This window comes from Kocuria sp., from assembly GCF_030538595.1.
Classification (GTDB): Bacteria; Actinomycetota; Actinomycetes; order Actinomycetales; family Micrococcaceae; genus Kocuria.
In genome coordinates, this window is the sequence record NZ_JAUNTS010000002.1 from 1 (window position 1) to 115,343 (window position 115,343).

The 115,343-nt window shown below is 63.1% G+C and carries 93 protein-coding genes and 3 pseudogenes; 76 read left to right on the top strand and 20 right to left on the bottom strand.

What is annotated here, in order from left to right; all coding sequences use genetic code 11:
- Window positions 1-54 precede the first annotated feature (54 nt).
- Together Q4G32_RS02315 and Q4G32_RS02320 are read right to left on the bottom strand one after the other, a co-directional pair.
- Window positions 55-1,263 (bottom strand): MalY/PatB family protein, encoded by a 1,209-nt coding sequence (locus Q4G32_RS02315; protein WP_303349017.1) that lies wholly within the window; start codon window positions 1,261-1,263, stop codon window positions 55-57.
- Window positions 1,264-1,272: 9 nt separating this feature from the next.
- Entirely contained in the window at window positions 1,273-2,295 is a 1,023-nt protein-coding gene (locus tag Q4G32_RS02320; RefSeq protein ID WP_303349019.1) for an EamA family transporter, read from the bottom strand.
- Between the two features lie 58 nt (window positions 2,296-2,353).
- Between Q4G32_RS02320 and Q4G32_RS02325 the strand changes: the two genes are divergently transcribed.
- The 4 genes from Q4G32_RS02325 to Q4G32_RS02340 all read left to right on the top strand — a co-directional run bounded on the left by Q4G32_RS02325 (window position 2,354) and on the right by Q4G32_RS02340 (window position 6,676).
- Entirely contained in the window at window positions 2,354-3,346 is a 993-nt protein-coding gene (locus Q4G32_RS02325) for a LysR family transcriptional regulator (RefSeq protein ID WP_303349021.1), read from the top strand.
- 119 nt (window positions 3,347-3,465) lie between these two features.
- A complete protein-coding gene (locus Q4G32_RS02330) occupies window positions 3,466-4,512 on the top strand; it encodes an NAD(P)-dependent alcohol dehydrogenase (protein ID WP_303349022.1) in 1,047 nt (348 codons plus the stop codon).
- Window positions 4,513-4,561: 49 nt separating this feature from the next.
- Window positions 4,562-5,047 carry a hypothetical protein gene (locus Q4G32_RS02335; RefSeq protein ID WP_303349023.1) on the top strand — a complete coding sequence of 162 codons (486 nt, stop codon included), beginning with the start codon at window positions 4,562-4,564 and terminating at the stop codon, window positions 5,045-5,047.
- Window positions 5,048-5,323: 276 nt separating this feature from the next.
- A complete protein-coding gene (locus Q4G32_RS02340; protein ID WP_303349024.1) occupies window positions 5,324-6,676 on the top strand; it encodes a sugar porter family MFS transporter in 1,353 nt (450 codons plus the stop codon).
- A 111-nt stretch (window positions 6,677-6,787) separates the two neighbouring features.
- Here Q4G32_RS02340 and ppk2 read toward each other — a convergent pair whose 3' ends face one another.
- Together ppk2 and Q4G32_RS02350 are read right to left on the bottom strand one after the other, a co-directional pair.
- Window positions 6,788-7,672: a polyphosphate kinase 2 gene (gene ppk2 / locus Q4G32_RS02345; protein ID WP_303349258.1), complete on the bottom strand. Its 885-nt coding sequence runs from the start codon at window positions 7,670-7,672 to the stop codon at window positions 6,788-6,790.
- A gap of 120 nt (window positions 7,673-7,792) precedes the next feature.
- Entirely contained in the window at window positions 7,793-9,223 is a 1,431-nt protein-coding gene (locus Q4G32_RS02350; protein ID WP_303349026.1) for a peptide synthetase, read from the bottom strand.
- Between the two features lie 176 nt (window positions 9,224-9,399).
- On the opposite strand from Q4G32_RS02350, the gene Q4G32_RS02355 reads away from it, so the two are divergent.
- The 11 genes from Q4G32_RS02355 (at window position 9,400) to nrdF (ending at window position 21,406) form a co-directional block, all read left to right on the top strand.
- Window positions 9,400-10,197, top strand: a complete 798-nt coding sequence (locus tag Q4G32_RS02355; protein ID WP_303349028.1) for an alpha/beta fold hydrolase — start codon at window positions 9,400-9,402, stop codon at window positions 10,195-10,197.
- Window positions 10,198-10,268: 71 nt separating this feature from the next.
- Entirely contained in the window at window positions 10,269-10,982 is a 714-nt protein-coding gene (locus tag Q4G32_RS02360) for a VTT domain-containing protein (protein WP_303349030.1), read from the top strand.
- Window positions 10,982-11,710, top strand: coding sequence for a phosphatase PAP2 family protein (locus Q4G32_RS02365; RefSeq protein ID WP_303349032.1), 729 nt, complete (start codon window positions 10,982-10,984; stop codon window positions 11,708-11,710). Before Q4G32_RS02360 ends, Q4G32_RS02365 begins: the two co-directional genes overlap by 1 nt.
- 44 nt (window positions 11,711-11,754) lie before the next feature.
- Window positions 11,755-12,432, top strand: a complete 678-nt coding sequence (locus tag Q4G32_RS02370) for a response regulator transcription factor (RefSeq protein ID WP_303349034.1) — start codon at window positions 11,755-11,757, stop codon at window positions 12,430-12,432.
- Window positions 12,433-12,536: 104 nt separating this feature from the next.
- Window positions 12,537-14,015, top strand: coding sequence for a sensor histidine kinase (locus Q4G32_RS02375; protein WP_303349036.1), 1,479 nt, complete (start codon window positions 12,537-12,539; stop codon window positions 14,013-14,015).
- 101 nt (window positions 14,016-14,116) lie between these two features.
- Window positions 14,117-15,226 (top strand): App1 family protein, encoded by a 1,110-nt coding sequence (locus Q4G32_RS02380; protein ID WP_303349038.1) that lies wholly within the window; start codon window positions 14,117-14,119, stop codon window positions 15,224-15,226.
- Window positions 15,227-15,290: 64 nt separating this feature from the next.
- Window positions 15,291-16,844, top strand: coding sequence for an aldehyde dehydrogenase family protein (locus Q4G32_RS02385; RefSeq protein ID WP_303349039.1), 1,554 nt, complete (start codon window positions 15,291-15,293; stop codon window positions 16,842-16,844).
- 360 nt (window positions 16,845-17,204) lie between these two features.
- Window positions 17,205-17,441: a glutaredoxin-like protein NrdH gene (nrdH, locus tag Q4G32_RS02390; protein ID WP_303349040.1), complete on the top strand. Its 237-nt coding sequence runs from the start codon at window positions 17,205-17,207 to the stop codon at window positions 17,439-17,441.
- 131 nt (window positions 17,442-17,572) lie between these two features.
- The gene (gene nrdI, locus Q4G32_RS02395) at window positions 17,573-18,106 is read left to right on the top strand and encodes a class Ib ribonucleoside-diphosphate reductase assembly flavoprotein NrdI (protein ID WP_368660353.1); all 534 of its coding nucleotides are present in this window, start codon (window positions 17,573-17,575) and stop codon (window positions 18,104-18,106) included.
- 74 nt (window positions 18,107-18,180) lie between these two features.
- Window positions 18,181-20,286: a class 1b ribonucleoside-diphosphate reductase subunit alpha gene (gene nrdE, locus Q4G32_RS02400; RefSeq protein WP_303349260.1), complete on the top strand. Its 2,106-nt coding sequence runs from the start codon at window positions 18,181-18,183 to the stop codon at window positions 20,284-20,286.
- A 142-nt stretch (window positions 20,287-20,428) separates the two neighbouring features.
- Entirely contained in the window at window positions 20,429-21,406 is a 978-nt protein-coding gene (gene nrdF / locus Q4G32_RS02405; RefSeq protein WP_303349261.1) for a class 1b ribonucleoside-diphosphate reductase subunit beta, read from the top strand.
- Between the two features lie 304 nt (window positions 21,407-21,710).
- Here the strand turns inward: nrdF and Q4G32_RS02410 are convergent.
- Window positions 21,711-21,800 (bottom strand): annotated as a pseudogene (locus Q4G32_RS02410) (AraC family transcriptional regulator); the annotation flags it as partial.
- Window positions 21,801-22,154: 354 nt separating this feature from the next.
- Here Q4G32_RS02410 and Q4G32_RS02415 point away from each other — a divergent pair.
- From Q4G32_RS02415 to Q4G32_RS02430, 4 genes are read left to right on the top strand one after another with little or no spacing between them, the layout of a single operon-like run.
- Window positions 22,155-22,451, top strand: coding sequence for a DUF6504 family protein (locus Q4G32_RS02415; RefSeq protein ID WP_303349041.1), 297 nt, complete (start codon window positions 22,155-22,157; stop codon window positions 22,449-22,451).
- 8 nt (window positions 22,452-22,459) lie between these two features.
- A complete protein-coding gene (locus Q4G32_RS02420) occupies window positions 22,460-25,813 on the top strand; it encodes a DNA polymerase III subunit alpha (RefSeq protein WP_303349042.1) in 3,354 nt (1,117 codons plus the stop codon).
- Window positions 25,814-25,870: 57 nt separating this feature from the next.
- Window positions 25,871-26,422, top strand: coding sequence for a type IV toxin-antitoxin system AbiEi family antitoxin domain-containing protein (locus Q4G32_RS02425; protein WP_303349043.1), 552 nt, complete (start codon window positions 25,871-25,873; stop codon window positions 26,420-26,422).
- Window positions 26,415-27,368, top strand: coding sequence for a nucleotidyl transferase AbiEii/AbiGii toxin family protein (locus Q4G32_RS02430; RefSeq protein WP_303349045.1), 954 nt, complete (start codon window positions 26,415-26,417; stop codon window positions 27,366-27,368). The genes Q4G32_RS02425 and Q4G32_RS02430 overlap by 8 nt, the downstream gene beginning before the upstream one ends.
- A 73-nt stretch (window positions 27,369-27,441) precedes the next feature.
- Here the strand turns inward: Q4G32_RS02430 and Q4G32_RS02435 are convergent, their stop codons facing one another.
- Complete coding sequence (locus Q4G32_RS02435; RefSeq protein ID WP_303349047.1) at window positions 27,442-28,554, bottom strand: NAD(P)/FAD-dependent oxidoreductase; 1,113 nt, start codon at window positions 28,552-28,554, stop codon at window positions 27,442-27,444.
- A 271-nt stretch (window positions 28,555-28,825) separates the two neighbouring features.
- Here Q4G32_RS02435 and Q4G32_RS02440 point away from each other — a divergent pair, with 271 nt between their 5' ends.
- From Q4G32_RS02440 to Q4G32_RS02480, 9 genes are all read left to right on the top strand, one after another.
- Entirely contained in the window at window positions 28,826-30,127 is a 1,302-nt protein-coding gene (locus Q4G32_RS02440; protein ID WP_303349049.1) for a hypothetical protein, read from the top strand.
- Window positions 30,128-30,201: 74 nt separating this feature from the next.
- The gene (locus Q4G32_RS02445; protein ID WP_303349051.1) at window positions 30,202-30,843 is read left to right on the top strand and encodes a nucleosidase; all 642 of its coding nucleotides are present in this window, start codon (window positions 30,202-30,204) and stop codon (window positions 30,841-30,843) included.
- Window positions 30,840-31,568: a lipoate--protein ligase family protein gene (locus tag Q4G32_RS02450; protein WP_303349052.1), complete on the top strand. Its 729-nt coding sequence runs from the start codon at window positions 30,840-30,842 to the stop codon at window positions 31,566-31,568. The genes Q4G32_RS02445 and Q4G32_RS02450 overlap by 4 nt, the downstream gene beginning before the upstream one ends.
- Window positions 31,568-32,404, top strand: a complete 837-nt coding sequence (locus tag Q4G32_RS02455; protein ID WP_303349053.1) for an SOS response-associated peptidase — start codon at window positions 31,568-31,570, stop codon at window positions 32,402-32,404. Before Q4G32_RS02450 ends, Q4G32_RS02455 begins: the two co-directional genes overlap by 1 nt.
- Before the next feature lie 51 nt (window positions 32,405-32,455).
- Window positions 32,456-33,172, top strand: coding sequence for a GntR family transcriptional regulator (locus tag Q4G32_RS02460; RefSeq protein ID WP_303349054.1), 717 nt, complete (start codon window positions 32,456-32,458; stop codon window positions 33,170-33,172).
- Between the two features lie 205 nt (window positions 33,173-33,377).
- On the top strand, window positions 33,378-34,859 hold the full coding sequence (locus Q4G32_RS02465) for an MFS transporter (RefSeq protein ID WP_303349055.1): 1,482 nt from the start codon (window positions 33,378-33,380) through the stop codon (window positions 34,857-34,859).
- Window positions 34,856-35,794, top strand: coding sequence for an ornithine cyclodeaminase family protein (locus Q4G32_RS02470; RefSeq protein ID WP_303349056.1), 939 nt, complete (start codon window positions 34,856-34,858; stop codon window positions 35,792-35,794). Before Q4G32_RS02465 ends, Q4G32_RS02470 begins: the two co-directional genes overlap by 4 nt.
- A gap of 86 nt (window positions 35,795-35,880) precedes the next feature.
- On the top strand, window positions 35,881-38,058 hold the full coding sequence (thrS, locus tag Q4G32_RS02475) for a threonine--tRNA ligase (protein ID WP_303349058.1): 2,178 nt from the start codon (window positions 35,881-35,883) through the stop codon (window positions 38,056-38,058).
- Between the two features lie 7 nt (window positions 38,059-38,065).
- Complete coding sequence (locus Q4G32_RS02480) at window positions 38,066-38,632, top strand: HIT family protein (protein ID WP_303349059.1); 567 nt, start codon at window positions 38,066-38,068, stop codon at window positions 38,630-38,632.
- A 73-nt stretch (window positions 38,633-38,705) separates the two neighbouring features.
- On the opposite strand, the gene Q4G32_RS02485 is transcribed toward Q4G32_RS02480, so the two are convergent.
- Window positions 38,706-40,748: a M3 family metallopeptidase gene (locus tag Q4G32_RS02485; RefSeq protein WP_303349061.1), complete on the bottom strand. Its 2,043-nt coding sequence runs from the start codon at window positions 40,746-40,748 to the stop codon at window positions 38,706-38,708.
- Between the two features lie 69 nt (window positions 40,749-40,817).
- Here Q4G32_RS02485 and Q4G32_RS02490 point away from each other — a divergent pair, with 69 nt between their 5' ends.
- The 10 genes from Q4G32_RS02490 to Q4G32_RS02535 all read left to right on the top strand — a co-directional run bounded on the left by Q4G32_RS02490 (window position 40,818) and on the right by Q4G32_RS02535 (window position 52,659).
- Window positions 40,818-42,137: a Mur ligase family protein gene (locus Q4G32_RS02490; protein ID WP_303349063.1), complete on the top strand. Its 1,320-nt coding sequence runs from the start codon at window positions 40,818-40,820 to the stop codon at window positions 42,135-42,137.
- A gap of 3 nt (window positions 42,138-42,140) precedes the next feature.
- A complete protein-coding gene (locus tag Q4G32_RS02495; RefSeq protein WP_303349065.1) occupies window positions 42,141-42,935 on the top strand; it encodes a type 1 glutamine amidotransferase in 795 nt (264 codons plus the stop codon).
- 73 nt (window positions 42,936-43,008) lie between these two features.
- Entirely contained in the window at window positions 43,009-43,770 is a 762-nt protein-coding gene (locus Q4G32_RS02500; RefSeq protein WP_303349067.1) for a YebC/PmpR family DNA-binding transcriptional regulator, read from the top strand.
- Window positions 43,771-44,430: a crossover junction endodeoxyribonuclease RuvC gene (ruvC, locus tag Q4G32_RS02505; protein WP_303349069.1), complete on the top strand. Its 660-nt coding sequence runs from the start codon at window positions 43,771-43,773 to the stop codon at window positions 44,428-44,430.
- 176 nt (window positions 44,431-44,606) lie between these two features.
- The gene (gene ruvA / locus Q4G32_RS02510) at window positions 44,607-45,269 is read left to right on the top strand and encodes a Holliday junction branch migration protein RuvA (protein WP_303349070.1); all 663 of its coding nucleotides are present in this window, start codon (window positions 44,607-44,609) and stop codon (window positions 45,267-45,269) included.
- Window positions 45,270-45,271: 2 nt separating this feature from the next.
- Window positions 45,272-46,318 (top strand): Holliday junction branch migration DNA helicase RuvB, encoded by a 1,047-nt coding sequence (ruvB, locus tag Q4G32_RS02515; RefSeq protein WP_303349262.1) that lies wholly within the window; start codon window positions 45,272-45,274, stop codon window positions 46,316-46,318.
- A 146-nt stretch (window positions 46,319-46,464) separates the two neighbouring features.
- Window positions 46,465-46,866: a preprotein translocase subunit YajC gene (locus tag Q4G32_RS02520; protein WP_303349072.1), complete on the top strand. Its 402-nt coding sequence runs from the start codon at window positions 46,465-46,467 to the stop codon at window positions 46,864-46,866.
- Between the two features lie 129 nt (window positions 46,867-46,995).
- A complete protein-coding gene (secD, locus tag Q4G32_RS02525; protein ID WP_303349073.1) occupies window positions 46,996-48,951 on the top strand; it encodes a protein translocase subunit SecD in 1,956 nt (651 codons plus the stop codon).
- A complete protein-coding gene (gene secF, locus Q4G32_RS02530; protein WP_303349074.1) occupies window positions 48,951-50,078 on the top strand; it encodes a protein translocase subunit SecF in 1,128 nt (375 codons plus the stop codon). The genes secD and secF overlap by 1 nt, the downstream gene beginning before the upstream one ends.
- Before the next feature lie 133 nt (window positions 50,079-50,211).
- Window positions 50,212-52,659 (top strand): RelA/SpoT family protein, encoded by a 2,448-nt coding sequence (locus tag Q4G32_RS02535; protein ID WP_441327452.1) that lies wholly within the window; start codon window positions 50,212-50,214, stop codon window positions 52,657-52,659.
- 25 nt (window positions 52,660-52,684) lie between these two features.
- Here Q4G32_RS02535 and Q4G32_RS02540 read toward each other — a convergent pair whose 3' ends face one another.
- Window positions 52,685-53,356 carry a hypothetical protein gene (locus tag Q4G32_RS02540; protein WP_303349075.1) on the bottom strand — a complete coding sequence of 224 codons (672 nt, stop codon included), beginning with the start codon at window positions 53,354-53,356 and terminating at the stop codon, window positions 52,685-52,687.
- Between the two features lie 73 nt (window positions 53,357-53,429).
- Window positions 53,430-54,968: a DUF349 domain-containing protein gene (locus Q4G32_RS02545; protein ID WP_303349077.1), complete on the bottom strand. Its 1,539-nt coding sequence runs from the start codon at window positions 54,966-54,968 to the stop codon at window positions 53,430-53,432.
- Window positions 54,969-55,208: 240 nt separating this feature from the next.
- Here Q4G32_RS02545 and hisS point away from each other — a divergent pair, with 240 nt between their 5' ends.
- Window positions 55,209-56,558, top strand: coding sequence for a histidine--tRNA ligase (gene hisS / locus Q4G32_RS02550; RefSeq protein WP_303349078.1), 1,350 nt, complete (start codon window positions 55,209-55,211; stop codon window positions 56,556-56,558).
- Window positions 56,559-56,637: 79 nt separating this feature from the next.
- Here hisS and Q4G32_RS02555 read toward each other — a convergent pair whose 3' ends face one another.
- Window positions 56,638-57,960, bottom strand: coding sequence for an APC family permease (locus Q4G32_RS02555; RefSeq protein ID WP_303349079.1), 1,323 nt, complete (start codon window positions 57,958-57,960; stop codon window positions 56,638-56,640).
- A gap of 195 nt (window positions 57,961-58,155) precedes the next feature.
- Here Q4G32_RS02555 and aspS point away from each other — a divergent pair, with 195 nt between their 5' ends.
- Window positions 58,156-59,919, top strand: a complete 1,764-nt coding sequence (gene aspS / locus Q4G32_RS02560; RefSeq protein WP_303349080.1) for an aspartate--tRNA ligase — start codon at window positions 58,156-58,158, stop codon at window positions 59,917-59,919.
- Window positions 59,920-60,026: 107 nt separating this feature from the next.
- On the opposite strand, the gene Q4G32_RS02565 is transcribed toward aspS, so the two are convergent.
- The 3 genes from Q4G32_RS02565 to Q4G32_RS02575 form a co-directional block, all read right to left on the bottom strand.
- On the bottom strand, window positions 60,027-62,822 hold the full coding sequence (locus Q4G32_RS02565; protein ID WP_303349081.1) for a cation-translocating P-type ATPase: 2,796 nt from the start codon (window positions 62,820-62,822) through the stop codon (window positions 60,027-60,029).
- Between the two features lie 97 nt (window positions 62,823-62,919).
- Window positions 62,920-63,708, bottom strand: a complete 789-nt coding sequence (locus tag Q4G32_RS02570; protein ID WP_303349082.1) for a ferritin-like domain-containing protein — start codon at window positions 63,706-63,708, stop codon at window positions 62,920-62,922.
- An 84-nt stretch (window positions 63,709-63,792) separates the two neighbouring features.
- The gene (locus Q4G32_RS02575; protein WP_303349083.1) at window positions 63,793-64,734 is read right to left on the bottom strand and encodes a hypothetical protein; all 942 of its coding nucleotides are present in this window, start codon (window positions 64,732-64,734) and stop codon (window positions 63,793-63,795) included.
- 126 nt (window positions 64,735-64,860) lie between these two features.
- Between Q4G32_RS02575 and Q4G32_RS02580 the strand changes: the two genes are divergently transcribed.
- A complete protein-coding gene (locus Q4G32_RS02580; RefSeq protein ID WP_303349084.1) occupies window positions 64,861-65,439 on the top strand; it encodes a TetR/AcrR family transcriptional regulator in 579 nt (192 codons plus the stop codon).
- Here Q4G32_RS02580 and Q4G32_RS02585 read toward each other — a convergent pair.
- Complete coding sequence (locus Q4G32_RS02585) at window positions 65,417-66,082, bottom strand: hypothetical protein (RefSeq protein ID WP_303349085.1); 666 nt, start codon at window positions 66,080-66,082, stop codon at window positions 65,417-65,419. The genes Q4G32_RS02580 and Q4G32_RS02585 overlap by 23 nt on opposite strands.
- 71 nt (window positions 66,083-66,153) lie before the next feature.
- Between Q4G32_RS02585 and dtd the strand changes: the two genes are divergently transcribed.
- A complete protein-coding gene (gene dtd / locus Q4G32_RS02590; protein ID WP_303349086.1) occupies window positions 66,154-66,651 on the top strand; it encodes a D-aminoacyl-tRNA deacylase in 498 nt (165 codons plus the stop codon).
- A gap of 102 nt (window positions 66,652-66,753) precedes the next feature.
- Entirely contained in the window at window positions 66,754-68,190 is a 1,437-nt protein-coding gene (locus Q4G32_RS02595) for a replication-associated recombination protein A (RefSeq protein ID WP_441327447.1), read from the top strand.
- A gap of 22 nt (window positions 68,191-68,212) precedes the next feature.
- On the opposite strand, the gene Q4G32_RS02600 is transcribed toward Q4G32_RS02595, so the two are convergent.
- Window positions 68,213-69,178 carry a sugar-binding transcriptional regulator gene (locus tag Q4G32_RS02600; protein ID WP_303349087.1) on the bottom strand — a complete coding sequence of 322 codons (966 nt, stop codon included), beginning with the start codon at window positions 69,176-69,178 and terminating at the stop codon, window positions 68,213-68,215.
- Window positions 69,179-69,296: 118 nt separating this feature from the next.
- On the opposite strand from Q4G32_RS02600, the gene Q4G32_RS02605 reads away from it, so the two are divergent.
- The 3 genes from Q4G32_RS02605 (at window position 69,297) to glpK (ending at window position 73,528) form a co-directional block, all read left to right on the top strand.
- Entirely contained in the window at window positions 69,297-71,027 is a 1,731-nt protein-coding gene (locus tag Q4G32_RS02605; protein WP_303349088.1) for a glycerol-3-phosphate dehydrogenase/oxidase, read from the top strand.
- Window positions 71,028-71,128: 101 nt separating this feature from the next.
- Entirely contained in the window at window positions 71,129-71,899 is a 771-nt protein-coding gene (locus tag Q4G32_RS02610) for an MIP/aquaporin family protein (protein WP_441327453.1), read from the top strand.
- A 63-nt stretch (window positions 71,900-71,962) separates the two neighbouring features.
- Entirely contained in the window at window positions 71,963-73,528 is a 1,566-nt protein-coding gene (glpK, locus tag Q4G32_RS02615; RefSeq protein ID WP_303349090.1) for a glycerol kinase GlpK, read from the top strand.
- 84 nt (window positions 73,529-73,612) lie between these two features.
- On the opposite strand, the gene Q4G32_RS02620 is transcribed toward glpK, so the two are convergent.
- Window positions 73,613-74,569: a hypothetical protein gene (locus Q4G32_RS02620; RefSeq protein WP_303349092.1), complete on the bottom strand. Its 957-nt coding sequence runs from the start codon at window positions 74,567-74,569 to the stop codon at window positions 73,613-73,615.
- A gap of 446 nt (window positions 74,570-75,015) precedes the next feature.
- On the opposite strand from Q4G32_RS02620, the gene rpsD reads away from it, so the two are divergent.
- The 25 genes and pseudogenes from rpsD (at window position 75,016) to Q4G32_RS02745 (ending at window position 103,118) form a co-directional block, all read left to right on the top strand.
- Window positions 75,016-75,669: a 30S ribosomal protein S4 gene (gene rpsD, locus Q4G32_RS02625; protein ID WP_303349094.1), complete on the top strand. Its 654-nt coding sequence runs from the start codon at window positions 75,016-75,018 to the stop codon at window positions 75,667-75,669.
- 397 nt (window positions 75,670-76,066) lie between these two features.
- Window positions 76,067-76,399: pseudogene (locus Q4G32_RS02630) on the top strand (DUF948 domain-containing protein); the annotation flags it as partial.
- Between the two features lie 416 nt (window positions 76,400-76,815).
- Window positions 76,816-77,190, top strand: coding sequence for a hypothetical protein (locus tag Q4G32_RS02635; RefSeq protein ID WP_303349095.1), 375 nt, complete (start codon window positions 76,816-76,818; stop codon window positions 77,188-77,190).
- Between the two features lie 147 nt (window positions 77,191-77,337).
- Window positions 77,338-80,052 carry an alanine--tRNA ligase gene (alaS, locus tag Q4G32_RS02640; RefSeq protein WP_303349096.1) on the top strand — a complete coding sequence of 905 codons (2,715 nt, stop codon included), beginning with the start codon at window positions 77,338-77,340 and terminating at the stop codon, window positions 80,050-80,052.
- On the top strand, window positions 80,045-80,629 hold the full coding sequence (ruvX, locus tag Q4G32_RS02645) for a Holliday junction resolvase RuvX (protein ID WP_303349097.1): 585 nt from the start codon (window positions 80,045-80,047) through the stop codon (window positions 80,627-80,629). The genes alaS and ruvX overlap by 8 nt, the downstream gene beginning before the upstream one ends.
- Window positions 80,626-81,795: an endolytic transglycosylase MltG gene (gene mltG / locus Q4G32_RS02650; protein WP_303349098.1), complete on the top strand. Its 1,170-nt coding sequence runs from the start codon at window positions 80,626-80,628 to the stop codon at window positions 81,793-81,795. The genes ruvX and mltG overlap by 4 nt, the downstream gene beginning before the upstream one ends.
- Window positions 81,788-82,711, top strand: a complete 924-nt coding sequence (locus tag Q4G32_RS02655) for a shikimate dehydrogenase (protein WP_303349099.1) — start codon at window positions 81,788-81,790, stop codon at window positions 82,709-82,711. The genes mltG and Q4G32_RS02655 overlap by 8 nt, the downstream gene beginning before the upstream one ends.
- 89 nt (window positions 82,712-82,800) lie before the next feature.
- Window positions 82,801-84,048 carry a chorismate synthase gene (gene aroC / locus Q4G32_RS02660; protein ID WP_303349100.1) on the top strand — a complete coding sequence of 416 codons (1,248 nt, stop codon included), beginning with the start codon at window positions 82,801-82,803 and terminating at the stop codon, window positions 84,046-84,048.
- Window positions 84,045-84,734, top strand: coding sequence for a shikimate kinase (locus tag Q4G32_RS02665; RefSeq protein ID WP_303349101.1), 690 nt, complete (start codon window positions 84,045-84,047; stop codon window positions 84,732-84,734). Before aroC ends, Q4G32_RS02665 begins: the two co-directional genes overlap by 4 nt.
- Before the next feature lie 15 nt (window positions 84,735-84,749).
- Window positions 84,750-85,838 carry a 3-dehydroquinate synthase gene (gene aroB, locus Q4G32_RS02670; protein WP_303349102.1) on the top strand — a complete coding sequence of 363 codons (1,089 nt, stop codon included), beginning with the start codon at window positions 84,750-84,752 and terminating at the stop codon, window positions 85,836-85,838.
- Window positions 85,839-85,969: 131 nt separating this feature from the next.
- Window positions 85,970-86,533, top strand: coding sequence for an elongation factor P (gene efp, locus Q4G32_RS02675; protein ID WP_303349103.1), 564 nt, complete (start codon window positions 85,970-85,972; stop codon window positions 86,531-86,533).
- Window positions 86,530-86,940 (top strand): annotated as a pseudogene (nusB, locus tag Q4G32_RS02680) (transcription antitermination factor NusB); the annotation flags it as partial. The gene efp and the pseudogene nusB, both read left to right, overlap by 4 nt.
- A gap of 167 nt (window positions 86,941-87,107) precedes the next feature.
- Window positions 87,108-87,731, top strand: a complete 624-nt coding sequence (pyrR, locus tag Q4G32_RS02685; protein ID WP_303349104.1) for a bifunctional pyr operon transcriptional regulator/uracil phosphoribosyltransferase PyrR — start codon at window positions 87,108-87,110, stop codon at window positions 87,729-87,731.
- Entirely contained in the window at window positions 87,728-88,705 is a 978-nt protein-coding gene (locus tag Q4G32_RS02690) for an aspartate carbamoyltransferase catalytic subunit (RefSeq protein ID WP_303349105.1), read from the top strand. The genes pyrR and Q4G32_RS02690 overlap by 4 nt, the downstream gene beginning before the upstream one ends.
- A gap of 58 nt (window positions 88,706-88,763) precedes the next feature.
- Window positions 88,764-90,149: a dihydroorotase gene (locus Q4G32_RS02695; protein ID WP_303349106.1), complete on the top strand. Its 1,386-nt coding sequence runs from the start codon at window positions 88,764-88,766 to the stop codon at window positions 90,147-90,149.
- An 83-nt stretch (window positions 90,150-90,232) separates the two neighbouring features.
- Window positions 90,233-90,820: a PH-like domain-containing protein gene (locus tag Q4G32_RS02700; RefSeq protein ID WP_303349107.1), complete on the top strand. Its 588-nt coding sequence runs from the start codon at window positions 90,233-90,235 to the stop codon at window positions 90,818-90,820.
- The gene (carA, locus tag Q4G32_RS02705; protein WP_303349108.1) at window positions 90,817-92,016 is read left to right on the top strand and encodes a glutamine-hydrolyzing carbamoyl-phosphate synthase small subunit; all 1,200 of its coding nucleotides are present in this window, start codon (window positions 90,817-90,819) and stop codon (window positions 92,014-92,016) included. Before Q4G32_RS02700 ends, carA begins: the two co-directional genes overlap by 4 nt.
- Window positions 92,016-95,327 (top strand): carbamoyl-phosphate synthase large subunit, encoded by a 3,312-nt coding sequence (gene carB / locus Q4G32_RS02710; protein WP_303349109.1) that lies wholly within the window; start codon window positions 92,016-92,018, stop codon window positions 95,325-95,327. Before carA ends, carB begins: the two co-directional genes overlap by 1 nt.
- Complete coding sequence (gene pyrF / locus Q4G32_RS02715) at window positions 95,320-96,273, top strand: orotidine-5'-phosphate decarboxylase (protein ID WP_441327448.1); 954 nt, start codon at window positions 95,320-95,322, stop codon at window positions 96,271-96,273. The genes carB and pyrF overlap by 8 nt, the downstream gene beginning before the upstream one ends.
- A gap of 190 nt (window positions 96,274-96,463) precedes the next feature.
- Complete coding sequence (mihF, locus tag Q4G32_RS02720; protein WP_303349110.1) at window positions 96,464-96,778, top strand: integration host factor, actinobacterial type; 315 nt, start codon at window positions 96,464-96,466, stop codon at window positions 96,776-96,778.
- Window positions 96,779-96,910: 132 nt separating this feature from the next.
- Window positions 96,911-97,525 (top strand): guanylate kinase, encoded by a 615-nt coding sequence (gene gmk / locus Q4G32_RS02725; RefSeq protein WP_303349111.1) that lies wholly within the window; start codon window positions 96,911-96,913, stop codon window positions 97,523-97,525.
- Window positions 97,526-97,563: 38 nt separating this feature from the next.
- Entirely contained in the window at window positions 97,564-98,064 is a 501-nt protein-coding gene (gene rpoZ / locus Q4G32_RS02730) for a DNA-directed RNA polymerase subunit omega (protein ID WP_303349113.1), read from the top strand.
- A 19-nt stretch (window positions 98,065-98,083) separates the two neighbouring features.
- Window positions 98,084-99,364: a bifunctional phosphopantothenoylcysteine decarboxylase/phosphopantothenate--cysteine ligase CoaBC gene (coaBC, locus tag Q4G32_RS02735; protein ID WP_303349116.1), complete on the top strand. Its 1,281-nt coding sequence runs from the start codon at window positions 98,084-98,086 to the stop codon at window positions 99,362-99,364.
- A 165-nt stretch (window positions 99,365-99,529) separates the two neighbouring features.
- Window positions 99,530-100,708 (top strand): methionine adenosyltransferase, encoded by a 1,179-nt coding sequence (gene metK, locus Q4G32_RS02740; protein WP_303349266.1) that lies wholly within the window; start codon window positions 99,530-99,532, stop codon window positions 100,706-100,708.
- Window positions 100,701-103,118, top strand: a complete 2,418-nt coding sequence (locus Q4G32_RS02745) for a primosomal protein N' (protein ID WP_303349117.1) — start codon at window positions 100,701-100,703, stop codon at window positions 103,116-103,118. Before metK ends, Q4G32_RS02745 begins: the two co-directional genes overlap by 8 nt.
- A gap of 7 nt (window positions 103,119-103,125) precedes the next feature.
- Here the strand turns inward: Q4G32_RS02745 and Q4G32_RS02750 are convergent, their stop codons facing one another.
- Together Q4G32_RS02750 and Q4G32_RS02755 are read right to left on the bottom strand one after the other, a co-directional pair.
- Complete coding sequence (locus tag Q4G32_RS02750) at window positions 103,126-104,271, bottom strand: glycosyltransferase family 4 protein (protein WP_303349119.1); 1,146 nt, start codon at window positions 104,269-104,271, stop codon at window positions 103,126-103,128.
- A gap of 5 nt (window positions 104,272-104,276) precedes the next feature.
- Complete coding sequence (locus Q4G32_RS02755) at window positions 104,277-105,296, bottom strand: alpha/beta fold hydrolase (protein WP_303349120.1); 1,020 nt, start codon at window positions 105,294-105,296, stop codon at window positions 104,277-104,279.
- 227 nt (window positions 105,297-105,523) lie between these two features.
- Here Q4G32_RS02755 and leuS point away from each other — a divergent pair, with 227 nt between their 5' ends.
- The 5 genes from leuS to holA all read left to right on the top strand — a co-directional run bounded on the left by leuS (window position 105,524) and on the right by holA (window position 113,852).
- Window positions 105,524-107,983, top strand: coding sequence for a leucine--tRNA ligase (leuS, locus tag Q4G32_RS02760; protein ID WP_441327454.1), 2,460 nt, complete (start codon window positions 105,524-105,526; stop codon window positions 107,981-107,983).
- A gap of 9 nt (window positions 107,984-107,992) precedes the next feature.
- Entirely contained in the window at window positions 107,993-108,979 is a 987-nt protein-coding gene (locus tag Q4G32_RS02765) for a DegV family protein (protein WP_303349122.1), read from the top strand.
- A gap of 81 nt (window positions 108,980-109,060) precedes the next feature.
- Complete coding sequence (locus tag Q4G32_RS02770; protein ID WP_303349123.1) at window positions 109,061-110,002, top strand: helix-hairpin-helix domain-containing protein; 942 nt, start codon at window positions 109,061-109,063, stop codon at window positions 110,000-110,002.
- On the top strand, window positions 109,999-112,755 hold the full coding sequence (locus Q4G32_RS02775; protein ID WP_303349125.1) for a ComEC/Rec2 family competence protein: 2,757 nt from the start codon (window positions 109,999-110,001) through the stop codon (window positions 112,753-112,755). The genes Q4G32_RS02770 and Q4G32_RS02775 overlap by 4 nt, the downstream gene beginning before the upstream one ends.
- A gap of 89 nt (window positions 112,756-112,844) precedes the next feature.
- The gene (gene holA, locus Q4G32_RS02780) at window positions 112,845-113,852 is read left to right on the top strand and encodes a DNA polymerase III subunit delta (protein ID WP_303349127.1); all 1,008 of its coding nucleotides are present in this window, start codon (window positions 112,845-112,847) and stop codon (window positions 113,850-113,852) included.
- A gap of 255 nt (window positions 113,853-114,107) precedes the next feature.
- On the opposite strand, the gene rpsT is transcribed toward holA, so the two are convergent.
- Both rpsT and Q4G32_RS02790 read right to left on the bottom strand, forming a co-directional pair.
- Window positions 114,108-114,371: a 30S ribosomal protein S20 gene (gene rpsT, locus Q4G32_RS02785; RefSeq protein ID WP_303349128.1), complete on the bottom strand. Its 264-nt coding sequence runs from the start codon at window positions 114,369-114,371 to the stop codon at window positions 114,108-114,110.
- 168 nt (window positions 114,372-114,539) lie between these two features.
- On the bottom strand, window positions 114,540-115,154 hold the full coding sequence (locus tag Q4G32_RS02790; RefSeq protein WP_303349129.1) for a type II toxin-antitoxin system PemK/MazF family toxin: 615 nt from the start codon (window positions 115,152-115,154) through the stop codon (window positions 114,540-114,542).
- Between the last annotated feature and the right edge of the window lie 189 nt (window positions 115,155-115,343).

The following is a 115,343-nucleotide window of genomic DNA, read 5'->3' on the forward strand; positions in this document are numbered from 1 at the left end:
CATCAGCGCTGATGAGGTATCAAACTGCGCACGGCTTGGTGATGACTCCGGCTGTCAGCCCACTGCTGCCAGTGCGGCACCCATACGCTCGACGGCGATGCTCAAGATGGTGGGAGAGGTTCCAAAGTTCAGGCGTACAAAGCCGCGTCCGCCGGTCCCAAAGGTGGAGCCGTCGTTGAGGGCAACTCCGGCGTGGTCCAGGAAAAACCCAGCGGGGCCCGTCAGCCGGAACTGCCTGGAGAGGCTTCCCGGCTCAGCTGCAGGCAGGTCCACCTGCGAACAATCCAGCCAAGCCAAGTAGGTGGCCTCTGGGGGCTGAAACCTGAGCCCGGGCGCATGCTGTTCCACCAGTTCTTGGAGCAGACGGCGGTTGGAGGCCAGGCCCGCCAGCAGCGTATCCAGCCAGGGTTGCCCGTGCTGTAGGGCCGCCACATGGGCCAGGATTCCCAGGTGGCTGGCACCGGCATCCACCGTCCAGGGAACCCGCGCAAGATCCTGGGTGGCCTCCGAACCTGCCTGCAGCACGGCCGCCTTGAATCCGGCCAGATTCCACGCTTTGGACGCTGAAAACACTGCAAAGTCCGGCTCTGTGCCGGTCACGCTGAGGTAGGGCACAAAGTGAGCACCGGGCAGCACCAAAGGGGCGTGAATTTCATCCGAAATGACCCGGGCGTTGAACTTCCGGGCCAGGGCCGCAACTGCTTCCAGCTCTGCGCGAGTATGTACCACCCCGGTGGGATTATGCGGGTTGGCCAGCAGCAACACCGGCTGGCGGGTGGTGCCTGAAATCCGTTGGAAGGTGGCCTGGACGGCTTCCGGGTCCAGTCTTCCACCGGGAGTCAGCGGCGCCTCCACAACTTTTCGACCCAGATGCTTGGTGTAAACGTAAAACGGCGGATAGACGGGGGAGCAGACAATGACCGTGTCTCCCGGGTCCGTGAGCGCGGAGATGGCGGCACTGATGCCGGTCATCACATCCGGTACCGTGCGCATCCGTTGCGGTTCGGCACCGGTCCACCCCCACCGGCGTGCCGCAAAGTCACTGAGGGCTTGCGGGTACACATCCCCTGACGGATACCCGGTGTCCCCGGACTCCACGGCCTCCTGCACCGCTTGACGGATGGGCCGGGCCGGGATCACATCCATTTCCGCCACCCAAAGGGGCAGCACCTCCGGGGGATAGTGGTGCCATTTTTCGCTGGTGCGTTTCCGTAGCTGCTCCAGTGGCACGGATTCCAGAGGGTTGGTCACGGCAGGAGTCATGGTTTCAGCCTAGGACAGCGGTGGGGTCTTGGGTGCGGTGGGTGAGCTACCACGTCGTTGTGGTGGGGTTGTTCTGGGAACCTCACCGGGAACGGCACGACCAGCAGTGACGGTGCTGCCAATACTGGCCGCCACCACCAAGGTGACAGCCATGATCCGCCAGGTACCCGCAACCTGGTCCAACAGCACCCAACCGGCTATGGAGGCAACCACGGGCTCCATGCTGAGCAAGATGCCGAAAACCGGACGGGGCAGGCTGCGCAGGGCACTGAGCTCAAAGGTGTACGGCACCAAAGAAGCCAGGATGGCGGTGCCCAGGGCCAAGGCCAGCAGACGCGGATCAGTGACCAGGGCACTCACGTGGCCCACGCTGAAGGGCACCAGCAGCGCGGCTGCCACCACCAGCGCCATGGCCAATCCGCCGGACCCTGGGATCACCTGTCCCACGCGGGCACTGGTGAGAACGTAGAGGGCCCAGAAGCCGCCCGCCACCAGCGCAAAGAGCACGCCCAGGGGATCCAGGGACTCCACACCCAGGGCACTTTCCACGCCCAGCACCGCCATGCCGGCCAGAGCCAGCGCCACCCAGATCAGGTCCCGGCCTCTGCGGGAGAGAATCGCGGCCAGCAACAGCGGCCCCAGAAACTCGATGGAGACAGCTGTTCCCAAGGGGATACGGGCCAAGGACGCGTAGAAAAACCCGTTCATCAAGGCCAGGGCAAAGCCGAAGGCCACAACGGCTTTCCACTGGTCCCGGGTCCAGGACAGGAATCGGGGCCGCGCCACGGCGCAGAGCACAAGAGCTGCACAGCCCAATCGGAAGGAGGTGGTGGCCCAGGTGCCGAACACGGGGAACAGCTGCATGGCCAGAGCTGCCCCGAATTGCAGAGAGATGCAGGAACCCAGGACCAGGGCCACAGCAGGCCCGGTACCCGTGCCCCGCCCGGCCCGGGACAGTGCGGAGTTGGTGCCGCTGACGACGACGGGCGTTGGTGCGGAGGAGGTCATGCCCCATAGCTTGCCGCTGCTCATTAGATTAATCTAGCGAATGATTCTTACTGGTTTACTGAAGTAGAACTTAAGAGGGAAGATGCTGAATCTGAACCGGCTGCGGATGCTCAGTGAACTCAAGCGCCGCGGAACCTTGGCGGAGGTGGCAAGAGTCTTGTCCTACACTCCGTCAGCGGTCTCCCAGCAGTTGGCCCTGCTGGAACGTGAGGCCGGAGTGGCCCTGTTGGAACGCGTGGGGCGTGGTGTGCACCTGACGGATGCCGGTGAGTCCTTGGTGGGGCATGCGGATGCGGTGCTGGCCCGCCTGGAGCGCGCGCAAGCGGATCTTGATGCCACCAAATCTGAGGTGCAGGGGGTGCTGCGCGTGGCCTCGTTCCAAACGGTGGTGATGACCCTGATGCCCACGGCGCTGTCTTTGTTGGCTGAGCGCCATCCGCTGCTGCAGGTGGAGATCACGCAACGGGTGTTGGACCGTGCCTATGACGGATTGCTGTCCCTGGAGTTCGATCTGATTGTTGGAGAGGAACTGCCAGGGTTTCCCGTAGCTCCGCGCCCCGGCAGCGACCGCGTTGAACTGATCCAAGATCCGCAGGTGTTGGCCCTGCCGGATGTTGGCAGATTCTCAACGCGGGTGGCCGATCTGGGTGAACTGGCCCAAACCCCGTGGGCATTGGATGCTGCCGACACCCAGATGGGGGTGTGGTCGCGCTCGTTGTGCCGCGCGGCTGGTTATGAGCCGCGGATCATTCTTGACTCCCCGGACCCGCTGCTGCAGCTGCACATGGTCCGCACCGGTCATGCGGCAGCTTTTGTGCACGGTCTGGTGGGTTCCCAATACACCGGCGGGATTCAACTCATTGCGCTGCCCGATGGGCCGCACCGCAAGATCTTCACCTCGGTGCGCGCTTCCAGGACGCATCATCCGGCGATCACGGCTTTTCGGGAAGCCATGGCGCAAGCAGCCCGCCAGGCTGGTTCCGCCACGGGTGACCGCGCCACGGTGCTGATGCCAGAGGTGTCCTACTCCTTGGGCGCACTGACCTCACAGAGTTCTGACACTCGTTCTCACTAGGCGGTTCACCGTCAGCGATAACCTTGAGTCGCTTCAATCTGGGGGTGCAGGATGGAATGACCCATGCCGCCCACAGCCCGGTTGGGTCAGTGGTGGGTCCGATCTATGAGGAGCGCATCATGCCTGAAGTCCTGGCTTACGCCTGTGATGACAAGACCACTCAGTTCCACAGGACCACTGTGGCAATTCCAGAACCCGGGCCTCATGACATCTACTTTGAGGTCAAATACGCCGGTATCTGCCACTCAGACATTCACACTGCACGTGAGGAATGGGGGCCGGCCAAGTTCCCGCTGACTCCCGGGCACGAAATCGCAGGAATTGTGACCCGGGTGGGTGATGAGGTCACCAAATACGCCGTGGGGGACAAGGTGGGTGTGGGCTGCATGGTTAATTCCTGCGGTGCCTGCGAATACTGCACGGCCGGTGAAGAACAGTACTGCGTGGGCAACGGCGGGACGCTGTGGACCTACGGCGACGACGCAGATGGCAACCCGACCGCCGGGGGCTATGCCCAAGGCTTCACGGTCAACGAAAACTTTGCGGCCCGCATCCCGGATGAGATCCCTTTTGAAACCGCAGCCCCGTTGCTGTGCGCCGGAATCACCATGTACTCGCCACTCAAGCGCTGGGGTGCAGGACCCGGCAAGAAGGTGGCCATTGTGGGCATGGGCGGTCTGGGCCACATGGGGGTGCAGCTTGCTGCAGCCATGGGTGCGGAGGTCTCCGTGATCTCCCAGACGCGCTCCAAAGAAGATGATGGTCGCCGCTTTGGTGCCACTGACTACTACGCGTTGGCGGAGGAAGGCACACTGGCCAATTTGGCCGGGACCTTCGACCTGATTGTGTGCACCGTCAGCGCGGACGACTTGGACTACACCGGACTGCTGGGTGCGCTGAAGCCTATGGGCGTATTTGTGGACGTGGGGCTGCCGGAAAACCCCACCACGCTGCATTTGGCGGGCATTGTGATTGGCTCCAAGGTGATGGCCGGTTCACAGATCGGTGGTATGGCTGAAACCCAGGAAATGCTGGATTTCTGTGCTGAACACGGAGTTCATCCTCAGATTGAAATGATCTCCGGCGAAGACATCACCGAGGCTTACAACCACGTGGTCAACTCCAAGGTGCGTTACCGCTATGTGATTGACACCGCCACATTCTGAGCAGAATTGCCGCCGGTTGTGAGCGGAATGACCGCCGTAGGGTAGGGCCATGACCTACGGCTGGTACCCGCAGCAGCAGACCACCCCCAGCGCCGATCCCGGGCTGGGGGTGGTGGTGCGTCACGGGAAGCCACTACCGCAGGCCTCTGCTCACCGCTGCTGGGCCGCCAGACTGATCGACGCCGCACTCATCACGGTGGCCACATGTGTCTGCATGACGGGTGGAGCAGCTATTGCTCCGAGTGCAGCAGCCACGGCGGTGGTTGCCGTGCTGAGTTATCCTGCGGCGCTGCTGTTTTTCGGTGTCTTGTACGGGCTGACAGTTTCTCCGGGGCAGCTGCTGACCGGGGTGATTTCTTTGCGTGCTTGGACAGGGCGGCGTGTGGGAGCCTGGCGTGGTGCCTGGAGGTATCTGGGGGTGGGCTTGGCGCCGTTCTGGGCAATTTTTGCCGTGTGGAGTGCATTGACCAGCGGCAATTTCATGGATGTGGGCTACGCCGAACCCGTGCGGGTGGTGTACCGCCGAATCGCGTGAGGTACGTGCAACAGCAGCCCCCGGGCGCTCACCGTTGCCATTGTTTCGGAGGATGCGCGGTTGCTCCGTATGACCCGGGACAGTGCTTGCACTCCCGCAGGAAATGCCGGAGCTGTGACACAGAAGGCAACATTTGATGTCATCTGCCAGTTACTCATTGGTCATATAGAAGTTGAGGAGCATACTCCCGGTCAGAGAATTATCGGCAATTCTCTGCCCCGGGGGATTCGGGCTTCGTGTTCCCCGTTCCACGTACATGATGGAACAGGATTTCTCATGAAACCAATTGTTCTCCGCAGCGCCATTGTGGCTGCCCTGGGTGGTCTGCTGTTCGGCTTTGACACAGCTGTGATCTCCGGGACCACACAGGCTTTGACCGAGCAGTTCAATCTGGGGACTTTTGCCCTGGGGTTCACTGTGGCATCGGCCCTGATTGGCACGATCATTGGGGCGCTGACGGCTGGGCGGCCCTCCGACCGCTACGGCCGTAAGAACATCCTTGTGGTGATTGGTGTGCTGTACCTGGTCTCCGCCATTGGGTCCGCCGTGGTGGACAACTGGTATCTGTTCATTTTCTTTCGATTCCTGGGCGGTATAGGCGTGGGCGGTGCCTCCGTGACCGCCCCCATCTACACCGCAGAAATCTCCCCGCCCCGATTGCGTGGCCGCCTGGTGGGTTTGGTTCAGTTCAATGTGGTGCTGGGCATTCTCTTGGCGTACCTGTCCAATTACTTCATTGCCCGGGCCATTGATCCGGGGGTGGCCTGGCGCTGGATGTTTGGCGTGGAGGCTCTGCCCGCAGCCATCTTCATCCTCTTGCTCTTCACAGTCCCCGAATCGCCACGTTGGCTTTTCCTCAAAGGCCGCACAGACTTGGCTCGGACCAACATGCAACGGCTGGCCACGTCACCGCAGGAAGCGGCTGAGCTGGAAACCGAAATTCAGGACGCTGTTGCGGATCTGGCCAAAGACACCAGCAAGGTGCGGTTTTTTGTGCCCCAGTACCGCAGGGTCATACTCCTGGCCATCGCCATTGCGGCGTTCAACCAACTCTCCGGCATCAACGCCATCATGTACTACGCGCCGGACATTTTCCGCATGGCCGGCGCCGGCGATGACTCGGCATTCCTGCAATCCATTGCCGTTGGCGGGATGAATCTGATTGCCACCATGGTGGCCCTGACCGTGATTGACAAGTTCGGCCGCCGCAAACTCATGTTGATCGGGTCGATTGGTTACCTGATCAGCCTGGGCGTGATTGCCATGTTGTTCTTCACCCAGGGCGACAATTTCGGCAACCTCAGCAGCGCCCTGGTGCTGGCCTCACTACTGTTGTTCATTGCGGCTCACGCCTTCGGCCAAGGTTCAGTGATCTGGGTTTTCATCTCAGAAATCTTCCCCAACCGTGTCCGTGCCCGCGGCCAGGCTTTGGGCTCCTTCACGCACTGGTTTGCCGCTGCGGTGATCAGTTGGACCTTCCCCTGGATTGCCGGTGGCCTGGGGCCGGGAACGGCATTCGCAGTGTTTTTCGTCTGCATGGTGGCCCAGTTGATCTGGGTCATCAAAGCCATGCCGGAAACCAAGGGAGTTGCCTTGGAAGAGATGGAGCGCGAACTCAGCACACGCTGAACCGGACCCCGATAGCGGCTGTCCTCACAAGGCACGGCCCTCACAAGGTACGACGACGGCGGTGGTCACCCACCGCCGTCGTCGTACCTCATGGAGAGTGCAGCGCAAGTCTCAAGCCTTTTTGGACTTCTTGGCTTTGCTGGACTTACCAGCCTTTTGTGCGGAGGAGGCCTTTCCTGACTTTTTCTTGCCGGAGCCCTCAGCCAGTGCAGCTTGTTCGATCGTGGTGGCATGATCGGCCACTTCATGCTGTAGGGACCGGTCCGGGCGGCGGTACCCGTTGGTGGTTGGCCGCTTGGGCAGGGACAGTTCGGGAAGCGGCACGCGTTCCCACGGCACACGCTCCAGCAAATCCGCGATCATGTTGATCCGTGCGCGACGTTTGTCCTCGGCTTCCACAAAATTCCACGGGGATTCCGGAATGTCCGTGTGCACCAGCATGGCGTCCCGGGCGCGTGAGTAGTCCTCCCAGCGGGTGATTGATTCCAGGTCCATGGGGGAGAGCTTCCAGTGCCGCATGGGGTCTTCCATGCGAGACTCAAAGCGCTTGTACTGTTCATCCCCGGACACGGAAAACCAGTACTTGATCAAAATGATGCCGTCCTCCACCAACATGCGCTCAAAAATGGGGCACTGACGCAGGAACCGGCGGTATTCCTGGGGAGTGCAGAACCCCATCACTCGTTCCACCCCGGCGCGGTTGTACCAGGAGCGGTCCAGCAGCACGATCTCACCTGCGGCCGGCAAGTGTTGAATGTAGCGCTGGAAATACCACTGCGTCTTTTGCCGCTCGGTGGGCGCAGGAAGCGCCACAATGCGGGCGATTCGGGGATTCAGATATTCGGTGACGCGTTTGATCGCCCCGCCCTTGCCAGCGGCATCGCGGCCCTCAAAAATAACGACGACGCGCTGTCCCGTGGCTTTGACCCACTCCTGCATCTCCACCAACTCGGCCTGCAGCCGAAGCAACTCGGCCTCATAGATGGCCTTGTTCATCCGTTTTTTGGGTTTGTGGGAGACGGAGTCTTCCAGATCCAGAGCGTCGTTGTCCGTGGGATCTTGTGGTGTGGTGTCTTTTGCCATGTCCGCAGATTAGTCCGAGCGCGCTGGTGTGAGCTAGTTCATGTGAAGTGTTGCCGGGGTGGGGCAGGGTTCGGTACCGGGAATCGTTCTGAGGTGATGCGCCACGGCTGCCAGCCAACGGTTCACCGATTCTTGTGCCTGCGGGGTGTCCGGATAGCGGGCCCGCAGGTGCAGCCCGGCATCGGTGACCACAAACCACACCTGAACACCGTTGGTGGGGGCGGAGGCGGAGACATGCTGCGGGTTCAAGGAAGCAGGCAGGGCTGCTGGGAGCCTGCGGTAGTCCAGGTAGGAAATCATGAACATTCCCGGGGGAACCGGCATGCCACCGTAGGGGCGCATCATGGGCTCCAGCGCGTACGAACCCAGGCTCAGAGCTTCCCGGATGGCGGTGCGGCAAGCAGGAAGATCTGGGTTGTCAGATTCCACCACCGAATTGGTGATGAACCACCCCACGGCGTCGCGCCACTGTGGATCGGTGCGGGAATGCACGGGTAGTACGGCCCGCAGGGGCGCCTCCGCCAATGATGTGGTGGCTTGCGTCATGGCAGACACCACCAGAGTCAGGGGACGTTGACCGTGGTGTTCGGCCGCGTGTTCAAACTCGGCCAATTGACGGGCGTCCAAAACTTGGCTTGTGGTGACGCACTCGGGCGGTGTGGGTTCCAGTTCGCCCAGGGGCAGGGGGAACACCGGCATGGCGCCCGAGCCTGCGGCCAGTATTTCTTGCCATCGCTGTTTAATTTTTTCCGGCGACGGCGCCCGGGCGGCCAGTTCACGCGTGTGCTGCCAGAAAGCCGCCGCAGGTTCCACCGGAGTATCACGGGCTGGAGACTTGGTGTGAACCAGGGCCTCCAAGAAGTCGTGCGCCAGCACCGGAAGTGACCAGGCGTCCAGGTGGGCGTGGTCTGCGGCTATCACTACAGTGGGAACCGCATCAGCGGTACGCGGGTCCGTAGCTGTGGGTTCTATGACGCACAGGCGATGGGCGGGGCGAGCCATGGGAGAACATCCCCGATCCAAAACGGACCGCAGGATGGCTCGGGTGCCGGACACCGCGGTGTTGTGCTCCTCCCACCTGACCCCCAGAGGTTCAGGGACCTCCAAGAGTCGGAGGGAATCGACGTCGTGGGCTGTGGTTGCGGCGGTTGCCGCGGGTGTGGGGCCACCACCATCAAAACCGCCACCATCAAAAAAGGTGCGTAACGTGTGATGCCGCTGGATGACGCGCAGCCACGCGGCCCCAATGTCTTGGCGAGTGGCCGGCCCCGGGAGCTCAAAAGACACCGCCATCCAGGTGCCCGGCCGATCACCGGCACTGACGTGCATACGCTGATCGAAGGAAATCGGAAGCTCACGGCACTGATCGGTGGAGATCGGGTCGGTGGAGACCGGGGCAAGCAGCGCACAGCTGGCCACGATGCCCTCCGGCAGCGCAGCGTGCGTGATGTTGGTCAGATACATCAAGACCTCCGTGATCCAATCCGGCCCGGGTGGCACATCTTGGTGTGCTGGCAGCTTCCCAGTATCCGGGCCTACGGCAGCCCATACCCAACCGGGCGCCAAAAATTGACGCATTGGAAACATGCCCGTGTCATCTGACCGCGGGTTGATGACGGTGGGAGTCGTACGGTGGGACCATGCCCACCTTGGATCTGACCCGCTGCCGTTTGGACTACACCGTCACGGGGGAGGAGTCAGACACAGGGGCGCCCGCTGTGGTTCAGCTGCACGGCCTGATGTCCAGTGCCGTGTCCAACACCAGCGGGGGCTTGGACTTGGCGGCATTCATCCCCAAAGCTCAGGTGTTGCGTTACGACGCCCGCGGTCACGGCAACTCCACCGGAGAACCCGTGGTGGATGACTGGTTGTGGTCCAATCTGGCTCAGGACCTTTTGGCCCTGCTGGATCACGTGTTTCCAGGCCGCGCAGTGCACGGCATCGGGCCGTCCATGGGATCAGCCACGCTGCTCTATGCCGCGCTGGCGGACCCGGAGCGCTTTGCCTCCCTGACCCTGTGTGTTCCCTCCACGTCCTGGGCCACCCGGCGCGGTCAGGCGAGCATCTACCGGGAGAGCGCCGAGATGATCGAAACCTTGGGCCTGGAGGCTTACATCCGCGCCACGCGTACGGTCCCGCAGCCACCGGCGGTGGCCGACCGGGAGCGGCACCGCCCGCGAGTTTCCGCAGAGTTGCTGCCCGCGGTGTTACGCGGGGCGGCCGCCACAGACCTTCCAGAGCCCCACGAATTGGCTGCGATCACAGCCCCCAACGTGATCTTGGCCTGGTCCGACGACGCCGCCCACCCCATCTCCAGCTCCGAAATCCTGCGAGCCACCCTGCCCGGGGACCAACTCCACATTGCGCGCACACCCCAAGACCTGGCCACCTGGCCCGCCGTGGCAGCGTCCTTTGTGAAGGGCCTGAGTGGTGAGTGACGGCTGTGACGGTGGGCACGTGAACGTGCCACTTCAGGAGTCTTTCAGCTAGGGGGGCGCAAGATCCTCCCATGGACTTTCTACATCAGGTCACCTCCGCGTTCAGCGATCCCGGTTCTGTGCTGCAAGCTGCCGGCCCATGGGCCATAGCGATCATGATGCTTTTCATCTTCATTGAATCCGGATTGTTGTTTCCTTTCCTCCCCGGTGACTCCCTGCTGTTTGCCGCTGGAATGCTGCTGCCCGTCATGGGCATTCCATTCTGGTTGGTCTGGGTGTTGGCTGCTGCTGCCGCCATCGCCGGGGATCAAGTGGGCTACATGTTGGGCAAGACCTTTGGGCGCGGCTTGTTCTCCGAGAACGCACGCATTCTGAAACTGAGCCACCTCCGCCGGGCCGAGGAGTTCTTTGCCCAGCACGGTGGAAAAGCACTTGTCATGGCGCGCTTTGTGCCGATTGTGCGCACCTACGTCCCCTTGGTGGCAGGCGCCAGCCACTACAAGTACCGCCGCTTTGTGGGGTGGAACGTCACGGGTGCCTTGCTGTGGGTCACCGTGATGCTGACGGCGGGTCGCCTCCTGGGCGGGGTTCCCTTTGTGGCCAACCACGTGGATCTGATTGCCATCAGCATTGTGATCCTCTCCATCGTGCCGATTGTGGTGCACTTTGTGGCCTCACGGCGCCGCGGAGCCCGCGACCAGAACAACCACCTGGCAGACTCGCTGCACGAGCCGGAAACGGGTTCCGTTCAAGATGACGGCCAAGACCTGGCGGCACGGTCCTGATGCGCTGGGGTCATCGCAAGTTGTGGGCCCTCACCTTGGTGGTGGTCGCCGTCGTCCTGATTGTTGGAACACTTCTGTTCGGGATTGATGTGACAGGCAGTGTTCAGGACACTGCGGAGGATTTGGCCCTGGACCAGTGGATCAGTGCCCATCACGTGGTCTGGCTGGATCCGGTGGCCCTGGGAATCAACAATCTCCTGGCACCCGCAGGCGCATTGCTCATCCTGGGTGGTATGGCGGTCTTTGCTGCGATCTGGCGCAGTGTGCCTCACGCCCTGTGGTTGTTGGCCACCGCGGCTGGGGGCTGGGGCACCGTGTTGGTGCTGAAGTATCTGGTGGCACGCCCACGACCCCTGGCAGATGCTCTGGCCAACCCCATGGTGACCGAAACGGGGCGTGACTCCTTTCCCTCCGGCCACACCAGTTTTGCCGTGGTCCTGGCGATCTGCGTGATTGTGCTGGTGGCCACCTCTCCAACGCGGTCCGTCCGGGGATTGACGGGGTGGGTGGGTGTACTGGCTCTGCTGTTCGCCCTGGTGGTGGCCGCGAGTCGTCTGTATGTGGGGGCGCACTACATCTCCGATGTGGCGGCTTCCTTCAGCGCCACCTTGGCCGGCTGCATGCTGGTGGCGGCCGTATGGGTGTGGCGCCACGGTGCGGGTGGCCATCCACGGGAAGCACCCATCCCGGCATCCCGTACCCAGCACAAGGAACGGGTAGATTCCTGATCGAGACAAAAGGCGCAACGGTCTTGGATCATGGAGGCTCGGGCATGCGAGTGCTGGTGGTGGATGACGAGCGCGAACTGGCAGATTCGCTGCGCACGGGACTCCAAGCCGAAGGGTTTGCGGTGGATGTGGCTTATGACGGTCGCACGGGCCTGTGGATGAGCCTGGAACAGGATTTTGACGTTGTGGTCTTGGACCTGATGTTGCCGGGTAAAAATGGGTACGACGTTCTGCGGGAGATCAGACAGGCCGAAATTTGGACTCCGGTCCTCATGCTCACGGCCAAAGACGGCGAATACGATCAAACAGACGCTTTTGAGCTGGGTGCCGATGATTACCTCACCAAGCCGTTCAGCTTCCTGGTGCTGGTGGCCCGCCTGCGTGCGCTGGTCCGCCGTGGCGCGCCGGCCCGGCCCACCGTCCTGCGGGTGGGCAGCCTGGAACTGGATCCTGCCAAGCGCAGCGTGACCCGCGCAGGCTCAGCCGTAGACCTGACAGCCAAGGAATACGCCATCTTGGAGTACCTGATGCACAGGGCGGATCAGGTGGTCTCCAAAATTGAAATCATGGACCATGTCTGGGACTCGGCTTATGAAGGATCTGAAAACATTGTTGAGGTTTACGTGGGGTACCTGCGTAAAAAGATTGACAAGAGCTTTGGGGTGAACACCCTCTTGACCCAGCGTGGCCACGGTTACTGCTTGGTCGCGGACCAGCCATGAACAGTTCTCCCAGGGGGTGGTCGCGGACACGGGGGCGGCTCAAGTCCCGCAGGTGGTTCAAGTCTCCTAGACGGCTCCAGTCCAGTAGGTGGCCCAAATCCCTCATGAGCAACCCCCGCCACTGGGGAGTGCGGCTGCGTGCCACCGTCACCGCAGCACTGCTGCTCACAGCGGTGGTCCTGGTGGCGGGGGTGGCCTTCAAAACGGCGGTGGAAACGGCCTTGACCGCCCAAGCACGTGAGCAAGTCAGCGCTCAACTCCAACGGCTGATGGAGGCCACCGCTTCCGATGCCACAGCTGCACCGGAGGCCCAGCCCACATCGGAAGCTCAGGCCACATCGGAGGCCCAGTCCTCATCGGAAGCTCAGGCCACCCAGCCAGCCCAGGCCACACCGGATGACGGTGTCTCTCAGGCGCACCTGCTGCAACTCATTCAAGATGTTCGGATGGCCGGCGAAACCGTGCAGATTTTGCGCCAAGGCCAGGTGTTGGACTCAGTTCCGGACTCTGCTCTCTCCCACCAGGTCTCGGTGCACGTGCCGGAGCTGGCGCCGGGGGAGACTGCACAGTCAGCGGCTACCGATCTGCGCTCGCATGAGGTGTGGGCAGCCGGTGGGGTGGTTGTTGACGGTGAGGACAGCGCCGTCGTCGTTCTCACGGAGGGGCATCCCGAACTGGCCGTGCTGGAGGTGGTGGAAACGGTCTTGCTGGTGGGCTCGCCGGTGGCCGTGATCTTTGGTACCGCACTGATGTGGTGGCAAATTGGGCGCGCGCTGACCCCCGTGCGCGTTCTCACCCGGGAGGTGGCGCGGATCAGCCGGGCTCGTGAGGACGCCAGGGTGGAACAGCCCGCCACTGCCGATGAAGTGGAAGAGTTGGCGGTGACCATGAATCACATGCTGGCCCGTCTTGCCCAGGCGGAGGCCCAGCAGAGACGGTTTGTGGCGGATGCCTCCCACGAGCTGCGCAGTCCGTTGGCCACGCTGCGAACCACGCTGGAGGTGACAGCGCGTCAGGGTTACCCGGACCGGTGGGAGAGCGTTGGACCGGTGCTTGTGGGTCAGGTGGAGCGCATGAACGTACTGGTGGATGACCTGCTGACCCTTGCCAAAGCCGACGACGACGGCCTTGCGTTACGTTGCGTGGACACTGATCTGGACGATGTGGTGGCCACTGAAATTCAGCGGATCGCGGCCGGCCCCGGGCCCCACGTGGTGGCTCACATTGAACCGATACGGATCACAGCTGACCCCAACCGCATCCAGCAGGTCATTCACAACCTCCTGGTCAATGCCCGAAGACACGCCTCCACCACCGTGTGGGTTGATGTTGGAAGGACAGGTTCACACGCACACGTGTCGGTGGTGGATGACGGCCGCGGAATAGCGCCTGATCAGCGTGAGCGCATCTTTGAACGGTTTGTTCGGCTGGATGAATCCCGTACCCGGGACACGGGCGGGTCCGGACTGGGTTTGGCCATCAGCCGCAGCATTGCGGAGGCACATGGTGGGGGTGTGAGCTGCGACGTCGATCCGCAGGGCCGGACTCGATTCACCGTCTGGTTGCCCGGGGAGTTCGACTGAGCGCAGTGGTTGGTGGCGCTGGGCAGCACGGTCAAACGGGTGTGGCGGCCTGAGTTCTGGGCGGCACAGGCGTGCAAGCCAGCTGTGACAGACTGAGAGCCATGTCTCCCAGCCACGTGCCACCCAGTCACGCTCCGCAAGATCAGATGCCGGTGGACCTGGCCACGGACCTGCGCCAGACGGTAGATCAGGTCACCAAGGAAGCGCTGAACCTGGGGTACCGGCTGGAACAACGCCTGGCTATGGTGCGCCAGCGCAGAGCCAAACGCCGGGGGGACATCCCGGTCATGGTGGCCTTTGACGGCTTCGGCACCACCTCCCACGTCCGGATCTTGGGACGGGCACTGCTCAAAACGGCCGGCCCGGAAGATCCCACCGATGAGGATGCCTCCTCCATCCGCGGTTGGCGCTCTTTCACCTCCCTGCCCATCGCCTTTGCACATGTTGACGTTCGACTGGGCGGGCAGGAGTTCCGCTTGGTGGCGGACAAAGGCGGGGTGATTGACGCCGATCTGGAGATCGCCCTGGAAGCAGGTACCCACCAGGCGCAATTGCGGACGGAGGGTTCGGCCTGGGCCACCTCAACGGTCACGGTGGTGCGCGACGGCCAAAAAATTGGTGTGGTCTCCGATGTTGATGACACCGTGATGGTCACAGCCCTGCCGCGCCCCATGCTGGCGGCCTGGAACTCTTTTGTGCTCAATGAGCACGCGCGCACGCCCACACCGGGTATGGCGGTGTTGATGGAACGACTGACCAAAAAGCACCCGCATGCTCCGTTCATCTATCTGTCCACGGGAGCCTGGAACGTGGCGCCAACGCTGCGGCGTTTCCTTTCCCGCAACGCCTACCCCGCCGGGGCGTTGTTGCTCACGGACTGGGGGCCCACCACGGACCGCTGGTTTCGCTCCGGGCCGCGGCACAAGGTGGAGAACTTGGAGCATCTGGCCAAGGACTTCCCGGGCGTCAAATGGATTCTGATTGGCGACGACGGCCAACATGACCCCGAAATCTACGGCGGTTTTGCGCGGCGCTACCCGGAGCACGTGGCGGCCGTGGTGATCCGCAATCTCTCACCGGCGGAGGCAGTTCTGGCCTCCGGACAGTTGCTGGCGGACTACGGACCGAGCATCCCGGAAGGCATCCCGCTGATTGAAGCCAACGACGGCGCCACCATCGCCGAGAAACTGAAGCAAGTGGGGTTGCTGTAACGCCGTGCTGTCCTTGTGGTGTCTGAGCCCGTGTGCTGTCTGAGTCTGGGCATAACGTGGGGTCATGGAGACGACCAACGCACGCACCGCCCAACACTTTCAGTCATCTGAGCCCGTTCCACTGCCTCAGCACACCGATTACGATTCCCAGCTGGCTCCAGTGCCAGGACTTGTGGAGACGGACGCCCAGGCGATTGGTGAAGCCGTTGAATCAGCCCGCCGGGCGTTTGAACCGGCCTTGGACCTGGCCTCCCGGCTGGAACGCCTGGACCGGCTGGAAGCACTGGTCCGGGAGTGGGAGGCGCCCCTGCTGGCGGCATTGGAACAGGATCTGGGCAAATCCGCCACGGAGGCCTGGACCACGGAACTTGGAACGGTGCTGGGGGAAATCCAGCACATACGGCGTCTTCTGCCGGGCTGGATCAAGCCCACCAAAGCACCGGGAAGTGCCGTGTTGGCCCCTTCGCATGCCTGGGTGGATCACCAAGCCTTGGGGACCGTGTTGATTGTGGCTCCGTGGAATTACCCCGTGCAGCTGATCCTTTCACCGCTGGTGGGGGCTCTTGCCGCCGGAAACACCGCCGTGGTCAAGCCCTCGGAGGTCACTCCCACCGTGGCCAGTGTGTTGGCTGATGCCATTCGGGAACACCTGGGAGATTGCGTTGGAGTGGTCACCGGCGGGGTGGCTGAGACCACGCGGGTGCTTCAGTACCGTTTTGACCACATCTTTTACACCGGCAATGCCACGGTGGGGCGGGTGGTCATGCGGGCGGCTGCCGAGTACCTGACCCCGGTCACCTTGGAACTGGGTGGCAAGTCACCCGTGTGGGTGGATGACACCGTTGACCTGGAGGCCGCGGCTCACAGGATTGCCTGGGGCAAGTTCCTCAATGCGGGCCAAACCTGCGTGGCACCGGATTACGTCATGGGACCAGCGCAGGTCCTGGCTCAGCTGGAGCCCCTGTTGGAATCTGCAGTGCGTTCGCTCTACGGGAGGGATCCAGCCACCAGTGACTCCTACGGTCGGATAGTGACCGAACGCCATCTGAGCAGGCTGGTGGATCAGCTGGCCCAGGTGGCAGCACCGGACGTGGTGTTCGGCGGTGCCCATGATCTGGAGCAGCGTTACTTGGCACCTACGGTGATCCGGGAAAGCACCGATGGCCCCCTCATGCAGGAGGAGATCTTTGGGCCCGTGCTGCCCCTGGTTCCCATGCCGGATCATCTCCAGGCGGCTGCATGGGTCAACGGTGGGGAGAAACCACTGGCGTTGTACGTGTTCAGCCAGGACAACCACGTCCTCAGCACGTTCCGTGAGGCCACCTCCTCCGGGGGGATGTGTGTGGGATCACCGGTGATTCACCTGGCTCACCCACATTTGCCCTTTGGCGGGGTGGGGGAGTCCGGGATGGGCAGCTACCACGGAGTCCATTCTTTGCGGACATTCAGCCACGAACGGGCCGTGCTGGAGAAACCGTTGAAGCCTGACACCTTGAAAGTGGTCTACCCGCCCTACACGGCGTGGAAAGCCAAAGGGGCCAAAGTCATGATGGGACTGCCATCCCCATCCGCGGCTGTCAGGAAGCTCTTTGGTGGTAGCTCGACACGCCCGTCCTGAAGTTTCGTGATGTGAATTTTGCATGCACAGGAGGTCACGGTCGGCTGTCCACAGCTGTGGATCAGCGGTGGTTGATGCGCCCGGTTGGCCGTGATGGCGCGGATGGGCTCAAGTGGGTGGCTGTGGATGATGGGAGGTGAACTGGGGATGACGTGAGGACAACCACGCAGCGTGCCTGACACGACATCTTGGGGTTGTTCAGTGTTCCGAACACTAGATGTAGTATCGGTGCTCAGCACAGGAGAGAGGTCCACCTAGCGGACCGGTCCGCGTCACCACCCGGTGACGCACGTACTTCCCCGGCCGGCTTCTCCCCACCGCGCACCAGAGACCACCCCCGTATGGAAGGGACAATTTGAGATGTCCGTGACCGTTTACTCCAAGCCCTCCTGCGTCCAGTGCAACGCCACCTACCGCGCGCTCAAGAAGAGCGACATTGACTACAGCGTGATTGATGTCACCGAGGATCAGGACGCTTACAACCGTGTTGTGGCCATGGGCTACCAGCAGGTGCCCGTGGTTGTTGCCGGCGAGGATCACTGGTCCGGTTACCGCCCGGACAAGATCTCCTCTCTGCGGATGCGCCTTTCTGCTTGATCCCCTCGGGCCTCATCCCGGGTCACCGGGAACTGAAGCCCACAGTCGTCACAGACGGCCCCGGAGACATCACCACGTTGCCTCTCAGCAGGAACCGAAAGCCCCTACAGCGTTTACGGAAGTGATCTCCCATGTCTGCCCTGTCCGCACTCCTGGAAGCCGCCCGCCACGGGCAGCATCAACCAGACGGTGGACAGGGCAGCCCTGACGGTGTGCAGGATGCCCTGAATGGTGAACAGTGCCGGGGTGAGCTTCCGGAGGGGGCCACGGCGCCCGTCGTCGTATATTTCTCCTCCGTCTCCGGAAACACGCACCGGTTCATGGAGAAATTGTGGGCGCGCACCGTGCGGCTGCCGCTGCACACCTCCGCTGAACCCCCCATCATGGAGGAGCCCTACGTGCTGGCCGTACCCACCTACGGGCGGCCCGAAGGCTCTGGGGCCGTGCCACCGCAGGTGGTCAAGTTCCTGAACGTTGAAGCCAACCGAAAGCTGCTGCGCGGTGTGCTGGGGGCTGGAAACACCAACTTTGGCGACAAATTCTGTATCGCCGCAGACAAAATCTCCGCCAAGTGCGGGGTGCCCGTGTTCTACAAGTTTGAACTGATGGGTACCGAAGATGACGTACACAAAGTGAACGAAGGACTGATGAACCTGTGGCAGTAACCACCCACACCTCGCACATCGGCATTGCCGAATCCGGCCACGATGACCCCTCCGTGCCGGAGAAATACCGTGGCATGGGTTACCACGAGCTCAACGCGGTCCTGAACCTCTACGACGCCGATGGCAACATCCAGTTTGAGGCCGACCGCCAGGCCGCCCGGCAATACTTCCTGCAGCACGTCAATGAGAACACGGTGTTCTTCCACGATCTGGAGGAGAAGCTGAAGTACCTGGTGGATCACCAGTACTACGAACCCGAGGTGCTGGATCAGTACACCTTTGAGTTCATCAAGAAGCTCTCCAAGCAGGCGTACGCGCACAAGTTCCGGTTCCAGACCTTCCTGGGTGCCTTCAAGTTCTACACGTCCTACACGCTCAAGACCTTTGACGGGCGCCGTTACCTGGAGCGCTTTGAGGACCGCGTGGTCATGGTCTCCCTGTACCTGGCTGACGGTGACGAGCAGCTGGCTGAAAAGCTGGTGGAAGAAATCATCACCGGCCGTTTCCAGCCGGCCACCCCCACCTTCCTCAACGCCGGCAAGAAGCAGCGCGGTGAGATGGTCTCCTGCTTCCTGCTGCGCATGGAAGACAACATGGAGTCCATTGGGCGTTCCATCAACTCCGCGCTGCAGCTGTCCAAGCGTGGCGGCGGTGTGGCCTTTGCCCTGACCAACCTGCGTGAGTCAGGTGCTCCGATCAAGAAGATCGAGAACCAGTCATCGGGTGTCATTCCCGTCATGAAGCTGTTGGAGGACTCCTTCTCCTACGCCAACCAGCTGGGTGCCCGCCAGGGTGCCGGTGCCGTGTATCTGCACGCCCACCACCCGGACATCTACAAGTTCCTGGACACCAAGCGGGAGAACGCGGATGAAAAAATCCGCATCAAGACCCTCTCCCTGGGTGTGGTCATCCCGGACATCACGTTCGAGCTGGCCAAGAAGAACCAGGACATGTACCTGTTCTCCCCGTACGACGTCGAACGCATCTACGGTGTGCCCTTCTCCGACATCAATGTCACGGAGAAGTACCACGAGATGGTCAATGACGCCCGGATCTCCAAGACCAAGATCAACGCGCGTGAGTTCTTCCAGACCATCGCGGAGGTCCAGTTCGAGTCCGGCTACCCGTACGTGATGTTCGAGGACACCGTGAACAAGGCCAACCCCATTGCGGGCAAGGTCATCATGTCCAACCTGTGCTCAGAGATCCTCCAGGTCTCCGAGCCCTCCGTGTACGACGCCGACCTCGGCTACTCCACCGTGGGCAAGGACATCTCCTGCAACCTGGGTTCCTTGAACATCGCCATGACCATGGACTCCCCGGACTTCGGGTTGACCGTGGAGACCGCTATCCGGGGGTTGACCGCTGTCTCGGACAAGTCCGAAATTGAGTCCGTGCCCTCCATCCAGCGCGGTAACTCCATGTCCCACGCGGTGGGTCTGGGGCAGATGAACCTGCACGGTTACCTGGGCCGGGAGCACATTCACTACGGATCGGAAGAAGGCGTTGATTTCACCAACATCTACTTCTACACCGTGGTGTACCACGCGGTTCGTGCCTCCATGCTGATCGCCAAGGAGCGCGGCGAGACGTTCGTGAACTTTGAGAACTCGGACTACGCCAATGGGTCCTACTTTGACAAGTACACCGAGCAGGAATGGGCGCCTGCCACCGATCATGTGCGGGAGATCTTCACCCGCGCCGGAGTGCACATCCCTACTCGGGATGACTGGCGGGAACTGAAGGCCCTGGTGGCCGAGCACGGCATGTACAACCAGAACCTTCAGGCCGTGCCGCCTACTGGCTCGATTTCCTACATCAACAACTCCACCTCCTCCATCCACCCGATCGCCTCTGCGATCGAGATTCGGAAGGAAGGCAAGCTGGGCCGTGTCTACTACCCGGCACCCCACATGGACATGGAGAACCTGGAGTACTTCCAGGACGCGTACGAGGTCGGTTACGAAAAGATCATTGACACCTACGCGGCTGCCACCCAGCACGTGGATCAGGGGTTGTCCCTGACGTTATTCTTCAAGGACACCGCCACCACCCGGGACATCAACAAGGCGCAGATCTACGCGTGGCGCAAGGGCATCAAGACCATGTACTACTCACGGATCCGTCAGCTGGCGCTGGAGGGCACCGAGGTTGAAGGCTGCGTCTCCTGCATGCTGTGAACCATCACGCACACGTTGAGCGGTGACTTGTTCCGTCCGAAAGTCTTTTTGAGCGGAACAGGTCACCGTGCGGCGTCGTCGTTAGAGTCAGGTTTGACTCCCCACCCCAAAATCTGCTGATCAAGGAGAGACCCCCGCGATGATGAGCGAGAAGGTGGAACTGCTCCACCACAATGTTGAAGCCATCAACTGGAACCGCATCCAGGACCCCAAGGATGACGAGGTCTGGGACCGGCTGACCGCCAACTTCTGGCTGCCGGAAAAGGTGCCGCTGTCCAACGACGTCCAGTCCTGGAACACGCTCACGGATGAGGAAAAGGACCTCACCATGAAGGTGTTCACGGGCCTGACTCTGCTGGACACCATTCAGGGCACAGTGGGTGCGGTTTCCTTGATTCCGGATGCCGTGACGCTGCATGAGGAAGCGGTCTACACGAACATCGCTTTCATGGAGTCGGTGCACGCCAAGTCCTACTCCTCGATCTTCTCCACCTTGGCTTCCACCAAAATGATTGATGAAGCCTTCCGCTGGTCACGCGAAAACAAGTACCTCCAGCGCAAAGCCGACATTGTGATCGAGCGCTACGTGGGGGATGACCCCCTGAAGAAGAAGGTGGCCTCCACGCTGTTGGAGTCCTTCCTGTTCTACTCGGGTTTCTACCTGCCCATGCACTTCTCCTCCAAGGCCAAGCTCACCAACACGGCAGACATCATCCGGCTGATCATCCGCGATGAGGCCGTGCACGGGTACTACATCGGGTACAAGTACCAGAAGGGCTTGGAGAAGGAGACCCAGGAGCGCCGCGATGAGCTCAAGGACTTCACTTACGACCTTCTGGACGAGCTCTACGAAAACGAGATCGCCTACACCGAATCCTTGTACGACGGCGTGGGGTGGACCGAAGAGGTCAAGAAGTTCCTGCACTACAACGCCAACAAGGCCCTGAACAACCTGGGCTACGAGGCGCTGTTCCCCAAGGAAATGACCGATGTGTCCCCGGCCATCCTCTCCGCGCTGTCCCCGAACGCGGACGAGAACCACGACTTCTTCTCCGGGTCCGGTTCCTCCTACGTGATCGGCAAGGCCGTGAACACCGACGACGAGGATTGGGACTTCTGAGTCTCTGAACTTGGCCGAGGCCCGTAAGGGCTGATGGGAGGTCCGGACCTGCAGGTTTCTGCAGGTCCGGACCTCTTTTCGTGCCTCCATCCGAAGGACAGGGGAGAGCGCAGGTGAACATCAGTACCCGTTCGGTATGGCACGGGGTGGCACGAGCACGCCTTCCAGTCAAGCGCGGGGTGGCTCGCAGCCCGAAGTTTGGAGGTAGTACGCCACCGGATGCGTGCCACTCGGCTCGCATCGAGGCCCGTAAAGGGCAAGGTGAGAGGCCAGCTCGAAGGGATTGCACAGCTTAGTGGCACTTCTGCCAGAAGAACTGATCGAGGAGATAGTCGATGTCGAGGTAGATGGTCGTGACGGTGTTGTGTCCCTCGGGCTCACTGCCACACAGAACGCCTGGGCGAGTCGCGGTCTCACGCAGTGACGATCGCCTTGTATGGACAGCGCTATGACATCCAAAGCTCAGCGCTCCTCGGGTCAGACAAAGATGTGAAGTCCCCGCAGCAGGCAGACGAACAGCGAACCGCGCAGGTCGCCTACTCGCGGCTGCGGACGCAGCACTCCTCGAACTCGCTCCCACGGCCAGAGCGCACCTCTGTGCGACGGGCTCCCGAGCGTGGACTGTAGAACGGTCGCAACAGATCAGAGGCATGGGCCAGTCGATCATAACGGTGGTGATCTTGGCTGTGTCGGTGCATGAACCTACACTGAAGAATCGAACATATGTTCGATTCGGAGGGAGTGGGCCATGGACACGATGTACCGCGAGGAAGTCGCTACCGTCTGGACGACCGCCTCCGGCGCCCCGGAGCGGTTCATCTGGCACCGTCGTCGCTTCGTTGTCTGCGCCCGCCCGATCCCGTGGATGGCTCGCGTGCGCTGGTGGAAGAACAACACGGACCTCGTGGGCACGAGTAACGCCCGGATGGTTGAGCGACCGATGTGGCAGGTGCAGGCCAAGGCACTCGACGACGGCGAGATGCTCATCTTCGATCTCGCGGTCGCCGACGGACCGCGCTGGTCGATCCGGGTCGTCTCCGACTAAGACCGTCCGTGCCCTCCTTCACTCATCTCCATGTTGCTTCGGCGTTCACCGCTCACCACGGCACTGCCCGCCCCGAAGCACTCGTGACTGCCGCCGTTGGTGCCGGCGCTGACGCGGCGGCGATCACCGACCACGACGGCATCTACGGCGCGATCCGGCACGTCCGTGCCTGCCTTGCGGCCGGGATTGATCCGATTGTGGGCGCGAACCTGCAAATCCGAGACCGCGACGGCGCGCTCTCGACGGTGACCGTGCTCGCGCACGGTCACAATCATGGTGCCGGGTGGGCGGGCATGGTTCGCCTCATCTCGGCCTCGCACTCACCGCGACGCCGGCAACGCACCATCCACGGCACCGCCCACCGCAGTGCCTGGATCACCCCCGACCAGGCCCCCGCGTTCCTGCTCGGCGAAACCGGTCCCGTCGCCACAATGCTCCTCGGCCCGGGCTCCGATGTCGGTCGCGCTGTCCTCGACGGCAATCAATCGCGAGCCCAAGCTCTGCTCAAGGTGTGGGAACGGCGGTTCCCAGGAGGCGTCGCTGTAGAGATCGTCTGCCACCACAGCCGCCCCGGCACGGCCGCGAGCCTTCGGCACGCCGCTGACATGTTGCAGCTCGCTCGCGCCAACTGCGTGCCGGCAGTGCTCACCAATGCCGTCCGGTTCCTCCTCCCTGACGATGCGATCACCGGCGACGTGCTCGACTCCGCCGCACTGCTGCAGCCTCTCGGCGCGTTTGAACCTCGGCCCGCCCAGGCATGGTTGAAGCCCGCCCCGGCCATGCACGACTTGGCGTTCCGCATCTGCGAGTACGCCGGGCTGCGCCGCGACGATGCCATTGATTTGCTCTCCCACACGGAGCAGGTCGCCGACCAGTGTCGTCTCGACCCCGAGGTGGACCTGCGGTGGCGGCAACCGAAAGTACCCGAGCTTGAGGCGATCGGCCTGGACGGCGCCGATCCAGTATGGGCGCTGCGGCAACGCTGCGAGGCCGCGATCACCGACCGATACCCGGACGCCTCCGGAACCAACTTGAGGCGGGTGCGGGAACGGCTCGATGACGAGCTCGCTACGATCGGCGGGTTCGGGTTCGAGACGTATTTCCTCACCGTCGCTGACGTCGTCGACCTCATCCGGGACATGGGCATCCGGGTCCATGCGCGAGGGTCCGGCGCCGGCAGTCTCGTCAACCATCTGCTGCGCATCTCTGCCGTCGATCCGATCGAACACAGCCTGCTCTCCGAGAGGTTCCTCGGCACAGCACGCTTGACACTGCCGGACATCGACATCGACGTCGAGTCCGCCCGTCGCCACGACATCTACAAAGCCGTTTTCGACCGCTACGGCCACCACCGCGTGACGCTGCTGTCGATGCAGTCGACCTATCGAGCCCGCGGCGCTGTCCGAGATGTCGGCGCAGCCCTCGGTCTCGACCTCGAACAGGTTGACCGGATTGCGAAGAACATCTGGCGGTTCAACCCTGCGGACTTCCGGCAAGCACTGGAGACGAAGCCTGAGCTGCGCGATGTGGCTGCGCAGGTGAGGACTGATGCGCACCTCGATCTGCTCATTGACCTCACCGCGCGTCTCGATCGGCTCCCGCGGCACATTTCGATGCACCCGTGCGGGGTGATCCTCGGCGACAGCGACCTTCTCTCACTGACCGCGACCCAGCCGTCCGGGATGGGGCTGCCGATGTCGCAGTTCGACAAGGACGACATCGACGATGCCGGGCTCCTCAAACTCGACATCCTCGGCGTCCGGATGCAATCGTCCATCGCCCACACGATCACCGAGATCGCTCGCGTCAACGGAGCAGCCGCCGCATTGGCAGGTGGACTGCCCGTCGATGCGCCCTATGTTGGTGCCGATGGTCGGGTTGACCTTGAGCAGATCCCGCACGACGACGAGCCCACGTTCGAGCTCATCAGGTCCACGCACACGCTCGGGTGCTTCCAGATCGAGTCACCCGGGCAGCGGGAACTCCTCGGCAAGATGCAGCCCGATCAGTACCAGGACCTCGTCGCCGACATCTCCTTGTTCCGACCCGGCCCGATGCAGGCGAACATGGTCGCTCCGTTCATCGACGCCAAACTCGGATACGCCCCTGTCACCTATCTCCATTCGCGGTTCCGGCCGTTCCTGGCCGAGACGTACGGGGTGTTGATCTATCACGAGCAGCTGATGCGAGTGCTCGCTGACTGCATGGATATCAGCCTCGCTGAAGCGGACGAGATCCGCCGTGCCCTCGCCACCGACACCGCAGCCATCGAACACCGCTTCCGCATACGAACGGCCGCCCGCGTTGACCAGCGGGGTCGGCGGCTGTTCCGGGACCGCGACATCGACCGCATCTGGACCAACGTGGTCGCCTTCGGGTCATTCGGGTTCTGCAAAGCCCACGGCGCGTCCTTCGCGTTGCCGACCTATCAGAGCGCCTGGCTGAAGCAGCACTATCCGGTCGAATTCCTCACCGGTATCCTTGAACATGACCCCGGCATGTATCCGCGCCGACTCCTGGTCGCGGAAGCCCGCCGGCTCGGAATCACCCTGCTGCCTGTCGACATCAACGTCTCCTCCGGCCAGTACCAGGCGGAACGAGTCTCGCCCGGGGTCAAGGGCATCCGTTTTTCATTCCGCGACATCACCGGCATAACCGGCGCCGAGCTCACCCGCATCCTCGACGCACAGCCGTACACCTCCATCACGGACCTCTACGAGCGTGCCCGTCCATCGAGACCGCTGATGATGCGCCTGGCCCGGATCGGCGCGCTCGACAACCTCACCCGTGACGAGCACGGGCAAGCCAGCCGTGGCGCCATCATCGCCTACGTCCGACAACTCACCGCCCGAGCCCACAACAAGACTCCTGCGCTGCAGCTGGACCAGACTCCACTCTTCGGCGACGAAATGCTCCTCGACGCCACTATTCCCGACCCCAGTGCCGAGGAACGCATCGCCACTGACCTCGACATACTCTCCACCGAGGTCGACGGCCACGTCATAGACCTCTACCGGCCCATGCTCGACGACCTCGGCATCACCCGCGCCTGCGACCTATTGAGCCTTCGCTCAGGCACGGAAGTGCTCGTCGCCGGCGTTCGCGTCGCAACCCAGACCCCACCCATGCGCTCGGGCAAACGCACTGTGTTCATCAGCCTCGATGACGGCACCGGCTGCATTGACGCCGCCTTCTTCGATGAAGCTCAGAAGCAGTCAGCGTCGGTGCTCTTCACCGCACGCATGATGACGATCCGTGGCCGCACACGCCGAACCGGCGAGCGAGGAGTTTCTGTGCAGGCAGAGGAGGCACTTGATCTCAAGCAGATATGGCAAGACTGGCGTCGTGCTCGTCAGGGGTAACCCAGCCTGTCAAAACACCAACGTTTTCGTTATAGTTTTGACATGACAGTGAGGCTGATGGCCAAAGACGAATTGTGGGATGTCGCAGACGTCCAGCACGGCTTCGTCACCGCCAGACAGGCTGCTGATGCTGGAGTGGCAGCACCGACGCTTCAGATGCTGGTGCATCGCGGAACCCTTCAGAAGGTCGCTCATGGCGTCTACCGATTCCCCAAGTACCCCGTCGGCTCCCACGACGCCAAAATGCTCGCCGTGCTGTGGACCGGGGCGCAGGAGGCAGCGTTGTCGCACGAGACGGCACTGGACGCCTACGCGATCAGCGATGTGAACCCGAACCGCATCCACGTCACTGTTGCCAGACGCCGCAGGATTCGACGTTCCGGTGGTGACGCATATGTAATCCACTACCAAGACCTCCAACCGGCTCAGGTCGGGTGGTGGAACGAGATTCCCATGGTTACGGCAGCACAGGCGATCTCACAGTGCATCGACTACGGCACACCCATCCATCTGCTGAGACAGGCAGTCGAGCGTGGACATGCCCACGGATATCTGACCAAGGCAGAGCAAGGTGAGCTGGCGAAACGCCTGGAGATGCGTCATGAATGACGGAACGGTCGAGTCCCGGTTGGCTGCCATGTTGCACGAGCTGAAGCCCAAGACCAAGCCGCCCGTCAAGGCTGCCGTACTGGATGCTTGGATTGCGCAAGCTGAGGCGAAGCTGGGCGATGAGGCGAAGGGTGGCCGCTTAGGGTGGCTCGTCGCTACATCGGTCGCTGTCGCAGCGATCCAGCGAGCCATTGATCAAGATGGACGGCAGTTGTTCCTGCTCAAAGGCGGCACATTGCTTCAGCACCGGCTCAATGTCACAGCTCGTGCGACGAAAGACGTGGACGGATTGGTCCGCGGTGACATGGAAGCCTTCTTTGTTGCCCTCGATGACGTGCTTGCTGAACCCTGGGGGCCATTGACGCTGCGCCGTGGCCAGGTCGAAAACATCGAGGTGCCCACCAAGACCATCAAGCCGCGACGCTTCAACATGTTCCTGGAGCTGCGCGGCACTGTCTGGCGGCGCGTGCAATTCGAGGTCTCTGCAGACGAGGCAGGCATGGGTCAAGAGAGCGAGACCATTCGCCCGCCGAAGCTGGTCGCGTTCGGATTACCGGCGCCGGATGAGTTGGTGGGGGTAGCCATCCGGTTCCAGATCGCACAGAAACTCCATGCGGTCTCCGATCCGCATGACCCGCCGCACACGATCAACGACCGTCCTCGCGATGTTGTTGACCTTTTGCTGCTCAAGGAGCTCATCGCTGAGGCGGGTCATCCGACGTTGGCTGAAGTGCGCAGTGCGGCAGTCGCGGTGTTCAGTGCGCGTGCGGCCGAATGTGAACGTCTGGGTGAGCAAGGACGTTCGTGGCCTCCGACTGTCACCGCGTACGAGCATTGGGTGGGCAGCTACGACAAAGCTGCGACGTCTACACAACTCGGCCTCACGTTGCACGAGGCTGTATCCGAACTGAACGATTGGATTTCCGACCTTGACTCTGCGGGTTGAGCGGCGGACCTTCAACGTGAGAAATCCCAACAGTCTCCGGTAGCCCAGCACCTATGATCCCGGGTCAGTACAGCTAGGCCGAGTCCGAGAAACGGGCTGGGTCCAGTGCCCTGGCCGTTTCCACCGAACACCAGCTCCCGATCAAGTTCTCCAACAACAGATCCGCTGCGGCGCGTGCCAGGGCGGTGCTGGTTTGGAAGCCGTACCCGGATTGCCCCACCAGCCAGAGGAATCCCTGGACTGCGGGGTCAAAGCCGCACACGGGGACACCGTCCGGTGCGGCGGTGCGCTGTCCGGTCCAGGACCGAATGATGCCGGTGATACCAAGGTCAGTGAGCGAGTTGAGTTCAGCCACGAGTTCTTCAACCTGCCCCGGATGGGGTTGGGCATCGCAAGGTTCTTCCGGCTCTGCTTCGCCGGAGGAAATCAGAGCACCCACCGCATCCTGGCGGTAGTACCAACCGCCGTTGGCCATCACCACCACGGGATGTTCGGGATCCAGTGGGGCATTGAGCTCCACCAAGGCAGCCGTGCGTCGTAACGGTTGCAAGCCCAACGGATCCACCCCAAAGCTGGTTGCCACCTGATCTCCCCAGGCACCTGCGGCGTTCACCACAAGGGGGGCGCGCAGGTGGATGGTGCCGGCGGTGATTTCCCAGGTGCCGTCAGCAAATGTTGCGCCCGTGACCCGGTTGCCCGTGAGGATTTCCACGCCGGATTCCGTGGCAATGCGTCGGTGCCAGTCCAGCAGCGACGGGGCATCCAGGCGTACGGCGTCGTTCTCATACAGGCCGCCTTCAAGAGCCTCCCGGGGAAGGGGACTCAGCTCCGGGCACAGATCCAGCACAGAAGCTCGGTCAATGGCCGTGGAACCAAAAGTGGACTCGGCCGTCAGTTCCCTGTGGCTGCCGATCACCACGGTGGGACATTGCCACACCACGGGCTGGTCCAAGCCTTCCAGGCCCTTGCTCAACTGGGCCACGGTGCGGTGGGTCAGCTCGCGGACCGCCGGAGGGCCGTAGCTGGGGCTGAGATGTTGAGCAGATCGCGCGGAGGTGTGATGCGCCAACGTGTCCTCGGCTTCCACCAGGACGATCCCGTGCCCCGTGGAGCGGCGCCTACTCAGCTCCGAAACCAGAGACAGCCCGGCAATGCCACCGCCGATCACCACAATCTGTGCTTCCATACGCATACTCCAATCCTCACATACGCACCGTAGTAATCCTGTAGACGCGTGTTGGGGGACGGAAGAATGCCCACTAGGGCTAATATCACAGCTAGTCATACGCTGTGCCCAGATTCGTCCCCCGTGCGGTGGACGAATCCATGCAGGACGAATGGAGTAGTCAACCCGGAGATTTTGGTGTGCCAAGATTTCCGCCAGATTTGTTTCACACTTTCTCCTCTCCCAATTTGACCACTTGACCTCTTGACCTCTTGCGAACCGGATGTGTCTGATGCCCAAGGACAGCACCCCCGCTGGCGCACATGCGCCCGCGTACGGTCCCGACGTCGTGGATGCCTACGCCGGCAGCATCACGGAGCCGACTCATGACGAGGATCCCGTGCGCACTTTGCCGGTGTGCCCGCACGGGCAAAGCCTGGACCAGCAGTACGCAAGTCAAGACTCCATGGCGCCATCTCCGGTGCTGACTCTGGGGCCACATCGCAGACGATCACTGGTGGCCATGCGTACTGCGCTCGCCATGGTGTTCGTGCTCTGCCTGGCGCTGGACTTGGGTGGTGTGGCCCAGCAGCGGCCACAGGCCAGCTTGCTGGAACGGGCGATTGAACTGGGCTCCCCGGCCTTCCTGGGGCAGGTGGCTTTGGGGGCCATGTTTGTTCTGACGGGCATATTGACCACGCATTACTACCTGCGCCGGTCACCCCGTGGAGTGTGGGGGCAGCTTGTGGCCCAGACGGCGGCCACGTTGGCAGCCACGGTGATCCCGGGGCTGTTCCTGGCCGCAGTCCTTCACGACGTTGCGGCCCCGTCCACCGTGTTCAAGGTCCTGGCCACCATTTTGCCGGCGTGGGTGGTGGGCAGTGTGGTCATTGCAGTCGTCTTCCGAACCCACTGGGCCAAAGCGAACATCACCCGCATTGCTCCGGTGCTGATGGTGACCTCCATGGTGGTCTCCTTTGTGGTGGGCGTGAACCTGTCCCAGCATTCACCGGCCGTGGGAACGGCTCTGTGGGTGGATCCTGAGTTCTCCTGGGCGCAGACCGCCATCTGTCTGGCTCACCTGTGCACGTATTTCTTTGCGGGCACCTTTGTGGTCTCCATCGGAGATGGTTTGTTACGACGTCGCACCCTCTTCCGGGTCTTGGTGCCCGTGCTCGGTGTGGTCGTGTTTGTGCTGGCTCTGCCCATGGCCATGGCAGGTTTTGATGTGGGGCAACCGTTCTTTGCCCTGGCGATACTGCCCGTGGTGGTCATCCCCATGCCCGCGATCTTGATGGGCCGCGACCTCTGGTTGGGCTTGGTGCTGTACGGGTGGCCCGTGTACCTGGTGCTGCTGGCCGTCGGTGCCGCTGCGTGGCCCGCAGTGGTCACAGCCGTGGTGGTCGTGGTGGCTTCCGTGCTGCTGGCCGGGTTGTCCTGGCGGCATCTGCAACGGCCGCTGGTGAAAAAGTTGACCCGTCACGCTCCCGTGGCGCCCAGGCACCGTGTGAAGCCCGATGCTGAGGAACCCGCTGAACCCCGTTCTGCTCGCTTCCGTCTCCTGGAAGTGGCAGAGGGTCAGCGGGTGAGCTGAATCATCCCGTTTTGGGTGACGGTTGACGCAGTGCCTGCCACCCATCCGTGGCCGGTCCTAATACAGTTTCAGCCATGACTTCTCTCCTGGTGGTGGCCGCACATCCTGCGGAAACCGCATATCTCCCACCGGACACGGATGTGGTGCTCACGGGTATTGGGATGTCCCGCGCCGCAACGCACACCACTCGCGCCATCTTGGAACGGGTCCCCAATTCTGCTGAGCGCGACGATCTGCTGGTGGTGAATCTGGGTAGTTGCGGCGGACTGAGGCCGGGAGTCTCCGGGATTCATGAACCATCGGTGGTCCTCAATCGGGACATAAACGTGCAGGCGATGAGGGCAATGGGCTCTGACCCGCAGGAGAGCATTGCCCTGGCGGCGCTGGGCCAATCCGGGGACGGGTCAGTGTTGGCCACCGGGGATGCGTTCGTTGCTGACGGGAGCATCCGCGATGCCCTTGCTGAGCGAGCTCACCTGGTGGACATGGAGGGATTCGCCGTGGCGGTGGCCTGCCGCGAACTGGGTGTTGGGCTGCGCATGGTCAAGCACGTGTCTGACGACGCCGGTGAGCAAGCCCTCGATTGGGCTGCACGGGTGGATGCCTCCGCGCGGGCATTGGCCACATGGTGGGAACAGTTCCTCACCCGGGTGCAGAACGGCACCCCTCAGCGCACTCGATCCACGTCAGATGACAACCGTGGGGCGGCTTCATGAAACTGATCCGGCAACGTGAATCCTTGGGAGCCACACAGGACTACCAGGCCGGAGACAACATCCTCCGTGGAGTACGCGCAGGCACCGCCGGTCCCGTCCTGCGGATCTATCAGCCGCGTCCCACCGTGGCCTTTGGCCGCCGCGACGAACTGCTCCCGGGCTTTGGGGCGGCTCAACGTGCCGTGAAACGCGCCGGGTTCACACCCCTGGTTCGCGCAGTGGGCGGACGGGCGGCTGCCTATCACCGCGGCTGTCTGGTGATCGACCACATTGAACCGTCGCCTGATCCCAAAGCTGGAATCCAGCAGCGCTACCGGTTGTTCGCGGACATGGTGGTGGCGGCCATGGAGGAGTTGGAGATTCCGGCCGAGGTTGGTGAAATCCCCGGTGAGTACTGCCCCGGGGAGTACAGCGTGCACGCCACCGGGCGCACCATCGACTCCGCCTCTCAAACCATCAAGCTGGCCGGATCCGCCCAGCGGATTGTGCAGGGGGCGTGGTACTTCTCCACCGTCGTCGTCGTGGAACAATCTGAGCCTCTGCGCTCGGTCCTCACCGATGTCTACCGGTGCCTGGGGTTGGAGTGGAGTCCAACCACGGCGGGGGCAGTGGAGGATCTGCGGCCCGGAACGCGCGTGAGTGATGTGGAGGCCGCCCTGCGCAAGATGTACGGCATGTATGCGCGGCACATGAATTACGGTTCCCTGCAGGAACAGGCCTTCTGATGTGTGGCCGCTACGTGATTGCCCGGTCGGTGGACGATCTGTTGTTCGATGCGGACGCCGTGGCCGGAGCGCCGCTGCGCAAGACCGCCACGGATCAGACCCGTGAGAACTGGAACGTGGCGCCCACCACGGAAGTTCCCATTCTGGTGGAGCGTTTGGCGCACAACGACGACGCCGCAACCCCCGGGGAACTCCTCCGTGAACTGCATGTGGCGCGGTGGGGGCTGATTCCGAGCTGGGCCAAGGACACCTCCATTGGCGCAAGGGCCTTCAACGCGCGGTCGGAAACGGTGATGGACAAACCCATGTTCCGTTCGGCCATTCGTCACCAGCGGTGCGCAGTGCCGGCCAATGGCTACTACGAATGGAAGAAGCGACTGGATGCTCGGGACGATCCGTCCACGTCCGGTCAAGATCGTCCCGTCAAACAGCCCTACTACATCCACCCGACTGATCCGGCGGAGAACATCTGGTTTGCCGGGATCTATGAATGGTGGCGGGAGCCCAGTGGCTCTTGGGTGCTTTCGGTCTCCATCCTGACCACGCAGGCCCCGCCTGCGGACTCTGATCAGGGCAACCTGGCCGAACTGGGTGCTTTGCATGACCGCCTGCCCATTGCCCTCTCACGTGCCACGCTGGATGATTGGCTGGATCCCACGGTGGGTGAAGGCAACACCCCGGAGGCCAAACAAGCTGTCATGGACCTGGTGGAGCGCGTTCGTGCTGAAGCCCCGGCAGCTGCGGCCGGGTGGCAACTGCGCCCGGTGGGAGCCGCTGTGGGCAATGTGCGCAACAATGGGCCAGACCTGGTGGAACCCGTACAGGCCTTGTTCTAGGTCTTCAGGGTGGTACGTGACAGTTGAACAACGGATGACAAGCGGGACCGCATGGTTGAGGACACACGCACGGCGCAGACTGGACAGGTTCGAGTTCCCATGGCGGCGTTACTGGACGCGCCGGCGCCGTCGTTGAGAGATCAGGTGGCTGCCCAACTGCGCCACGCTCTGATTGCTGGTGACTTTGCGCCGGGGGAGGTGCTCAGTGCCCCCAGCTTGGCCGCCGAGTTCGGTGTCTCTGCAACACCCGTGCGGGAAGCCATGCTGGATCTGGCCAACGAGGGCCATGTGAGCCCCATTCGCTACAAGGGCTATCGGGTGACGGAAGTCTCCGTGGCCACGCGGCGGCAAGTCCTGCAACTGCGCTCGCTGATTGAAATACCGCTGATGGTGGACGTGGCCCGCACGGGTATCACTGCCGAGATGACTCGGCGCTCGACCGAGCTTGCCGAACAGACCATCCAGGCGGCAGCTGAGGGGGACCTGGTGCGTTTCATCGGTCTGGACATGGAACTGCACTTGGGGTTGCTGGCAGTGGCAGGTAATGACATTGCCGTGCGCCACGTGCGCTCGCTGCGTGCCATGACCCGGCTGACCGGGCTGAAAGACCTGGCAGCCAAGAACCAGCTGACGGACACGGCCAGGGAGCATCATCAGATTGTGGAAGCCGCGCAGTCCCGGGATGCTGTGCTGATGCAGGAGATCATGACCCGGCATCTGGGCCATGTCACGGGTGTCTGGGCTGGTCAGCAGGAAATCACCGGCTAATCAATCGGGCTTGCCTTGCGTTCGGAGTGCCTTACCGGACGCACCTCTGTGGTCAACTGCTATGTAACATTGTACTGTGGCCTGAGTCACGTTCCCTGTCCCAGGGTCACCCACACCGTGGCCCGGAAGCTCATGTACCCACTGGAGGCACCCCGTGAATCCCGGTCATCCACCGAATCCAACACCTGGAGAAGGGCACCAATCCGTGTCCGCCGCGCCTGCGGAGAATGCTGCTGCACCTGCTGCGGGGACTGGCGCCGCAGCGGTCGGCCAGGGCGTCGAGCAGAACGTGGAACAGGAGCTCGCTCTGACTGCCGAAGAGCAGAGGGAAGGCAAAGCCACCCAGGTGGGGGCCAAGAAAACCAATGTGCGGGTACTTTCTGGTTCTCTGGCGGGCAGTTCCATTGAGTGGTACGACTTCTTCCTCTACGCCACCGCTTCCGCACTGATCTTCAACAAGCAGTTCTTTCCCACGGAAGACCCCTACGTCTCCCAGATGCTGTCCTATCTGACCCTTGCCCTGACGTTTTTCATCCGGCCATTCGGTGGAATTGTGTTTGCGCATTTTGGGGACCGAGTGGGACGTAAGGTCACGCTGGTGGTCACCCTGTCCATGATGGGCGGGGCCACCGTGGCCATCGGTCTGCTTCCCACGTATGACCAGGTGGGAATCTTGGCTCCCATCTTGCTGGTGATCTGCCGCATTGTGCAGGGCTTGGCCATCGGTGGGGAATGGGGCGGAGCCCTGTTGTTGGCCTACGAATACGCTCCCAAGCAGCGCCGCGGGTTCTTTGGCTCGGTCCCGCAGATGGGCATCACCATCGGCATGTTGTTGGCTGCCGGTGCTTTTGCCTTGGTTTCCGCCTTTGGTGAGGACTTCTTGACGGGGGTGGGGTGGCGCATCCCCTTCATCGCCTCAGTGCTGCTGGTGATCGTGGGACTGTGGATTCGCGGTGGGTTGGGGGAGACACCGCACTTCAAACAGGCCAAAGCCTCCGGCAGCATTCCCAAAATGCCGCTGGTGGACACGCTGCGCCACCACTGGCGGGCCGTGCTGGTGGCCGTGGGCGTCAAGGTGGTGGAAACAGCCCCGTTCTACATTTTTGCCACCTTTGTGGTCTCCTACGCCACGGGCCTGCTCAACTACCCGCAGTCAGCGCCGTTGAACGCAGTCATGCTGGGCGCTGGGCTGTCCACCGTGTTGATCCCGGTCATGGGCGCTCTGTCTGATCGGGTTGGCCGTTTCCGGGTGTACTTCACCGGTGCCGTGCTGATTGCCCTCTTTGCCTTCCCGTTCTTCCTGCTGGTCAACTTGCAACAGACCTGGGCGTTGTTCGCCGCTGTGGTGATCGGTCTGGGCGTGGTGTGGCCGCCGGTCACCGCAACACTGGGCACCATGTGCTCGGAGATTTTCTCCGCGGAGGTCCGCTACACCGGTGTGACGCTGGGCTACCAGATCGGTGCAGCGCTGGCCGGAGGTACTGCCCCGCTGATCGCCACCTTCCTGCTCCAGGAATTCAACGATTCCTGGCAGCCGGTAGCTGTCTACTTGCTGTTCACGGCAGCGGTTTCTTTGACCGCGGTGCTCTTTGCCCCGGCCATCGCACGCCGGGAAGCTGCCCAAGAGGCCACCCCGGTCCCAGCCCGGGACAACCAGGTCACCTCCACGCAGGAAGATTCCCCATGAGCGCTCAGCACACTCCTGCTCCACCCTGGTTCACCACCCCGGACATCCGGGCGGCAGTCACCCCGGACCGGGCGCGGCAACTGATCCAGGAGGCGTTGACCAGCGGGTTCGATCCTGCGGAGGATCCAGCCCGCACGCCTGTCACGGCCGGCCAGGGGCACCTGTTGCTCATGCCGTCCGTGATCGGGCCCTGGACCGGAACCAAGGTGGCCTCCGTGTCTCCGGGGAATCCGGAACGCGGTTTGCCGCGCATCCAAGCGGTTTACGTGCTCATGGACTCCGCCACCCTGACGCCCCGGGCCCTGCTGCACGGGGATGGGCTGACCTCCCTGCGCACCCCGGCAGTCTCAGCCGTGGCGGCCGATCATCTGGCCGTTGCACGCCCGGGCAAACTGGTGATTTTCGGTACCGGCCCCCAAGCCCTGGGCCATCTGGAGGCTTTTGCTGCCATCCGCAGCTACCACGACGTCGTTGTGGTTGGCCGTTCTGCCACCGCCACCCAGGCTGCACTGAAGCACGCCGCGCAGTGTGGCCTCACCGCGCGGGCGGGTGGGGCAGACGAGGTGCGCGGTGCGGATGTGATCGTGTGCGCAACATCTTCAGCCAGCCCGCTCTTTGACGGCGCACTGGTCGGTGACACCGCCTGCGTGGTGGCCATGGGCTCTCACGAACCCGACCGCCGTGAACTGGACTCCGGGTTGATGCAGCGCAGCACGGTGGTGGTGGAAGACACCGCCACCGCGTTGCGAGAGGCCGGGGACGTGGTGATGGCCATGGCAGAGGGGTGTTTGGCCGAGCATCAACTGGTCAATCTGGTGGATGTGGTCAACCACCGGGTACAGGTGGACCCTTCAAGACCTCGGGTTTTTAAAGGGGTGGGCATGAGTTGGCAGGATCTGGCAGTGGCCGGAGGGGTGATGGCTGCGTCGTCGTGAAGCCAACGGCCTGTGGCCGGTAAGATCACGGGAGTCGAGCGCGGCCCCGGTACGGCCGCGCCCCAACCACGGAAAGGCAATACCCCATGAGTGAACAGGTCCCAGACAACGGCTCCGAAATTTCGGTTGTGGTGGATGGTGAAACGCGTCGTGTCACGGCCGGCACCACCGCAGCGCAGCTGTACACGGAGCACCGTGACGTGGTGGTCGCCCACATCAACGGCACTTTGCGGGATCTTGCCACCACGGTGAACGACGCCGACACCGTCACCCAGGTGCTCATTTCCGACCCCGAAGGCCTGGAGGTGCTGCGTCACTCCACCGCACACGTCATGGCCCAGGCCGTTCAAGAGTTGAAGACCGAGGCCAAGCTGGGAATCGGCCCCTACATCACGGATGGCTTCTATTTTGATTTTGATGTGGACCAGGCCTTCACCCCGGAGGATCTGAAAGCCATTGAAAAGCGGATGCAGAAGATCATCAACACCACCCAGTCTTTCCGGCGTCGTGAAGTCACGCATGAGGAAGCCGTGGCGGAAATGGCGCAGGAGCCCTACAAATTGGAGCTGATCGGGCTGGCTCACGGTCCTGGCTCCGGTGCTGACGGCACCTCGGTTGAATCCGCGGCGGAGGGCGCCTCCCAGGAGGTTGGAGCTGGGGAACTGACCATCTACGACAACGTGGACCGCAAATCCGGTGAGATCGTGTGGCGGGATCTGTGCCGTGGACCCCACCTGCCCAACACCAAACTGATCGGCAACGGGTTCGCCTTGATGCGTTCGGCTGCCGCCTACTGGCGCGGTTCGGAGAAGAACAAACAGCTGCAGCGCATCTACGGCACCGCCTGGCCCACCAAGGAGGAACTGAAGGCGTACAAGGATCGCCTGGCTGAAGCCGAACGCCGCGACCACCGCCGCCTGGGCAGCGAGCTGGACCTGTTCTCCTTCCCGGATGACATCGGCTCCGGGCTGGCCGTGTTCCACCCCCGGGGCGGGCTGATCCGCATGGAGATGGAAAATCTCTCCCGCGAACAGCATGTCAAGGCCGGATACTCCTTTGTGAACACCCCGCACATCACCAAGTCCAACTTGTTTGAACGCTCCGGGCACCTGGGGTTCTACAAGGACGGCATGTACCCACCCATGCACATGGACCAGGAAAGGGATGCCGCCGGAAACATCACCAAGCAGGGGGCGGACTACTACCTGAAGCCCATGAACTGCCCCATGCACAATCTGGTGTTCAATGCGCGGGGACGGTCCTACCGCGAGCTTCCACTGCGCATTTTTGAGTTCGGCACCGTCTACCGCAACGAAAAATCCGGAGTGGTCCACGGACTCACCCGCGCTCGCGGATTCACCCAGGATGATGCCCACATCTACTGCACGCGCGAGCAGATGAAGGATGAGCTGGCGCGCACTTTGCAGTTCGTGCTGGACCTGCTGACGGCTTACGGGCTCACGGACTTTTACCTGGAGCTCTCCACCCGGGACCCGGAGAAGTCCATTGGGGACGACCAGACCTGGGAGGAAGCCACCCGCACCTTGGAGGAAGTTGCCACTGAATCCGGGCTGGAGCTGGTGCCCGATCCGGAAGGTGCCGCTTTCTACGGCCCCAAGATCTCCGTCCAGGCCAAGGACGCCATTGGGCGGACGTGGCAGATGTCCACCATCCAGCTCGACTTCTTCATGCCGGAGCGTTTTGAGCTGGAGTACACCGCAGCGGACGGCACCCGTCAGCGTCCGGTCATGATCCACCGCGCACTGTTCGGCTCCATCGAGCGGTTCTTCGGTGTGCTCACCGAGCATTACGCCGGTGCCTTCCCCGCCTGGCTGTCCCCGGAACAGGTCCGGGCCATCCCGGTGGCGGAGGCTTTTGACGGCTACCTGAGCGACGTCGTCGAACGCTTGCGGACCGCTGGGGTACGGGCGGAACTGGATGCTTCCTCCGACCGTTTCCCCAAGAAAATCCGCACGGCATCCAAGGACAAGGTGCCGTTCGTGTTGATTGCCGGCGGGGACGACGCCGAGGCCGGTGCGGTGTCCTTCCGCTACCGCGACGGTTCCCAGGAGAACGGGGTGCCCGTGGAGGAGGCCGTTGCTCGAATCACGGCGCACGTGAACAACCGCGTCAACGCTGACCCCCGCCCCTCCGCCGTCGCCGGCGCCGAGGACGCCATGTGGGAGGCCCCCGGCGTGGACCCGGAGGCCGCCGGTGCTGCGGGCGGTACCGATGCGTTGAGCACCGGAAGTTCGCAGGGCTGAGGTACTGATGGCTGAGCAGCAGGCACCCCACCACTGGGTCAGGCAGGACGACTTTCGGCTGGCTGGGGTGCCTGATGCTTTTCAAAGGCTCTGGACTCCGCACCGCCTGGCCTACGTGCGCGGGGAGGACACTTCCGTTCCCACACGGCCCGGATGCCCGTTCTGCACGGGACCGCAGTACGAGGACGCCGAATCGCTGATTGTCCACCGCGGCGAGCACTGCTTTGTGATCCTCAATCTGTTCCCCTACAACCCCGGGCACCTGCTGGTGTGTCCCTACCGGCACGTAGCTGATCTTGAAGAGTTGACCCAGCACGAGCTGGTGGAACTCATGGAACTGACCCGTGACGGGATCCGGGCGGTTCGTGCCGCAGCATCACCGGATGCGTTCAACACCGGGCTGAATCTGGGGGAGGCCGCCGGGGGCTCTCTGGCGGCACACCTGCACATGCACGTGGTGCCGCGCTGGGGCGGGGATGCCAACTTCATGCCGGTGACCGCCGGTACCAAAGCGATGATGGACACCTTGGGCTCCACCTGGGAACTCACCCGCGCGAATTGGCCCATTCCATAACGCCGAAAACATGGTTTGACCCAAAATTTGGCCAAAAAATTGGGTCAAACCATGTTTTCGGCGGAGTTGGGAGTTAGTGGAGGCCGCGGCGGGCCAACAGCGGACCCATGTCCGGCTCCCTGCCGAGCAGTGCACGGACCCCGTCCATGGGGTCGGTTTCGTTACCGCGGGACAGGATGCAGCGCGCAAACTCGGCCCCTGCCTCCGCCGACAACCCTCCGTGCGCGTTGAACCACTCCACGGCATCCGCATCAATGATTTCCGACCACAGATAGGAGTAATACCCCGCGGAGTACCCACCGGCAAAGATGTGCTTGAAACTGCCGGAGGTGTAGCGCGGGTCTATCCCATCCACCAGGAGCCCCGCAGCCTCCACCGCATCCCGGTCAAAGGTGGCCAGCTCAGGTGCAGGTGCCTCCGGCGTTCGCTCGTGCCACGCCAGGTCAATGGCCGTGGCCGCCAAATACTCCACCGTGGCAAAGCCCTGACCGGAGGTGGTTTTGGAGCGCAGCTTGTCCACAGCGACTTGCGGCAGAGGTTCGCCAGTGTGGTGGTGCTTGGCATAGACGGGCAGCACGTCCGCGTGGTCCACCCACATTTCATACACCTGAGACGGGAACTCCACCACGTCGCGGGCAACCTTGGTCCCCGCAAAAGACGGGTAAAACACGTCCGAGAGCAGCCCGTGGAGCACGTGCCCGAACTCGTGGAAGAGCGTGATGACCTCGCTGTGGCTCAAGAGCTTGGGCGACCCCTGTGGCGCCCGGGTGAAATTGGTGTTCAGCGTGACCACGGGCCGCTGCTTGCCCAGCCGGTTCTGGTGCACCAGTGTGCCCATCCACGCTCCACCGGACTTGGTGGGACGCGCCCACCAGTCCGCCAGCACCAGCCCCACGGTTTCCCCGGTGGCCGCACGCCGGCATTGATAAACGACGACGCCCGGCAGGTGCCCGCGCAGATCATCCCGCTGCGTGAACTCCAGCCCGAACAATTCCCGCGCCGTGTGGAACAGCCCGTGGTGCACCACTGATTCCAGTTCAAAATAGTCCCGGAGATTCACGGGAGATTCATCCGCATCGGAGATCTCGGCACGGGCCGCCCAGTAGGGCCAATCCCAAGGTTGGATGGGGTGGCCCGCACGGCGTTCCAGCTGTTCACGTTCGGCCACAGCGTTGCGCACGGCTGCTGGCGTCACGGTGGACATCATGTTGTGAACCCGGCCGGGTTCTCCCGCCGCTGATCCGGCCATCACGAACTCGTCGTGACTGTTGAATCCCAGCAGCTGGGCTTGCTCGGCGCGTAATCCGGCCAATTCGGCGGCAATGGGGCGCAGGTCTTCGCGGGAGCTGGTGGGCAGTTCGCCGCTGGGATCGGAGGGACCACGGCCCCGGTCCATGGCAGCCTGATGGATCTCCTGGCGTAATTGGCGGTCATGAAGTTGAGCCAAAACCGGCTGGGTGGTGAAGGCCGCGAGGGCAAGGAGGTAGGCGCCGTCGTGCCCGGCTTCTGCTGCGGCACTGGCTGCGGCGTCAATGTCCGCTTCCTCCATGCCCGCCAGCCGGTCGCGGTCTGTGACCAGCACGGCGGCACGTTGGTTTTCGCGCACCAGGTGGGTTCCGTAGCGGATGCCCAGGGTGGAGATGCGGTCATTGATCTCCCGCAAGCGCGCCTGCGCGGCCGCATCCAGGAGGACACCGGAGCGTTCAAACCACCGCCGGTACTCGCGCAGCACACGCAACTGGGTGCGGCTCAGACCGTCCTCCGGAACGGCGGCGATCCGCTGGTAGAGGTGCCGGTTCAGGGTGATGTCCGCGCGGTGCTGAGAAAGTTTGGTGGCCAGGTCCTCGTAGATGGCTTGTAGGTCATCACTGAGGTCACCGGCGGTCAGGGTGAAGAAGGTGGACTCCACCCGATCAAGGAACAACCCTTCGCGTTCCAGCACGTCCAGCGTGTTCTCCATGGTGGGGGGCCCTGGATCGGCCAGCACAGTGTGCACAGCAGCCACATCAGCTGCCATGGCAGCTTCAAAGGCCGGTGGAAAGTGCTCAGCCTCCAGTGCTGCAAAATCCGGCAGGTTGCACTCCAGGTCACTGGGCTTCATCAGCGGGTTGCTCACCACTTCATCCTATGGCGGGACGGGCCGCGGTGAGGCTGTGTCACGCCCCGGCAACCAGCTCACCGTAGGATGGAACCCATGTCCAGACCACTTGTGAGGCTCCTTGGCCAGGGCGTGCGCGCTGCCACCAAACTGCGCGGCGGCGGTTCCGCATTCCCCGGCCTGGTGATGGAGAAACTGCACCCCAATTTTGTGGCCGAACAGTTGGCCCGCTTGCCACACGGCGTGGTGGTGGTCTCCGGCACCAACGGCAAAACGACGACGACCAAGATGGCCGTTCAACTTCTTGAATCCCAAGGTCTCAGAGTGTTCACCAACAGGACGGGCTCCAACTTTGTCCGCGGTGTGGCTGCCTCCCTGCTGGAAGAGATCTCCCTGACGGGTAAGTTCGACGCCGACATTGCCGTTCTGGAATTGGACGAAGCCCACGCCGTGCACTTTGTGCGCCAGGTCAAGCCACGATTTGCGTTGCTGCTCAACGTGATGCGGGATCAGCTAGACCGTTTTGGTGAGATCGACACCACACGGCGCATGTTGGCTCAGGTGGCGGCAGCCACCACGGAAGCGGTGATTCTCAACCGGGAGGACCCGCGAATTGCCTCCCTGGCGCAGGATGTCCAGCCCGGAACTCGCGTGCTCTGGTACGGGCTGTCCGAGCGGTTGCGGCCCATGTTCCCCTCCGATGACGACATGCGCGCAGCCAGCGGCCCCGCCGCCCCCACCCCGGAGGGGGAGCCGACTCCCCAGACCGTGGTGGAACTGGCTGATTTTGCCGCAACGGATGTGGACTTCCTGGTCCACGGTCAGCCGGCCCAGGCCAAGGTGCACCTGTACGGCGTGTACAACGTCTACAACGCCGCCGGTGCGCTGGCGCTGGCCTTGACGGTCACCGACGACGGCCGCGCCGTGGACCACTCGCAAGCCGGCGTTGACTCCCTGCTGGACGAACTCTCCCGCGTCACACCCGCCTTTGGCCGCGGGGAAACCATCACGGTGGGGGACACCCCGCTACAGCTTTTGCTGGTCAAGAACCCGGCGGGTTTCCGGCTCTCTCTGGCCTCGGCCAAGCCGGAGGCCTACGCCACCATGATTGCGATTAACGACGAATACGCCGATGGCCGGGATGTGTCCTGGCTGTGGGATGTGGAATTCGATTCGCTGCGTGAAGGCGGGGTGGATCTGGTCACGGGCACCCGCGCGTGGGACATGGCGCTGCGCCTGGACTACGACCAAGTTCCGGTCCAGGCCGTTGAACCGGATCTCACCGAATCCCTCCACCAGTTCATCACCGCCGCCAACGGTCGCCCCATGCGGGTGTTCTGCACCTACACCGCCATGTTGGCCCTACGGCGGGCTCTGCGCGCCGTGGCCGAAGTTCCGGAGATTTGAGCCATGACCACCACCACTTCCATGTTTCCCACGGCACCGGATTCGGGCTCACCGCAGGACGGCGGGGTTGAACCCGGCGGTTTGGGGGAGGTCCATCTGGTTCAGCTCTACCCCCGGGACATGAACATTTACGGGGACTGGGGCAACACCCTGACCTTGAAGCGCCGGTTGGAAAAGCGCGGTTACGCCGTCAAGCTCACCGACTACAACCCGGGGGACTCCTTTCCCGGGGACGGCGACATTTTTGTGGGCGGTGGCGGCCAGGACTCCGGCCAGTTCCGGGTGATGGAGGACTTGCAGACCATCAAGCCTTTGCTGCTTGAATTGGTCAACGACGGCGCCCCCATGCTGGCCATCTGCGGTCTCTACCAACTTTTTGGTCACGAGTTCCGCACGATTGGTGGACAAACGCTTCCCGGTATCGGGATTTTCGACTTGACCACGGTGGGCGGTGAACAGCGCCTGATCGGCAACATTGTGACCGAATCGCCAGAGTTCGGAACCATCATCGGGTACGAAAACCACTCGGGGCTCACCCGCTTGGGGGTTGGCCAAAAGCCCTTGGGGCGGGTGGTCTCCGGGGCAGGCAACGATGGCCAGGACGGTACCGAAGGGGCCGTGACCAATCAGGTGTTGGGTACCTACCTGCACGGTTCGCTGCTGCCCAAGAACCCGGTGATTGCGGATCATTTGATTGCCACCGCGGTGCGTCGTCGTTACGCCCATGAACAACTGGAACCGTTGAACGACGCCTTGGCCGTCAAGGCCAGGGAAGTGGCCCAATCACGGCCGCGTTGAGCACCACCCAACACCCGTAACGGCCCGGCGGGACTAGACTGGCGGGCAGATTTTTCACGTTCAGGAGGCACGTATGTCAGGTCACTCCAAATGGGCCACCACCAAGCACAAGAAAGCCGCCATTGACGCCAAGCGCGCCAAGGCTTTTGCCAAGTACATCAAGGGAATTGAGGTTGCCGCGCGTCAGGGCGGCGCAGACACGGCAGGCAACCCCGCACTGGACTTGGCGGTGTCCAAGGCCAAGAAGAATTCGGTGCCCAATGACAACATTGATCGCGCCATCAAGCGCGGTGCCGGGCTGACCGGTGAGGTCATTGACTACTCGGAGATTTTTTATGAAGCCCGCGGCCCCCAGGGCTCAGCGCTCTACATCGAGTGCCTGACGGACAACAAGAACCGCGCGGCCTCTGAGGTGCGGGTTGCCGTGACCCGTAACGGCGGCAGCATGGCTGATCCCGGATCGGTGACGTTCATGTTTGAACGTAAAGGGGTGGCAGAGGTGACCAAGTCTGAGGGACTGACCGAAGACGATGTCCTGATGGCCGTGCTGGATGCCGGTGCCGAAGAAGTGGTGGAAGAGGAAGAGGTCTTTGAGGTGGTTTCCGAGGCCACGGACCTTGGTGCCATTCGCACCGCGCTGGAAGAAGCGGGGCTGGAATACAACAACGACGACCCCGTCTTCCGGGCCAACATGAAAGTTGACCTGGATGCCGAAGGTGCCGCCAAGTTCCTCCGGCTGGCCGATGCCGTGGAGGCGCTGGATGACGTGCAAAACGTGTATTCCAACGCGGAGATTTCCCCGGAAGTCCTGGCCGAGTTGGAAGCCCAGAGCTGAATGTCAACCTCCGAGCAGGTCATCCTGGGAGTTGACCCCGGGTTGACCCGCTGTGGATTCGGTGTGGTGCGCATGCGTGCCAACCGAAAGGTCGAGTGGATTCACCACGAGGTCCAGGGCACGGGCGCCGACCAGCCTTTGGAGATGCGGATTCTCAGCATCGCTCAGGCTGCGCAATCCATGATGGAGCGTTACCAACCGGATGCGTTGGCCATCGAACGCCTGTTTGCCCAGAACAATGCCCCCACGGTGGTGGGTACCGCACAGGCATCCGGTGCGGTGATCGCAGAAGCCGCGCGCCGGGCCATACCGGTGGCCTGGCACACACCGTCAGAGGTCAAGGCCGCAGTCACCGGTGACGGTGCGGCGGACAAAGCCGCCGTGACCCGAATGGTGGTGCGAATCCTGGGCCTGGAGGCACCACCCAAACCGGCCGATGCCGCAGATGCGATTGCCATTGCCATCTGCCACGGATGGCGTTCAGGGGTGGGGGCGGGGTACGACGCCCAAACAGCCACCGCAACTCACCAGGGTGCACAAACCCGCTTGGCTCAACTGACATCAGCTGGTGGGGGTGGGCTCACCGCGGCCCAGAAGGCGTGGAAAGCTGCTGAACAGCGGGCCCGCCGCGGCGGCTCCCGCTCCCAGCGGTTCCGGTGACGGCAGCAATCGCTGCTAGTCTGGGTGAGAATAGTACATATGTTCGATAATCGGCGGTCGTGAGCCACGGCAACGCTGAACGACCACCCTGGACAACCCCCACTGAATCACCCACTGAATCACCCACTGAACCTGGACGCCTCGGTGGCCGGTTCCGGCGCGGAAGGAAACCCCCCATGATTGCTGCGGTGCGCGGCGAGGTTTTGCACAAGGGATTGAGCACCGTGGTGGTTGACGTCCACGGCTTGGGCTTGGAAGTCCATGTGACTCCGGTGACCATCTCCGGCCTGCACGAAGGCCGTGAGGCTCGACTGGTCACCGCCTACGTGGCCCGCAAGGATGATTCCCCGCTGCTCTTTGGCTTTGCCGATGCGCAGGAAAAGGAAGTTTTTGAAACCATGCTGGGTGTCTCCGGGGTGGGCCCGCGTACGGCACTGGCCGTTGTGGCCACTCTGGGCCCGGATGAGGTACGCGCCGCCATTGCGGAAGGTGATCCCAAACCATTCACGGCGGTGGCAGGCATTGGCCCCAAGGGTGCCAAGCGCATCGTCTTGGAGTTGGCGGGCAAGCTCATCCCCACCCAGTCAGCCTCCAATCCGGTTGCCTCGGAACCTGCGCTGCCGGTCTGGCGGCTGCAGGTGACGGAGGCACTGGTGGGACTGGGCTGGAATGACAGGGACGCCGCCCGGGCCATTGACGATGCACTGGTGGGTAGGGATGAGCTGGTGGCCGCGGGCGACGTCGCAGTGATTTTGCGTACCGTTCTGGGGTATCTGGGAGCCCGAACCTCCACCACGTCGTCATCATCCGGGACGTCGCCGGCTGGACGGGGGGCGTGAGCATGATCGGGGACGGGACTGCCCGCAATGGGCGTGACCGCTTGCTGGACGCGGACACTGAGCCGGATGAAAAAGCCGTGGAATCCGCGCTACGGCCGAGCACGTTGGCTGACTTTGTGGGTCAGCCGAGAGTGCGTCGGCAGCTCTCCTTGGTCTTGGAAGCCTCCAAGTTGCGGGGGCGCAGCGCGGACCATGTGCTGCTTTCCGGCCCTCCTGGATTGGGCAAAACCACCCTGGCCATGATCATTGCGGAGGAAATGGGGGCGCCGTTACGGATTTCATCCGGACCTGCCATCCAGCATTCGGGTGACCTGGCCGCCATCTTGTCCTCCCTCACGGCCGGTGAGGTGCTGTTCCTGGATGAAATTCACCGGATGTCCCGTCCGGCGGAGGAAATGCTCTACATGGCCATGGAGGATTTCCGGGTGGACATTGTGGTGGGCAAGGGTGCCGGTGCCACGTCCATCCCTCTGGAACTTCCACCGTTCACGCTGGTGGGTGCCACCACCCGTGCGGGTCTGCTGCCCGGTCCGCTGCGTGACAGGTTCGGCTTCACCGGGCATCTGGAGTTTTATGCGGTGGAGGAATTGGTGGCGGTTCTGCGCCGCTCTGCCGGATTGTTGGACCTGAATCTCAGCACGGAGGGCTTCCAGGAAGTCGCCTCCCGCTCACGGGGCACGCCACGTATTGCCAACCGGTTGCTGCGCCGTGTCCGGGACTGGGCACTGGTGCACGGGGTGGGCCGGATTGACGCCCGTGCAGCCTCCTCCGCCTTGGAAATGTATGAAGTGGACCCCCGCGGCCTGGACCGTTTGGACCGTAGCGTGTTGGAGGCACTGGTCAAACATTTTGGCGGCGGACCCGTGGGGCTTTCCACTCTGGCCATTGCCGTGGGGGAGGAAACCGAAACCGTGGAGGAAGTGGCCGAACCTTACCTGGTGCGGGAAGGTCTGCTGGCCCGCACACCTCGGGGCCGGGTGGCCATGCCTGCCGCGTGGGAACATCTGGGACTTCCCGTTCCGGAGCAGGCTCCGTTCCAAGAATCCTGAGTGCTGGGTCAGCTCAGAGGTGATGGGAAGGCGCGGGGCGGCGTCGTCGCCTACCATGTTGTGGTGTGCACAAGCCGGGGTGTCCCGCAGGCTGTGCACTGACCGCTTGAAATCAACGCAGCTTTGCTGCAGAACCAGGAGCCCGCGTGTTTTCCTCCGCACTCCCCGCACTGTCCGCCCAGACTGAAGCGAGCCTGGAGGCAGCCGGTCAGAACGCAGGAGGATCGGGTCAGTTCCTGTTCTTCGGTGTCATGATCGGCCTGCTGGTGCTGATGTTCTGGTTCACCAGCCGTAACCGCCGCCGTCAGCAGCAAAAGCTCAAGGACCAGCAGGCCCAGATGGTGCCCGGTACGGAAGTGATGACCAGCTACGGCCTCTACGGGCGGGTGGTCAGCATTGACAAGGACGGTGTCAAGGCCGTTCTGGAAATCGCCCCCGGCACCCGGGTGACCGTGCACCTGCAGACCTTGACCACCGTGGTGGACAAGGAGACCCCCGGCACTGAAGCCACCGAGAACACCGGTTCCACCAGCGCCAACGACAACTGAGCGTGGTCCAAAGCGTCCACCGAGGATTCTCCCCGGTGGACGCTTTACTGTGACTGCGCACGGTGGGAACCGGCGTCTTGACCGGAACAAACCCACCATCACCTGAGCCCATCATCAAGGAATCTGCCCATGGCATCCTCCCCAACTCCTTCACAGGAGGGACCGCGTCAGAGCGGCCCCTCCAAAGCAGTCAAGGATCAAACGGAAGTGTCACGTGCTCTGAGCCGTGCCCGCACCTCCCTGGTCGCCTTGACCGTGGTGATCCTGGCTTTGATCGGCCTGCTGGCCTGGGGGGCCGGGCGTGGAAGTACCGACTGGACACCGCGTCTTGCCCTGGACCTGGAGGGCGGCACCCAGATGGTGTTGACCCCGCAGTTGCAGGGGGACGATGCCGGCCAGGAGATCACTTCTGAGCAGCTGGACCAAGCGGTGGAGATCATTCGTCAGCGCGTGGACGGTTCGGGTGTCTCCGAAGCTGAAGTGGCCACGCAGGGTGGGTCCAACATTGTGGTTTCCATGCCCGGAACTCCGGACAGTGCCACCCGCGAGCTCATCCAGACCTCCGCGCAGATGACTTTCCGCCCGGTTCTGCTGACCGGCGCGGCGGAGGCCACCCCGGAGGACCAACGCACCGCTGAGGACCAGCTGCCGCAACCCAGCGCAGAACCCACGGATTCTTCAGACACCAACTGGATCACCGCCGAACTGATGCAGGAGTTTGAAGCCACGGATTGCACGCAGCCACAATCCCCGGAGGAACGGGCCGCCCAAAACGCGGACCGGGCCATCGTGGCCTGTGAACCGGCCAGCGGCGTCAAATACATCCTGGGGCCCGTGGACATTCAAGGCACGGAAATCTCGGATTCCAGCTACGGCATGGCCCAGGGGCAGGGTGGCACCACCACGGGCCAGTGGGCCGTGGACCTGCAGTTCAACGCAGAGGGCACGGAAACCTTCAAGAACCTCTCCGAGCGTCTCTACAACATCGGTCAGACCTCACCCGGGGACCCACGCAATCAATTCGCCATCCTGTTGGACGGCGAAGTCATCTCAGCCCCCCAGATGAACGCGGTGATCCCCAACGGGCAGGCCCAGATCACCGGCCAGTTCACGGAGGAATCGGCGTCGTTCCTGTCCGAACAGTTGCGCTACGGTTCCCTGCCGGTGAGCTTCAGCATTGCGTCCGAACAGCAGATTTCTGCCACCCTGGGTGCCGATCAGTTGCGAATGGGCATCATTGCGGGTCTGATCGGTCTGCTGCTGGTGGCCGTGTGGTCCATCATCCAGTACCGGTGGCTGGGTTGGGTCAACATCATCTCCCTGATTGTCCTGGGTGTGATGTCCTGGCTGGCCATCACCCTGTTGGGGTGGGCGCTGAACTACCGCCTGTCCTTGGCCGGTGTTGCCGGTCTGGTGGTGGCCATCGGCATGGCCGCAGACTCCTTCATTGTGTACTTTGAGCGGATCAGGGACGAGGTCCGCATTGGGCGCACCATTCCATCTGCCATTGACCACGGGTGGAAACGCGCGCAGCAGACCATTTTGGCCTCCAAGGCCGTGAACCTGATTGCCTCCGTGGTGCTCTACTTTGTGGCCGTGGGCAACGTACGCGGGTTTGCCTTCACCTTGGGGTTGACTGCGATCATCGACCTTCTGGTGGTGTTCTTCTTCACCCATCCGGTCATGGTTTATCTCTCCCGCACCAAGTACTTTGGCCGCGGCTCTCCGGGCTCCGGGCTTGATCCCAAGGCTCTGGACGCGGTGCCCTTCTACCGCGGGGCGGGTCGCTTCCGCACCCCGGATGACCTTGATCCCGCCTCCGGTGCCACGCAGATGGACGACGCCGATCCCACCGCCTCCCGCACGCAAGACGGTGCTCCCGCCGAACCGTTGCAGCCAGACGCTGCAGCGCAGGTTTCCGCGGAAGTGGACGGCGGTCACCCACAGGAAGAAGCGGAGGCCCCACCGCGGGTCCCGGTGGCCACAGGGCTGGATGATGGATTGACCTTGGCAGAACGCCGCCGCCAGGCCCGCTTGGCGGCCTCCGAGAACACCACGCCTGAGACTGAGAAGGGGGAGGCCTGATGTCACGCTTTGCCGATTTCGGTAATGACCTCTACAGCGGACGGAAGTCTTTTCCGTTTGTCCCCAAGCGGAAACTGTGGCTGCTGATCGCAGCCGCCCTGGTGGTTGTTTCCGCCTTGATTCCAGTGGCCCGTGGCGGATTCAACTTGGGTATTGATTTCACCGGTGGCTCCGAGTTTGTGGTCTCCAATGTGTCAGATTCCGCGATTGAGCCGGGTCAGGAGGCCGTGACCTCCACGGGCCACGACGGCGAATCGACCGTCACCAACATTGCCCCCGGCACCATTCGGGTTCAGACCGAACAGTTGGATGATGACCAGACCTTGGCGCTGCGGGAAGCCCTGGTTCAGGCCTACGGGGTTTCTGAGGATCAGGTGGCCTCCAACTTTGTGGGACCCACCTGGGGCGCTGGCATTTCCCAGCAGATGATTCGCGGTCTGGTGATCTTCTTGGGGCTGACAGCCATTGTCATGGCCCTGTACTTCCGGACCTGGAAGATGTCCCTTGCCTCCATGGCAGGTGTGTTTGTCACGGTGGCCCTGACCGTTGGCACTTACTCCCTGGTGGGTTTTGAGGTCACACCGTCAGCCATCATCGGGTTCCTGACCGTGCTGTCCTATTCCCTGTATGACACCGTGGTGGTCTTTGACAAGGTGCGGGAAAACACCCGAGGGCTCTTGGACGGCAGTGCACCACCGCCCAGGCTCAACCGCAGCTTCTCCGAACAGATCAACTTGGCCGCCAACCAAACGCTGGTGCGTTCCATCAACACCTCCGTGGTGGGGCTGCTGCCGGTGGGCTCGATTCTGTTCATCGGTGCCGCCCTGCTGGGGGCAGGTACGCTCAAAGACCTGGCACTGGCGCAGTTCGTGGGCATTGTGTGGGGCACGTTGGCCACGCTGTTCGTGGCCACCCCGGTGTATGCGGCCCTGCGATCCATCGAACCGGCGGTCAAGAAGCAGGAGGCACGTGCCGCAGAGCTCGCCCAAGAAACCGTGACCGAGTTGGATGGGGGCGCCGGGACGGACTCTGCTGGGGCGGACCCCGCTCTGGCCGCGTCCGCCACGGCGAGTGCTGACGGGACCGGTGCTGCCAACAGCGCGTCCACGGCGCCGGAGGCCCGCTGACCCGCCTAGAATAAATGCCTCAAGTGCTGTGTTGTGTTGGGCACTCATAACGCCAAAGTCCCAGGGGCATTTTCAGGAGGCGGCCGTGGACGATCACTCGATCCAACCCGATCAGCATCGGAATCGGGACTCGCTGCGCGCACCGGATGTCACCTCCGCCGCCGCCACCGGTGCTGCCGGTACGTCTGAACGGAAGGAGAGCGGGGCGTCGTCGTCCGGGCAGTCAGGCCGTGTCCGCGGAGCCAGTAGCTCCGGGACGCACGGGGTGGTGCCCGCCGCCCGTCCCGTGTTCGGTCGGCCGGTGTTCCCGGGGCGCTCCGAGCGGACGCGTTCAGCGCTGTCCTATCTATCCGGGGCTTCCATCTCCCGGTCGCCGCTGATTGAACCGCTGCTGCGTACGGTGCGGGAGAACGCGCCGGAGGAAGATCTGACGGTTCTGCAACGCGCTTTTGCCGTGGCGGATCGCCAGCATGAAGGTCAGAAGCGCAAGAGTGGTGACCCCTACATCACCCACCCCGTGGCGGTGACCACCATCCTGGCTGAGTTGGGCATGACCGGGCCCGTGCTGGTGGCCGCGCTGCTGCACGACACCGTGGAAGACACGGATTACACGCTGGAGCAGCTGGCCGCGGACTTCGGGGAGGAAGTCGCGCAGCTGGTGGATGGCGTGACCAAACTGGAAAAGGTCCAGTACGGCGAACACGCCCAGGCTGAAACTGTCCGCAAGATGATTGTGGCCATGGCCCGGGACATCCGCGTGTTGCTGATCAAATTGGCTGACCGCCTGCACAATGCCCGGACGTGGCGCTTTGTGTCCCAGGAATCCTCAGCCAAAAAAGCCCGGGAGACGCTGGAAATCTTTGCTCCGCTGGCGCACCGTCTGGGGCTGAACACCATCAAGTGGGAGCTGGAGGACTTGTCCTTCGCTGCGCTGTATCCCAAGATTTACGATGAAATTGTGCGCATGGTGGGGGAGCGGCAACCCCAGCGCGAACGCAATTTGGCTGAAATCCGCACCCTGGTGGCAGAGGACTTGGCGGAATCTGGAATTGAAGCCGTCATCACCGGGCGGCCCAAACACTATTACTCCGTGTATCAAAAAATGATTGTGCGGGGCAAAGATTTTGATGAGATCCACGATCTGTTGGCGGTCCGCGTTCTGGTTTCCTCCGTGCGTGAATGTTATGCGGCATTAGGTTCCCTGCACGCACGGTGGCGGCCGCTTCCCGGGCGGTTCAAGGACTACATTGCCATGCCCAAGTTCAACATGTACCAGTCCTTGCACACCACGGTGCTGGGGCCAGGCGGGCGGCCCGTGGAAATCCAGATCCGCACCCATGAAATGCACCGCCGGGCCGAATACGGGGTGGCAGCGCACTGGAAGTACAAGGACCACGCCAAGCAAGGCGGTGGCTCCGCCACCCCCAAGGCCAGCTCTGATGACATGGGATGGTTGAAATCCCTGGTCTCCTGGCAGGACGACACCAAAGACTCCACCGAGTTCCTGGATTCTTTGCGCTATCAGATTGACACCAAAGAGGTCTACGTGTTCACCCCGCGCGGGGATGTCATGGCGCTGCCTGCCGGCTCCACTCCCGTGGACTTTGCCTACGCCGTCCACACGGAGGTGGGGGCCAAGACCATTGGCGCCAGGGTCAACGGCAAGCTGGTGGCGCTGTCCTCCACGTTGCAGCACGGTGACTGGGTTGAGGTACTGACCTCCAAGTCTCCTGATGCGGCACCGTCCCAGGACTGGCTGAAATTTGTCTCCTCTCCCCGTGCCCGGCAGAAGATCAAGCAGTTCTTCACCAAGGAACGCCGGGAGGAAGCCATCACCCGGGGTCAGGAGGCCCTGACGCGGGCGCTGCGCAAGCACCACCTTCCGCTGCAGCGCACGGTGACCCAGGAGGGCCTGGTTTCCGTGGCCCAGGAGTTGAACAAGTCAGACATCACTGCGCTGTATGAAGCCATCGGCAACGAATCGGTTTCTGCCCGGGAGGTCATTGACCTGCTGGTGGAATCGGCCGGTGGTGCAGATGGTTCGGTGGAGGACCTGGTGGACACCACCTCCGCCATCCGACCTGTACGGCAAGGCATTGCCGACTCCGGGGTGGCCGTGGATGGTGCCAGTGATGTGTACGTCAAGCTGGCTCGCTGCTGCACGCCGGTTCCCCCGGATGACATCGTCGGGTTTGTCACCCGCGGTCAAGGTATTTCTGTGCACCGCACCGATTGCGTCAACATGCGGGCGCAGGGTGAATCCGAGCGCAAGGTGCCCGTCCACTGGGCACCCACCCAGTCATCGGTGTTCCTGGTGGAAATCCAGGTGGAGGCTCTGGACCGGCAAAAACTGCTGTCCGATGTCACTCGGGTGCTCTCCGAAAATCACGTGAACATCCTCTCGGCCAATGTGCATACTTCATCGGACCGTTTGGCCATTTCCCGCTTCTCCTTTGAAATGGGAGACGCCCGCTACCTGGATCACGTGCTGAACCTGGTGCGCAACATCGACGGCGTCTACGACGTCTACCGCACCTCCGCTCAGCAGCGCCTCCCGGACAGACCCCGTTCCCTGGCCTGAGTTGTGGCAAGCCCCAGCAAAAGTCTCACCGGGTACCCGCTGATAGTCGCCCCGCGGGAACGGGTAAGTCCAAGCGGCGTGCAGCCTTGCGGACATTGGCCACCCCGCGGTCCCGGTGCGGCAGTCTGGGACGGGCACGAATCACCTCAACCACCGCCTGCGGCTGGACCCGTAAATGTGGTGCGCCCATCAACACCGTCAGAATTTCCACGGCATCGGGGTGCTCCCAGCACGCCACATCCACGGCAGTGCGTAACGGAGTGGTGACCGCCAGCCCGTAAAAATGATCCACATCCATGGGCTGGTGGAGCAACTGCCGGGTGACCCATCGCACCGGTGCCGAGGGCGGTGCGGGGCGAGTTGAGGCGCGGTCCTGGCGCAGTGTGATGAAATCCACAACCTGCGGCGCAGGCGCACAGGAGTGAAACCAGGCTGCGGAGGCTCTGTGCAGCACACTGCGGTGCCACACACCCTGCGGTACCACCGCACGGATGGCCGCAGCTTTCACCTGGCGGGTGATGGCTGAACCCTTGGCGTAGTGGACCGGTCCCAGCACGGGAACCAGAACGCCGTCGTGCGCCAAAGTGAGCAGTTCACCGGAACTCAAACCGGTGACGGCGTCAACCATCCACAGGGCATCTGCTGATGCGGTGTGGGGCAATGGGGTGGGAATGCGCCAGCGGGGTTCAACGGTCATGGGACCATCGAACCCCGCTGGCGGGTGGCACGGAAGAGTTACGTTGATCCTGTGGATGAACGCAACGCGGCGCTCACAGACTGGCTGCGGAGCGCTTGATCATGTCTCGCATGGCTTCAGCGCTGGAGAGCTCACCGCTGAGCTTCTTCACCTTGGAGGCGTTGCCCGCGGCCTCCGCCTCAGCCACCTGCGCCTGCAAATCCGTGACCTTGTCCTCAGCTTGGGTCAGCAAGGCGTTGGAGCGGACCTCGGGCTCGGAAGCCACTTTCTTGGCTCGGCTGCCGGAATCGGCCTCACGGACGGCGTCCTCCACGGCCTGGAGTTCGTTCTCGATCCGCTTGAAATGAGCGCGCGGGACTTTGCCGATGGCATCCCAACGGTCCTGAATGCCGGAGAGTTTCTTACGTGCCGCCCGCACATCCGTGACAGGCAACAGCTGCTTGGCTTCCTCCACCAGGGCTTGCTTGAGCTTCAAGTTTTCCTCGAACTCTTGCTCCACCTGATCGTTGGCGGACTTTCGGGCGTCAAAGAACACGTCCTGAGCAGCCCGGAACCGTGACCAGAGAGCGTCGTCGTCACGCCGTGAGGCGCGGGGGGAGGCCTTCCACCGATCCATCAGATCCCGGTACTTACCCGCCGTGAGATTCCAGTCCGTGGAACTCTGGAGCGCTTCTGCCTCGGAGATCAGCTTCTCCTTGATGCGCTTGGCCTCCGCGTTGTTTTCGTCCAGCTGGGAGAAATAGGCTCGGCGGTGCCGGTCAAAGGTGGTGCGAGCATTGCGAAAACGCTTCCACAGCGCCTCTTCATCCTTGCGGGAGAGCCGGATACCTGACTTCTGGTGGGCCTTCCACTGATCGAACAGCTCCGCCATCCGCGCCGAAGACTGCTTCCACTGAATCTTCTGAGGATCCTGCGCGGCCATCTGCTCTGCCTCTTGGACAATCGCATCACGCTGCGCAAAGTGCTCCGCCTTGGCGGCCTCCGTGGCGCGCTTGTGCTCGGCTTCCAGCTCGGCAATGCGGGGACGCAGCGCCTCCAGGCGGGCTTCCAGGGCCTTGACGTCGCCTACCAGTTTGCGTTCGTTCAACTGCGCCAGGACGTGATCGGCATTGCGGTTCATGTCGGAGGACGCGGTACCGGCCTCCACCCGCTGTTCCAACACGTTGACCAGGGTGCGGGCGTCCTCGAACTTCTTGGCAAAGTAGGCCAGTGCCTCATCGGCGGGAACCTCCGGAACCTGGCCACACAGGAACCGTTCGTCACCCACCAGCACATAGACGTGACCGTCCTCAGTGACCTCGCCAAAAGGACGGGCGGCTTCCAACTGCTCGGCGCTGAGGCCATCGGCAGCGGTTTCACTCACGGCTTCTGAACCGCTCGGTGCCACAGCGGCGGGTGACGGGGTGGCGACGTCGTCGCTGGTGGGCCCGGGGGTCGCGGCGGAGGCGGGCGTGGGAGCCGCGGCGGCGGAGTCTGTCCCAGCTGGTGGCACGGGCGTGGCCGGGGCAGCCGGCTTGGGTGTGGGGGAGGGCCTGACACCAGCGGGCTTGACGGCCGCGGGTGTGGGCACCTGGGGCTGGGGCTGGTCGTCGGATTCGAGACGTTCGGTCACCGCTGAAACTCTTTCACTCGTGCCGACCCGTGGACCCGGCGATTTCCGGGGCGTTCGGCAGCTTGTCCTGGGGCCGTGGGTAACCCACGACACTGTACGGAAGACCATGGTAGTCATGCCGCGGGCTCCCACAGCTTTTGCGACATTCACCCGCGGTCCATCAGGGCAGAGCTGCCGCAAGCTGAGCGCCTAGAATGGTCGGCAAGACCCCACCCCACACAATTCCAGGAGCAATGCCCCATGGCCTCCAAGTCCTCCCTGTCCGGATTCCCCGAATGGCTGCCCCAAGAGCGCCTGGTGGAGCTGCACGTTCTGGACACGCTGCGGGAGACCTTTGAGCTGCACGGATTTTCCTCCATCGAGACCCGGGCCGTGGAGACCGTGGACCAGCTGTTGCGCAAGGGTGAGATCGACAAAGAGGTCTACGGAATCTCCCGCCTGGCCGAGGACGAGGAAGCCGCAGCCGTTGCCAAGGAGGGCAAGCTGGCGCTGCACTTTGATCTCACCGTCCCGTTCGCGCGCTACGTGGTGGACAACGCCGGGCACCTGAACTTCCCGTTCCGGCGCTATCAGATCCAGAAAGTGTGGCGCGGGGAGCGCCCGCAGGACGGCCGCGCACGCGAATTCACCCAGGCGGACATTGACGTCGTGGGGGATGGCACCTTGCCATTCCGCTACGACGTCGAATTGGCCCTGGTCATGATTGATGCCCTGTCCAAGCTGCCGATTCCTGAATTCAAGCTGCGGATCAACAACCGCAAGCTGGCGGAGGGCTTTTACCGGGGTGTCGGGCTCACGGACGCCCCCGCGGTCCTGCGGGAGATCGACAAGCTGGAAAAGATCGGCGCGGAGAAGGTGGCCCAGAATCTGCGCACCGCCGTGGGCGCCACGGAGGCCCAGGCCCACGCTGCCCTGGAACTGGCCTCGATCCGTACGGAGGACACCGGGTTCGTGGAGCAGGTCCGCGCCTTGGGCGTGACCGATGACCTGCTGGAGGAAGGTCTGGCGGAGCTGGCCGAGGTCATGGCGGAGGGTGTGCGCCGCGCGCCGGGCAAGATGGTGGCCGATCTGTCGATTGCCCGCGGCCTGGACTACTACACGGGCACCGTGTACGAAACCGTGCTGGTCGGCCACGAAAAGCTGGGGTCCATCTGCTCCGGTGGCCGCTACGAATCCCTGGCCACCTCCGGCAAACGGAGCTTCCCCGGAGTGGGGCTCTCGATCGGCGTCACTCGCTTGGTCTCGCGCATGGTGGGGCAGAACTTGGCGGTGGCCAGCCGCGCGGTGCCCACGGCCGTGTTGATTTCCCTGGTCAACGAGGACTCCTGGGCTGATGCCCAGGACGTGGCCACGCAGTTGCGCGCCCGCGGCATTGCCTGCGAGGTCTCCGCCAGTGCTGCCAAGTTCGGCAAGCAGATCAAGTACGCGGACAAGCGCGGCATTCCGTTCGTGTGGTTCTCCACCATCGACGACGACGGCGCGGTCACCCACGAGGTCAAGGACATCCGCTCGGGGGAGCAGGTCACAGCGGACCCGCAGACCTGGATGCCTCCGGCCGAGGATCTGACGGTGAGTGTGTCCGAAGCCTGATTCCGGCCAGACCGTGCGCAGTTTGATACCTCATCAGCGCTGATGAGGTATCAAACTGCGCACGGTCTTTCCCGTTGGGTCAGCGGCGCAGCAGCACCCGGCCCAGCAGGCCGATGGCCAGGACTCCTGCCATGACCAGCACGGAGGTCCACGGCAGGGCGAAAGCCAAAGCCAGGCACCCGGTCAAACCCACCACATTGACCAGGCGCGGGGCCCAACGTGGCCGATCCTCCATGGTCAGGGCTGAAAGATTCGCCAGCGCGTAGTACAGCAGCACCCCGAAAGATGAAAACCCGATCACGGTGTAAACATCCGTGAGCAGCACCAGGGCGATGACCAGCACCGCCGTCGTGATTTCGGAAAGCCAGGGGACGCCACGGCGGGACACTGCTGTGAGCGGCTGGGGGAGGTCGCGCTCCCGAGCCATGGCCAAGGAGGTGCGGGAGATGCCGGCAATCAGAGCCAGCAGCGCCCCCAGTGTGCCCAGGGCGGCGGCTACGGTGACGGCTGCGGCCAACACTCCGGCGGCACCGGAGGAGAGCCCCAGATGTTCGACGGCGGTGAGCAGCGCGGCCTGCGAATTTGCCAGGGTTCCGGGGCCCAGCAGCGCCAGGAGCAGCCCGCCAAGTGTTGCGTACAAGACCAGTGTGAGCGCCAAAGCACCCAAGATGGCTCGGGGAATGGTGCGTTCGGGGTCGCGGACCTCCTCGCCCATGGTGGCAATGCGGGCGTAGCCGGCAAAGGCGAAGAACAGCATGGCTGCCGCCGGGAAGATTCCCCAGGCTGAACCGGACGTGGTGGGCTCCGGTGCGGCCGTGCTGCTGGAATCCCCACCTGCGACGACGACCGCCATGGCCACCCCCAGCGCCAGCAGCACCGCCAGAACACAAGCCACCAACACTTTGGTGACCGTGGCGGTCTTGGTCACACCGAGCAGGTTGATCCCGGTCAGCGCCACGATCCCCACCACCGCAAACACGGCCGCCCAGAGCTGGTTGTTTTCACGGGCCAGCAGCCCAGCAGCATTCAACAATCCGGCCACGTACAGCCCAAAGGTCATGGCCATGGCGGCGGCCGAGGCGGTCTTACCGGTGACAAAGCTCCACCCCGCCATGAAACCCGGCCAGGGACCCAGCCGTTTGGAGGCGTACACGTAAGTTCCGCCGGAGCTGGGGTAGCGGGCAGCCAACTGGGCCGTTGAGGTGGCGTTGCACCAGGCCACCACGGCAGCCAGGAACACCGCGGCCAACATCCAGTTTCCGGCGTGGGCGGCAGCGGGGGTGAAAGCCACAAACACACCGGCGCCCACCATGGAGCCGATCCCGATCACGGTGGCATCGGTGAGACTCAACCGTCGGTGCAGCTGCCCGGTGGTGGGGGTGGAGTGTGAGGAAGACGGCACAACAGTCCCTACTGGTCGCGGATTGCGGACGCTGAGGCCACGAAGAAGGATTGTAGACTCGGGCACAGAAAATCTACGGGTGGCCGGTGAACCGGCGGTGAACAACACCGTCAGGTGGAACTGGAATGGGGCGCTGCGGCGTCGTCCAGGAAAACGCCACCGGTCTGCACACCGCAACAGGTAAGGAACTCATCAGTGCTGCGCACACACAGCCTTGGCGAACTCAACGCCGAGCACATTGGTCAGACAGTCACCCTGGCGGGTTGGGTGGGGCGTCGTCGGGATCACGGCGGCGTGGCCTTCCTGGATCTGCGCGATGCCTCCGGGGTGGCCCAGGTTGTGGTGCGCAATGAAGAGGACTTTGACCACCTGCGCAACGAGTACGTCCTGCAGGTCACCGGCACCGTTGAACGGCGCCCCGACGGCAACGAAAACCCCAATCTGGCCTCCGGTCAGGTGGAGATCATGGCGGAGACTGTCACGGTGCTCAACACGGCAGCACCCCTGCCGTTCCAGATCGACGAGCACGTGGAGGTGGGGGAGGAAGCGCGGTTGAAGTACCGCTACCTGGACCTGCGCCGTCCCGAGCCCGCCCGCATCATGCGGCTGCGTTCGGAGGTCAACCGGGTGGCTCGCAACCTGCTGCATGACCGCGGATACCTGGAGGTCGAAACCCCCACGCTGACCCGCTCCACCCCTGAAGGTGCCCGCGATTTCCTGGTTCCGGCCCGCCTGGCACCGGGCTCCTGGTACGCGCTGCCGCAGTCCCCCCAGCTGTTCAAGCAGTTGTTGCAGGTGGGTGGGCTGGAAAAGTACTTCCAGATTGCCCGCTGCTACCGGGACGAGGACTTCCGCGCCGACCGTCAGCCCGAGTTCACCCAGTTGGACATTGAGGCTTCCTTTGTGGAGGAAGACGACATCATTGAGCTCGGTGAGGCTCTGGTGCGTGAGTTGTGGCGGCTGATCGACGTCGACATCCCTACGCCCATTCGCCGGATGACCTACGCGGAGGCCATGGAGAAGTACGGCTCTGACAAGCCGGATCTGCGCTTTGGGCTGGAACTGACCGACTTGACGGAGTACTTCCAGAACACGCCATTCCGGGTGTTCCAAGCTCCGTACGTGGGTGCCGTGGTCATGCCCGGTGGGGCTTCCCAGCCCCGGCGCACGCTGGATGCCTGGCAGGAATGGGCCAAGCAGCGCGGTGCCAAGGGCCTGGCCTACATCCTGCTGAAGGACGACGGCGAAATCACCGGTCCCGTGGCCAAGAACATCACCGACGAGGAGAAAGCCGGACTGGCGGCTGCCACCGGTGCAGCCCCCGGCGACTGCATCTTCTTTGCCGCCGGTGAGATCAAGCCCTCCCGTGCGCTGCTGGGGGCAGCCCGGGTGGAGATCGGTCACCGCACGGGTTTGATCAATGATGCAGACTGGGCATTCGTGTGGGTTGTTGATGCCCCCATGTTTGAACCGGCTTCCGATGCCGTGGCTTCCGGCGATGTTGCCGTGGGCTCCGGTGCCTGGACCGCTGTGCACCACGCGTTCACCTCCCCCAAGCCGGAGTACCTGGACACCTTTGACACCAATCCGGGTGAGGCCCTGGCTTACGCCTACGACATCGTGTGCAACGGTGTGGAACTGGGCGGTGGGTCCATCCGTATCCATCAGCGCGATGTCCAGGACCGGGTGTTCCGGGTCATGGGGCTCTCCCAGGAGGAGGCCCAGGAGAAGTTCGGCTTCCTGCTGGATGCCTTCGCCTTCGGGGCGCCGCCGCACGGTGGCATTGCCCTGGGATGGGATCGCACCGTGGCCATGCTGGCCGGTACCGACTCCATCCGTGAGGTGATCGCCTTCCCCAAGACCGGCAACGGCTACGACCCCCTGACGGCAGCACCGGCGGCGATCACCGCGCAGCAGCGCAAGGAAGCCGGCGTGGATACCAAGCCGGACCCCCAGTAACCCACTCTCTCTTCCTTCCACCCACCCCCCGCCGAAATCATGGTTTCTGGCAATTTCAGGCACGAAAATTAGGGCAAACCATGATTTCGGCGGAGGGGAGGGGGAGGTCAGGTGTCTCGTTGGCTCGTGGAGCGACGAACAGCAGCCTTGGTTGCCTCCATGATGAGGAAGATCAACACGGCCACCACGATCGCCGTACCCCATTGGCGGATTCCCAATGAAGCAGATCCAAACCACACATGCATGAACGGCACGTAGGTGTAGATCAGCTGTAATCCGACCAAGGTGGCGGTGGAGATCCAAACCGTCCGGTTGCCGGTCCAAGCCCTGCTGGTGAAGGCATGGGTGTTGAGCAGCCGGCAATTGAACAGATATGCCAACTGACCAAGCGCAAGGGTTAACACTGCAGTTGTGCTGGCAATCTCTGAGCTACCCGTGAGTTCAAGTTGCACCAGGTATCCATACATGGCGCCACCACCGATCACCAGGGAGGCCACCGCCACCAAGACCAACGATGACGCGGAAAGAACGTGTTCGTCCGTTGCTCGGGGCCGTCGGTTCATGATCCCCGGCTCCGCAGGCTCATTGGCCAAGGCCAAGCTCAAGGTGATGGCTGTGACCAGGTTGACCCAAAGAATCTGGACCGGTGACAGCGGCAAGGTCCAGCCCAGCAACACCGCCACAATGATCACCAGGGACTGCGCACCGTTCGATGGCAACAAGAAGACGACGGACTTGCGGATGTTGTCATAGATCCGGCGCCCCTCTTCCACAGCGTGTTCAATGGTGGTGAAGTTGTCATCTGCCAGGACGATGTCGGCCGCCTCTTTGGTGGCTTCAGTGCCCTTGATACCCATGGCCACGCCTACATCGGCACGAGTGATTGATGGAGCATCATTGACGCCGTCGCCAGTCATGGCCACAACCTGGCCTTGGCTCTGAAGTGCCCGGACAATGCGGAGTTTGTGTTCCGGGGACGTCCGGGCGTACACGGAAACGTGCTGCACCGCTTGGCACAACTCGTCCTGAGTCATGGCCTCCAGCTGCGCCCCGGTCAAGGCGTTGGCAGCTTCACCAGGTTGGAGGATTCCCAACTCGCGCGCAATGGCGGTGGCAGTTCCCGGGTGGTCTCCCGTGATCATGGCCACCCTGATGCCAGCGTCTTTGCTCTTACGAATGGCTGCTTCTACCTCAGGCCTGGGTGGGTCCACGATCCCCACAAGACCCAGGAAGGTCAGGCCGGTGTCCAGGTCGCTACGCTCCAATCCGGCGTCCGACTCAGCGGGTCGCCGGGCTGCCGCCAGAACCCGCAAGCCTTGTGCCGACAACTCCTCCAGCTGCGCCGTCCAGTAAGAGCGGTCCAGGCTCTTGAGCGCGCCATCCGTGGTCATCTCCGAATCGGAGCGGTCCAGCAGACGGTCTGGTGCACCGACGACGTGGATCATCAGGTGGGATTCCGCTTCCGGCTCCTTGCCGTGAGGGGTGATGCGGTCCAGGGTCGCCGAGTACTTGTACAAGGAGTCGAAGGGCACCTGATGCAAGCGCTCAATGTCATAGGGGCGTTGGCTCTGCTCCTGCTGCTGCTGCGGATCCCAGGCCTTGGTCGCCAGGACGGTCAAAGCCCCTTCAGTGGGCTGGCCCACCAGTTCCCAGCTGTCTTCACCTGGACGGACCTCGGCGTCGTTACAGGCCGCTGCAGCCAAAATCAGGGCATCGAAGGAACGGTCGTTGTTGAGCTCGACCACCCTGCCCTCGGGTGACACAACGCGCCCCTGCGGCCCGTAGCCGGTGCCCTCCACCGTGAAGCTTGAATCGCGGGTGACCGCTTCACGAGCCGTCATTTCATTCTGTGTGAGGGTGCCGGTTTTGTCAGAACAGATGACCGTCACGGAACCAAGCGTTTCCACTGATTCCATGCGGCGGGTGATGGCTTGACGCCGGGCCATTTGTTGAACGCCAAGTGCAAGAGTGATGGTCACCAAAGCGGGTAGGCCCTCCGGAACAGCGGCAACGGCAAAACCTATGGCAGCCGAGACCAATTCATCCCCGGGCCAGTTGTGCACAAAGCGACCTATCAAAAGCATGGCGGCAGCCAATACCAGAATGATCAAGGACACTTGTTTCCCCAATCGGTCCAGCTGCCGATTCAGCGGGGTATCCATACTCTCCTGGTCGGCCACCAACTGGGAGATCTTTCCAATCTCCGTGTGGCCACCCGTAGCGACCACCACGCCTGTGGCTGTACCGGTGGTGATCAAGGTGCCGGAGAACAGCATTCCGGACCGATCACCAAGCTGCGCTTCCACGGATACGGAGCGTTCATCCTTGTCAGTGGCTTCTGATTCACCCGTGAGAGCAGATTCGTCAGCTTTGACATTATTCGCTGCGATGATGCGTAGGTCCGCCGGGATGCGCGCGCCGGGTCCCAGCCGCACTAGGTCACCGGGGACCACTTCCGCCGCATCGACGTGCTCCCACTCCCCATCGCGTTTGACCTGCGCCTCCAGAGATTGCATATCTCGTAGGCTGGCCAGCGCTGAGGCTGCCCGTCCCTCTTGTACGTACCCGATCAGCCCCGTAGCCAGAATGACCACCATGATGACTGTGAAGTCAACCCAATCGCTGGAGACGGCTTTGAGTAGCGCGGCCGCCAACAAGATGTAGATCAATACATCCTGAAACTGCCGCAAGAATCGACGCCACGCCGGCTCGGACTTCGCCTGCGGGAGCTCGTTGCGTCCGTGGCGTTGTATGCGCTTCTGAACCTGATCGGTTGTCAGGCCACTGTCAGCAGAGTCAAAGGCTTCCAATACTTCGGAGGATGAGGCTGCCCACGGATGCTCAGCTGCGGTTTCAGTACCAGGTGGTGCTGTACCGGGGACGGGTGGTTCTGTCACGGTCATGATCTTCTTCCGTTTCTGGATGGTGGAATGCTTGCAAGGCCATACAGGCCCGGGATTTCACAAAGATGATGGGGATATGGCGGTGGGTGGGCGGAGATCACATGGTGACGCCAAGGCGTTTGAAGGCTGATTGAAAGACTGTGAGATCCGTCAGGCCTGGGAGTTTCTGAATCTTCTGATCGAGTTTTTCCAGCTCCGGACCTTGACCAGCGAAAAGGTGGGACATCACATGCTGTACTTCTGGTTCCGACATGATCCCCGAGCCCACAGGCTTCCAAAATCTATTCAGGGCAAAGCGCACGAATGTTCTGGCTTTTTCGGAGGCCTCCAGTCGTTGGCGCGCCTGCGTGGTGTAAAAGGCCACGTGACGGGTCTCCTGTTGACCGATGCGCCGCAGTAATGCGGACAGCGTAGGGTGCTTGGTCATGGTGGCCAACCGGCGGTAAGCCGCCACTGCGGAAAGTTCATTGGCAGCACCCCACGTCATATGGACGGCTACAAAGTCCGTTCCGGCCAGGTTGGAGACCACCGAGTGTTTGGCTGGCTGCAGAGCGTGACTCCAGCCAAGCTTCACCCTCTTGGCTTTCAGCGTGTTGTAGTCCACGGTCACATCGTGTTCAGCCAGAACGGCTGCCAGGGCCTCGCCGTGCCAGAACTCCTCCCGGTTCCACATGGTCATGAAGGCGCCGGCGGCTTCCTCCTGATAGGACGGCGTGACCAGGAGGTCGCGCAGATAGCAGGAGGTGTGATACTCGACGTCGCACATGTAGCGCAGGCACCGCAACGTCTGGTGATCGAGAGGATCCGTGCGGAAAGTGCGTAGATCAAGGTCATGCCATGTGACACGAGTACTGGTTTCGGCGAATCGTTCAAGGTTAAAAGCCAAAACTACTGTCCTGTCTGGTGGGAAGGGGATGTGTGGGGGCCCAGGTCCGGTCTGAAGCGGTGTCAGGGGTGGGCCGCGTGCGATTCATGACGCCCGTTCGGAGTGAGGATTCACGTGCCGTCTGACCAGTGCGGTTGCCGGTGAACGGCGAGATCGTAGGTTCTGGGTCACGGAGAGTTCGGCGCGCAGAAGGTGTCGCCGGGCCTCCTGCGGGCCAAACAGTGCGGTGATGGCCTGGGTTTCGCCGGCGATTGGTAATCCATTGCGCAACAACGGCCGCCAGGGCCAACGCAGGTGTAGATCCGCCGAGGTGCGTTCGGCACGTGAACGCTGGATACGCGCCGTCGCCTCAGCGGCAAAGAACTGAAAGGCGATCTCTTGGCGATCACAAACCTGCTGCAAGGGTGTACGGGCCGCGGTCGGCAGCTGCAGCAGCGCGGAGTGCGTGGCCGTAGTGAGAAGTGCCTGATTCACGGCCATGCGTGCCATGTGCCCGGCAGTGATGGGTTCACCAACCAGCGTTCCCGTCACGGAGCCCGCAAGCGGCAGGATTCTGGCGTTATAGGCGGAGGCCAAGCGATGCTGCACCGGATGGCGCGAAGCAGCAGGTAGTTTCGCTGCCGGAGCGGAGGCCAGTTCCAATAGGTCGCGCAGGGCACGGGTGCTCCAATATCTCTCGACCGCCCAGGTGGCCAGGAAAGCCGTGATACGGGCTTCGTGACCCGTCCAGGAAGTGAGCATGGCGCGCATGTCGTCCAGTTCGGTGGCCAAAACCTCTCTGAGGTAACGCAACATGAGGACCTGTTGAGGGTTCAACACAAGGTCTGGGGCTTCAACGGCGATCGGCTGCGGTTCAGCTTGGGTGTACGCGGCGACGTCGAAATCCGTGGTCAAGACAGTCAAGTTGTGGCGTGTTGGGCGCAGCTGTTCTGCTGATCGTTCGCGTGGGCGCAAGATGGCCAAGGTGGCTCCCTGGGGCAGTGCCGTGCAGTTGAGCGGGGATCTGTGTTCGGATACATGTGCCACAATAAATTCTACAGGTGGTGAATTCAACCGCTGAGTGTCGAGGAAGTGGTGATTTCAGTGACAGACAGTCCCAAAAGGGCGGGCCGACGGCCTGGCCCTACGCAGACCCGGGAGTTGCTCCTACGGGTGGCTCAGAAACAGTTTGCGGTGCACGGCTACTCCACCACTTCCGTGCGGGCCATCACCTCAGAGGCTGGAGTGGATGCGGCCATGGTCAGACATCACTTCGGTGGCAAGAAACAGCTCTATCGTGAGGCCGTTCTGGCTGAGGTCGAGGCAACAATTGATGCGTTGATTGCTTCCCTCCAAGGCCGGTTGGGCGCGTCACCACGCCCAGCTCTGGAGGTGGTCAGGGGGTATTTCGACCTGTGGGAAGCTGCTGATTCTGCGCAGACATTCTCGGCGGTGCTGCGCAGCGCCTGGGAGGACGACGACAGTCGACGCGCCCTGGTGGACCTGCAGGCAACCAAGATCAGCGGCGCTTTGGCTTCTTTGGGATGGGATGCTGTTCCCCGCCCCATATTCACCGTGGCCATGTCCCAGTTATTGGGTGTGGCATTGACCCGCTACGTGATTCAGATGGAGCCCGTGGCTGAGTTGGATCGCACAGCCTTGGACCAGCTGTGTGCCGTGACCATGGAAAGCCTCATCGGGCCGTATCTTTCGGGCAGTGCTGGCCACCTCAGATCCACCAGCTCCACATGAGGCCGTAGAACCCGCCGATCAGCACACCAATCCAGATTCCCACCACCGTCTGCCAGTAGGTGTGATCTGCGGTGCGCAGCCGGGACCATGCCACCGCCACCGGGATCACCCAGGTGAAGAACACCAGCCAGCCTCCCAACAGCACGGGGACGGCCACGGCAAAGGTGGCCGCCATGGCGGTGTGCGCGGAAACCTTCCACACCAGAGTGATCACCATGAGCGTGACCACTCCCAACAGCAAGAACATGGCAGTCAGAGTCACGGACAGGGGAATCCCGAGCGCCGAACCGTAGGTCAGTTGCGCCACAAGCACCGCCACGATGAGCACGCATACCCCGCCGTACACCGGAAAACGGTGGGCCCGATTACGCACATACCGCGAATCCACCACGCCGCGGTGAGACAGATAAATCAACACCGCCATGGGCACCCCCAGCAGGAGCACAGCCGTGCCAGCCGCCCACCAGAACCCCCAAACACCACTGTCCACGCTGCCTGCCACCACCAGTACCGCACTGGCCAGGATCGACGGAGACAGCACCGCCGCCACCACCCGCGCCACCCCGTCCCGACGCCGGGTGTGGGCGCTCGCGGGCTGAGCCGTGTGCGAATCGCTGGAGGTGGTGAGGGCTGCGCCTGTCATACCAGGATCGTAGGTACTTGTTGGCCCCTAATCACCTGCAACGTGCCCGCGAGCATGATGAACTTGCTCCTGTGCGTGTTCTTCTTCAGCGAGCCAGCTCCGCCAGCGTCACCGTGACCGACCCGGACGGCACTCAGCGGGTCACCGGGAGGCTGAGCCGCCCCGGTCTGGTGGCTTTGGTGGGCGTCACTCACAACGACGACGCCGCCACCGCTCACCTTTTGGCCGACAAAACCGCGCGATTGCGCATTCTCAGCGGCATGAATCCCAACGGTGAATGGATCGCGGAGGCATCGTGCGTGGACCTTGCAGCGCCAGTACTGGTGGTCAGTCAGTTCACGCTGTATGCGGATTGCCGTCGGGGTCGTCGCCCGTCCTGGTCCGCGGCAGCCCCGGGGCCCGTGTCCGAGCCGCTGGTTGCTGAGTTCGTGAGTGCTTTGAAGGACTTGGGAGTATCCGTGCAGACGGGTGAATTTGGCGCGGACATGCAGGTCAGTTTGGTCAACGATGGTCCCGTGACGGTGCTGCTGGATTCTGCGGAGCTCCAGCGTCCGCGGCGTTCCCCGTGAGTGGTGGACGTTCCAGCGAATGACTGGACGTTCTGATTGATCCTCCTGTGTGCCAGGAGATTGCTGGATACGCTGTCGGAGGCAACCAGTAGCCTGGAGAGCGTGAGCAGTTCCCTTTTTGATGTCTCCCCGGACAATGAATCTTCGGGTTTCGCCCCGGAAGGCCGTGTGACCACCTCACCGCGGGCCACCGCGCCGCTGGCAGTCCGGATGCGTCCCCGTAGTTTGGATGAGGTGGTGGGCCAGAAGCATCTGCTCAAAGCAGGCTCCCCGTTACAGGTCTTGGCGGGCGCAGATCGGGGCCCAGCCGGGCCCAGCTCCATCATGTTGTGGGGTCCGCCGGGGACGGGCAAAACCACCATTGCCCACGTCATCGCCAGGGGCGCTCATCGGAAGTTCGTGGAACTCTCCGCCATCACCGCAGGCGTCAAGGACGTTCGCGCCGTGATGGATCAAGCCCTGACGGACCGTGATCTGCACGGGCGGACCACCGTGCTGTTCCTTGATGAAATTCACCGTTTCACCAAGGCACAGCAGGACGCCCTGCTGCCAGGTGTGGAGAACCGCTGGGTGGTTCTGGTGGCCGCCACCACGGAGAACCCATCGTTTTCCGTGATCGCACCGCTGCTCTCCCGATCTTTGCTGCTGACTCTCCAGCCGCTGGAACCGGAAGACATTGGGGAACTGGTGGACCGCGCCGTCGTCGATCCGCGGGGGTTGAACGGGGAGGTGCGGTTGGACCCGCAGGCCCGGGCGCACCTGCTGGAGCTGTGCGGTGGGGACGCCCGGAAAGCGCTGACCGGTTTGGAGGCAGCCGCGGCAGTTGCACTCTCCGCGGTGGTGGAGGCGGACGAGTCTGACGGGGACCGTGATTCAGAGGCGGCCGACACCCCGTTGATCACGGTGGAGCACACCACAGAAGCCATGGACCGTGCGGTGTTGCGTTATGACCGGGACGGAGACCAGCATTACGACGTCATTTCAGCCTTCATCAAATCCATCCGCGGGTCCGATGTGGATGCTGCACTCCACTACCTGGCCCGCATGATCGAGGCCGGGGAGGATCCCCGCTTCATTGCGCGGCGACTGATCATTTCCGCCTCCGAAGACATTGGAACGGCTGATCCCACGGCTCTGCACACCGCTGTGGCGGCGGCCCAGGCGGTGCAGTTGATCGGGATGCCGGAGGGCCGTATTCCGCTGGCACAGGCAACCACTCTGTTGGCCACGGCCCCCAAGTCCAATGCCTCCTACAGCGCGATAGACCAGGCCATTGCGGATGTCCGGGCGGGCAAAGCAGGCCCCGTGCCCTTGCATCTGCGCGATGCCCATTACAAGGGTGCGCAGAAGCTGGGGCACGGCAAAGGCTACGTGTACGCCCATGGCGCTCCCAACGCGGTGGCCCCCCAGCAGTACCCGCCGGATGAGCTGGTGGGCCTGGACTACTACCGTCCCACCGCCTACGGGCATGACCGGGAACTGGCCACTCGCGTGGACAAGTTGCGCCAGATTGTGCGCGGCGGCAAGAACAAGAAGTAGCCGGGGCGCGGACAAGGGGACGTCAAGGGTTGTGGCTGCCCTCGATGTAGCTCACCACCTGCGCTGCGGTACGGTCGTCGATCACCAAATCCGTGACCGCACCGGAGCGCAGTGCCCCCACAATGCCCCGGACCTTGTGTTGACCGGAGACCACACACAATCGCCGGGGGAGACGGGACAGATCTGACGGAGTGGGACCGGAGGCGCGCCGGTTGAGCGTGATGTCCGCGTAGCTTCCGTCCTCGCGGATGAAAACCGTGCACATGTCTCCCACCACCCGATTCTGGTTCAAACTGCGTAGCGCCTCCTGGGTGAGGTGGCCTTCCGAATACACCTGGGAGAGCACTGGACCGTGGAAGGCCCCCACGCTGAACACCGCGATGTCCACCGCCGCGCGTACCGCCAAAATCCGCCGCACGGAAGACTCCTGCCACAGCAGAGTCCTGGTTTGTTCGTGATCAAAGAATGCCGGTGTGGGGAACGGGTAGAGCTCCGCGTTGAAGGCCCGTGCCATGGTGGCCAGCACCGGAGTGGAGGAACCCACCCCCGTGGATCGGGGGCCGGCGGCTCCGTTGAGCTGGACCACGGTGACATCGCGCAGATCCATGCGGTGCAGGTGGGAGGCCATCATGGAGGTGGTGGCACCCCAAGCCACACCCACCACAGACCCGTTGGTCACCCATCCGTTGAGCACATTGGCCGCGTAGCGTGTTGCAGCCTCCAGCCGTTGAGCCGCGTGGGCTGAGCGCGGTGTTCCGGCAATGTGCGTGGCGACTCCAAAAAGTTCGTTCATGCGGCGTGAGAGTCGGTCGGATGGTTTGTCCGGCATCCGCAGGGAAACGGTCACAATGCCGCGTTCTTTGGCCTCAGCCAGCATGCGGGAAACCGTTGACCTGGAGACTTGTAAACGCTCGGCCACCGTTCCCATGGTCATGCCCTGCACAAAGTAGAGCTCTGCTGCCTGGTATAGCACTGAATCGTCGTGCACTGCCTTCTCCCCTCGGTGCACGTTTGTGCATTGAAGTTGAGCATACGTGCATTTGGGCTGCATGGTGTGACGCAGGACGCATTCAAACGGCACAACACGCACAATGATTGAGGCTTTCGTGAGAACCACTGACCTGACACCGCAGACCCGCCAGCACGCTCTGGACCAGATGGCTTCCGGCCAACCGTTGGACATCCTGGTGATCGGCGGCGGTATCACAGGTGCAGGTATTGCCCTGGACGCAGCCACACGCGGCCTGCGCACGGGCGTGGTTGAGGCGCAGGACTGGGCAGGTGGAACCTCCCGCTGGTCCTCCAAACTGGTGCACGGCGGGTTGCGCTACCTGCAGCAGCTGGATTTCAAATTGGTGGCAGAAGCCCTCAGCGAGCGCGAACGTTTGCTCTACACCCTGGCCCCACACCTGGTGAAGCCCGTCCCGTTTCTGTACCCCATCACCCGCCGTGTGTGGGAGCGCCCTTACGTGACCGCTGGCATCGGGCTCTACGACACTTTGGCCCACCTGGGCTCCAAGGTGGCTTCCATGCCGTTCCACCGGCACTTGAGCCAACGCGGTGTGAGCAAGGCATTTCCCAGCATCAAGCCCGGAGCCATGGTGGGCGCCGTCAAGTACTGGGACGGTCGAGTGGACGATGCCCGCCTGGTCATGACCTTGATCCGGACCGCTGTGGGGTACGGCGCACTGGCTGCCTCCCGGACGCGGGTGACCGGGTTGCTGAAAAACGACGACGGCCACGTCACCGGTGCGCAGGTCACCGACCTGGAAACCAACACGTCTTTTGACATCCACGCCAAGAAGGTCATCACGGCAACTGGCGTGTGGACCGAACAAACCCAGGACATGGCTCAGACCGATGGCGGTCTGAAGGTCTTGGCCTCCAAGGGAATCCACATTGTGGTCCCGCGTGAGCGTATCCACGGGGAGGTGGGGCTGATCCTTCAGACGGAAAAATCCGTGCTGTTCGTGATTCCCTGGGAGCACTACTGGATCATCGGAACCACTGACACCCCCTACGAGCAGGACATTGCTGCCCCAGTGGCCACAGGTGCTGACATTGATTACGTGATCGAGCACGCCAATGTGGTCCTGGACGAACCGCTGACCAGGGACGATGTGATTGGTACCTTTGCCGGCCTGCGGCCTCTGCTGCAACCTGGCGTCAAGAACGGCGCGGAAACGGCTTCCACCAAGGTGTCCCGGGAACACACAGTGGCGGAGGTGGTGCCCGGCTTGATCGCCATTGCCGGTGGCAAGCTGACCACGTACCGCGTGATGGCTGAAGATGCCGTGGACTTTGCCCTGGGAGCGCAACGCGCCAAAGAACTTCCCTCCGTCACGGATCGGACCCTGTTGCAGGGCGCGGACGGCTACCTGCCGCTGACCCGCCAGGTGGGTCAGATAGCGGCAGCTCACGGCTGGGACGATGACACCGTGACCCATCTTCTGAACCGCTACGGCTCGGGGATCTCGGAGATCGAGGCGCTGGTGGCCGAGCAACCGGATCTGGCGCAGCCGTTGACCGGTGCACCCGAGTATCTGCGTGCGGAAGTGGTACAGGCCGCCCGGCATGAAGGTGTGCTGCACCTGGAAGACCTCTTTGAAACTCGCACCCGCATGACCTACGACCAGCCAGATCACGGCTTGGCGGCTGTGGAGGAAGTGGCGGACCTGTTGGCCCAGGAATTGGGGTGGGACCCGTCGCGTCGCACCCGGGAGATCCAGGACTACCGCACACGCTGCGCGGCTGAGGACGCTGCCGCCTTGACCACGGACGACGTCGCAGCGGCAGCGGAGCGGGCCGCGGCGCCGTCGTTGACCGATCTGGACTGATGGACAGCAGCCGGTGGCGGCTGCGCCCAGGACACCCAAGTTTTCCCTACTGATCACACTCAAAGGAGAGATTCATGATCACTTTGCCCGGGCTGCTGCCCATGGAGACAGCAGCTGATGCGGTGCCGCTGAGCACCGTGTTCGTTTCGGAAGTGCTGGGTACCGGCATGCTCACCCTGCTGGGCGTGGGCGTGGTGGCCAACCACCTCCTCGGAAGGACCAAAGGAAACGGCGGCGGCTGGCTGCTGATCAACTTTGGCTGGGGTCTGGCCGTGTTTGCCGGCGTGTATGTGGGCTGGCAGTCCGGCGCGCATCTGAACCCTGCCGTGACCGTGGGAATCCTGGCCTCCGGCGGTGCGGAATACGCCCCCGGTGTGGCAGTCAGCCTGGCATCCACCCTGGTCTACTTTGCCGCAGAAATGCTCGGTGCCTTCCTGGGTGCGGTGGTGTGCTGGGTGGCGTACAAGCAGCACTACGACGAACCACTGGACCCGGCCGCCAAGCTGGGGACCTTTGCCACGGGCCCGGAGATTCGTTCCTACCCGTGGAACCTGGTGACCGAGGCCATTGCCACCTTTGTGCTGGTGTTCGTGATCCTGATGTTCGGCGGCACCCCCTCCGGGCTGGGGCCGCTGGCAGTTGCCCTGCTGGTGGTTGGTATCGGTGCCAGCCTGGGTGGTCCCACCGGCTACGCCATCAACCCGGCCCGCGACCTTGGGCCGCGTATTGCCCACGCTGTCCTTCCCATCCGCGGGAAGGGCGGCAGCGATTGGGGCTACGCCTGGGTGCCGGTGGTGGGCCCGCTGATTGGCGCACTGATTGCCGGTGGCATCTTCCAGCTGTACCCGGCCACCAATTTCCCCGCAGGCTGATTGCCCGCCCCGCAACAACCACCCCCAACCGATCCACCACAACGACGTGAGGAGTCGAATCCCATGAGCACCGAATCCCAGACCCAGACCAATCTGGAAAACAAGGATCACGATCAAGCCCAGTACGTGATGGCCATTGACCAGGGCACCACCAGTTCCCGGGCCATCATTTTCAACCACGCCGGGGAGATTGTGTCCACGGGCCAGTTGGAACACGAGCAGATCTTCCCCAAAGCGGGTTGGGTGGAGCACGACCCCCAGGAGATCTGGCGCAACGTGCGCAAGGTGGTGGCTGATGCCCTGGCAGTGGCCGAGCTGACGGCGGCTGACCTGGCCGCCGTCGGGATCACCAACCAGCGTGAAACAGCTGTGGTGTGGGACAAGAACACCGGCGAGCCGGTCTACAACGCCATCGTCTGGCAGGACACCCGCACCGCCAAGCTGGCAGAACAGCTGGGCGGGGAGGAAGGCGCTGACAAGTACAAGGACCGTGTGGGTCTGCCGCTGGCCAGCTACTTCTCCGGCCCCAAGATTTCCTGGATCCTGGACAACGTTGAGGGTGCACGCGAAAAAGCAGAAGCCGGGGACTTGTTGTTCGGCAACACCGACTCCTGGCTGGTGTGGAACATGACCGGTGGTGCCAACGGCGGCGTTCACGTCACGGATGTCACCAACGCCTCCCGCACCATGCTGATGAACCTGGACACCTTGGACTGGAATGCGGAGATCGCTGAGGACATGGGGGTTCCGCTGTCCATGCTTCCGGAGATTCGTTCCTCCTCTGAGGTGTACGGCCACGGCCGGCAGGCAGGCTTTTTGCGTGATGTTCCCATCTCCGGAATCCTCGGTGATCAGCAAGCCGCCATGTTCGGCCAAGCCTGCTTTGAACCGGGCATGGGCAAGAACACCTACGGCACGGGCTCCTTTGTGCTGATGAACGTGGGCAATGAGGTGGTCCACTCCGAGCACGGGCTGCTTTCCACCGTGTGCTACAAGCTCGGCGACCAGGACCCGGTGTACGCCTTGGAGGGCTCCATTGCGGTGACAGGCTCGCTGATCCAGTGGTTGCGGGACAACCTGGGCTTGTTCTCGGACGCTTCCCAGGTGGAAGCGCTGGCGCAGGAGGTCGAGGACAACGGCGGTGCGTACTTTGTGCCTGCCTTCTCTGGCCTATTTGCACCGTACTGGCGCGACGACGCCCGCGGCGCCCTGGTTGGGCTGACCCGTTACGTCAACAAGTCCCACATTGCCCGCGCGGCATTGGAGGCAACGGCCTACCAGTCCCGCGAGGTCATCGAGGCCATGAACAAGGACTCGGATGTTGACATGCAGGAACTCAAGGTGGATGGCGGTATGACTGCCAACGAACTCCTGATGCAGTTCCAGTCGGACCAACTGAGCATCCCGGTGATTCGCCCCAAGGTCACGGAAACCACGGCGTTGGGTGCTGCCTACGCTGCGGGGATCGCGGTTGGCTTCTGGAGCGGTACGGAGGATGTTGCCGCCAACTGGGCGGAGGACACCCGCTGGGAGCCGCAGGAGGAGGCAGAGACCACCGCCAAGTACTTCCGCAACTGGCAGAAGGCCGTGACCAAGACCTTCGACTGGGTGGACGAGGACGTCGACTGACCCCTCCTTCCTTGACTGCCGAGTGTCCGAGTTTGGTCGTTTCAGTGGGCTTGAAACGACCAAACTCGGACACTCGGCAGAGTCTTAGGGGCGTAGGAGCCAACGCTCCAGGGCGGCCAGACGCGTGGTGTCCCGTAAGTCATCAACGACGACGAAGCGCACGTCCCATCCGTCGTCGCGCAAATCTGTAAATCGGCCCATCTCATCACGATATTGACGCCAATTGCGTTGATGGATTTCACCGTTGTACTCCAGGGCCTTTTTGCGGTGAGGCCAGGCCAAGTCCAGGTAAACCAGCCTTCCGTTACGCAGCACAATCCTGTAGTCGTGGATCGGTTCTTCCACTCCGCAAGACAGAGCGAACAGGCGCAGTACGGTTTCCATCGGTGAACGCACTCCTGGGCGACTGCGTTCAACAGCCAGATGTAGCCGCGCTTTGCCCCTGGCCCCGTTGGGGATTTTTGCCATGTGACGGTCGAGTGTTTCCGGCAGCAGTGGCGCGGGGCGGCCGAACTGGTCCACCACGTTTGAGAGAACGTGGTCGACCGCCACCACGCTGCGCCAGCCCACCAGCCACTCCTGCAGCATCAGCAGAGTTTCCAGGCCACCGGTCACACATGAATCCCAGGAGCCTTCTTGGTCGTACAGGGCCCGGCGTCGTCTTCTGAGACTGAGCTCAGTACGTCCCCGGTTGCGAGTGCTCTCAGGTACGGCTAATTGCGGTAGCTGCGGAGTGGGGCGTGCGGCCGAAGATTCGCGCAGAACATCGTCCAACCAGTGCATTCCAGCCATGAGAGGGATGCCGAACATTTGCGCAGCTGAGATTCCAGCCACCGCAGACCCAGGTCCGAACATAGGTTGTGCCAAGGCTGCAATCTCCCAGTCGGCAAGATCTGAACGCTGCATCGGTGAGTCGAACCGGGCCCACAGCCCGTGGGCCAGCTGCACCATGTGCGGGTCGCGGGTCATGGCGTGGGTGGAAGAAGGCCAGTCTGCGGCTCGCAGAACGGTGGGTTGGGCGAATCGAGGTGTTTGGGGCATGAGAAGCATGCTCCGGACGCTAATCGCAGGAGCCTGGACATCGGGGAGTTATCCACAGGCCATCCGGGGTGGACAGGGTAACCAAGAGCACATCACCAAGCTGTGGAGGAACCTACCCCTGCCGAGTGTCCGATTTTGGACGTTTCAAGCTCACTGAAACGACCAAACTCCGACACTCGGCAGTCAGGGGAGGGAGGGGTAGGAGGGGGTGGCCTGGTATGGTTGTGCGGTCGGTCGGCAAGGACCTCGACTGCGCATGTCCATTTTCGTGAGCCTCAACCACTCATCTGGATGCGTGCAGCTGGGACCTGTAGCTCTGTGGGATTGCGGCTGATCCCCACCTCTCCGCGTGGACCGAATCCACGTCCCGGAGGCCGAACCGAACAGTTCACGGCGCTCGCCGCCTTGCTCCCGCACCAGCGGTGACAACGACGAGCGCCCACCGCATGAAAGGTGACACATCAGTGTCTGACAACGCATTGCGTGCGCGCCGCCAGGTGCGCAAGTCCCGTGCCCTGGGCATCGCCCTGACGCCCAAGGCCGAGAAGTACTTTGAGCGCCGTCCCTACGGTCCCGGTGAGCACGGCCGTGCCCGCCGCAAGGCTGATTCGGACTACAAGGTTCGTCTGTTGGAGAAGCAGCGCCTGCGCGCCCAGTACAACATCCGCGAGAAGCAGATGCACCGCGCCTACGTGGAGGCCAAGCGCCGCGAGGGCCAGACCGGTGAAAACCTGATCCAGTTGCTGGAATCCCGCCTGGACGCTTTGGTCCTGCGCGCCGGATTCGCCCGCACCATGGCTCAGGCCCGCCAGATGGTGGTGCACCGTCACATCCTGGTCAACGGCCAGCGTGTGGATCGCCCCTCCTACATGGTCAAGCCGGGTCAGATGATCCACGTTCACGAAAAGTCCGAGAAAATGGTCCCCTTCCAGGTTGCCGCCACCGGCGCGCACCAGGACGTGCTGCCCAAGGTTCCGGCTTACCTGAACGTTGACATCGACAAGCTGCAGGCAACCTACACTCGCCTTCCCGAGCGCTCCGAGGTCCCCGTGACCTGCGAAGAGCAGCTTGTGGTCGAGTACTACGCCCGTATGGCCTGATCTGCAACGATTGGCCTGATTGCAACAACTGGCATGGTCTGCAAAGGCTGGCCTGATTGCAATACGACGGCGGCCCCCGCCTCCGTGCGCCGGGCTCGCCGTTGGCAAACAAGCTACCCCCGTACCGTTCTCGGTGCGGGGGTAGCTTGTTTGCCAACGGCTCTGATGAGCCCGGTCGGGCTGCCCGGAAGACCGCCCGTGATTCTCCAACGTCCGCGCGGCAAGGGATGTCAGGAGAATCGTGACCAATTGGTTACAGTAGATGCGCATTGACGCGCCCGCTCTAACACCGTCGGTCCCGGACCAACGCAGACGGTCCACTGCGGCAAGCCCATTGCAGCGCACCGTCCGAACAGCAGTGCGCTGCCCGATCCAGCTACAGGAGCCCTTCAAGCCCATGACCGGTGGAGATATTGCGGGCCTGATCGCCGCGGGCGTTTTTGCCATCCTGGTGGCGCTGCTGGCCGTTCCGATCATCAAGTTGGGTCGCGTTTTTGACGAGTTGCGCATCTGGATTCGTGATCTCAATGACGAAACCGAGCCGCTGATTGATGAAGTGGTGCGCACCGTTGCCACCACCAACTCCCAGTTGGAGAAGGTGGACGGCATCACGGACAACGTTTCAGATGCTTCCGCCAACGTGTCCGCCATGACCTCCTTGGTTGCCTCCACAGTGGGGCAGCCGATCATCAAGGTGGCCGCGTTCTCCTCGGGTGTTCGCCGCGCGTTCAGCCCGGAAGCTGCACGCGCCCGGCGTCAGCAGGAGCGAAACATGCGCACCGCCACGGCACCCGCCCACGACGACGTCGCCGGCTTCAGTGCCGCTGAAACCGCACCGGAGTCTGGTGCCGCGGATGCTGAGCCAAGATCTGCGGCCAGACCGTGGTGGGAAGGCACGGAGTTCGACACACCTGCGGCTTCTGCAGGAGCCTCCGAGACCCGGGACAGTGCAGCCACCGAGGGTCACGAGTCCGAGGTTCCCGAGGTGATCGAGCCCGAGATTGTTGAGGGGGACTCAACTCCGGGGTCGGATCATGCAGACCAGCCTGTACGGGGCGCCCGGCACCGCGCAGGAGAATCCCATGGGGCTGCCAGGTTGGCCGATGACAATGAGTTCTTGGACGGTGCACAACCCGGGGGGAATTCATGAGTGCTTTGGGCAGATTGGCCCTTCTGGCCGCCGGAGCGGCAGCCGGGGCCGTGGCCACACGGTGGGCGGGCTCCGCTGCGGGCCGTAAGGTGCTTTCCGAGCTGGCGCCGGGATCACGTGAACCCGCCCCCGAGCTCACGGCCGCGGGGGAGTCCTCAGCAGCGCCACACGGTGCGCAGCAGACAGGCCGGGAGAACAAGCTGGCCAGCCGATTGCTGCGAATAGCGCAGGATGTGCGGGCCGGATCAGCGCAGCGTGAAGACGAACTGCGGCGGCAGCTCGGGCTACCTGCACCTGATCAGATTCGCCCCAGGCAGGCTCTGCAGCGCGGTCACCAGGACCGTGACGGGGGTCGGTCACAGTTGCCGTGACTCGCCACAGGTAAGCCTGATCCGCCACAGACAAACTCGATCCGCAGCAAACGGGCTGGATTCGTGGCGAACGTGCCAGATGTGCCGCGAACCCGCCAGATGCACTCAGAATTAGACGACCACACCACAAAGGACCAAAAGTCGCCCATGTTGACCCATGAGATCACTGAACGCTGGCTGAGCTATTTCCAGAAGCAGGGTCACACGATTGTGCCTTCCGCCTCTCTGGTCTCCACCCAGCCCGGGTCCATGTTCACGATTGCCGGCATGGTGCCGTTCATCCCATATTTCCTGGGTCAGGAGCAGGCCCCCTGGCTGCGGGCCACTTCCGTGCAGAAGTGCATTCGCACGCTGGACATTGATGAAGTGGGCAAAACCGCCCGCCACGGAACGTTTTTCCAGATGGCCGGCAACTTTTCCTTCGGTGATTACTTCAAGGAAAAGGCCATCCCCATGGCCTGGGAACTGCTGACCTCCGCCACTCAGGACGGTGGTTATGGACTTGAGCCCGAACGCCTGTGGGTCACCATTTACGAAGGCGATGACGAAGCCCACGATCTGTGGCGCAACACCGTGGGGCTGCCGGAGGAGCGCATCCAGCGCATGCCCAAGGAGGAAAACTACTGGGACACCGGGCAGCCGGGCCCCGCTGGTCCGGACTCCGAGATCTTCTACGATCGTGGTCCCCGCTACGGCCGTGAGGGCGGCCCGGCGGTGGATGACGATCGCTACATTGAAATCTGGAACCTGGTGTTCATGCAGTACCAGCGTGGCGAAGGCTCCGGCAAGGATTACGAGATCCTGGGTGAGTTGCCGCGCAAGAACATTGACACCGGTATGGGCGTGGAGCGTATGGCCATGCTGCTGCAGGGGGTTGAGAACTTTTACGAGACGGATCAGGTCCGCCCGGTTCTGGACGCAGCCTCCGAACTCTCCGGCAAGACCTACCACGGTGCCGAGCGCGCCGAGGACCGGGGCTATGCCGACGACGTCCGCATGCGCGTGGTGGCCGACCACATCCGTTCCTCGCTGATGTTGATTGCCGACGGCGTCACGCCCGGCAACGAGGGACGCGGCTACATCTTGCGTCGTCTCTTGCGCCGTGCCATCCGAGCCATGCGTTTGCTGGGGGTGACCGAACCGTGCCTCAATGTACTGCTGCCGGCCTCCCGCGATGCCATGGGGGAGATGTTCCCCGTGGTGGTGGAGGATTTTGAGCGGATTTCCCGGATTGCTTACGCGGAGGAAAAGGCATTCCTGAAGACGATCGAGTCCGGTACCTCCCGACTGGAAGAAGCCGTGACCGCGGCCAAGGCCCACAGCGGTGCTGTGACCGGCGCGGAGGCATTCGCACTGCATGACACCTACGGTTTCCCCATTGACCTCACGTTGGAGATGGCAGCTGAAGCGGGGGTGTCCGTGGATGAGGCCGCGTTCCGCTCGTTGATGAATGACCAACGTGAGCGTGCGCGCAAGGACGCCCGGGCCAAGAAGGGCGCCCACGCCGATCTCTCGGTGCTGCGGGCATTGCAGGAGCAGCGGGATTCGGTGTTCACCGGCTATTCGGAGGTCTCCACCGCCACCACTGTGCGGGCGCTGCTGGTGGATGGTGCCACTGTTCCTGCCGCCTCCCAGGGTGAGCAGGTTGAGGTGATCTTGGACTCCACCCCGTTCTATGCGGAGGCCGGTGGCCAGGCTGCGGACACCGGCACCATTACCGGTCAAGGCTTCGTGCTGACCGTCTCCGATGTGCAGCAGCCGGTCAAAGGTCTGTCAGTGCACCGCGCCACGGTCACCTCCGGGGAAGTGGTGGCCGGTGCCGAGGCGGTGGCTTCCATTGATGTACGACGTCGTCGTGATGCGGAAATGGCGCACACCGGAACTCACATCGTGCACGCGGCCCTCCACGATGTCCTGGGGCCGGAAGCTGTGCAGCGCGGTTCCTTCAACAAGGAGGGCTACCTGCGTTTTGACTTTGCCTGGGGGCAGGGCTTGTCCGAGACCCAAAAGCAGGAGGTCGAGGGCCTGGCCAACACGATCATTCGTGACGACCATGAGGTGATCACCCGGGAGATGCCCCTGGCTGAAGCCAAGGCGCTGGGTGCCATGAGTCTGTTCGGTGAAAAGTACGGTGATCAGGTCCGTGTGGTGGAGCTCAACGGCCCCTGGTCCCGTGAGCTGTGCGGCGGCACCCATGTGGCTGACACCGCCCAGATCGGCTCCCTGTCCCTGCTCACGGAGGGTTCCGTGGGCTCGGGTAACCGCCGCGTGGAAGCGTTGGTGGGACTGAACTCCTTTGAACACCTGGCCGCTGAGCGCACCTTGGTGAATCAGCTGACGGAACTGCTCAAGGTGCAGCATTCGGCTGAGTTGCCGGCACGCATCCAGGAAACCTTGGAGAAGCTGCGGTCAACCGAGAAGGAGTTGGCTGCTGCACGGCGGGAGAAGTTGGCCGCGCAGGCGGGGTCTTTGCTGGATTCCGTTCAAGACCTTGGAACCTTCCACGTTCTGACCCATGACATGGGAGAGGTCTCCGGGGCGGATGATCTGCGGGCCTTGGCTCTGGATCTGCGGGGCCGCCTCGCTCAGCGCCCGGCCGTGGTGGCCGTGACGGGCGTGGCCAATGACCGCCCCCTGTTGCTGGTGGCCACCACGGACTCCGCGCGTTCGGCTGGCGCCAAGGCTGGTGCCCTGGTGCGCACAGCGGCGGGTGTGCTCGGTGGCGGTGGCGGTGGCAAGGACGACGTCGCACAGGGCGGCGGACAGGATGCTTCCAAGACCGGTGCTGCCTTGGAAGCCATCCTGGCCCAGCTCCGACGTTTTGGGGACCAGGACGCAGCGGCGGGGAGCGGCAATGCCTGAGGTGGTTTCATCACCTCAACCCCTGGATCTCACGGTGCGAGGACGTCGACTCGGGGTGGACGTGGGCCAAGTGCGCGTGGGGGTGGCCCTGACAGATCCCGATGCCATTCTGGCCACACCGCTGACCACCCTGGAACGTGACCTCAAAAAGCACTTTGACGTCAAGATCGCAGCCAAATTGGTCCGCGAACACGGTGTGGTTGAAGTGGTGGTGGGACTTCCGCTGGCCATGTCCGGTGAGCACACCGACTCCACCAGGGCAGCCTTGGACTGGGCCCAGCGCCTGGCCGACCGATTGGAGCGGACTGGAGAACCAACACCGGTGCACATGGTGGATGAGCGCTGGACCAGCGTGGAGTCCCATCGCATGCTGCACCAGGCCGGGTTGTCCCGCCGTGACCACAAATCCAAAGTGGATCAGCAAGCAGCAGTGACCATTTTGGAAGCTGCACTTGCCGCTGCGCGCCGCGCCGACAAAGGCCGTGATCCGTCCGTTACACGCGGAGCCGATCAAAATACTGACATGACCATGGACGACTCTGCCTCGTCCGCCAAGCCGGAGGGAGACCTCACGTGAGCGAGCAGCAGCGCGGTCCTGAAGACCAGGGCCGAAGGCGAACCCGCCGAGAGGGCGGAAAGGGGCTGACCGGTGCCTTCCAGGTGGAGGAACGCTCCGAAGAACAGCTTGAACGCCTGAAAAAGCGGCACAACCTCTCCTTGATCGGGGCCATTGCCCTGTTCACGGTGGCGGCAGTGTTCACCATCTCCGTCTTGGGCAACAACTTTGGGTGGTTTGAACGCAAGGACTACCGCGGTGACGGCAATGACGCCGTGAACTTCACCATCCAAGAGGGCGAAACCATTGAGCAGGTGGGCATCAATCTGACCAATGAAGACATCGTGGCCAACGCCGGCCGTTTCATTGACACGTTCAATGCGGAGTACCAGGGCCAGTTCATCCAGCCCGGTGACTATGAAATGCGGCGCCAAATGAGTTCCCAGGCCGCGGTCCGGGTGCTGATGGATGAAGGCGACCCCGCGCACTACGCCGCTGTGGCCAACACCCTGCGCATGGACGACACCTTTGAGATCCTGTCCGACTCCACGGGCATCTCCAAGGACGAATTCGAGAGTGCCGCGCAGGACACCTCCAAGTTCGGCATTCCGGAGCAGTTCCCCACCATTGAGGGTTACCTGCATCCCGGTGAGTACCGTTTCCCGCTGGATGCCACCGCAGATGAGATCTTGCAGGAGATGGTGGACCGCACCAAGGCCACGCTGGAACGCAACAACGTTCCGGAAGATCAGGCTTTCCGTGTTCTCACGGTGGCTTCCCTGGTGGAGTTCGAAGGCGTCCCCTCCGATTACGCGGATGTGGCCGGAGCGATTTTCAACCGTATTGACCGTCCGGATGATGAAACCAACGGATTCATCCAATCGGATGCCTCCGTGACCTACGGCCTTGGCCGACGCTCCTACGACTTCTCCGACGAGGAACGCAACGATTCCTCCAATGAATACAACACCTTTGCCAATCCGGGACTACCGGTGGGCCCCATCGGTTCCCCGGGGGATGCGTCCATTGACGCAACGGCGAATCCCGCACAGAACGACTACTACTACTGGGTGACCGTCAACCTGGACACGGGCGAAACCAAGTTTGCGGAGAACTTTGCCCAGCACGAAGAAAACGTGGCTGAATACCAGTCGTGGTGCTCTGACAACCCGGGACGTTGTGACTGAGCACGGCACATCTTCCGCACAGAGGTTCAGTCCAGAAGCTGCGACCCCCTACGCGGGGGTGGTGGGTCACCCGATCAGCCACTCCCGCTCACCGCAGTTGCACCGGACGGCCTACGCCCTCTTGGGGGAGCTCCTGGACTACGGTGCCACGGACGTGGAGGAAACCGGGCTGGTTCCGCGGGTGGAGCAGCTGCGCCATGACCCCCTGTGGCGCGGGCTGTCCGTGACCATGCCGTTGAAGTCTGAGGCAGCAGAAATCGCCGATGAGCTCACGGACCTGGCGGAGGCCGTTGGTGTGGTGAACACCCTGGTGCATCACGGTGACGGTCACGTGTTGGGCCACAACACGGATGTTGCGGGCATCATGGGGGCCCTACGTGCAGCCGGGCACATTCCACCTGTTCCACGGGCAGCCATTCTGGGCGGTGGCGGAACCGCCACCGCCGCGGTGGCTGCCCTTCAAGGACTTGGGGCCACGTCAGTGGACGCTTGGGTTCGTTCGGAAGCACGAGCCCACCGCACCGTCACGGCGGCCGAGCACCTGGGCCTACCGCTGCAGCTCAAGCCATGGGAACAGGCTGCGGAGCACGTGGCCGGGTACGACGTCGTCGTGGCCACCTTGCCGCCGCACGGTTGTGATGATCTGGCGGCTGCGTTTGCCGCAGTGCGGGGGCGCCACACCACGGGTGTGCTGTTGGACGCCGCCTATGACCCCTGGCCTTCGGCCATTGCACGGGCCTGGACACGCGCCGGTGGACAGGTGGCCCCGGGAATCGACATGCTGATCTTCCAAGCCGTGGACCAGATCAAACTGTTCACCAAGCGGCCCCTGGACGTTGACCTGCCCCGTGAGGCAACTGTGATCAACGCCATGTGTGAAGCGGTGGGGCGGCCCGCACTGGCCGCAGACCGGTAAGATCACCCAAGGTTTGTCCGAGCACCTGACACCTGTCAAGCCCTGGCACCATCCAGTACCTGACCCCACCATCTGAGGAGAAATCACTCATGCTCCGTTGGCTCACGGCCGGAGAATCCCACGGCGAGGCCCTGGTGGGCATCATTGAGGGTGTTCCCGCGGGGGTGGAACTGACTTCCGGGGACATCCAGGAGGCCCTGGCTCGCCGTCGTCTGGGATACGGGCGTGGGGCTCGCATGAAGTTTGAGCAGGACCGAGTGCGTCTGTTGGGCGGTGTTCGTCACGGGATCACCCAGGGGGGTCCGGTGGCCATTGAGATCGCCAATACCGAATGGCCCAAGTGGGAGCGGGTGATGAGCGCGGACCCCGTGGACCCCGCAGAGCTGGAGGGTAAGGCCCGGAACGCGGCACTGACCCGTCCGCGCCCGGGCCACGCCGACTTCACCGGTATGCAAAAGTACGCTCACCGTGAGGCGCGGCCCATTCTGGAACGTGCCTCCGCCCGAGAAACCGCAACGCGTGTGGCCCTGGGGGTGGTGGCCGCCAAGATGTTGGCTGCCCTGGATATTGGGCTGGTATCGCACACCACGGCAGTGGGCGGGGTGGCTGCACCGCTGGATGCCGCACGTCCCACCGCGTCGGATGTGGAGCAGCTGGACGCCGATCCGCTGCGCTGCTTTGACCGGACCACCTCCCAGGAGATGGTTGAGGCCGTGGACGTGGCGCACAAGGACGGTGAAACCCTGGGGGGTGTGGTGGAGGTCCTGGCCTACAACCTGCCTCCGGGGCTGGGGTCCTATGTGCATTGGGACCGCCGCCTGGATGCGCGGTTGGCTGGTGCGTTGATGGGTATTCAAGCCATCAAGGGAGTGGAAGTGGGGGACGGTTTCCTCACCGCTGCCCGTCCCGGATCGGCCGCGCATGACGAAATCATGATCGGTAATGACGGCCAGGTGCACCGCGTGTCCAACCGCGCCGGCGGCATTGAGGGTGGCATGTCCATCGGGGACGTTCTGCGGGTTCGCGCCGCCATGAAGCCCATTGCAACCGTTCCCAAGGCCTTGCGCACCGTGGACATCAGCACCCGCGAAGCCTCCCGGGCACATCACCAACGCTCAGATGTCTGCGCTGTTCCGGCGGCCGGTGTGGTGGCAGAAGCCATGACTGCGTTGGTGCTGGCAGATGCCGTGATGGAGAAATTTGGCGGGGACAACATTGCAGAGACCGTTCGCAACAAGGACGCTTACCTGGCGGCCATTCCGGACTCCCTGCGTTCCTCCGGCCACCTGGGTAGCTTTGACGGCATGGAGGCGCCTGCTGAGGAGCGCAACGCATGAGCGCCGGTGCGCAGTTTTCCCCCAAGGATTTTGCCCAGAGCCTGGCGCACTCGGCCTTGAGCAATCCCGGTGGCAGGGTGGCCGGGGTGGACGGTGATCTGGGTCCGGTTGGTACCCCCGGCGCCACGGCGCTGGTGAGACCCGTGGTTCTGATCGGCCCCATGGCTGCTGGAAAATCATTCTTGGCACTGCACATGTCCAAGTTTTTTGGCTACGACTTTGTGGATGCCGATCAGGTCATTGTGCAGCGGCACGGGGTGATTGCAGACATCTTCCAGGAGCACGGGGAAAAGTACTTCCGCGACCTGGAGGCGGATGTGATCCAGGAAGTGCTCAGCGATCGAGACCATGCCAATGCCATCTTCTCCGTGGGCGGGGGTGCACCCATGACGGAGCGCGTGCGCCTGTTGCTGCGCGATGAACTGGTGGCGTATCTGGAAGTGGACGCAGCCACGGTGTTCCCGCGGATCAGCGGCAATCGCACGCGTCCCATGCTGCAACCGGATCCGGAGAAACGCTGGAGCGAACTTTTGGCAGCCCGGCGGGACCGCTACGAAGGTTTGGCCAAGATCCGGGTGGACGGCACGGGGCAACGGCAGGTGGCCGATATTGCCCAGGACTTGCACAACGACATTCAGCGGTTGAACCCCGGTGCTGCCGGGGCTTGCGCTGACACGACGCACTGAGGACAGATTCACGTCATGAGCACCACCACACGCATCCCGGTCACCGGTTCCAAGCCAGAGGAGAACTACCAGGTTCTGGTGGGCAACGGCTTGTTGGGCCATCTGGGGGAGGTACTGGGTCCGCGCGTCAAGAAAGTGTTGGTCATCCACCCGCAGGCATTGGAAGCCAACGGGCAGGTGGTGGTGGAACAGCTGCAAGCGGATGGTTATCAGGTTTTTCAGGCGATCATTCCGGATGCGGAAGAAGGCAAGCGCCTGGAGGTGGCTGGGTTCTGCTGGCAGGCTCTGGGTCAGGCGGACTTCACGCGCAGTGATGCCATAGTGGCGGTCGGTGGCGGTGCCGTGACCGATCTGGCCGGTTTTGTGGCTGCCACGTGGTTGCGCGGTATCCGCGTGGTGCACATTCCCACCACGTTTCTGGGCATGGTGGATGCCGCAGTGGGCGGCAAGACCGGGATCAATACGGCTGAAGGCAAGAACCTGGTGGGCGCTTTCCATCCGCCGGCTGCGGTTCTGTGTGATCTGGACGCGCTGACCACTCTTCCCACGAACGAATTGCTGACGGGGATGGCGGAGACGGTCAAATGTGGCTTCATTGCCGATCCCAGGATCCTGGACCTGATCGAAGAACACCCGGAGGAGGCCAAGGACCCGACCTCACCGATCCTGCGGGAACTGGTGGAGCGTTCCGTACGGGTGAAGGCGGAGGTGGTCTCTCAAGACCTCAAAGAATCCGGTCGCCGAGAGTTCCTGAACTACGGGCACACGTTGGGCCATGCGATTGAGAACAATGAACGGTATCAATGGCGCCACGGTGCCGCCGTGGCCATTGGCATGGTCTTTGCCGCCGAGCTGGGGCGGACGGCAGGGACTTTGCCGGATCAGGTGGTCGAGCGGCACTACCGGATCTTGAAGCTGTTGGGATTGCCCACCGAGTATCGGTTCGATCAGTGGCCCAAACTTCTGGAGGTCATGAAACGGGACAAGAAAACCCGTGGTGGTCTGCTGCGATTTGTGATCTTGGACGACGTCGCCCGCCCTCGCATCCTGGAGGTCCCGGACACCTCGGTGCTGTTTGCCGTCTACCAAGACGTAGCCCACTAACCAACTCGCCGAGATCATGGAAATGTTGGTCCTGAGCGCCGAAAATCGAACGTTTCCATGATCTCGGCGGAGTTGCGGTTCTTGGTAGGATGGCCCGCAGTCAAAATCCCGCGAAGACGATAGAGAGCACCGTGGCAACCACCAACGACATCAAGAACGGCACCGTCCTGAATCTGGACGGCAACCTGTGGAGCGTCATTGAGTTCCAGCACGTCAAGCCCGGCAAGGGTGGTGCTTTTGTGCGGACCAAGCTGCGCAATGTGACCTCCGGCAAAGTGGTGGACAAGACCTTCAACGCGGGTGCCAAGGTGGACACCGCAACCGTTGATCGCTCCGAGTATCAGTACCTGTACAAAGACGGCGATGACTTTGTGTTCATGGACAACTCCACCTATGACCAGCTGAACATCCCGGCCTCGGTGGTGGGTGAAGCCGAGAACTTCATGTTGGAGAACACCAATGCCGTGATCGCCATGCACGAAGGGGCCCCGCTCTACATCGAGCTGCCGCCGTCCGTGGTTCTTGAGATCACCTACACCGAGCCCGGTTTGCAGGGTGATCGCTCCACCGGCGGTACCAAGCCTGCCACCTTGGAGACCGGCTACCAGATCCAGGTGCCGTTGTTCATCGAGAACAACACCCGCGTGAAGGTTGACACCCGCTCGGGTGACTACCTGGGTCGCGTCACCGAATGAGCGGGGCGCGGACCAAGGCCCGCACCCGGGCCGTGGAAATTCTTTTCGAGGCTGAAGCCCGCAACCAGGACCCCGTTGAGGTGCTGGAGCGACGCCGGGAAAACTCCCAGCAGCTCTTTGGCGCCTTCACCGAAGAACTGGTGCGCGGCGTTCAGCTGCGCCGCGCGGAGATTGACGAGGCCATCCAGACCTGGTCACGCGGCTGGACTTTGGAACGCATGCCGGCCGTGGATCGCAACATCTTGCGGTTGGGTGCCTGGGAACTGTTGTTCAACGACGACGTCCCGGACACGGTGGCGGTGGATGAAGCCGTGAGTTTGGCCAAGACGCTGAGCACGGACGATTCGCCGTCGTTCATCAACGGAGTGCTGGGACGGTTGCAAACTGTCAAGCCCACCCTGGTGGATGTGGCAGATGACCCGGTGGATGTGGCAGCTGATCCGGTGGACACCACTCCAGCCCCCTCATCGGAGCCCGATTCGGTGCCCACCGCAGACTGATGCGGTGCTAGGGTTTTTGCAGTAGCGCGTCCCTTTAAGTCCGTCCTGTGAGGCGGGGAAGGAAGGCAGCACCTGTGAGTGAATCATCGCACCCACCGAAACCAGCAGAGGGGCAACCGGACACACGCCGGTTGTTGAACGCCGCGGACATTGACCGCGCTGTGACCCGTATTGCCCACGAAATCCTGGAGTCCAACCGCGGGGCACAGGATCTGGTGCTCTTGGGTATTCCGCGGCGCGGTTACCCGCTGGCCCAGCGCTTGGCCACCAAATTGGCCGCCATAGATTCCTTTGACCCCGCCACCTCTCTGGGGCAGCTGGACGTCACCATGTACCGGGATGACTTGCGGCGCAACCCGTCCAAGGTGCCGTGGCCCACGGTCTTGCCGCAGCGCGGGATCGACGACGCCACGGTGGTCCTGGTGGACGACGTACTGTATTCGGGACGCACCATTCGTGCCGCACTCGATGCCCTCACGGAATTGGGACGGCCAGGCATTGTTCGGTTGGCGGTTCTGGTGGATCGCGGGCACCGAGAGTTGCCCATCCGGGCGGACTTTGTGGGCAAGAACCTTCCCACTGCCACCCGCGAGGTGGTCAAAGTGCGCTTGACGGAAATCGACGCTGTTGCCGCCGCGCCGGGCACCCCCTCTGACGCTGCTGAAGCCGCCGTGGATGAAGTGGTGATCGTGGGATGAAACACCTGCTGAGCACCCGCGATCTCACGCGTGAGTCGGCAATTCAGATCTTGGACACCGCAGACCGCATGGCCCAAGTGAGCCAGCAGTCGGTCAAAAAATTACCGGCCCTTCGCGGACGAACTGTGGTCAACCTCTTCTTCGAGGACTCCACGCGCACGCGAATTTCCTTTGAGTCCGCAGCCAAGAGACTGTCTGCCGACGTCATCAATTTTTCCGCCAAAGGTTCCTCCGTCTCCAAGGGTGAGTCTTTGAAGGACACCGCACAAACGCTGATGGCCATGGGGGCTGATGCGGTGGTGATCCGCCACGGGTCCTCGGGTGCACCGCAGCAGTTGGCAACGTCTGGCTGGATAGACGCCGCTGTGCTCAATGCCGGTGATGGGAAACACGAACACCCCACCCAGGCCCTCCTTGATGTGATGACCTTGCGCGAACACCGTGCACAGCTAGCGGGTACTGACACCGCTGGAACCGGGCTGGATGGACTGCACGTGGTGATCGTGGGGGACATCCTGCATTCTCGGGTGGCCCGCTCCAACATGTGGTTGCTCAACACTTTGGGGGCGCGGGTCACGTTTGTGGCACCCCCCACGCTGCTGCCCGTGGGGGTGGAGCACTGGCCGGCCCGGATTGTGTTCAACCTGGATGAGGCGCTGGCAGACGATCCCGATGCCGTCATGCTGCTGCGCGTTCAGCGCGAACGCATGCACGCGGCATTCTTCCCCTCGGAAGCCGAGTATGCGCGCTGGTGGGGTCTGACCCCGGAACGCCTCCACGCCCTGGATGCAGCGGGCGCCGCCACCGCCATCATGCACCCCGGGCCCATGAACCGTGGCCTGGAGATTTCCTCCGTGGCCGCAGATTCTCCCCGCTCCACCGTGCTCCGTCAGGTGTCCAACGGTGTGGCAGTACGGATGGCCAGCCTCTATTTGTTGCTCACCGGTGATGACACCCCGGATGTGACGGCGTGAAGACCCAACGCTGGACCACGTCGATGGATGGCCCCAGGACCGAAGACAGGAAGCGATCATGAGCCAGTACGCAGAACCCAACAGCTCCCCGGACACCGGCCGCTGGCTCATCACCAACGCCAATGTGCTGGGGGAGACTGTCACTGACATTTTGGTGGTGGACGGGAAGATCGCCGCCATCCAGCCGGGGCTGGCTGAGCAGCAGGAGCTCTCAGGGCAACCAGATCTTGCTCAAGCTGTGGAATCGGCCACGATCATTGACGCAGCTCATCAGATTGCACTTCCGGGCTTGGTGGACATCCACACCCACCTGCGCGAACCGGGCCGTGAAGATGCTGAAACGGTGGAAACCGGAACCCGGGCAGCAGCCAAGGGCGGCTACACCGCGGTGTTCGCCATGGCCAACTCCCATCCCGTGGCGGACACCGCGGGTGTGGTGGAGCAAGTCTGGGGATTGGGACGAACCGCTGGCTGGACCCAGGTCCAGCCCATCGGAGCGGTGACAGTGGGTCTGGAAGGGCAACGGCTGTCCGAAATTGGTGCCATGGCGGAATCACGCGCTCAAGTCCGGGTGTTTTCGGATGACGGGAAGTGTGTTCATGACCCCCTGCTGATGCGCCGCGCCCTGGAGTACGTCAAAACCTTTGACGGAGTGGTGGCTCAGCATGCCCAAGAGCCGCGCTTGACCGAGGGCGCCCAGATGAATGAAGGTTCGGTTTCTGCAGATCTTGGATTGACCGGATGGCCTGCCGTGGCCGAGGAAGCGATCATCGCCCGGGACGTGCTTCTGGCTCAGCACGTGGGGTCACGGGTTCACATCTGTCATCTGTCCACTCAGGGCTCGGTGGAACTGGTGCGGTGGGCCAAGGAGAAGGGCATAAACGTGACCGCGGAGGTCACCCCGCACCATCTTCTTCTCACGGACGAATTGGTGCGTAGTTTTGACCCGGTCTACAAGGTCAACCCGCCGCTGCGCACGGATGACGACGTCGCTGCGGTGCGCGCCGCCGTGGCGGATGGCACGATTGACGTGGTTGGTACGGACCACGCCCCGCATCCCGCGGAAGACAAGCAATGTGAGTGGACCTGCGCGGCCATGGGCATGACAGGTTTGGAGACCGCGCTGTCTGTGGTGCAGCACACCCTGGTGGACACCGGCATGATCACCTGGCGTGATGTTGCCCGCATCATGTCCCAAACTCCCGCCCGTATCGGCCGGCTGGAGGACCAAGGCTGTGACCTGGAGGTGGGGGCACCGGCCAACATCGTGCTGTTCGATCCCGCCGCAGAAACTGTGGTGGACCCGCAGACCCACGCCAGCAAGGGCCGCAACAGCCCCTACAAAGGACTGACCTTGCCCGGTGCCGTCAAGGCCACGTTCTTCCGGGGCTATCCGGTGCTGCTCGACGGTGTTCTCATGCGCCCACATCCGGCCGCCGGATAATGGCATCTAGTACGTACCTGGCGGGCCGGGGCCGGCGCTCCGCCTCAGATTTCTCAGACTCAAAGGTGGCATGAGCGGTAATCATGGATGAAAAACTCCTCACAGCCCTGATCCTGGCCGTATTCGTCGTCGTCCTCTTCACCCTGGTGGGGCGCGCGTGGCTTCGACGCACCCGGGCAGCTGAGGCGGCCGGTGGCCTGCCGGTGCTGCCGGAGGACATCGAATCGCGCGAACCTGTGGCTGTGGTGCCCGGAATGTACGTGGCCACCGTGGCCCACCAAATCCACCTGGAACGGGTGATGGCTCACAATCTGGGGCTGCGAACCTCCGCCACCGTTTTCACCTACCCGGACGGCGTGCTGTTCGACCGCGACGGCGCCGACCCCCTGTGGGTGGCGGCCCAAGACATGGTGGGTCACGGCACCACCAATGGCATGGTGGGGAAGTTTGTGGAGCGTGACGGCATTGTGGTGCTCTCCTGGCGGTGGAACCAGACCGTGGTGGACACCGGCCTGCGCACCAAAACCCGTGAAGGCAAAGCCGACCTGCTCAACGCCCTGAGCGCCCTCAACGCCCAAACCACCGAGTACGGAACGGCCACCGAGCCTGAAACGGCCACCCCGAACTCGATTCATCAGACCCGCAATCCGTCCACCAAGGAGACACCGTGAGCTCGCTGTCCACCACACCCGCCGCACTGGTCCTTGAAGACGGCCGAATTTTCCGCGGCCACGCCTGGGGCGCCACCGGGGAAGCACTCGGGGAAGCCGTGTTCAGCACCGGTATGACCGGCTACCAGGAAACCATCACGGACCCCTCCTATGCGGGGCAGATCGTGATTCAAACGGCCCCGCACATTGGCAACACGGGAACCAATACGGAAGATGATGAATCCCGCCGCATCTGGGTAGAGGGCTACGCCGTGCGCGATGCTTCCCGGGTGGCTTCCAACTGGCGCAATGAAAAGCCTCTGGATCAGTTGTTGGCCGAACAGGGCATTGTGTCCATCTGCGACATCGACACCCGGGCAGCCACTCGGCACCTGCGGGACAAGGGCGCCATGAAGGCGGGAATTTTCTCCGGTGCCGCCCTGACCGATCGTACGGAAACCGAGTTGGTGCGCACCGTGGCAGAGCAGCCGTCCATGGCTGGGCGGCAACTGGCAGACACGGTCAGTGTGGAAGAGACCTACGTGGTGCAGCCCGCCGACCATGGCTGGGACGGCGAGCCGCGGTTCGACGTCGTTGCCGTGGACTTGGGTATCAAGGCCATGACCCCGCAGCGGATGGCCGAGCGCGGGTTGCGCGTTCATGTGGTGCCTGCCTCCACCACGTGGGAGCAGATCAGCCAGATCAACCCGGACGGTGTGTTCATGTCCAACGGGCCTGGTGATCCGCAAACCGCCGAGCGCCAAATTGAGGTGCTGCGCGCCGTTTTACGCGCCGGGATCCCGTTCTTCGGCATCTGTTTTGGCAATCAGATGCTAGGGCGTGCCCTGGGCTTTGACACCTACAAGCTGCCTTTCGGCCACCGCGGCATCAACCAGCCCGTGATGGATCGCCGCACGGGCAAGGTGGAGATCACCGCGCAAAACCACGGATTCGCTGTGGACGCTCCCCTGGACGGCCCGGTGACCGCGCCGGTGGCGGAATTCGGGCGGGTGGAGGTATCGCACGTGGGCCTCAACGACGACGTCGTGGAGGGGCTTGCCTGCCTGGACATCCCCGCGTTCTCGGTTCAGTACCATCCGGAAGCGGCGGCCGGCCCGCACGATGCCGCGTACCTGTTTGATCGTTTTGTGGACGTGCTGGCGGCCAACGCCACCTCTGACTCCACCACCCACCACCAGACCGAGGAGCACAACTGATGCCGCGCAGGACCGATTTGAACAGCGTGCTGGTGATCGGCTCCGGTCCCATCGTGATCGGGCAGGCTGCGGAGTTCGACTACTCCGGAACCCAGGCGCTACGGGTGCTCAAGGAGGAGGGCCTGCGGGTCATCTTGGTCAACTCCAATCCGGCCACCATCATGACGGACCCCGAGTTCGCGGATGCCACCTACGTGGAGCCCATCACCCCGGAAGTGGTGGCCAAGATCATCGCCAAGGAACGCCCGGACGCCGTGCTGCCCACCCTGGGCGGGCAAACGGCTTTGAACACCGCCATTGCACTGGATGCCAATGGTGTCCTGGAGCAATACGACGTCGAACTGATCGGCGCCAACATTGAGGCCATCAATCTGGGGGAGGACCGCGAGGCCTTCAAGGGTGTGGTGGAACGCTGCGGTGCGGAATCTGCGCGGTCGGTGATTGTGCACACCATGGAAGAAGCCCTGGGCGCTGCCGAAGAACTGGGCTATCCCATGGTGGTTCGTCCGTCGTTCACCATGGGTGGGCTGGGCTCGGGGATGGCTTACAACGAGGCCGACCTGCACCGCATTGCCGGTGCCGGTCTGCAGTATTCCCCCACCACGGAAGTGCTCCTGGAGGAGTCCATCCTGGGGTGGAAGGAATACGAACTGGAGATGATGCGCGATGCCCGCGACAACGTGGTGGTGGTGTGTTCCATTGAGAACTTTGACCCCGTGGGGGTGCACACCGGCGACTCCATCACGGTGGCCCCGGCGCTGACTCTGACCGACCGCGAATATCAAAAGCTGCGTGATGTTGCCATTGCCGTGATCCGCGAAGTCGGTGTGGACACCGGCGGGTGCAACATCCAGTTTGCGGTGGACCCTGAGACCGGACGGGTGGTGGTCATCGAGATGAACCCCCGTGTGTCCCGGTCATCGGCACTGGCCTCCAAAGCCACTGGATTCCCGATTGCCAAGATCGCCACCAAACTTTCCCTGGGCTACACCCTGGACGAGATTCCCAATGACATCACGCAGAAAACCCCGGCTTCCTTTGAACCCACGCTGGACTACGTGGTGGTCAAGGTTCCGCGTTTTGCCTTTGAGAAGTTCCCGGCCGCCGATCCCACACTGACCACCACCATGAAGTCGGTGGGGGAGGCCATGGCCATCGGACGTAACTTCACCGAGGCCCTGCAGAAGGCCATGCGCTCCCTGGAGCAGAAGGGTTCCTCCTTCACCTTTGAGCTTCCGGAGGTGGCACTTGGCCCCAACGGGATCGAACGGCTGGTGGAAGCCACGGCAGCCACCACCACGGAACGGATCTACGCGGTGCAACAGGCATTGCTCAACGGCGCCACCGTGGAACAGATCCATGAGGTGACCAAGATCGACCCCTGGTTCCTGGACCAGATTCAGTTGCTCAACCAGGTGGCTGACGTGATCCGGGAAGACCCGAATCTGTCCGCCGAAACCCTACGGCTGGCCAAGCGGCACGGGTTTTCGGATGAGCAGATTGGTGCCTTGGCTCATGTTTCCGAGGCCGTGGTGCGCGGTGTGCGCCATGCCCTGGGCATCCGTCCGGTGTTCAAGACCGTTGACACCTGTGCTGCCGAGTTCGAGGCATTCACCCCGTACCACTACTCCTCCTATGACCAGGAGAACGAGGTGGCGCCCCATGCCAAGCCCTCCATCATGATTCTGGGGTCCGGCCCCAACCGGATTGGGCAGGGCATTGAGTTCGACTACTCCTGCGTGCACGCCTCCATGGTGCTGCGGCAGGCCGGGTATGAAACCGTGATGGTCAACTGCAACCCGGAAACGGTTTCCACGGACTACGACATCTCCACACGCCTCTACTTTGAGCCACTGACTTTTGAAGATGTCATGGAGATCGTGGAGGTGGAGCGGGCCACAGGCGGTCTGCTGGGCATTTACGTGCAGTTGGGTGGGCAGACGCCTTTGAAGTTGGCAGCCCAGCTCAAAGCTGCCGGTGTTCCCATCCTGGGCACCACACCGGAAGCCATTGACCTTGCCGAGGACCGCGGGGAGTTTGCCCGGGTGCTGCAGGATGCGGGGCTGCGTCAGCCCCGCAACGGGACGGCTCACACCTTTGAGGCAGCTCAGGCCATTGCCCAGGACATTGGTTACCCGGTTCTGGTCCGGCCCTCCTACGTGCTGGGTGGTCGCGGCATGGAGATTGTCTACACCGAGGACCAACTGCGCACCTACCTGGAGAATGCCACGGAGGTTTCGCCGTCGCGCCCGGCGCTGATCGACAAGTTCTTGGAGGACGCCATTGAAATTGACGTGGACGCCCTCTACGACGGCCGTGATCTCTACGTGGGTGGGATCATGGAGCACATTGAGGAAGCCGGCATCCACTCCGGGGATTCGGCGTGCACCTTGCCCCCGATCACGCTGGGTCCGGATGTCTTGGAGCGAGTGCGTGCCGCTACGGGTGCGATTGCCGCGGGGGTTGGGGTCCGGGGGTTGATCAACATTCAGTTCGCACTGGCATCGGATGTGCTGTACGTGATTGAAGCCAATCCCCGTGCGTCGCGCACCGTGCCGTTCGTCTCCAAGGCCACCGGTGTGCAGCTGGCCAAAGCTGCGGCCCTGATCGGCACGGGCAAGTCTGTGGCGGACCTGCGGGCGGAGGGTCTGCTCCTTCCCGACGGCGACGGCGTCCGACTCCCCGAATCCGCCTCCGTTGCGGTCAAGGAAGCAGTTTTGCCCTTTGCACGTTTCAGGACCCGCGAAGGTGCTGTGGTGGACTCCCTGCTGGGCCCGGAGATGCGCTCCACCGGTGAAGTCATGGGCATTGACAAGTACTTTGACACCGCCTTTGCCAAGGCGCAGGCCGGTGCGGGAGGTGCCCTGCCCACGGAGGGCAAGATTTTTGTGTCGGTGGCCAACAAGGACAAGCGAGCATCCGTGGTGTACGTGCGGATGTTCAAGGAACTCGGGTTTGAGATTGTGTCCACGGGCGGTACCGCGGAGGTGCTGCAACGCAACGGGATCGACTCCACCGTGGTGGCCAAGATCTCTGATGCTCAGGGCCAGGAGCAGACAATCATCAATCTGATCGAAGCAGGAGAGATTGCTCTGGTCTTCAACACCCCGTCCAGCGGTGGGGATGCCCGCGGTGACGGTTATGAGATCCGTGCTGCAGCCACCAGCGTGGGGGTGCCCATTGTGACCACCGTGGCTGAAATCGGTGCGGCGTTGCAGGCTGTCACAGCCATGCGTTCCTACTCCTGGGACGTGACTTCTCTCCAGGATCATGCCGAGCGTTTGGTGGTTGGAGCTGAAGAGCGTGGCTGAACAAGGTGGTGGAGAGCCGACTCCAGCCCAGGATCGGCCAACTCCAGTAGAGCACCGGCCACCTTCAGGTGCGCGGGATGCGTATGGCGTGCGGTTGGGCCGGGCCATTGCCCAGCGGGGGCCGCTGTGCGTGGGGATTGACGCTCACCCAGCGGTCATGGACGCCTGGGGTCTGCCGCAGACCCCAGCGGGCTTGTTGCGTTTGTCCATGACGGTCATTGAGGCTGTTGCGGATGGGGTGGCAGCCGTGAAACCGCAGGTGGCCTGGTATGAGGCCTACGGTTCCTCCGGCATGGCGGTTTTGGAGGAAACCCTGGCTGCGGCGCGGGAGGCCGGAGTGCTTTCCATTGCCGATGCCAAACGCGGGGACATCGGCTCCACCATGGAGGCTTATGCCCGAACCTGGCTGAGTGATGACTCTGCTCTGGCGGCCGATGCCGTCACTTTGAGCCCGTACCTGGGGGCGGGTTCCTTGGCTCCGGCCTTTGAACTGGCGGAAGCCACGGGGCGCGGTACCTACGTGCTGGCCTTGACCTCCAATCCGGAGGGGGCCTCCGTTCAACACAAGGGTGACCGCGAATCAGTGGCCGCAGAAGTGGTCCGGTCTGTAGAAAATCGAAACACGAGCCTGTCAGACACGACACGCACAGTACGTGATCAAATTGTTATAAATCCTCACGGTCTTGTGATCGGCGCCACGGTGGGGTCATCCCCGCTGGAGGTTGGCGTGGATCTGGCAAGTTTCAGCGGTTCCATCCTGGCGCCGGGCTATGGCGCCCAAGGGGCCACACCGGAGATGCTTGGCCAAGTGTTCGAGCAGGTCAGGGGTAGGGTTCTGGTGAATTCCTCCCGGGGAGTGCTGCGCGCCGGACCGTCAGTTGTGGCATTGCGTAACGCTGCGAGCGCGGCAACAGCTGAATTGAACGCTGTTCTTGCATCCGCATAAGCGCTACTCGGGAGTAGGTTTTATGTCGGTTCCGGTGCCGTGACGCAGCGCCGTGGTGCAGTCTGGCGGCGGATGTGGCCACCATTTTTCATGTGAATACGCCTAAACTCGCTAGTGGTAGCGGATCCATTCGGTTCTGGTCGAACCGTGGGCCCGAGATCCGCATGAACCAGAGAGGGAGAAGAACAACATGGCACTGCGTATGTTGACCGATGACGAGCGTGCAGCGGCACGCAAGAAGGCCACGGAGGCTCGGGCAGTTCGTGCCGAAGCCAAAGCGGCGCTGAAGGATCGCAAGATCACGGTGGCCAAGATCTTGGAGCGTGCTCAGGAGGAGGAGGCGCTGAGCCGCCTCAAGGTTTCTGACCTGTTGGAGTCCGCTCCGGGCATTGGAAAGGTGCGTTCGGCCGCGATCATGGAGGAGATTGGTATTGCCAAGACCCGCCGTGTGCGGGGCCTGGGTGTGCACCAGCGCAAGGCCTTGATCGAGTACCTGGACAACTGATCCACACCAGCGTCACCGATTGTGGGCGCCCTCCGCAGCGACGCGGAGGGCGCCCACAGCCGTTCAACCGGTACGCTGAACCGGTATTCCGCCAGACTTCCGCGTTCCACCAGAGTCCCGAAAGGTCTTCCTGTGTCCCAAGCCCACCCAGAACCCGTCACCCAGGAATCCGGTGGTGCCTCCTCGGTCACGGTCTTGGCGGGCCCCACCGCCGTGGGTAAAGGCACTGTCTCCACCTTTGTGCGGGATCACTACCGCCAGGTGTGGCTCTCGGTCTCGGCCACCACGCGCCATCCGCGGCCCGGGGAGATTGACGGGGTGCACTACTACTTTGTGGATGACGCTGAATTCGACCGTCTGGTGCAGGCCGGCGACATGCTGGAATGGGCCGTGGTGCACAACTCCTACCGCTACGGAACACCGCGGCAAAAGGTGTTGGATGCCGTGGCGCAAGGCCGCAAGGTGCTGTTGGAGATTGACCTCCAGGGAGCCAGGCAGGTGCGCTCCTCCATGCCGGAGGCGCAGTTCGTGTTCCTGGCGCCACCCACCTGGGATGATTTGGTGTTGCGTCTCACCGGACGGGGTACCGAAACTGCGGAGGAACAGCGGGTGCGCTTGGAAACCGCTAAGATAGAACTCGCGGCTGAATCCGAATTCGACCACACCGTGGTTAATGACCGGGTTGAGGCCGCTGCGGCAGCACTGGTTGAACTCATGGGTCTGGACCCCACTCCCGGTGCATCCTGAAGCCGCTCACAGACATCCACATGGTTGGGAGCAATCTTTTGTCCATTCAGAACCAGGGCATCATCGAGCCGCCGGTTGATCGCCTGCTGGCCAAGTCCGATTCAAAGTACGGCCTGGTCATTTTTGCCGCGCGCCGTGCCCGGCAGATCAATGCCTACTACTCGCAGTTGCACGAAGGCCTCTTTGAATACGTTGGCCCGCTGGTCAATGTTGATCTCAATGAGAAGTCCCTGTCCGTGTCTCTGCGGGAGATCGACGAGGGTCTGATCCACTCCAGCGCAGTGGAGACCGCAGGCTTCTCCGAAAACGGCCAGCTGGTGGCGGAGACCGCCGCCGGGTCCACCGATTTTTACGGTGAGGACTTCTTTGGCACGGACTCGGACCTGGATTCCTCCATGGTCTTTTCGGACACCACCTTGACGGTTGACGACTCCGCAACGCAGGCCAGCCAGGAGGGTGGCGAATTGCCCGCTGAAGAGCTGGCTCCGGATGCTGAGGCTGCTGTTGAGCAGGCGGACGTCTCTGACGAAGATCTCTGAGATCGTCTGAACAGTCACCATGCGCATCGTTTTGGGCGTAGGAGGGGGCATTGCAGCCTACAAAGCTGCAATGCTCCTTCGTCTTTTCTCGGAAGCAGGACACCATGTGGTGCCCATCCCCACCCGCGCAGCATTGGAGTTTGTGGGGGCTGCCACCTGGGAAGCTCTCTCCGGTGAGACAGTGAGCACTGAGGTCTTTGATCGAGTGCCCACCGTGAATCACGTGGGACAGGGACAGGCTGCTGACCTGATCGTGGTGGCTCCGGCCACGGCGGACTTATTGGCGCGGGCTGCCAACGGCCATGCGGATGACCTGTTGAGCACCACGCTGCTGGCAACCCGGGCTCCCGTGCTGTTTGCCCCTGCCATGCACACCGAAATGTGGTTTAACCCGGCCGTACAGCGCAATGTGGCGGTTCTGCGGGAGCATGGTCACACTGTCCTGGAACCAGCGGAGGGGCGGCTGACGGGCAAAGATTCCGGTCCCGGTCGGCTGCCGGAGCCGGAGACCATTCGGGATGCGGCGCTGGCCCTGGTGAGTGGTGCATCGGTGAGTGGGCCGCTCAGCGGGGTGACCGCCGTCGTGTCAACGGGCGGAACCCAAGAGCCGTTGGATCCCGTGCGCTTCCTGGGCAACCGATCTTCCGGTAAGCAAGGCATTGCGGTGGCGCGGGCCCTTGCCGCGGCCGGTGCCGCGGTGGAGCTGGTGGCTGCCCATGTTGACGTGCCACTACCTGCTGAGCGAGTAGCTGGGCCCCAGCACCCAGGGTTCACAGTGACTCGTGTTGGTTCGGCTGTGGAGTTGCAAACCGCCATGGAGCAACGGGCGGTGGAAGCCCACATTGTGGTCATGACAGCAGCCGTTGCCGACTTCCGTCCAGCGCAGGTGGCCACCAGCAAGATCAAGAAAACCGCGGATGAATCAGAGGCACCCGTGATCCATCTGGTGCGCAATCCGGATATCCTGCGCGGCTTGGTTGAGCAGCGGGAGCAAGCTCAGCCGCGGGAACAGAACGGCGATCAAGGGCAGCGGCGAACTCAGGTGATCGTGGGTTTTGCGGCGGAGACCGGTGACGACCACCATGATTCCGTCTCCCTGGGCCAAGCCAAACTGGCTCGCAAGGGCTGTGACCTGCTGTGCGTCAACCAGGTGGGCACGGATTTGGTGTTCGGACAGGACACCAACGCCGTGACCATTCTGGCCGCGGACGGCACCCCACCGGTCACTGTGGAGGGTTCCAAGGATCACGTCGCCCGGGAACTGACCGCGCAGATCCGCAGGCTCCTGGGCACCTCCTGAGCTGACCTCTGGCCAACTGAGCTGACTGCTGTCCAAGGCTGCGCCGTGGTGGGCGGCGGGGCTGAACTGTCTGCGGGGTTGGGTACCCTGGTGCTCGTGACTTTCAGCCCTGCATCCTCATCCGGTTCAGCCCGCCAAGCGGAGCTCGCGCCCGGGCGCACCAGCCTGTTCACCTCCGAATCCGTGACGGAGGGCCATCCGGACAAAATCTGTGACCGGATTTCGGACTCGATCCTGGACGCCTTGCTCACCAGCGACCCCGACTCCTCCGTGGCCGTGGAGACCATGGCCACCACGGGCTTGGTTCACGTGGCCGGTGAGGTGAAGTCCCGGGGCTACGTGGAGATTCCCTCCATTGTGCGCAAGACCATCCTGGACATCGGGTACAACTCCTCGGTTCAAGGATTTGACGGCAAGTACTGCGGGGTCTCCATCTCCGTGGGGGAGCAGTCCCCGGAGATTTACGAGGGCGTCTTCACCTCCCTGGAAACCCGAGAAGGCACGGCCAAGGACCCCCTGGACGCCCAAGGTGCCGGAGACCAGGGCATCATGTTCGGCTACGCCTCCAATGAGACCGAGGCCCTGATGCCGGCCCCCATCCACTGGGCGCACAGGCTGGCCGAACAGCTCACCCGGGTGCGCAAAGCGGCGGTCCTGGAGGATCTGCGTCCCGACGGCAAAACTCAGGTGACATTGCGCTATGACGGCCTGACACCGGTGGCCGTTGACACCGTGGTGGTCTCCTCCCAACATGTGGAGCGTTATGCCCTGGAGCAGCTGCGCCATGACCTCCGCGAATCCGTGATTGTGCCGGTGCTGGAAGAAACCGGGCTGGATCTGACCGATGTCAAGGTGATCATCAATCCGGCCGGGAACTTCATCACGGGTGGACCGGTGGGGGATGCGGGCCTGACCGGGCGCAAGATCATTGTGGACACCTACGGCGGCATGGCCCGCCACGGCGGCGGTGCGTTTTCCGGCAAAGATCCCTCCAAGGTGGACCGCTCTGCGGCCTACGCCATGCGGTGGGTGGCCAAGAACGTGGTGGCGGCAGGTTTGGCAGACCGGGCAGAGGCTCAGGTGGCTTACGCCATTGGCAAGGCGCGACCCGTAGGCGTATACGTGGACACCTTCGGCACGGAAAAAGTTGACCCGGCCTCCATTGAGCGGGCCGTGCTGGATGTTTTTGATCTACGCCCGTTGGCCATCATTGAGGATCTGGATCTCAAACGACCCATCTACGCCAAGACTGCCGCCGGAGGCCACTTTGGCCGCACCGATCCCGATTTCACGTGGGAGCGCACGGACCGCGCTGAGGCGCTGCGCGCAGCTGTGAATGCCTGAACCCTTGCCCCAGGATTCCACTGACTCCGTCCCGGAAACCGGGGCGGAACAGTTGGAGCTGCTGGATCTTCCGGGTCCACGGAGGGGCGATTCCGGTACCGCTCGTGCTGGAAGTAAGAGTGGACAGGCGACTGCCCGCGGGGGAAACGCCGCTGCCCGTAGCGGACAGGCCGCTGCCCGCCGGGGACAGGCCAAAGCCGCGGGACACGATCACACCCCGGCCTATCTGGCCGAGGAGTTACCGGTTGCACGTGTGATCTTGGAAAGCCACGTCCCACATCTGGACCGTAGTTTTGACTACGGGGTGCCACGAGATCTGGCGGATCAGGCGCAGCCCGGTACACGAGTGAGAGTTCGCTTTGGCGGCCAGCAAATGATGGGTTGGCTCATTGAACGTGCAGTAGATTCGGAGGTTTCCAGGGATCGGTTGCAGCCTTTGCAGCGCGTCATTTCCGCATGTCCCGTGCTGACCCCGGAAACTCTGGAGGTGGCACGGCTGGTGGCTGCACGCACGGCGGGGTTGGTCCCGGATGTCTTGCGGGCGGCCATTCCGCCCCGCGTGGCCGCCGTGGAGAAAGCCGCAGCCAAACCGGCGTCGTCTGATCAGCAGAAGACCACCGGTGAACTCACGGGGACCGGGGAACTTCTGGCCGCTGAGGAGCTGGAGTCCGGGGATGGCACCACAGCACGGGAGGCCACCGCAGCACGGGATGCCACCGGCCCGGACCCGGTAGGGGCTTTCGAGGACGTGGCCGAGCAAGAGGCCGCGGCACTGCGTTGGGCCGATTACCACAACGGCACGGAGGTGTGGGACCACCTCAACGCGGACACCTCCGGTGCGGAAGCAGCACATCCTCCGGTGCGGGCTGTTCTGCAAGCCATGCCAGGGCAGCCAAAACACTCGTACCTGGACCTGGTGGCTCAGGCGATGGCGGCCACCCACCTCAGAGGACAGGGTGCGGTGGCCGTGGTCCCGGATGCCAAGACCCTGGACCGTCTGCAGAGCGCTGTCCAGGCGTTGGTGAGCCCAGATGCGGTTGCGCGGTTGCACAGCGATGACAAACCAACACCGCGCTACCGGGCCTTCATGCAGGTCTTGCACGGACAACGGACCGTGGTTCTGGGCACAAGACCTGCGGTGTGGGCACCGGTACACAATCTCGGTTTGATCGTGGTGGTCAATGACTCGGACTCGAACTTGGTGGAGCAGCGTGCCCCGTACCATCACGCGCGCGACGTTGCGCTGCTGCGCAGCGAGCACCAGGGCGTGGGGTTGATGTTCGCCTCCCACACCGTGACCCCGGAGGCGCAACGCCTGGTGGACACAGGGTGGGCCACCGCGGTGTACCCCCACCGTGACGCCCTGCGGCGCAGGATGCCGCGCATTGTGGCCACCGCTGACTCCTGGTATGCCGGACGGGACTCCCTGGCTGGTCGGGCCCGTCTTCCGGAAACCGCCTTTCGCATTGCGCGCGAAGCCCTGGAACGTGGTCCCGTACTGGTGCAGGTGGCGCGTGCGGGCTACGTGCCCAGCATCGCTTGCGACCGCTGCCGGGCACCAGCGCGGTGCAGCGTGTGTGAAGGGCCGCTCAAAATCACCAACCACGGCGGGCTTCCGGTGTGTGGCTGGTGTTCTCGGGAGGCCTTGGCCTGGTCCTGCGCGGTGTGCTCGGGTACCCGCTGGCGCACAACTGCGGTGGGCACTCACCGTACAGCGGAGGAACTGGGCAGGGCCTTTCCTCAGATCCCGGTGATCGCATCCTCCGGGGACCATGTTCGCCGCACGGTCACCTCCGAGCCGGCTCTGGTGGTGGCCACCCCGGGGGCCGAACCGTGGGCTGAGCGTGGCTACGCTGCCGCCTTGCTGCTGGATGGCGACCGCATGCTCTCGCGTCCCGGCTTGCGGGCTGAGGAAGAGACCCTGCACCGGTGGTTTGAGGCTTCCGCCTTGGTGCAGTCGGGCGCCACGGGCGGCACCGTGGTGGTCACTTCTGAACACGTTCAGGCGGTCAACACGCTCATCCGCTGGGATCCAGCCGGCCACGCCGTGCGTGAGCTGGGGGAGCGGCGTGCCCTGCAACTACCGCCCGCCGTGCGCTGTGCAGCCCTCACGGGCCCGGCGGCCGCACTGGGAGAGTTCATGCAACTGCTGAACGTGGAGCAACTGCAGCACGACGGCACCGAACGCGGCATCCGGGTCATCGGCCCCGCCCCCCTGGGGGACAGCGGGGTGGGAGACAGCGGGATGGGGAACAGCGGGACCGAGCAGGATCATCGCACCCTGCTGTTCTTTCCCTATGCACTGGCCGCGGAGGTGACCGGGAGGCTGCGCTCAGCGCGCGCGGAAGCCTCTGCACTGCGGCGTTTTGCCCCGGTCAACGTGCGCTGTGATGTAGCGGATCTCCTGTGAGGCGCCGCTATTTTTGGGCGCGGAGGCGGTGGTGGCGCACGGCGTCCACCGCGGCCAGCAGCTCCCGCGCGGAGGCCTCCCAGGACGAGCGCCGAGCCACGACCAAGCCCCGTTGGATCATGCCCCAACTGACGTTGGGGTCCTCCAACTCTCGAACCGCAGCGGCAAACCCCGGTGCGTCCCCCACCTGAACGTAGCGGGCGGCATCACCTGCCACTTCGCGGAAAATTTCCGTATCGGAACAGACCACCGGGGTGCCGGCGCTGAGGGCTTCCATCAGGGGTAGCCCGTAACCCTCAGCCCTGGAGGCATGTACCAAAGCGGTGGCTTCGCCGAGCAAACGACGGTAGGTGGGGTCATCCACGCCGTCGTGAAAAATCACCCGTGCTGACGGTGCCAGGGCACTCAGTTGGCGACGGCGCTCGGGGGTGATCCGGGAGGCCAGATGCAGTGTGTGATCAGGTAGCAGCGCTGCCATGCGCAGCAGAGTCTCCACGTCCTTGTACGGCATGAAGGACCCCATGTAGAGCAGGTTGCGCTCGGCGGACTGACTGCGCTCTTGAAAGCGTTGCCGGGCCATCTCGATGGAGAGAACTTCCGCGGCATCCGCAGCATTGGGCACCACGTGAACCGGCCGCTTGGTCAGCCTGCGTTCACGGATGAGCCGGGCGGAGGTTTCTGAGACCGTGGCCACGGCATCCGCACGGTTGAGGGCCAGTTGCTGGGGCAGCACGCTCTTGTGAAAAAGTCGCCATCCCGCCCGTACAGGCGCCGGCAGATCGGCGGGCGGGGTGGGGTGGTCATAGTAAATGAGATCGTGCAAGGTCAAGATCAAACCGAACCGGCGCCGGAGGGCACCCATGGTTTGCATGGGGGAGAACACCACGTCCGGTCTCTGTCGATTCAACACCTGACCGGTCACCACCTCCTTGACAGACACCGGATCTGGCCCCAGGAACCACGGCCACTGCGGCAGTTTGTCCAGTTGCCGGGGGTCGGAGACCATCAACCGCACTTCCAGGTCTGGCCGGGAATCCGCAATGGCAGCCAATCCGTGACTGAGGCCGGTGATGTAGCGGGAAATACCGTCGTGTGCTCCCACCCGTACGTACCGGGCATCAAGCACCAAACGCGTGAAATCGGTGGCGGCCACCGGGTTCAGTGTCCTTTCCGGCGTTTGACCACGGGTAGCAACTGAGTCAGCTGGGACGTATTGGGTGTGGCGGTGTCCAGGCTGGGCAGATGATCGTGAATCTCCACGGGCTCCGGTGCAGGCCCGGTCAAGAAGTCATCCACCAGATGCGCTACTTCAGTGGCTTTTTCGTAGTGAATCAGGTGACCTGTCTCCGGGAAGTCTTCGTGGCGACGTCGTGGAATCCAGGCGGCCATTCGCCGCTGAGATTCGGGGGAGCCCATGGGGTCCTTACCGCCGGTGATCATCAGCACGGGCATGGACAGAACGGGAGCCACCTCAGCCACGGTGCCCTCCGTGGAGGCCCGGTAGGCCTCCTGGATCACGCGATTCTGCGCGTAACTGCCAAAATAGGCGCGGTGTTGCAGCAGGATGTATTCACGAATGTCCGGGTCATCCGTGGTGGTCATTTCCCGGCTCATCACATCCGTGGCGGCATTGCTGCGCAGCAGCTTGTCTCCCAACCCGAACGGCAATTTGGCCCCCAGCGAGTAATACGCGTCTGCGATGGAGGAAGCCACGGCGTTGTCCGAGGTCAGCGCCGGTTGGCTGATGGGATTGATCAGAATCAACCGCTGCACCATGTGCGGGTGCTCAGCGGCCAGGTGTGCGGCAATCACGGAGCCAAAGGAGTGGCCCAGTAGGGCAAGGCCGTGATCGGCCTGCGGGTTCACCGCACCGTCCGTCAACCGTTCAATGAACTGGCGCAGGAACCGAACATAGTTGTTCACATTGTGCAGGCTGTCCGTCCCATGACCTTCCGGAAAAGGTTCCGAAAGCCCAAATCCGGGCAGATCAGGAATGACCACGTGATAACGGTCACGTAAAGCATCCGCTATCAATTGCAGCCCGTGGTGATCACCGCGGAAACCGTGGACCATGACCAGTAGGGGCTTGCGGCGGGTGTCGACGTCGTAAAACCAGTACCGGACCTTGTAGCCGTCCAGGCGCATACTGCGGCGTTCGGCTCGCGGATTCTCCAGCATGGATTCCTTTCACGTTCACGTGGCGTATGAGTCCGCCCGTCCTGATGGGCAGGCGGTCAATCACAGTTTAGGGACGCGGGCTGAATGGGTGCTGGGCGCGGGCCATGGCGTGGGCGTGTCCGGGCTAGAATGGCGCGGTCTGAACAACGCACAGCTTGAAGGCGAGGCACGTGAGCACGCAGCAGGAGACCACCGGTACCGATTCCACCGCGGCGGAGACCCCCCAGGTGTGGAACGCCTCCGAGCTTGAAACGCGATGGGCCGGGTGGTGGGAGCGCCAGGGGGTGTTCCGTCCCGTGGATGATGGCTCCAAGCCGCGGCGCTACGTGCTGGACATGTTCCCCTACCCCTCCGGTGACCTGCACATGGGGCATGCGGAAGCATTTGCCATGGGAGATGTGGTGGCCCGCTACTGGCACCTGCGCGGATTTGACGTCCTCCATCCCATCGGCTGGGACTCATTCGGTCTGCCCGCAGAAAATGCTGCCATCAAGCGCAACGTCCACCCCGCGGAGTGGACCTACAAAAACATTGAAACGCAGAAGGCTTCCTTCAAGCGTTACGGCATTGCCGTGGACTGGGATCGTGAACTGCACACCTCAGATCCGCAGTATTACCGCTGGACCCAGTGGCTCTTCTTGCAGTTTTACAAACGGGGCCTGGCCTACCGCAAGAATTCCCCGGTGAATTGGTGCCCCAAAGATCAGACGGTTCTTGCCAATGAACAAGTGGTGGACGGCGCCTGCGAACGCTGCCACACACCCGTGACCAAAAAGGCACTGAATCAGTGGTATTTCCGCATCACGGATTACGCGGATCGTCTCCTGGAAGACATGGGCCAGTTGGAGGGCAAATGGCCCGAGCGTGTTCTGGCCATGCAGCGCAACTGGATCGGCCGGTCTCAGGGTGCTCACGTGACCTTTGCCATCGACGACGCCCCGGGCTCGGCCGGAGCGCGCGATGTCACCGTGTTCACCACCCGCCCGGACACCCTGTACGGCGCCACGTTTTTTGTGGTGGCCGCTGATTCTGATCTGGCTCAAGAGCTGGTCACGCCGGAGCAATCCGATCAACTGCGCGATTATCGGGAACAGGTCAAGGCGCTGTCCGATATTGAGCGGCAATCCACGGACCGGGAAAAGACCGGCGTGTTCCTGGGCCGCCATGCCGTGAACCCGTTGAACGGGGAGAAGCTGCCCGTGTGGGCTGCTGACTATGTTTTGGCGGATTACGGCACGGGCGCCATCATGGCCGTGCCGGCTCATGATCAACGCGACTTGGATTTTGCACGCACGTTCAACATCCCAGTGCGCGCGGTGCTGGACACCGGAGAAGATGATCCCGCCGTCAGTGGTGTGGCCACCAGCGGTGAGGGCACGCTGATCAACTCCGGGCCGCTGGATGGATTGGCCAAGGCTGAGGCCATCACCAAAGCCATTGAGTTGATTGAACAGGCCGGTACGGGAGAAGCCACGATCAATTACCGCCTGCGGGACTGGTTGCTCTCCCGGCAGCGGTTCTGGGGCGCCCCCATCCCCGTCATTCACTGCCCGGAATGCGGTGAGGTTCCCGTCCCGGAGGACCAGTTGCCGGTGCGTCTGCCGGATGACTTGCGCGGTGAGCAACTGGCGCCCAAGGGCCAGTCCCCGCTGGCTGCTGCCACGGACTGGGTCAATGTGAGCTGCCCCTCCTGCGGCGGTGCGGCCACCCGGGACACGGACACCATGGACACGTTCGTGGATTCCTCCTGGTATTTCCTGCGCTACGTGTCACCCCAGGACGATGATGCGGCCTTTGACCCGGAGGCAATCCGCCGGTGGGGTCAGGTGGATCAGTACGTGGGTGGTGTGGAACATGCCATCCTGCACCTGCTCTACGCACGGTTCTTCACCAAAGTGCTCTTTGACCTCGGTTTGATCGACCACACGGAGCCCTTTGAGCGATTGCTCAATCAGGGCCAGGTGCTCAACGGCGGCAAAGCCATGTCCAAATCCTTGGGCAACGGAGTTGACCTTGGTGAACAGCTGGATGAGTTCGGTGTTGACGCCGTACGGCTCACCATGGTTTTTGCCTCCCCGCCGGAGGACGACGTCGACTGGGCCGATGTTTCCCCCGCTGGTGCCCAGAAGTTCTTGGCGCGGGCGTGGCGTCTGGCGCAGGACGTCACCTCGGCCCCCGGTACGGATGCCACCACCGGCGCGGTGGACGTGCGGCAGGCCACGCACCGTGCGGTGGCGGACGCGGCGTCGTCGTTGGAGAACCACAAATTCAATGTGGTGATCGCCAAGACCATGGAGCTGGTCAATGTGTTGCGCAAGGCCATTGACTCCGGTGCCGGGCCCGCTGATCCAGCGGTACGGGAAGGGGTGGAGGCTGTGGCCATTCTGCTCTCCCTGGTGGCCCCCTATACTGCGGAGGACATGTGGCACAGCCTGGGACATGACGACGCCGTGCTGCGGGCGGGGTGGCCCGCGGTGGAGGAGGCCCTGCTGGTGGATGACACCATCACGGCCGTGGTGCAGATCAAGGGCAAGGTCAAAGATCGCCTTGAAGTTCCCGTGGACATCACCGAAGTAGAACTGGAACAGCGCGCGCTGGCCTCTCCCGTGATTCAGGATCTGATCGGGGACGCTCCCGTTCGCAAGGTGATCGTTCGCGCCCCCAAACTGGTCAACCTTGTGATCTGAGGTGCCGGCATGAGGCAGTCTGGGGCACGGCCGAGCGGCGGTGATGGGATGCGGCGAATTGCCGTGGTCACTGACGACGCCGCCGCCTTGCCCCCGGAATGGCTCTCCGATGATCCCACCGGTGCCACGTCACCATCTGGCCTGACTGTGGTCGGCATGCCGGTTGTGGTGGACGATCAAATCTTTGCTCCCGTGGCCAACTCACGGGAACCGGATCTGTCCCGGTCCCTCCTGGTGGCTCTGGCGGAGGGACGCCGGGTCAGTACCTCCCGGCCATCACCGGGGCAGTTCCGGCGGGCCTATCAGGACTTGGCAGATGAGGGCTATGAAGGCATTGTCTCTGTGCACCTCTCCGCCGAACTGTCCGGAACAGTGTCCTCGGCGCGGATAGCGCGGCAGGGCATCCCCATCCCGGTCACGGTGGTTGACACCCGCACGGTGGCCATGGCGCAGGGCTACGCGGTGATGGCTGCCTGGGCCGCGGCAGGTGAGGGCGGCGACATGGCTGCTGTGGCAGCTGCGGCCCATCAGGCGGGTGCGCATCACGTGTTTTTGTATGTGCCGTCACTGGACCAGCTCAAACGGGGCGGGCGGCTGGCGCCGTCGGTGGCGCGTCTGGGTTCCATGCTGCAGATCAAGCCACTGTTGACGGTTCAGGACGGACGATTGACGGTGGCTGAAATGCCGCGTACCGCTGTCAAGGCTGTGGCTCGCTTCAGGGCGCTGGTGGGTGGGTCTCTGGAGCAGGCCATGGCTGCGCCTGTGTTCGCAGCGGAGACCCATGAGGGTGGATCGGGCCAGCCCGATCTGGTGGTGCATCATTTGGCGGACCCAGATTCGGCCCACGATCTGGCTGAGCACCTGATCGAGCGTTATGCACCGCAAGCCACAGCCCGGGTGGTGGAGATCCCGCCCGTTCTGGCAGCACACGTGGGCATAGGGGTGCGAGCAGCCGTGGTCCGTCACCGCGCCGCGGTGCCTCCACAGCCGCGCTGACATTCCGGTGAGGCGGGAGACGGCATCCACAACGTGAGTTTGACCTGCTGAGAGCTGGCGGCGTGGTGCAACGCTTGCGCCATGAGCCCTGTGAGCCATCGCGGTAGACGTCGTTTGGACCCGGATGAACCGGTGGAGCGGCTGCGTGGGCTCCTGGAGGCTGAAGCTGCGGAAACAGGAGAGGAACCGGCGCAGCCCCCCTCACAAGACCACTCTGCCTGGCGGGCCCCGGTGCGGTGGCGACTTCCGTGGGCGGCTGTGGTCTTGGTGGTGGTGGCCATGGGGGCGGTGGCGTTGAGTGTGCTGTGGCCAAACTCTGAAGGGGCCACGGACCACAATTCCGCCGCGGTGGCCTCCGTGGGGGTGGGCTCGCCGGGCGACTCCCAGAGTGGTTCTGCTGTGGGTTCAGTCACTGAATCCTCCGCAGATCCACCGCAGTCAGGCCCAGCACAGTCAGACCGCGTGCAGGAGCACGGCGCCGCCTCCGGTGGGGCTTCCACCACCCCGGAAACAGTGTTTGTGCACGTGGTGGGCCAGGTTCAGCGGCCCGGGGTGGTTTCCGTTCCCGGGGACGGTCGGGTTCAGGACGCCGTTGAAGCCGCGGGCGGCCTGACCCCCGGCGCAGTGGTGGATCACGTGAACTTGGCAGCGCCGGTCTCTGACGGTGCCCAGATACTGATTCCCGACGCCGAAGGTGACCGCCAACTGGCCCAGTCCGGACCGGGACCAGGGCAGCCGGTCACGCCCGCAGACAGTCCGGTCAATTCGGCACAGGCTGGTGCAGGACGAGGAAGCCCTGACGGCGGGGGCAGTGCAGGTGTTGCAGGGACCGGTCTGATCAACCTGAACACCGCCACGGTCACCGAATTGCAGACCTTGCCCCGGGTGGGCCCGGTGATGGCGCAGCGGATCATTGACCACAGGGAGCAGGTTGGTGGCTTCCGCAGCGTGGCTGAATTGGATGATGTCCCAGGTATTGGGCCCGCCATGCTCTCCGCGTTGACACCGTTGGTCACGGTATGAGCCGGGCGGGTACGCGGACGCTGGAGGCGGAACACCTCCGGGCGGCGCCGCGACCCACCCTGGACCTACGATTGGTGCCTGCTGCCCTGACCGCGTGGGGAAGCTCGTTGGTCCTGACTGCGGGCTGGGTTGGTCCGAATCCGCAGGCACCAGATCTGACGGGGCGGATGCTGGTCACGGTGGTTCTGGTGGTGCTCGGCCTGGGTTGTTCCGGTGCACTGGTGGGACTCGTCCTGGGCGTTCTGAGCACAAGACTGCGGCGTGGACGGCACAGGCACATCTGGCGGCAGCTGATCACCGGAGCAGTGGTGTGCGGGTCTGTGGCAACGGGCGTTGGTGCCGTGAGTGTTCATCGGCAGGCCGAGGCAGCTCACGCCGTGGCACAGCTGGTGGGAACACCTGCCAGCGACCGCAGCGGCCATGAGCCAATGGCTAATGGTGGCTCCGCGGAGGGGACCGCTGACGGGAGGATGGCTCGGCTCGAAGTGGAGATTGTGGACCGGCCCGTGGTGTGGACTGCCTCGGCGAACACCACCCCTGGTTCCAACCGTGGCACGAGCTCCGGTGACGGTGGGGCCACCCCCGAGTGGGTGCAAGATCGGGGCGAGGCCGACGGCGGAGTGGTGGTGCCCGTACGGACCCGCGATGGGTTACCCGCCACCGTCTTTGCTCGGGACACCGGGTGGCGTGCGCTCCGCCCGGGTGATGTGGCGACCGCCGTGGTCACGGTGGTGACCGGGCCGGGAGGCGAGGTGAAGTTCCGAGCCGGCAGCCCACCGCAGGTGATCGGCTCCGTGGAACGGGGCGGGTTGATGTCCTGGTTGGAGGTCTCCAAGCGGCGTTTCATGGCGGGCAGCTCCTCATTGGGAGCGGATGCCGCCAGTTTGTTGCCGGGGATGACCTACGGGGATCGTTCCGGCTTTGATCCAGCGCTGGAGCAGGCCATGAAGGACACGGGTTTGACGCACCTCACGGCGGTGTCCGGTTCAAACTGCGCGTTGGTCATGATCCTCATGGGGCATCTGGTGCTGGCTCTGGGCGGCAGCAGGCGCCTCTGTGTCCTGGCGGGGCTGCTGGCTCTGGTGTTGTTCGTGACGCTGGTGGGGCCGGACCCTTCCGTGGTCCGGGCCGCAGTCATGGGTGGCGTGGCCGCAGCGGGCATTCTGACAGGGCGGGGCGGAACCTCCCTGGCAGCCCTCAGCGTTGCGGTCTGTGGCCTACTGGTGGTGGATCCTGGGTGGGGGCGCGATTTCGGTTTTGCGCTGTCCGTGTGTGCCACCGCGGGCATCATCATCACGGCCCGGCCCCTCATCCGGATTCTCACCACAGCCATGCCGCAGCTTGTGGCCACCATGATTGCGGTTCCCGTGGTGGCGCAGCTGTGGTGCGCTGCGGTCCTGACGCTGCTCACGCCCACCGTTGCGCTCTGGTCGGTTCCAGCCAACGCCGTGGTGGCACCGGTGGTACCCGTGATCACCGTCATCGGTTTGATCGCGCTGCTGTGCTGTGGACAGCCCTGGGCCTTCGGTCATCTGGTGGGAGAGATTTTCTTGGGTGTGGGGCAGTGGCCCGTGTGGTTTGTGGGGTCCACGGCCAGATTCTTTGCCGGGCTACCTGCGGCCGTCCTGCCGTGGTGGGAGCCCCCGTTGGGACCGATGGCCATGGCTCTGATGTGCGCCGTGGCCATCCTGGTGATTCACAGAGTGGATGCTCGGCTGTCACGCCGGATCTCGGCGGGAACCCTCCAGTCGGCATCACGTGAAGAATCTGCCACAGGCACAGGCACAGGCACAGGCACTGCCACCGGCAGCACGCAGCACGGCCACACCACACGCTCTCCCCGCGGTGGGCATCCGGCTTTGTTGTACCGCCGTTGGCCCAGAGTGTTGGCTGCCGCCGTTGTGATGGGCACGGTGGCGGTCCTGGCCATTGGATTCTGGTGGAAACCTGCGCCTCGAACGGACTGGGTGGCCGTGATGTGCGACGTCGGACAAGGCGATGCCTTGTTGCTGCGCGGCACCTCCGGCGGGGAATCCACCACGGTGTTGATCGACGCCGGCCCGGACCCCGCAGCTGTTCGGAAGTGTTTACGGCAGGCTCACGTCACGGCTGTGGACCTGTTGATCCTGACCCACAATCATGCCGATCACGTGGCTGGTGCGGCTGGCCTGAACCAGTACGTGGACATCGGTCAGGTGTGGTGGTCCTCCGGAACTGGTCGAGCACCCCATGAAATCGCCGGGTGGGCAGTGGCTGACCAACGGCCCGCTCCAGGTGCCGAATTCACGGGGGAGGGCCTTCGGGTGGAGGTGCTGGGACCATCGGGCCAGCCGGCCGCCGCCGTGGATTCCTCCGGGGAGAACAATGCGTCCCTTGCCATCCGGGTGGAGGTGCAGGGACCCCCAGATTTTCCCACCACCACGGTCCTGGCCGCGGGGGACTTGGAAAACGACGGCGCTCGCACCCTCCTGCGCACCCACGGCGCAGGTCAGGGCACTGCCCTGGATGTGGATGTTCTGAAGGTCTCTCACCACGGCGCCCGCAATGGCGGCACGGAGATCGTGGACGCAGCCTCCCCGGCCTTGGCCATGATCTCCGTGGGGGCCCGCAACACCTACGGGCATCCCCATCCGGTGATCACCGATCACCTGGCGCAGCGGGGGACAGCGGTGGTGCGAACGGATCAGATGGGAACCTTTGGACTTTATCCGCAGCCAGAGTCCACGGCACTGGAGATTGTGCCTGTCCCATGACCGCTTTGTTGTCTTGCGTCGTGGGGTGACTTCGAGTGCTTTCAGACGGTTGAGTCTGCTCTGTCTGAGCGGTGTGGGATTCTAGATTCATGCCCCCACGCAAACGTGCAGCCACCCAGCCCAGCGGCCCCAGCTGGCGTGACGTTGACCCCGCGCCGCTGATCCTGCTCACGGGCAAGGAAGACTATCTGGCTGCCCGCGCTGTGGACCGTGTCCGCGCTGAGGTCAAACGGGACCGCGGTCCGGTGGAATTCACACGACTGGATGCCGCCACCTACGGTGCCGGACAGCTTGCCGTGCTGGCCAGCCCGTCACTTTTTGACGATGCCAAGGTCATTGTGATTGAAGATCTGGCCCAGATGAACGATGACCTTTTGACGGACGCATTGGCTTACGTGCAGGCCCCGGACCCGGAGGTCGTCGTCGTATTTGCGCACAGCGGGGGCACGCGCGGGAAAAAACTACTGGATGCGCTGAAAGCAACTGCCGTGGTGGTGGAATGCACCCCGCTGAAGAATGACCGTGACAAAGTGGATTTTGTCCGCCATGAGTTCCGGGTGCACAACCGTGGCATTGAACCGGATGCCGCCCGGGCACTGACAGAGGCGGTGGGCTCCTCCACCTCCGAACTGGCGGCAGCTTGCGCCCAGTTGCTGTCGGACGGCCCGGAGCATGTGACGTATGACGATGTTGAGACCTACTACGGCGGTCGGGTGGAAGCCACGGCCTTCAAGGTGGCAGACGCCGCGCTGGCTGGGCGTTCGGAGATTGCGCTGAAACTGTGGCGCCAAGCCCTGGACACAGGCACCGATCCGGTACCCATGGTGGCGGCGCTGGCTGCCAAGCTCCGGTTGGTGGCAGCGGTCCATGGCGTGCGGGGCTCGGCGCACCAACTGGCCGGCAAAGTGGGTGCTGCTCCGTGGCAGATCGAAAGAGCCCAGCAGGAAACCCGCCGGTTCGAGCAACGGGACCTGGTGGCGGCGCTGCGCGCGGTAGCAGATGCCGATGCTCAGGTCAAGGGCGAGTCCAGGGACGCCGCCTACGCCGTGGAGCGAGCCATCACCACCATCGCGCTCTCCGGACGCCACGCCATCTAGCCCCCGGTATCCACTCCGGGCCGCCTGCCTGGGCCCCTCCCGACTCCGTTGCGGCACCGTCCCGCCGCCCGCACGTCGACTTCCCCTCTGACTGCGAGATCACCGGCTATAGCGTGGGATCTCGACGTATATGTGGGAGCTCGGCGCCAGGACGGGAAGTGCCACGGGGCCAGCATGCGTACATGGCGCCGGAACGGTTTGAGCCCCGCACCCTGATGGGTGCGGGGCTCAAACCGACGTGCGGGACCTGAAAACTCAGGCCATGGCGTTGACGCGGGCTGCCAGGCCGGACTTCTTGTTGGCGGCGTTGTTCTTGTGCAGAACACCCTTGGAAACGGCCTTGTCGTACTTGCGGGAAACATCACGCAGTGCGGTGGAGGCAGCGTCCTTGTCGCCAGCGGCGATGGCGTCATCCAAGCGGCGGACGTAGGTCTTCAGCTCGGACTTGTACGCGTTGTTGCGCAGACGGGCCTTTTCATTGGTCAGAATGCGCTTCTTCTGGGACTTGATATTTGCCACAGATGACTCCTTTGAGTGAGCGGTGATCGGTCAGTGAGGGCAAACGGACGGTGTCACCGACTGAGACGTGAGAGTGGGGATGCTCGTGTGGTGTCCTACCCGCAGTGCCCGGCGATCAGCGCGGACACACAGCCGAAAACTCTAGCAGAAACCCGCCTGTTCGTGGGGTCACCGGGACTGAAGTCCTTGGATCACGGCGTTAAATCGGTCACGTCCCAGCACGGCACCGTCGCGGCGAATGTCTGCTTCCAGAACTTGAAGGACTCGATCCACACGCACCTCGGACGGCCGACCCGCACGGTCCCAGTCGCCGGTACCTATGTCCACAAAGTGATCATCGTGGGTGCGCGCGTTGTTGTGGTCCTTGGAGGTGAGCATCAAGGCCAAAAGGTACTGACCGTTGCGTCCCACGATCAGCACCGGGCGATCCTTACCGCGGGAATGATCCTCCTGATACGGCACCCAGGTCCACACGATCTCACCGGGGTCGGCCTTGCCGTCCGGGTGGGGGTCGTAGCTGGCCCGTACTTGACCACGGTAATCACCCGGGTAGGGCTGGGACAGCTGGTGATCGCCGCCCCCGGCAGCGGTGGTCGCAGCACCGCCACCACGGTGCTCCGTTCTGGAGCCGGCTCCGGAAGAGTTCACGGTGGAGGTGGCTTGGGGTGGCTGCCCGTTTCCTGTCCGGGACGACGCCGAACGGCCCTGTTGTCGTTGAAACTGCCGGTAGATCGACAGCCCGGTCCGCAAGAGTCGGGTGAAGTTCACATTCATGGTGGTCATTCAACCAGGTGTGGCAGGTGATCCATCAGTCCGGTAGCTGTTCCACCAGGTGCGGCAGCTGTTCAACCACCGGGAGCAGTTGTTAAACCACGGAGGGCCGCTGTGCAACCACGGAGAGCAGTTACTTCACCAGGCACAGGTTTGTGTCATTGACCTGCCCCGATCCGGTGCAGGTTTCCGGTTGGCGTT

Excerpts from the sequence above, each read along its gene's own strand:
- Q4G32_RS02435 (WP_303349047.1), bottom strand. The coding sequence starts at position 28,554 with ATGGAAGCACAGATTGTGGTGATCGGCGGTGGCATTGCCGGGCTGTCT.
- ruvB (WP_303349262.1), top strand. The coding sequence starts at position 45,272 with ATGATCGGGGACGGGACTGCCCGCAATGGGCGTGACCGCTTGCTGGAC.
- glpK (WP_303349090.1), top strand. The coding sequence starts at position 71,963 with ATGAGCACCGAATCCCAGACCCAGACCAATCTGGAAAACAAGGATCAC.
- Q4G32_RS02355 (WP_303349028.1), top strand. The coding sequence starts at position 9,400 with ATGCCCACCTTGGATCTGACCCGCTGCCGTTTGGACTACACCGTCACG.
- Q4G32_RS02370 (WP_303349034.1), top strand. The coding sequence starts at position 11,755 with ATGCGAGTGCTGGTGGTGGATGACGAGCGCGAACTGGCAGATTCGCTG.
- thrS (WP_303349058.1), top strand. The coding sequence starts at position 35,881 with ATGAGTGAACAGGTCCCAGACAACGGCTCCGAAATTTCGGTTGTGGTG.
- ppk2 (WP_303349258.1), bottom strand. The coding sequence starts at position 7,672 with ATGAACAAGGCCATCTATGAGGCCGAGTTGCTTCGGCTGCAGGCCGAG.
- Q4G32_RS02765 (WP_303349122.1), top strand. The coding sequence starts at position 107,993 with ATGAGGCAGTCTGGGGCACGGCCGAGCGGCGGTGATGGGATGCGGCGA.
- aroB (WP_303349102.1), top strand. The coding sequence starts at position 84,750 with ATGAGCACCACCACACGCATCCCGGTCACCGGTTCCAAGCCAGAGGAG.
- Q4G32_RS02335 (WP_303349023.1), top strand. The coding sequence starts at position 4,562 with ATGACCTACGGCTGGTACCCGCAGCAGCAGACCACCCCCAGCGCCGAT.
- Q4G32_RS02620 (WP_303349092.1), bottom strand. The coding sequence starts at position 74,569 with ATGCCCCAAACACCTCGATTCGCCCAACCCACCGTTCTGCGAGCCGCA.
- Q4G32_RS02480 (WP_303349059.1), top strand. The coding sequence starts at position 38,066 with ATGGCTGAGCAGCAGGCACCCCACCACTGGGTCAGGCAGGACGACTTT.
- coaBC (WP_303349116.1), top strand. The coding sequence starts at position 98,084 with ATGCGCATCGTTTTGGGCGTAGGAGGGGGCATTGCAGCCTACAAAGCT.
- alaS (WP_303349096.1), top strand. The coding sequence starts at position 77,338 with ATGTTGACCCATGAGATCACTGAACGCTGGCTGAGCTATTTCCAGAAG.
- Q4G32_RS02340 (WP_303349024.1), top strand. The coding sequence starts at position 5,324 with ATGAAACCAATTGTTCTCCGCAGCGCCATTGTGGCTGCCCTGGGTGGT.
- Q4G32_RS02490 (WP_303349063.1), top strand. The coding sequence starts at position 40,818 with ATGGAACCCATGTCCAGACCACTTGTGAGGCTCCTTGGCCAGGGCGTG.
- Q4G32_RS02375 (WP_303349036.1), top strand. The coding sequence starts at position 12,537 with ATGAGCAACCCCCGCCACTGGGGAGTGCGGCTGCGTGCCACCGTCACC.
- Q4G32_RS02330 (WP_303349022.1), top strand. The coding sequence starts at position 3,466 with ATGCCTGAAGTCCTGGCTTACGCCTGTGATGACAAGACCACTCAGTTC.
- ruvA (WP_303349070.1), top strand. The coding sequence starts at position 44,607 with ATGATTGCTGCGGTGCGCGGCGAGGTTTTGCACAAGGGATTGAGCACC.
- aroC (WP_303349100.1), top strand. The coding sequence starts at position 82,801 with ATGCTCCGTTGGCTCACGGCCGGAGAATCCCACGGCGAGGCCCTGGTG.
- ruvX (WP_303349097.1), top strand. The coding sequence starts at position 80,045 with ATGCCTGAGGTGGTTTCATCACCTCAACCCCTGGATCTCACGGTGCGA.
- Q4G32_RS02565 (WP_303349081.1), bottom strand. The coding sequence starts at position 62,822 with ATGACCGTGACAGAACCACCCGTCCCCGGTACAGCACCACCTGGTACT.
- nrdH (WP_303349040.1), top strand. The coding sequence starts at position 17,205 with ATGTCCGTGACCGTTTACTCCAAGCCCTCCTGCGTCCAGTGCAACGCC.
- Q4G32_RS02425 (WP_303349043.1), top strand. The coding sequence starts at position 25,871 with ATGGCCAAAGACGAATTGTGGGATGTCGCAGACGTCCAGCACGGCTTC.
- Q4G32_RS02700 (WP_303349107.1), top strand. The coding sequence starts at position 90,233 with ATGGATGAAAAACTCCTCACAGCCCTGATCCTGGCCGTATTCGTCGTC.
- Q4G32_RS02585 (WP_303349085.1), bottom strand. The coding sequence starts at position 66,082 with ATGACAGGCGCAGCCCTCACCACCTCCAGCGATTCGCACACGGCTCAG.
- carB (WP_303349109.1), top strand. The coding sequence starts at position 92,016 with ATGCCGCGCAGGACCGATTTGAACAGCGTGCTGGTGATCGGCTCCGGT.
- Q4G32_RS02320 (WP_303349019.1), bottom strand. The coding sequence starts at position 2,295 with ATGAGCAGCGGCAAGCTATGGGGCATGACCTCCTCCGCACCAACGCCC.
- Q4G32_RS02440 (WP_303349049.1), top strand. The coding sequence starts at position 28,826 with ATGCCCAAGGACAGCACCCCCGCTGGCGCACATGCGCCCGCGTACGGT.
- Q4G32_RS02380 (WP_303349038.1), top strand. The coding sequence starts at position 14,117 with ATGTCTCCCAGCCACGTGCCACCCAGTCACGCTCCGCAAGATCAGATG.
- Q4G32_RS02695 (WP_303349106.1), top strand. The coding sequence starts at position 88,764 with ATGAGCCAGTACGCAGAACCCAACAGCTCCCCGGACACCGGCCGCTGG.
- nrdE (WP_303349260.1), top strand. The coding sequence starts at position 18,181 with ATGGGTTACCACGAGCTCAACGCGGTCCTGAACCTCTACGACGCCGAT.
- Q4G32_RS02455 (WP_303349053.1), top strand. The coding sequence starts at position 31,568 with ATGTGTGGCCGCTACGTGATTGCCCGGTCGGTGGACGATCTGTTGTTC.
- Q4G32_RS02460 (WP_303349054.1), top strand. The coding sequence starts at position 32,456 with ATGGTTGAGGACACACGCACGGCGCAGACTGGACAGGTTCGAGTTCCC.
- Q4G32_RS02610 (WP_441327453.1), top strand. The coding sequence starts at position 71,129 with ATGGAGACAGCAGCTGATGCGGTGCCGCTGAGCACCGTGTTCGTTTCG.
- Q4G32_RS02350 (WP_303349026.1), bottom strand. The coding sequence starts at position 9,223 with ATGTATCTGACCAACATCACGCACGCTGCGCTGCCGGAGGGCATCGTG.
- nrdI (WP_368660353.1), top strand. The coding sequence starts at position 17,573 with ATGTCTGCCCTGTCCGCACTCCTGGAAGCCGCCCGCCACGGGCAGCAT.
- holA (WP_303349127.1), top strand. The coding sequence starts at position 112,845 with ATGCCCCCACGCAAACGTGCAGCCACCCAGCCCAGCGGCCCCAGCTGG.
- Q4G32_RS02315 (WP_303349017.1), bottom strand. The coding sequence starts at position 1,263 with ATGACTCCTGCCGTGACCAACCCTCTGGAATCCGTGCCACTGGAGCAG.
- Q4G32_RS02450 (WP_303349052.1), top strand. The coding sequence starts at position 30,840 with ATGAAACTGATCCGGCAACGTGAATCCTTGGGAGCCACACAGGACTAC.
- Q4G32_RS02445 (WP_303349051.1), top strand. The coding sequence starts at position 30,202 with ATGACTTCTCTCCTGGTGGTGGCCGCACATCCTGCGGAAACCGCATAT.
- Q4G32_RS02770 (WP_303349123.1), top strand. The coding sequence starts at position 109,061 with ATGAGCCCTGTGAGCCATCGCGGTAGACGTCGTTTGGACCCGGATGAA.
- Q4G32_RS02500 (WP_303349067.1), top strand. The coding sequence starts at position 43,009 with ATGTCAGGTCACTCCAAATGGGCCACCACCAAGCACAAGAAAGCCGCC.
- Q4G32_RS02790 (WP_303349129.1), bottom strand. The coding sequence starts at position 115,154 with ATGACCACCATGAATGTGAACTTCACCCGACTCTTGCGGACCGGGCTG.
- Q4G32_RS02540 (WP_303349075.1), bottom strand. The coding sequence starts at position 53,356 with ATGACCGTTGAACCCCGCTGGCGCATTCCCACCCCATTGCCCCACACC.
- secF (WP_303349074.1), top strand. The coding sequence starts at position 48,951 with ATGTCACGCTTTGCCGATTTCGGTAATGACCTCTACAGCGGACGGAAG.
- Q4G32_RS02365 (WP_303349032.1), top strand. The coding sequence starts at position 10,982 with ATGCGCTGGGGTCATCGCAAGTTGTGGGCCCTCACCTTGGTGGTGGTC.
- Q4G32_RS02430 (WP_303349045.1), top strand. The coding sequence starts at position 26,415 with ATGAATGACGGAACGGTCGAGTCCCGGTTGGCTGCCATGTTGCACGAG.
- Q4G32_RS02415 (WP_303349041.1), top strand. The coding sequence starts at position 22,155 with ATGGACACGATGTACCGCGAGGAAGTCGCTACCGTCTGGACGACCGCC.
- Q4G32_RS02775 (WP_303349125.1), top strand. The coding sequence starts at position 109,999 with ATGAGCCGGGCGGGTACGCGGACGCTGGAGGCGGAACACCTCCGGGCG.
- ruvC (WP_303349069.1), top strand. The coding sequence starts at position 43,771 with ATGTCAACCTCCGAGCAGGTCATCCTGGGAGTTGACCCCGGGTTGACC.
- Q4G32_RS02745 (WP_303349117.1), top strand. The coding sequence starts at position 100,701 with ATGCCTGAACCCTTGCCCCAGGATTCCACTGACTCCGTCCCGGAAACC.
- Q4G32_RS02360 (WP_303349030.1), top strand. The coding sequence starts at position 10,269 with ATGGACTTTCTACATCAGGTCACCTCCGCGTTCAGCGATCCCGGTTCT.
- secD (WP_303349073.1), top strand. The coding sequence starts at position 46,996 with ATGGCATCCTCCCCAACTCCTTCACAGGAGGGACCGCGTCAGAGCGGC.
- Q4G32_RS02755 (WP_303349120.1), bottom strand. The coding sequence starts at position 105,296 with ATGCTGGAGAATCCGCGAGCCGAACGCCGCAGTATGCGCCTGGACGGC.
- Q4G32_RS02665 (WP_303349101.1), top strand. The coding sequence starts at position 84,045 with ATGAGCGCCGGTGCGCAGTTTTCCCCCAAGGATTTTGCCCAGAGCCTG.
- Q4G32_RS02495 (WP_303349065.1), top strand. The coding sequence starts at position 42,141 with ATGACCACCACCACTTCCATGTTTCCCACGGCACCGGATTCGGGCTCA.
- Q4G32_RS02385 (WP_303349039.1), top strand. The coding sequence starts at position 15,291 with ATGGAGACGACCAACGCACGCACCGCCCAACACTTTCAGTCATCTGAG.
- Q4G32_RS02470 (WP_303349056.1), top strand. The coding sequence starts at position 34,856 with ATGAGCGCTCAGCACACTCCTGCTCCACCCTGGTTCACCACCCCGGAC.
- Q4G32_RS02635 (WP_303349095.1), top strand. The coding sequence starts at position 76,816 with ATGAGTGCTTTGGGCAGATTGGCCCTTCTGGCCGCCGGAGCGGCAGCC.
- nrdF (WP_303349261.1), top strand. The coding sequence starts at position 20,429 with ATGAGCGAGAAGGTGGAACTGCTCCACCACAATGTTGAAGCCATCAAC.
- mihF (WP_303349110.1), top strand. The coding sequence starts at position 96,464 with ATGGCACTGCGTATGTTGACCGATGACGAGCGTGCAGCGGCACGCAAG.
- rpsD (WP_303349094.1), top strand. The coding sequence starts at position 75,016 with ATGAAAGGTGACACATCAGTGTCTGACAACGCATTGCGTGCGCGCCGC.
- Q4G32_RS02690 (WP_303349105.1), top strand. The coding sequence starts at position 87,728 with ATGAAACACCTGCTGAGCACCCGCGATCTCACGCGTGAGTCGGCAATT.
- hisS (WP_303349078.1), top strand. The coding sequence starts at position 55,209 with ATGGCCTCCAAGTCCTCCCTGTCCGGATTCCCCGAATGGCTGCCCCAA.
- Q4G32_RS02325 (WP_303349021.1), top strand. The coding sequence starts at position 2,354 with ATGCTGAATCTGAACCGGCTGCGGATGCTCAGTGAACTCAAGCGCCGC.